Source organism: Nafulsella turpanensis ZLM-10 (assembly GCF_000346615.1).
GTDB lineage: Bacteria > Bacteroidota > Bacteroidia > Cytophagales > Cyclobacteriaceae > Nafulsella > Nafulsella turpanensis.
Genome location: NZ_ANNU01000008.1, coordinates 1 through 115,343 on the forward strand (window position 1 = coordinate 1; position 115,343 = coordinate 115,343).

Annotated in this window: 87 protein-coding genes and 1 riboswitch (1 of these 88 running past the window's edge); of the genes, 36 read left to right on the top strand and 51 right to left on the bottom strand. The window is 47.7% G+C overall.

Annotated features, from left to right (window positions below):
* Nucleotides 1–246 precede the first annotated feature (246 nt).
* Entirely contained in the window at nucleotides 247–867 is a 621-nt protein-coding gene (locus F752_RS0103805) for a pseudaminic acid biosynthesis-associated methylase (protein WP_017730406.1), read from the top strand.
* Between the two features lie 136 nt (nucleotides 868–1,003).
* Here F752_RS0103805 and F752_RS0103810 read toward each other — a convergent pair whose 3' ends face one another.
* The 3 genes from F752_RS0103810 to F752_RS0103820 all read right to left on the bottom strand — a co-directional run bounded on the left by F752_RS0103810 (nucleotide 1,004) and on the right by F752_RS0103820 (nucleotide 3,734).
* On the bottom strand, nucleotides 1,004–1,483 hold the full coding sequence (locus F752_RS0103810; protein WP_017730407.1) for a hypothetical protein: 480 nt from the start codon (nucleotides 1,481–1,483) through the stop codon (nucleotides 1,004–1,006).
* A gap of 12 nt (nucleotides 1,484–1,495) precedes the next feature.
* On the bottom strand, nucleotides 1,496–2,653 hold the full coding sequence (locus tag F752_RS0103815; protein ID WP_026135495.1) for a zinc-dependent alcohol dehydrogenase: 1,158 nt from the start codon (nucleotides 2,651–2,653) through the stop codon (nucleotides 1,496–1,498).
* 364 nt (nucleotides 2,654–3,017) lie between these two features.
* Nucleotides 3,018–3,734 carry a YebC/PmpR family DNA-binding transcriptional regulator gene (locus F752_RS0103820; protein ID WP_017730409.1) on the bottom strand — a complete coding sequence of 239 codons (717 nt, stop codon included), beginning with the start codon at nucleotides 3,732–3,734 and terminating at the stop codon, nucleotides 3,018–3,020.
* 406 nt (nucleotides 3,735–4,140) lie between these two features.
* Between F752_RS0103820 and F752_RS0103825 the strand changes: the two genes are divergently transcribed.
* Nucleotides 4,141–5,034 (top strand): diacylglycerol/lipid kinase family protein, encoded by an 894-nt coding sequence (locus F752_RS0103825; protein WP_017730410.1) that lies wholly within the window; start codon nucleotides 4,141–4,143, stop codon nucleotides 5,032–5,034.
* Nucleotides 5,035–5,195: 161 nt separating this feature from the next.
* Here F752_RS0103825 and F752_RS0103835 read toward each other — a convergent pair whose 3' ends face one another.
* Nucleotides 5,196–5,402: a hypothetical protein gene (locus F752_RS0103835; protein ID WP_017730412.1), complete on the bottom strand. Its 207-nt coding sequence runs from the start codon at nucleotides 5,400–5,402 to the stop codon at nucleotides 5,196–5,198.
* Between the two features lie 109 nt (nucleotides 5,403–5,511).
* On the opposite strand from F752_RS0103835, the gene F752_RS0103840 reads away from it, so the two are divergent.
* Nucleotides 5,512–6,291 carry a lysophospholipid acyltransferase family protein gene (locus F752_RS0103840; RefSeq protein ID WP_017730413.1) on the top strand — a complete coding sequence of 260 codons (780 nt, stop codon included), beginning with the start codon at nucleotides 5,512–5,514 and terminating at the stop codon, nucleotides 6,289–6,291.
* 20 nt (nucleotides 6,292–6,311) lie between these two features.
* On the opposite strand, the gene F752_RS0103845 is transcribed toward F752_RS0103840, so the two are convergent.
* From F752_RS0103845 to F752_RS0103895, 9 genes are all read right to left on the bottom strand, one after another.
* The gene (locus F752_RS0103845; protein ID WP_017730414.1) at nucleotides 6,312–9,761 is read right to left on the bottom strand and encodes a pyruvate carboxylase; all 3,450 of its coding nucleotides are present in this window, start codon (nucleotides 9,759–9,761) and stop codon (nucleotides 6,312–6,314) included.
* 145 nt (nucleotides 9,762–9,906) lie between these two features.
* Entirely contained in the window at nucleotides 9,907–10,638 is a 732-nt protein-coding gene (locus F752_RS0103850) for a hypothetical protein (RefSeq protein WP_017730415.1), read from the bottom strand.
* 236 nt (nucleotides 10,639–10,874) lie between these two features.
* A complete protein-coding gene (locus F752_RS0103855; RefSeq protein ID WP_017730416.1) occupies nucleotides 10,875–11,204 on the bottom strand; it encodes a hypothetical protein in 330 nt (109 codons plus the stop codon).
* Nucleotides 11,205–11,460: 256 nt separating this feature from the next.
* Nucleotides 11,461–12,936, bottom strand: coding sequence for a sodium:solute symporter family protein (locus tag F752_RS0103860; RefSeq protein WP_017730417.1), 1,476 nt, complete (start codon nucleotides 12,934–12,936; stop codon nucleotides 11,461–11,463).
* A 120-nt stretch (nucleotides 12,937–13,056) separates the two neighbouring features.
* Nucleotides 13,057–15,063, bottom strand: coding sequence for a PD40 domain-containing protein (locus F752_RS0103865; RefSeq protein ID WP_017730418.1), 2,007 nt, complete (start codon nucleotides 15,061–15,063; stop codon nucleotides 13,057–13,059).
* Between the two features lie 65 nt (nucleotides 15,064–15,128).
* On the bottom strand, nucleotides 15,129–16,043 hold the full coding sequence (locus F752_RS0103870; RefSeq protein WP_160164081.1) for a PorP/SprF family type IX secretion system membrane protein: 915 nt from the start codon (nucleotides 16,041–16,043) through the stop codon (nucleotides 15,129–15,131).
* Between the two features lie 8 nt (nucleotides 16,044–16,051).
* Nucleotides 16,052–18,805: a T9SS C-terminal target domain-containing protein gene (locus tag F752_RS0103875; RefSeq protein WP_017730420.1), complete on the bottom strand. Its 2,754-nt coding sequence runs from the start codon at nucleotides 18,803–18,805 to the stop codon at nucleotides 16,052–16,054.
* Nucleotides 18,798–20,594 (bottom strand): ATP-binding protein, encoded by a 1,797-nt coding sequence (locus tag F752_RS25160; RefSeq protein WP_152425017.1) that lies wholly within the window; start codon nucleotides 20,592–20,594, stop codon nucleotides 18,798–18,800. Before F752_RS25160 ends, F752_RS0103875 begins: the two co-directional genes overlap by 8 nt.
* Before the next feature lie 394 nt (nucleotides 20,595–20,988).
* The gene (locus F752_RS0103895) at nucleotides 20,989–22,362 is read right to left on the bottom strand and encodes a cystathionine beta-synthase (protein ID WP_017730423.1); all 1,374 of its coding nucleotides are present in this window, start codon (nucleotides 22,360–22,362) and stop codon (nucleotides 20,989–20,991) included.
* A 215-nt stretch (nucleotides 22,363–22,577) separates the two neighbouring features.
* Between F752_RS0103895 and F752_RS23395 the strand changes: the two genes are divergently transcribed.
* Both F752_RS23395 and F752_RS23400 read left to right on the top strand, forming a co-directional pair.
* Nucleotides 22,578–22,943: a hypothetical protein gene (locus F752_RS23395; protein WP_017730424.1), complete on the top strand. Its 366-nt coding sequence runs from the start codon at nucleotides 22,578–22,580 to the stop codon at nucleotides 22,941–22,943.
* Nucleotides 22,944–23,089: 146 nt separating this feature from the next.
* On the top strand, nucleotides 23,090–23,479 hold the full coding sequence (locus F752_RS23400) for a hypothetical protein (protein ID WP_017730425.1): 390 nt from the start codon (nucleotides 23,090–23,092) through the stop codon (nucleotides 23,477–23,479).
* Between the two features lie 334 nt (nucleotides 23,480–23,813).
* Here F752_RS23400 and F752_RS0103920 read toward each other — a convergent pair whose 3' ends face one another.
* The 3 genes from F752_RS0103920 to F752_RS0103930 all read right to left on the bottom strand — a co-directional run bounded on the left by F752_RS0103920 (nucleotide 23,814) and on the right by F752_RS0103930 (nucleotide 27,034).
* The gene (locus F752_RS0103920) at nucleotides 23,814–24,740 is read right to left on the bottom strand and encodes an aspartate carbamoyltransferase catalytic subunit (protein ID WP_017730427.1); all 927 of its coding nucleotides are present in this window, start codon (nucleotides 24,738–24,740) and stop codon (nucleotides 23,814–23,816) included.
* 3 nt (nucleotides 24,741–24,743) lie between these two features.
* Complete coding sequence (gene pyrR, locus F752_RS0103925; RefSeq protein ID WP_026135498.1) at nucleotides 24,744–25,286, bottom strand: bifunctional pyr operon transcriptional regulator/uracil phosphoribosyltransferase PyrR; 543 nt, start codon at nucleotides 25,284–25,286, stop codon at nucleotides 24,744–24,746.
* 188 nt (nucleotides 25,287–25,474) lie between these two features.
* Nucleotides 25,475–27,034, bottom strand: a complete 1,560-nt coding sequence (locus F752_RS0103930) for a hypothetical protein (protein ID WP_017730429.1) — start codon at nucleotides 27,032–27,034, stop codon at nucleotides 25,475–25,477.
* A gap of 220 nt (nucleotides 27,035–27,254) precedes the next feature.
* Between F752_RS0103930 and polX the strand changes: the two genes are divergently transcribed.
* The 4 genes from polX (at nucleotide 27,255) to F752_RS0103955 (ending at nucleotide 31,395) form a co-directional block, all read left to right on the top strand.
* Nucleotides 27,255–28,967 carry a DNA polymerase/3'-5' exonuclease PolX gene (polX, locus tag F752_RS0103940; RefSeq protein WP_017730430.1) on the top strand — a complete coding sequence of 571 codons (1,713 nt, stop codon included), beginning with the start codon at nucleotides 27,255–27,257 and terminating at the stop codon, nucleotides 28,965–28,967.
* Complete coding sequence (locus tag F752_RS0103945; RefSeq protein WP_017730431.1) at nucleotides 28,964–29,971, top strand: glycosyltransferase family 9 protein; 1,008 nt, start codon at nucleotides 28,964–28,966, stop codon at nucleotides 29,969–29,971. Before polX ends, F752_RS0103945 begins: the two co-directional genes overlap by 4 nt.
* A 239-nt stretch (nucleotides 29,972–30,210) precedes the next feature.
* Complete coding sequence (locus F752_RS0103950; protein WP_017730432.1) at nucleotides 30,211–30,768, top strand: HNH endonuclease; 558 nt, start codon at nucleotides 30,211–30,213, stop codon at nucleotides 30,766–30,768.
* Nucleotides 30,769–30,897: 129 nt separating this feature from the next.
* Entirely contained in the window at nucleotides 30,898–31,395 is a 498-nt protein-coding gene (locus F752_RS0103955) for a SixA phosphatase family protein (protein ID WP_017730433.1), read from the top strand.
* 15 nt (nucleotides 31,396–31,410) lie between these two features.
* Here F752_RS0103955 and F752_RS0103960 read toward each other — a convergent pair whose 3' ends face one another.
* From F752_RS0103960 to lon, 4 genes are all read right to left on the bottom strand, one after another.
* Nucleotides 31,411–32,136 (bottom strand): SDR family NAD(P)-dependent oxidoreductase, encoded by a 726-nt coding sequence (locus F752_RS0103960; protein WP_017730434.1) that lies wholly within the window; start codon nucleotides 32,134–32,136, stop codon nucleotides 31,411–31,413.
* Nucleotides 32,137–32,203: 67 nt separating this feature from the next.
* Nucleotides 32,204–33,613 carry an ATP-dependent protease ATPase subunit HslU gene (gene hslU / locus F752_RS0103965; protein WP_017730435.1) on the bottom strand — a complete coding sequence of 470 codons (1,410 nt, stop codon included), beginning with the start codon at nucleotides 33,611–33,613 and terminating at the stop codon, nucleotides 32,204–32,206.
* 101 nt (nucleotides 33,614–33,714) lie between these two features.
* On the bottom strand, nucleotides 33,715–34,713 hold the full coding sequence (gene porQ, locus F752_RS0103970; protein ID WP_017730436.1) for a type IX secretion system protein PorQ: 999 nt from the start codon (nucleotides 34,711–34,713) through the stop codon (nucleotides 33,715–33,717).
* 52 nt (nucleotides 34,714–34,765) lie between these two features.
* Complete coding sequence (gene lon, locus F752_RS0103975) at nucleotides 34,766–37,243, bottom strand: endopeptidase La (RefSeq protein ID WP_026135500.1); 2,478 nt, start codon at nucleotides 37,241–37,243, stop codon at nucleotides 34,766–34,768.
* Between the two features lie 192 nt (nucleotides 37,244–37,435).
* On the opposite strand from lon, the gene F752_RS0103980 reads away from it, so the two are divergent.
* Together F752_RS0103980 and F752_RS0103985 are read left to right on the top strand one after the other, a co-directional pair.
* A complete protein-coding gene (locus tag F752_RS0103980) occupies nucleotides 37,436–39,457 on the top strand; it encodes an OmpA family protein (protein WP_017730438.1) in 2,022 nt (673 codons plus the stop codon).
* 150 nt (nucleotides 39,458–39,607) lie between these two features.
* Nucleotides 39,608–40,120, top strand: coding sequence for a cupin domain-containing protein (locus tag F752_RS0103985; RefSeq protein WP_017730439.1), 513 nt, complete (start codon nucleotides 39,608–39,610; stop codon nucleotides 40,118–40,120).
* A gap of 89 nt (nucleotides 40,121–40,209) precedes the next feature.
* Here F752_RS0103985 and rseP read toward each other — a convergent pair whose 3' ends face one another.
* The 3 genes from rseP to F752_RS0104000 form a co-directional block, all read right to left on the bottom strand.
* Nucleotides 40,210–41,562 carry an RIP metalloprotease RseP gene (gene rseP, locus F752_RS0103990; RefSeq protein ID WP_017730440.1) on the bottom strand — a complete coding sequence of 451 codons (1,353 nt, stop codon included), beginning with the start codon at nucleotides 41,560–41,562 and terminating at the stop codon, nucleotides 40,210–40,212.
* 84 nt (nucleotides 41,563–41,646) lie between these two features.
* The gene (locus tag F752_RS0103995) at nucleotides 41,647–42,825 is read right to left on the bottom strand and encodes a 1-deoxy-D-xylulose-5-phosphate reductoisomerase (RefSeq protein WP_017730441.1); all 1,179 of its coding nucleotides are present in this window, start codon (nucleotides 42,823–42,825) and stop codon (nucleotides 41,647–41,649) included.
* Between the two features lie 114 nt (nucleotides 42,826–42,939).
* Nucleotides 42,940–44,436: a GH3 auxin-responsive promoter family protein gene (locus F752_RS0104000; protein WP_026135501.1), complete on the bottom strand. Its 1,497-nt coding sequence runs from the start codon at nucleotides 44,434–44,436 to the stop codon at nucleotides 42,940–42,942.
* Nucleotides 44,437–44,604: 168 nt separating this feature from the next.
* Between F752_RS0104000 and F752_RS0104005 the strand changes: the two genes are divergently transcribed.
* Complete coding sequence (locus F752_RS0104005) at nucleotides 44,605–46,059, top strand: trypsin-like peptidase domain-containing protein (protein WP_017730443.1); 1,455 nt, start codon at nucleotides 44,605–44,607, stop codon at nucleotides 46,057–46,059.
* Between the two features lie 317 nt (nucleotides 46,060–46,376).
* Here the strand turns inward: F752_RS0104005 and dnaA are convergent, their stop codons facing one another.
* The 3 genes from dnaA to F752_RS0104020 form a co-directional block, all read right to left on the bottom strand.
* A complete protein-coding gene (gene dnaA / locus F752_RS0104010; RefSeq protein WP_017730444.1) occupies nucleotides 46,377–47,852 on the bottom strand; it encodes a chromosomal replication initiator protein DnaA in 1,476 nt (491 codons plus the stop codon).
* Between the two features lie 226 nt (nucleotides 47,853–48,078).
* Complete coding sequence (locus tag F752_RS0104015) at nucleotides 48,079–49,035, bottom strand: metallophosphoesterase (protein WP_017730445.1); 957 nt, start codon at nucleotides 49,033–49,035, stop codon at nucleotides 48,079–48,081.
* 1 nt (nucleotide 49,036) lies between these two features.
* Nucleotides 49,037–49,810 carry a 5'-nucleotidase C-terminal domain-containing protein gene (locus F752_RS0104020; RefSeq protein WP_017730446.1) on the bottom strand — a complete coding sequence of 258 codons (774 nt, stop codon included), beginning with the start codon at nucleotides 49,808–49,810 and terminating at the stop codon, nucleotides 49,037–49,039.
* Nucleotides 49,811–49,945: 135 nt separating this feature from the next.
* Between F752_RS0104020 and F752_RS0104025 the strand changes: the two genes are divergently transcribed.
* The 12 genes from F752_RS0104025 (at nucleotide 49,946) to F752_RS0104085 (ending at nucleotide 63,881) form a co-directional block, all read left to right on the top strand.
* The gene (locus tag F752_RS0104025) at nucleotides 49,946–51,784 is read left to right on the top strand and encodes a methylmalonyl-CoA mutase subunit beta (protein WP_017730447.1); all 1,839 of its coding nucleotides are present in this window, start codon (nucleotides 49,946–49,948) and stop codon (nucleotides 51,782–51,784) included.
* Between the two features lie 126 nt (nucleotides 51,785–51,910).
* A complete protein-coding gene (scpA, locus tag F752_RS0104030) occupies nucleotides 51,911–54,085 on the top strand; it encodes a methylmalonyl-CoA mutase (RefSeq protein ID WP_017730448.1) in 2,175 nt (724 codons plus the stop codon).
* Between the two features lie 84 nt (nucleotides 54,086–54,169).
* Entirely contained in the window at nucleotides 54,170–54,571 is a 402-nt protein-coding gene (locus tag F752_RS0104035; RefSeq protein WP_017730449.1) for a DoxX family protein, read from the top strand.
* Nucleotides 54,572–54,722: 151 nt separating this feature from the next.
* A complete protein-coding gene (locus F752_RS0104040) occupies nucleotides 54,723–55,502 on the top strand; it encodes an MlaE family ABC transporter permease (RefSeq protein ID WP_017730450.1) in 780 nt (259 codons plus the stop codon).
* A 3-nt stretch (nucleotides 55,503–55,505) separates the two neighbouring features.
* The gene (locus F752_RS0104045; protein WP_017730451.1) at nucleotides 55,506–56,306 is read left to right on the top strand and encodes an ABC transporter ATP-binding protein; all 801 of its coding nucleotides are present in this window, start codon (nucleotides 55,506–55,508) and stop codon (nucleotides 56,304–56,306) included.
* The gene (locus F752_RS0104050; protein ID WP_017730452.1) at nucleotides 56,303–57,322 is read left to right on the top strand and encodes an MlaD family protein; all 1,020 of its coding nucleotides are present in this window, start codon (nucleotides 56,303–56,305) and stop codon (nucleotides 57,320–57,322) included. Before F752_RS0104045 ends, F752_RS0104050 begins: the two co-directional genes overlap by 4 nt.
* Nucleotides 57,323–57,420: 98 nt before the next feature.
* A riboswitch (cobalamin riboswitch) is annotated at nucleotides 57,421–57,614 on the top strand.
* 113 nt (nucleotides 57,615–57,727) lie between these two features.
* On the top strand, nucleotides 57,728–59,230 hold the full coding sequence (locus F752_RS0104060; RefSeq protein ID WP_152425019.1) for an SUMF1/EgtB/PvdO family nonheme iron enzyme: 1,503 nt from the start codon (nucleotides 57,728–57,730) through the stop codon (nucleotides 59,228–59,230).
* 10 nt (nucleotides 59,231–59,240) lie between these two features.
* On the top strand, nucleotides 59,241–59,657 hold the full coding sequence (locus F752_RS0104065) for a T9SS type A sorting domain-containing protein (RefSeq protein ID WP_017730455.1): 417 nt from the start codon (nucleotides 59,241–59,243) through the stop codon (nucleotides 59,655–59,657).
* Between the two features lies 1 nt (nucleotide 59,658).
* Nucleotides 59,659–61,554, top strand: coding sequence for a TonB-dependent receptor plug domain-containing protein (locus F752_RS0104070; RefSeq protein ID WP_017730456.1), 1,896 nt, complete (start codon nucleotides 59,659–59,661; stop codon nucleotides 61,552–61,554).
* Nucleotides 61,551–62,588 (top strand): YncE family protein, encoded by a 1,038-nt coding sequence (locus F752_RS0104075; RefSeq protein ID WP_017730457.1) that lies wholly within the window; start codon nucleotides 61,551–61,553, stop codon nucleotides 62,586–62,588. The genes F752_RS0104070 and F752_RS0104075 overlap by 4 nt, the downstream gene beginning before the upstream one ends.
* 19 nt (nucleotides 62,589–62,607) lie before the next feature.
* Nucleotides 62,608–63,405 carry a DUF4465 domain-containing protein gene (locus F752_RS23405; protein ID WP_017730458.1) on the top strand — a complete coding sequence of 266 codons (798 nt, stop codon included), beginning with the start codon at nucleotides 62,608–62,610 and terminating at the stop codon, nucleotides 63,403–63,405.
* Nucleotides 63,406–63,470: 65 nt separating this feature from the next.
* Nucleotides 63,471–63,881 (top strand): acyl-CoA thioesterase, encoded by a 411-nt coding sequence (locus F752_RS0104085; protein WP_017730459.1) that lies wholly within the window; start codon nucleotides 63,471–63,473, stop codon nucleotides 63,879–63,881.
* A 62-nt stretch (nucleotides 63,882–63,943) separates the two neighbouring features.
* On the opposite strand, the gene F752_RS0104090 is transcribed toward F752_RS0104085, so the two are convergent.
* Nucleotides 63,944–64,972 (bottom strand): helix-turn-helix domain-containing protein, encoded by a 1,029-nt coding sequence (locus tag F752_RS0104090; protein WP_017730460.1) that lies wholly within the window; start codon nucleotides 64,970–64,972, stop codon nucleotides 63,944–63,946.
* A 55-nt stretch (nucleotides 64,973–65,027) separates the two neighbouring features.
* Entirely contained in the window at nucleotides 65,028–66,230 is a 1,203-nt protein-coding gene (locus F752_RS25165) for a PAS domain S-box protein (protein WP_017730461.1), read from the bottom strand.
* Nucleotides 66,231–66,415: 185 nt separating this feature from the next.
* On the opposite strand from F752_RS25165, the gene F752_RS0104100 reads away from it, so the two are divergent.
* Nucleotides 66,416–68,593 carry an FUSC family membrane protein gene (locus F752_RS0104100; protein ID WP_040664226.1) on the top strand — a complete coding sequence of 726 codons (2,178 nt, stop codon included), beginning with the start codon at nucleotides 66,416–66,418 and terminating at the stop codon, nucleotides 68,591–68,593.
* 116 nt (nucleotides 68,594–68,709) lie between these two features.
* Here the strand turns inward: F752_RS0104100 and F752_RS0104105 are convergent, their stop codons facing one another.
* The 3 genes from F752_RS0104105 to F752_RS0104120 all read right to left on the bottom strand — a co-directional run bounded on the left by F752_RS0104105 (nucleotide 68,710) and on the right by F752_RS0104120 (nucleotide 71,098).
* Nucleotides 68,710–69,039 (bottom strand): hypothetical protein, encoded by a 330-nt coding sequence (locus tag F752_RS0104105; protein WP_017730463.1) that lies wholly within the window; start codon nucleotides 69,037–69,039, stop codon nucleotides 68,710–68,712.
* Between the two features lie 164 nt (nucleotides 69,040–69,203).
* Nucleotides 69,204–70,271 (bottom strand): NADPH dehydrogenase NamA, encoded by a 1,068-nt coding sequence (namA, locus tag F752_RS0104110; protein ID WP_081604505.1) that lies wholly within the window; start codon nucleotides 70,269–70,271, stop codon nucleotides 69,204–69,206.
* A 104-nt stretch (nucleotides 70,272–70,375) separates the two neighbouring features.
* Complete coding sequence (locus F752_RS0104120) at nucleotides 70,376–71,098, bottom strand: arylesterase (RefSeq protein ID WP_040664179.1); 723 nt, start codon at nucleotides 71,096–71,098, stop codon at nucleotides 70,376–70,378.
* A gap of 130 nt (nucleotides 71,099–71,228) precedes the next feature.
* Between F752_RS0104120 and F752_RS0104125 the strand changes: the two genes are divergently transcribed.
* The 5 genes from F752_RS0104125 to F752_RS0104150 all read left to right on the top strand — a co-directional run bounded on the left by F752_RS0104125 (nucleotide 71,229) and on the right by F752_RS0104150 (nucleotide 80,061).
* Entirely contained in the window at nucleotides 71,229–71,930 is a 702-nt protein-coding gene (locus F752_RS0104125) for an ABC transporter ATP-binding protein (protein ID WP_017730467.1), read from the top strand.
* Between the two features lie 107 nt (nucleotides 71,931–72,037).
* On the top strand, nucleotides 72,038–74,563 hold the full coding sequence (locus F752_RS0104130) for an ABC transporter permease (RefSeq protein WP_017730468.1): 2,526 nt from the start codon (nucleotides 72,038–72,040) through the stop codon (nucleotides 74,561–74,563).
* A gap of 416 nt (nucleotides 74,564–74,979) precedes the next feature.
* Nucleotides 74,980–76,989 carry a GAF domain-containing protein gene (locus F752_RS25170; protein ID WP_017730469.1) on the top strand — a complete coding sequence of 670 codons (2,010 nt, stop codon included), beginning with the start codon at nucleotides 74,980–74,982 and terminating at the stop codon, nucleotides 76,987–76,989.
* Nucleotides 76,990–77,223: 234 nt separating this feature from the next.
* A complete protein-coding gene (locus F752_RS0104145; RefSeq protein ID WP_026135505.1) occupies nucleotides 77,224–78,246 on the top strand; it encodes a LacI family DNA-binding transcriptional regulator in 1,023 nt (340 codons plus the stop codon).
* A gap of 168 nt (nucleotides 78,247–78,414) precedes the next feature.
* Nucleotides 78,415–80,061, top strand: a complete 1,647-nt coding sequence (locus F752_RS0104150; protein WP_017730471.1) for a UxaA family hydrolase — start codon at nucleotides 78,415–78,417, stop codon at nucleotides 80,059–80,061.
* 136 nt (nucleotides 80,062–80,197) lie between these two features.
* Here the strand turns inward: F752_RS0104150 and F752_RS0104155 are convergent, their stop codons facing one another.
* From F752_RS0104155 to F752_RS23430, 20 genes are all read right to left on the bottom strand, one after another.
* Nucleotides 80,198–81,229 (bottom strand): Gfo/Idh/MocA family protein, encoded by a 1,032-nt coding sequence (locus F752_RS0104155; protein ID WP_017730472.1) that lies wholly within the window; start codon nucleotides 81,227–81,229, stop codon nucleotides 80,198–80,200.
* Nucleotides 81,230–81,282: 53 nt separating this feature from the next.
* On the bottom strand, nucleotides 81,283–82,305 hold the full coding sequence (gene yiaK, locus F752_RS0104160; protein WP_017730473.1) for a 3-dehydro-L-gulonate 2-dehydrogenase: 1,023 nt from the start codon (nucleotides 82,303–82,305) through the stop codon (nucleotides 81,283–81,285).
* The gene (locus F752_RS0104165) at nucleotides 82,306–83,070 is read right to left on the bottom strand and encodes a rhamnogalacturonan acetylesterase (RefSeq protein WP_152425020.1); all 765 of its coding nucleotides are present in this window, start codon (nucleotides 83,068–83,070) and stop codon (nucleotides 82,306–82,308) included. It lies immediately after the preceding gene.
* Nucleotides 83,071–83,094: 24 nt separating this feature from the next.
* Nucleotides 83,095–84,549, bottom strand: a complete 1,455-nt coding sequence (locus F752_RS0104170) for a glycoside hydrolase family 28 protein (protein WP_017730475.1) — start codon at nucleotides 84,547–84,549, stop codon at nucleotides 83,095–83,097.
* Nucleotides 84,550–84,578: 29 nt separating this feature from the next.
* Nucleotides 84,579–84,977, bottom strand: a complete 399-nt coding sequence (locus F752_RS0104175) for a VOC family protein (protein ID WP_017730476.1) — start codon at nucleotides 84,975–84,977, stop codon at nucleotides 84,579–84,581.
* Between the two features lie 14 nt (nucleotides 84,978–84,991).
* On the bottom strand, nucleotides 84,992–85,972 hold the full coding sequence (locus tag F752_RS0104180) for an alpha/beta hydrolase (RefSeq protein WP_040664182.1): 981 nt from the start codon (nucleotides 85,970–85,972) through the stop codon (nucleotides 84,992–84,994).
* A complete protein-coding gene (locus F752_RS23420) occupies nucleotides 85,957–86,988 on the bottom strand; it encodes a pectinesterase family protein (protein ID WP_169331905.1) in 1,032 nt (343 codons plus the stop codon). The genes F752_RS0104180 and F752_RS23420 overlap by 16 nt, the downstream gene beginning before the upstream one ends.
* Before the next feature lie 30 nt (nucleotides 86,989–87,018).
* Nucleotides 87,019–87,813, bottom strand: coding sequence for a rhamnogalacturonan acetylesterase (locus F752_RS0104190; RefSeq protein WP_017730479.1), 795 nt, complete (start codon nucleotides 87,811–87,813; stop codon nucleotides 87,019–87,021).
* A 72-nt stretch (nucleotides 87,814–87,885) separates the two neighbouring features.
* Nucleotides 87,886–89,589 carry a glycoside hydrolase family 28 protein gene (locus F752_RS0104195; RefSeq protein WP_152425032.1) on the bottom strand — a complete coding sequence of 568 codons (1,704 nt, stop codon included), beginning with the start codon at nucleotides 89,587–89,589 and terminating at the stop codon, nucleotides 87,886–87,888.
* A 35-nt stretch (nucleotides 89,590–89,624) separates the two neighbouring features.
* Nucleotides 89,625–91,268 (bottom strand): glycoside hydrolase family 43 protein, encoded by a 1,644-nt coding sequence (locus F752_RS0104200; protein ID WP_017730481.1) that lies wholly within the window; start codon nucleotides 91,266–91,268, stop codon nucleotides 89,625–89,627.
* Between the two features lie 32 nt (nucleotides 91,269–91,300).
* Nucleotides 91,301–92,335 (bottom strand): pectinesterase family protein, encoded by a 1,035-nt coding sequence (locus tag F752_RS0104205; RefSeq protein WP_017730482.1) that lies wholly within the window; start codon nucleotides 92,333–92,335, stop codon nucleotides 91,301–91,303.
* Nucleotides 92,319–93,560: a glycoside hydrolase family 88/105 protein gene (locus tag F752_RS0104210; RefSeq protein ID WP_017730483.1), complete on the bottom strand. Its 1,242-nt coding sequence runs from the start codon at nucleotides 93,558–93,560 to the stop codon at nucleotides 92,319–92,321. The genes F752_RS0104205 and F752_RS0104210 overlap by 17 nt, the downstream gene beginning before the upstream one ends.
* Nucleotides 93,561–93,632: 72 nt before the next feature.
* Nucleotides 93,633–95,006, bottom strand: a complete 1,374-nt coding sequence (locus tag F752_RS0104215; RefSeq protein ID WP_017730484.1) for a pectate lyase family protein — start codon at nucleotides 95,004–95,006, stop codon at nucleotides 93,633–93,635.
* Between the two features lie 50 nt (nucleotides 95,007–95,056).
* Nucleotides 95,057–96,466, bottom strand: a complete 1,410-nt coding sequence (locus F752_RS0104220) for a pectate lyase family protein (RefSeq protein WP_152425021.1) — start codon at nucleotides 96,464–96,466, stop codon at nucleotides 95,057–95,059.
* Between the two features lie 58 nt (nucleotides 96,467–96,524).
* A complete protein-coding gene (locus tag F752_RS0104225) occupies nucleotides 96,525–97,796 on the bottom strand; it encodes a DUF4861 domain-containing protein (RefSeq protein ID WP_152425022.1) in 1,272 nt (423 codons plus the stop codon).
* 307 nt (nucleotides 97,797–98,103) lie between these two features.
* Nucleotides 98,104–99,243 carry an IPT/TIG domain-containing protein gene (locus F752_RS25175; RefSeq protein ID WP_017730487.1) on the bottom strand — a complete coding sequence of 380 codons (1,140 nt, stop codon included), beginning with the start codon at nucleotides 99,241–99,243 and terminating at the stop codon, nucleotides 98,104–98,106.
* A gap of 144 nt (nucleotides 99,244–99,387) precedes the next feature.
* On the bottom strand, nucleotides 99,388–100,956 hold the full coding sequence (locus F752_RS0104245) for a hypothetical protein (protein ID WP_017730488.1): 1,569 nt from the start codon (nucleotides 100,954–100,956) through the stop codon (nucleotides 99,388–99,390).
* Between the two features lie 394 nt (nucleotides 100,957–101,350).
* On the bottom strand, nucleotides 101,351–104,215 hold the full coding sequence (locus F752_RS25710; protein ID WP_152425023.1) for a LamG-like jellyroll fold domain-containing protein: 2,865 nt from the start codon (nucleotides 104,213–104,215) through the stop codon (nucleotides 101,351–101,353).
* 237 nt (nucleotides 104,216–104,452) lie between these two features.
* On the bottom strand, nucleotides 104,453–106,114 hold the full coding sequence (locus F752_RS0104255; protein WP_017730490.1) for a RagB/SusD family nutrient uptake outer membrane protein: 1,662 nt from the start codon (nucleotides 106,112–106,114) through the stop codon (nucleotides 104,453–104,455).
* A gap of 12 nt (nucleotides 106,115–106,126) precedes the next feature.
* A complete protein-coding gene (locus F752_RS23430; RefSeq protein ID WP_017730491.1) occupies nucleotides 106,127–109,309 on the bottom strand; it encodes a SusC/RagA family TonB-linked outer membrane protein in 3,183 nt (1,060 codons plus the stop codon).
* Between the two features lie 448 nt (nucleotides 109,310–109,757).
* Here F752_RS23430 and kduI point away from each other — a divergent pair, with 448 nt between their 5' ends.
* The 6 genes from kduI to F752_RS0104295 form a co-directional block, all read left to right on the top strand.
* On the top strand, nucleotides 109,758–110,597 hold the full coding sequence (kduI, locus tag F752_RS0104270) for a 5-dehydro-4-deoxy-D-glucuronate isomerase (RefSeq protein WP_017730493.1): 840 nt from the start codon (nucleotides 109,758–109,760) through the stop codon (nucleotides 110,595–110,597).
* Nucleotides 110,598–110,601: 4 nt separating this feature from the next.
* The gene (locus tag F752_RS0104275) at nucleotides 110,602–111,387 is read left to right on the top strand and encodes a gluconate 5-dehydrogenase (protein WP_017730494.1); all 786 of its coding nucleotides are present in this window, start codon (nucleotides 110,602–110,604) and stop codon (nucleotides 111,385–111,387) included.
* A gap of 74 nt (nucleotides 111,388–111,461) precedes the next feature.
* On the top strand, nucleotides 111,462–112,538 hold the full coding sequence (locus F752_RS0104280) for a LacI family DNA-binding transcriptional regulator (RefSeq protein ID WP_017730495.1): 1,077 nt from the start codon (nucleotides 111,462–111,464) through the stop codon (nucleotides 112,536–112,538).
* 205 nt (nucleotides 112,539–112,743) lie between these two features.
* Nucleotides 112,744–114,165: a tagaturonate reductase gene (locus tag F752_RS0104285; RefSeq protein WP_017730496.1), complete on the top strand. Its 1,422-nt coding sequence runs from the start codon at nucleotides 112,744–112,746 to the stop codon at nucleotides 114,163–114,165.
* Complete coding sequence (locus F752_RS0104290; protein ID WP_017730497.1) at nucleotides 114,162–114,983, top strand: SDR family oxidoreductase; 822 nt, start codon at nucleotides 114,162–114,164, stop codon at nucleotides 114,981–114,983. Before F752_RS0104285 ends, F752_RS0104290 begins: the two co-directional genes overlap by 4 nt.
* A gap of 11 nt (nucleotides 114,984–114,994) precedes the next feature.
* Nucleotides 114,995–115,343: the 5' end (the start) of a tagaturonate epimerase family protein gene (locus F752_RS0104295; RefSeq protein WP_026135510.1), read on the top strand. It continues 905 nt past the right edge of the window; 349 of the gene's 1,254 nt are visible here — the first part of the coding sequence; the start codon lies at nucleotides 114,995–114,997; its stop codon lies off the right edge, out of view.

Consider the following 115,343-nt stretch of genomic DNA (forward strand, 5'->3'; position numbering starts at 1 on the left):
GTCTGAAGGGGCAGTCTTTGCTATCGCTGCTCGAAGAGATTAGCCGTGAGCACTATTCTTCTAAAAAGTTAAGCTTACCCATTTTACCAAAAACAATCTTTACATTTAAGGCGGAATCGGGATGAATGTTATCAGGAGCGATAGCAGCTTCCCCTCTCCCGGAACAACATGGGTTGTGCCAGGCAAAAACATTTTTTAAACCCGCTATTATTGCTTAACTAGCGATCCACGTGATAATAATATAAAATGAATTTTAAGACAGAACAGGAAGCATTCTGGGCCGGAGAATTCGGCAACGACTACATCGGCAGAAACAGGAGTGAAGAGTATTTAGCCTCTAACTTAAATTTCTTTTCCCATGCTTTCAGGCAACTCGGCCGACCGGCCTCCTTAGTGGAGTTTGGCGCCAACATTGGCATCAACCTGAAGGCTATTCAGCTGTTGTTCCCAAACATAAGATTATCGGGAATAGAAATTAACCGAAAAGCAGCCAATGAACTGTCCAGGCTTATCGGGAGCGGGAATGTATTTAACGGTTCCATTTTCGATTATGAGCCTGAGCAGGAGTATGAGGTTGCGCTCATAAAAGGAGTATTAATTCACATAAATCCCGAAATGCTCCCGCTTGTGTATGAAAAGCTTTATCGGACAGCTGGTAAATACATTTTGCTTTGCGAGTACTATAACCCTTCGCCAGTTTCTATCAGCTACAGGGGCCATAAGGATCGGCTGTTTAAAAGGGATTTTGCCGGTGAGATGCTGGAGAAATACAGTGATTTAAGTTTAGCAGACTATGGATTCTGCTACAGGAGAGATAAGGCCTTTCCGCAGGATGATATTACCTGGTTTCTTCTTGAGAAACAGTAGGGAGAGTACCGATTAAAGCGGAGCGGCATAAAAAAAGGGGAATTCCCGGATTCCCCTCTGCTTACCATTTCCAGAAAAACATTAAGCAGCTTAATCAACTGCAGAAGCCTCTACCGAAGTTTATTTTTTCTTTTAATTAGTCGCGCTTTAACAGCACAATAACAGCGGCCGTTAGAGCAGTGGTCACGGCCATTCGCTGGAGCAAACCTTTCCGGTTATATTTCCACTCCGCACCCATGCCTCTTTCGGCCCATATGTTAGGTAAATGTCCTTTTCTTAAATCATCCAGGATTCCTTCCACCACATCTACCCTGTCGGCCATTACCAGGGGAAGCCAATGGGCAAAGCTGCCTTCGCCATACCTGAAGGCAAAGCGGCGGATTTTGCCACTAAGCCCGCGGGGAGGCCTGGAGGTTCCGAATACAGCTGTTACATTAGGCCGCTCAATGGAATGGAGCACCTCAATATCTACAGGCTGCTGCGGCGGCCGGTCCCAGCTATATCCTTCATGGTCTTCATTCTCCCGCTTTCGCATGGGGTAGGTTGGGTCATTCTTTGGATCGGCATCAATGCCCCAGCCTTTAATATGTGAATAGTCTTTTGCTTTATTTTCCATAATAATCCTTCTTTAAATGTTGGCTGATGGTGGAACAAGTACTGGTTTAATACAATTGTCGAGCTTATCTGCAAAAATACGATAGCCATCGGCCACTTCTTCCAATGGAATATGGTGGGTAATAATTGCCTTTGGATCCAGAATTCCATCCTGAACATGCTTAACCAGTTTTGGCAGCAAACGCTTTACAGAGGTCTGGCTTCCGCGAATAGTAACCCCTTTGTTTACGGCATTACCAATTGGTACCATATTAACCGTAGGCCCATACACTCCAACAATCGATACAACGCCTCCTTTTTTTACAGAATTAATGGCCCACTGCAATGCGGTAGCAGAACCTGCCTGCATGAGTGTTTTACGGCCTGTTACCGTTTGCAGCTTACTGCCGGAAGCTTCGGCACCCACGGCATCGATACAAACATCGGCCCCGAGTGAGTCAGTTGTTTTCTTCATAAAAACCACCGGGTCGGAGATGGATAAAAAGTTATAAGCTTCGCACTGTGCATATTTGCGTACAAAATCAAGGCGATACTCTTCCTTATCAAACACAATAACACGACCTGCACCAAATAGCCAGGCACTTTTAGCGGCCATAATACCTACAGGACCTGCACCAAAAACAACCACAGTATCGCCCTTCTGAATGCCGCCCATTTCGGCGGCATGGTAACCTGTCGGTACTACATCAGTCAGTAAAACGGCATCATCGGGGTGCATGCCCTCCGGAATTACCATTGGTCCGACATTTGCGTAAGGGACTCTTACGTATTCGGCCTGTCCACCATTGTAACCGCCAGTCATGTGTGAATAGCCAAAAATACCACCTGCCGCTGTCGCCTGGGGGTTTGCCTCGTGGCAGCAGGAATAAAGCTCCTGTTCGCAAAAAGTACATTCGCCACAGGCGATGTTAAAAGGCACAATTACCTGGTCGCCTACTTTTAATTTAGTAACATCTGAGCCAATTTCTTCGACTACTCCAATAAACTCATGTCCAAAAGTTTCTCCCACTCGGGTATCGGGTACATTCCCGTTATAAAGGTGGAGGTCGGAACCACAAATACAGGCACGTGTTACCCGTACAATGGCATCCTGCGGATGGAGAATTTCGGGCATGGGAGTATCGCGGTCAACGCGGATTCTTTGTGGTCCGCGGTAATTCATTGCTATCATAAAAAAATCCCTTCTGCTTAGTGTTAAAAAATCTGTTAAGGCAGGGCTGCTAAACAGCTCTCACCTGTAATTCAAGTAACGGCACTTTCTCTGTAAAGGTTTGACAAATAAGCTGATAGCAGGAAGGTAAGCAGTTGTACAGCCAATCGTTCCTCTTTCAACCAGCTATTTAAACAAGCTGCAGAGTATACAGACGGAGGAAAAAAATAACAGTAAGTAAAAATGTAAACAGGAACAGCTTACTTGGCTGTCAGAAGCACGAAAAATAATCATTTCATATTTTGCACTTTACCAGGGAAAGCGCCCGAGGATGTAGCGCATAAAAAAGCCCGGTGTTCTCACCGGGCTTCCTTTTCTAAAGTATCTATTCTTCCTCTGCCATGTTATGGTACACATGCTGCACATCATCGTCGTCCTCGAGCTTCTCGAGCAGCTTCTCCACATCGGCCCGCTGCTCTTCATTTAAATGCTTTACATCCATAGGAATACGCTCAAAGCCTGAACTGATAACCTCCAGCCCCTTCTCTTCCAGTGCTTTCTGCAGCTTTCCATAATCCTCAAAAGGGGCGTAAATCATGATTCCTTCCTCATCGGCAAATACCTCTTCGGCACCATAGTCGATAAGCTCCAGCTCGAGTTCTTCAATATCCTGCCCGCTGTTTTCGATTTTAAAGTGGCATTTGTGCTCAAACATAAAATCGACTGAGCCCGATACGCTCAGGTTACCATCGCACTTATTAAAATAGCTGCGCAGGTTGGCGACCGTTCGCATGTTGTTGTCGGTTGCTGTTTCAATAAGCACAGCAACACCATGCGGGGCATAACCTTCAAAAGTAGCTTCTTTGTAGTTTTCGGTATCTTTAGAGGTGGCACGTTTAATGGCACGCTCCACATTATCTTTAGGCATGTTGGCCGCCTTGGCATTCTGGATAACAGCCCGGAGCCTGGCATTGGTTTCCGGATCGCCTCCTCCCTCTTTTACAGCCATTACAATATCTTTACCGATACGGGTAAAGGTTTTACTCATGGTCGACCAGCGCTTCATTTTCCTGGCCTTGCGGTATTCAAATGCTCTTCCCATAATACAATGCTAAAGGCGCAAATTTAATACATTTCCCTTGTTTTCAAGGATACAAGCCTTAAAAATTATTCCTGCAAACAATACAGGACTGGCATTATTAAAGCAGAAAGAATAACAGAAGTAATAGAAGACCGGAAGGAAAAGACTGAATTACTAAGAGGATGGAAAGTACGGGGATTATTAAAAGGAAAGCCTGTTGCAGGCGTACCCACAACAGGCTAATTTGCAAGCAAAGAGGTTAATAATTAAATTTAAGTTATTTCAAAAATACTCCGGAAAATTTACTTTTCCAATACTTTCCCGTACGGATAATTAATTTTCAGGGTTTCAACTCTTATTTTTAATCACTGAAACTGAGTACATTAAACCATCACCGCCCGATTGGGGCCTTATAAAAGCCAGTGCATTGATAAGCAGAAAGAAAATCGTTTTTATTCTCAACCCTATTTCGGGTACCCGAAAAAAAAGCCAGGTGCCGGCGCTCCTAAAGCAGCACCTGAACCAGCAGTTGTACAGCTACGAAATTGCAGAAACAGCCCGCCCGTTACATGCTCGTGAACTGGCAAAAGCGGCTGCGGAAGCAGGGGCCGATATTGTGGTGGCCGTAGGCGGTGACGGAACGGTAAATGAGGTAGCCTGCGGGCTCCTTTATTCTTCAAGCGCGCTTGGTATTCTTCCTTTTGGTTCCGGTAACGGGCTGGCACGCCATATGGGCATCCCTGTCGATACAATTAAGGCTATACGCTTATTGAACCACCCCTCCTACACCATTATCGATGCCGGGGAAGCAAATGGAAAGCCATTTTTCTGTACAGCTGGTCTTGGCTTCGATGCTCATATAGGCCGGCTGTTTGCTGTAACCCATACACGAGGATTTGCCAGCTATATTCGTATGGCCATGAAAGAATATTTTCGCTTCAGGCCCCACACCTATCATATCCGCTCCGATGAAGGGACCTTTAAAGGCGAGTATTTTGTGGTAGGTCTGGCAAATGCAGCGCAATATGGGAACAATGCTTATATAGCGCCGGAGGCCAATATACAGGATGGCTGGCTGAATCTCTGCTTATTATCTCCCTTCCCCGCTTATGAGGTACCTCGTTTAGGCTGGCAGCTCTTCCATAAAAGTATTCACCAGAACCCCTACATGAAAATTCTTCGAACGAAAGAGGTGGAAATCAGCAGCCCTCAAACAGAATACATGCATATTGACGGGGAATTTATACCGATAAAAGAAAGTCTACACATCAGGGTTCTTCCCCTCAGCCTAAAGATAGTTGCACCGAAGGTAAAAAAGTGATGGCAGTAGAATGTTCAAGCGTGAGCGGACTGTTTAAGAAGAGAAACTTTGATAATTTTAAAAATGAGCGATTTCCTACCTCTCCCTTCTTCCTCCTCCAGCTATTTAAATTAAAAAATAAGACCTGTTTTAGTTAAATCAGCAGTTTATTTTCTATCTATTTAATTAATATGCTTGCGCAGGCTTTGTAACAGGTTATTCCCCTTCAGCTCTTTATCGAGGTAAGGCTTTTGCAGAGTTTGCCGATTCTGGGAGATACTGTTTTCCAGAATTGTAATATCTTTCCTGATATTTTTAATCAGTCCTGAGAGGGCTGCATTAAGCTCGCGCAGGCTTTGAACGAAATCTTTTGCTTTTTTTGGTTGCATCTTGTATAAAATATTAAAGGGAAGTTCTAAATTTATTTGCAAAACCGCTCATACCAGCTCTCCATAAAAGAATCGAAGAGAAAAATTACAATAAGCGTATTTTCTGAATATGATTACCCGGCTTCTGTTATTATTATATACCATTTATGCAAGCATAGTGTTTCTTATTTTCATGTTTTTATGTGCGCCCCTCATTACCATTCCTCTGCTGTTTAAACTCCATGGAAACCGGCTAAGTTTCCGGGGCCTACACCTGTGGGCACAGGGCTTTCGCCTGTTCTCCGGCATTCGATACCAGATTGAAGGGCAGGAACATCTCAAAGACGGGAGAACATATATTTTCACCCCTACCCACACCTCTTACCTCGATGCCCCTGCCCTGCCGCTGGTAGCGCCGGGCCCTTTTAAAACCCTGGCAAAAAAAGAAATTGCGGCCATCCCTGCTTTTGGCTGGGTAGCCCGGGCCGTTACAGAAATGGTTGATCGCTCTAATGCAGAAAGCCGGCGACAGAGCATAGAACGCCTCACCCACGCCCTTCGGTCCGGCACCAGCCTGCTTGTTTTTCCTGAAGGGACCATTAACAAAACCACTGCCCCGCTGGCCCCATTTTATGATGGTGCTTTCCGTATTGCCCTGGAGACTCAAACGCCCGTGGTACCAATTGTTATTCGGGGAGCATCAAAGCTAATGCCTCCCGGCAGCAGCCTGATGAGACCCGGCAAGATTACAGTAAAAATATTACCACCACTTATGCCTTCAGAAGAAGCAGGTGACACGGTAGAAACATTTAAACGGCAGGTGTACCAGCTTATGGCGGGGGAAATCACTCATGCTGTACCACTTGCCAGCCAAACAAAAAAAGACACCGCCGAGGCAGTGTCTTTATAAGCTTTGGGTTGGCTTAAGCCTTACTGCTCCAGCTCCAGCACCAGATCCTCCTGCTCTACCATGGTACCTCCGGTTAAGTGTACTTTCTTTACCTTTCCACTGAAAGGAGCTGAAATGGTCGTTTCCATTTTCATGGCTTCAATAACGAAGAGCGACTGGTTTTCTTTCACGGTATCGCCTTCTTTTACCAGTACCTGCGCAATACGGCCCTGCAAAGGTGCCCCTACTTCATTTTCAGCCTCGGCCTTACGGTGTAGAGGTTTGGCTGCTTTCAGGCTTTCGTCGCGCACCCAAACGCGGCGGGTCTGGCCATTGAGCTCAAAAGAAACCAGGCGTTGTCCGTTCTCATTCGGTTCCGAAATGAAGAGCAGCTTAATTATAATGCTCTTACCTTCGTCAATTTCTACCAGTATATCCTCATTGTTCTTGAGGCCGTAGAAGAAGGCTGGCGTAGGCAGGTACATAAGGTTACCGTACTCCTGTCGAACTTTGTGGAAGTCGGCAAATACTTTGGGGTACAGCTGGTAAGAGAGGAAGTCGAGGAAGTTCACGTCCTTAAACTTCTTTTGAAACTCCTCGAAATCTTTATCAAAATCTACCGGTTCCAGGTGGGCATTCGGGCGGTCGGTAAACGGCTGCTGGCTTTTTAGCACCACCTTTTGCAGTTCAGTCGGGAAACCACCCGGTGCCTGGCCCAGCTCGCCCTTCATCAGGTTCACAACCGATTCAGGAAAGCTCAGTGTATGTCCGCGCTCATATATATCCTTTTCGGTAAGATTATTGGAAGTCATGAAGATGGCCATATCGCCGACTACTTTCGACGATGGCGTCACTTTTACGATGTGGCCGAACATATCGTTCACCACGGCATAGTTCTTCTTCACCTCCTCAAACTTCTCTTCCAGTCCCAGGGCTGATGCCTGCGGACGCAGATTCGAATACTGTCCGCCTGGTATTTCATGCTCATACACTTCGGCCGTACCGGCTTTAAGTCCCGATTCGAAGGGATAGTAATACTCCCGCACATCTTCGAAATAGGTGCTGTACTCGTTAAGCGAGCGCAGGTTTAACGGCTGCTCCCGCTCGTGCCCCTTCATAAAGGCGGCCACAGAGTTAAAGTTCGGCTGCGAAGTAAGGCCCGACATCGAAGCCAGGGCCACATCCACCACATCTACGCCCGCCTCAATAGCCTTCAGGTAGGTGGCAGGCTGAATAGAAGAAGTATCGTGCGTGTGCAGGTGCACCGGCAGGTCAACGGCATCTTTCAGCGCCGTTACCAGCTCAGCCGCAGCATACGGCTTGAGCAGGCCGGCCATGTCTTTTATGGCAAGGATGTGCGCACCTTCATCTTCCAGTTGGCGGGCCATGTCGACATAGTACTGCAGGGTAAATTTCTTTTCGTTCGGGTCAAGCACATCGCCGGTATAGCAAATGGCGGCCTCGGCAAGGGCACCTGTGCGTTCGCGTATGGCACGTATACTTACCTTCATGGCCTCCACCCAGTTAAGGGAGTCAAATACCCGGAAGATATCGATACCGGTTTCCCAGCTCTTCTCAATAAACTTTTCAATCAGGTTATCAGGATATGCTTTATAGCCCACGCCATTTGAGCCGCGGAGCAGCATTTGCAGCAGTATGTTAGGCATGGCCTCGCGGAAGAGGCGGAGCCGCTGCCATGGGTCTTCGTTAAGGAAGCGCATACACACATCGAAAGTGGCGCCACCCCATACTTCCATACTAAATACTTCCGGGTGAGTTTTGGCATAGCCTTCGGCTACTTTCAGCATGTCGATGGTACGCATGCGGGTAGCCAGCAGGCTCTGGTGCGCATCGCGGAAGGTGGTGTCGGTATACTGGATGGCTTTTTCATTTTTCAGCCACAGGGCAAAACCTTCCCGACCGAGCTCGGTCAGGCGGTCCTTAGTACCCTTTGGATAAGGCCCCAGCTTATCGTATTTCGGCACCTTAGGTACCCTGAATTTTTTAGTACTGTCGATGAACTTGACGCTGGGGTTGCCATTTATGGTGGTATTGGCAATATAGCGCAGCATGCGGGTACCGCGGTCGCGCTTTACCGGAATCTGCATCAGCTCCGGGTGGTTCTTGATAAAGCCTACCGTGGCCCTTCCTTCGTAAAAGGTTGGATTGGTTACCACATTTTCGAGGAAGCCGATATTGGTCTTTACCCCTCGAATCCTGAATTCCCGCAGGGCCCGGTGCAGGCGCTGGGCCGCTCCTTTAAGCGTACGCCCGGAGGCGGAAATCTTCACCAGCATGGAATCAAAGAAAGGGGATACCCGCACTCCCGGATAAGAAGAGCCCTCATCGAGTCGAATGCCAAAGCCACCGGCATTCCGGTAGGCGATAACGGTACCATAGTCGGGCTGGAAATTATTTTCCGGGTCTTCCGTGGTAACACGGCACTGGATGGCAAAACCACTGCACTGGATATCTTCCTGGCGGTTTACCTGCAGGCGGGGGTCCGACAGTTCAAATCCGCGGGCTATGAGAATCTGGGAGCGTACGATATCGATGCCTGTTACCTCTTCGGTAATCGTGTGCTCTACCTGAATGCGCGGGTTAACCTCGATAAAGAAAACGGATCCATCTTCATCGACCAGGAATTCCACCGTACCTACGTTGTTGTAGTTTACATGGCGGGCAATGCGGAGGGCATATTCATAGAGCTGGCCGCGCACCTCATCGGGCAGGGTCGAAGGGGCTACTTCCACCACCTTCTGGAAACGGCGCTGCACGGAGCAGTCGCGTTCGTAGAGGTGGATGATATTTCCATGATTATCGCCCATAATCTGCACTTCAATGTGCTTTGGATTCTGGATAAACTTCTCCAGGAATACCGAATCGTCACCAAAAGCGGTGCGTGCTTCATTACGGGCTTCGCCAAAGGACTTCTCCAGCTCCTTTTCATTCTGCACTACCCGCATGCCACGGCCACCACCACCTGCAGCTGCTTTTACCATAACCGGGTAACCTATACGGGCGGCTTCCTTTTTAGCAATGTCGAGGGAAGTGAGCGGCTCTTTGCTGTCTTCGATAATAGGCACATTGGCGGCAATCGCTACCTCTTTTGCCCGCACCTTATCGCCGAGCTGATCCATTACCTCCGGCTCAGGACCAATAAAAATGATGCCTTCTTCACGGCAGCGGCGGGCAAAATTTACGTTCTCGGAAAGAAAGCCATAGCCCGGGTGAATGGCATCGACTCCTTTTTGCTTGGCCAGGGAGATTATTTCCTCCACATCGAGGTAGGGTTTCAGCGGGTCGTCTTCCGTACCAATTTGGTAGGCTTCGTCTGCTTTATAACGGTGAAGGGAATAACGGTCTTCGTACGTGTATATAGCCACCGTACGAATATGAAGTTCTGACCCTGCCCGTAACACCCGAATAGCAATTTCGCCACGGTTAGCTACAAGCAGTTTCTTGATTTTCTTGATTTTAGATTGGCTCATGAAGGTTGAAGTTTCAAAAAATTATGGATACTTATAATAAGCTCCTTACATTAAAAAACAAAACTGATTTGCGATGCAATCGTTTGAAATTCCATAAAAATAGAAAAAATCTTAAAAATGCCTGAAAGGTTTAGCAAAAAGTCTGCTATTTCCCTTCTACAATAGCCTGGAGACGCAGTACTGTTTGCTCTGCATACCCCTGCTCGCGGGAGGCTTTCAGGCTTATCGTTTCATCATTGGCCAGCGCTGCTTCCAGCTGGTTAATTTGGCCGGCATCAAAAACCACCAGCGGAAGCTCCTTTACCCACTTCCCCGGTTCTACCGGGTGGCTGGCATCCTGGTAAGGTTCTGCTAACTCTAAGGCATAATCGTAAGCCACATCCGGGGCCGGTCGCTCCATTCTTCTCAAATTTCCGCTAAACGTATCTACCATTCCTGTCGACTCAATAGCTGTTCCCTTCCCTTCTATGTCCGGGCAATCTTTGAGATGCAGAACTTGCAATTCCTGTACGGTAAGTGCTGCCCTGCCATAAGTAAACTGCCCGTTTAGTTGCTCCGGCCATTCTTCCCAACCGCTTTTAACCTCCCCATTCACACCTAAACACCGCCCGATATAAAACCGTAAACTGTCGGGCCCGGAAAAGAAAAAGCTCTTCTTCCCGCTAAGCTGATAAACCGGCTGCTCTAACTGCAGCTTTTCTGTTTCAGCAACCGACAATCCGCTTGTATAGAGCCTTCCGGTAAATGCGGGCATTTCAGAAACGGTTTCTTCCTGCCGGGGCGATGCCGGAGACTCCGAAGGCTCCTTACTATTGCAGGCCCCCATCCACAGAACAGCCAGTAAAAGCAAAAGTCTGTAACGGTAGTTGCGGTTCAAGTTTTTTGAAATTTTGTACAGGATGTTAATATACGGGAAAATTATTATTTCCCGTCATACCAGCTTTTCCTTCTCCGCTTCACCAGCAAGGCAAGCGGCTTTATCCTTTCGCCACACCAACAAAAATGCAACCGCTAATTTGCAAACCTCAAAAACAAAAAAGTGTTTGCCGGTTCGGACAAACACTTTTTTGTTTATTTATCTGGTAGCTAACGGCCACTTCGGCCATTTCGCTTTCAATAATCGTCGTAGGTATTCTTCAGACCATCTTCCTCTTCATCATCCTCACCGGCATCATAGTCCTCCATGGTGTAATCGTCGCGAAGGTTGCCCTCATCATCATAATCTTCATCTTCACTGATAATTTGCCGGGCTTCCTTCATCGTCATCCGGATGAGGTAATAGATATCTTCAGTTTCAAAAGGGAGGGCCGATACTTTTTTACCTTCCTTATTTGTAAAAGAAACTAAATGCTCGGCAAACCCTTGCGGATACTCCATCTTTACCCGTGAAACAATCTCTTCGGGAAGATTTTCATAGTCTTTTACAATCCTTTTCTTGCTCATAATTGGAAATGTATTTTTATATGCTGCTGTCCGGGTAATGCTGCTCTTTTTTAGGTTCACTCCCTACAGGAACTTTGTACAGCAATAGTGCGATAAAAAAATTATGCTTGCAAATTTTTCACTAAATTCATCAGCAAGTTTTATTTACGCAATCGCCCGTATCTTGTTTTTTATATCTGAGGAAAGAATAAAATTCCTGGATTTCAGGTAAAAGGAAGAAACACAGAGCGTTCTGTTCAGCTTTCTTTTATAACGACTACCCTGCTTTACTGTTTTCAGCAGCAGGCACTCCTCTGTGTTGCTGGCGGCCCCTGCGCGGAAACAAAGTGCCAAGAACAAGGAATACCAGCAAAGAGGCCAGCATGCCAAATATAATCGGGTCGAGGTTGTAAGGCAGCGTTGTGGCCGCAACAATAAGCCCGAGGGTTACCGAGCCGCCGGCCAGCATGGCCCAGAAAGCAGCCAGCGAGGAAGCTTTTGGCCAGAAGAGTGCTCCCAGAACAGGAATAAACAATCCACTGACCATAAATGCATAGGAGTAAAGCATCATTCCCAGTACGTTCTGCATGGCAGAGGCCAGCAATAATGCCGCAGCACCAATTAAGAGCGTGAGCAGTTGAGAGATACGCAGCACTGCCTGCTCGCTAAAATGCCAGAAACGCGACAGAATATCTGTCAGCACATTTCCGGAAGCCGCCATGAGGCAGGAGTCGGCGGTAGACATAATAGCGGAAAAGTAGGCCGACAGCATCAGTCCCATTAAACCTACCGGCAGTACCTGCCGCAGCAGTATAGGCAGTCCCATTTCCGGGTCGAGCTCAGCGCCTGCCGCATACCCCAGGTCAGTAAACAGTCCCTGCTCAAAACCTACACGTGCAAATAAGCCCAGCAGTACACCCATAAAGGCCATAACCGGGTATTCAAAAAGGCCGGCAATAAACCATGCCTTTTGTGCCTCTTTTGTACTCCTGCTGGCATAAATTCGCTGGTAAAGGGTCATGCCCACAAACCAGATGGGAATAATGGTGACCGCCCAGTTAACAAACTGCTGCCAGCTTACATTCTGCAGCGAGAGCATTTCGGGCGGAAGTGTAGCCGACACCTGCTCCCAGCCTCCGACAGCAAAATAACTAAGTGGAATACCAATAAAAACAAGTCCGCCCATCAGAATGATCCATTGTATGGTATCGGTATAAATAACCGCTTTCATACCTCCCATTACGGTATACACAATTGCTATTATGCCCATTACCAGCAGAGCAGTATCGAGGCTCAGTCCTTCGAAGGAGGCTGCCGCCAGTTTAGCACCGGCCAGTATTTGCGAGGCGGTAAAGCCTAAATAGCCAATGGCCGAAATAATTCCTGCGAGCAGGGCCACCCTCCCATTGTAAAAGTGCTCGAATATCTGCGGGAAGGTAAGCCAGCGAAATTCCCTGCTCAGCCTGCTTATGGTGGGAATCAGCAAAACTGCACTTAACCAGGCGCCAATAAGACCGGTAAACAGCATCCAGGAACCTGAAAGGCCCATGATAAACCCAAGCCCTCCCAGCCCTATGGAAAAGCCACCACCCACATCGGTCGCTACTACCGACAGGCCAATATGCCAGCTTCCCATTTGCCTGCCACCTACATAGTAGTCGTCGGTACTCTTATTTTTATGCAGAAAATAATAGCCCACCCCCAGCATGGCAAGCATATAAGTAATAAAGATACCGAGGTCGACAAGGTGCATACCAGAAAGGTTTTAACAGCAGAATAAAGCAGTCGAGAGCATAGAAGCCCACCCTGCTATAAAGTCAAGAACCTTAAAAGTAAAAAACAGGGACCTGTATTGCAAATTGGCTCCTTAAGCCTATTCACTTCTTAGCCGTACATTACGAACGGCTTTATGCCAGCCCCCTTTCAAATAAACAGAGGCTGTGGAAGGGGCGTCCATCAGGCAAATTTCATAATCAGCCAGGGGGTGTGCTTCGAAAGAAAAAGTGCCCTCTTCATCGGTGAGCAGGTATTCCTGGCTAAGAGTTAAGCTGTTAAAAAGACTGATGACGAAGCTTCCCTTCCGGTTACTGTTTACCTGCCCTTCCACCCGGTAGGGCCGAACAGGCAGGAGGTTTAGGTTCTCGTAGTATGATAGAGAGGCTTTACCAATTTCAGGTGTGCTAAAATCGCTCAGCGACATTTCTTCCTCACAGCTTACCAGGAAGGTGTACTTACTTTTTACATCCAGTTCGAGATCGTAATTTCCACGTTCATCGGCATACACAGTATCGATTCCTTCGCCCAACTGTTCCACTACCAGCATATGGGCTCCGGCTGCCCGCTCTTTATTACTCTTCCGTATCGTACCGAGCACGAACATCTTTACTTTTCGTTCCAGGCCAGTAGACTGCGAGCGAATGCCATACCGGGGGCCATGTACGGTAGAGAGTGTCTCCTGGTGGGCACGATACTCCTCCCGCTCGTATACCAGCTCGTATTCTTCGCCCGGGTATAGCCTGAAAGCATATTCCCCTCTCTGGTCGCTCATCGTCTCATCTATCAGCTGCCTGTTTTGCCAGAGACTGATTCTGGTTCCTTCTATGCCTTTTTCATTAACTGCATCATACACTCTTCCGGCCAGGGTAATTACATGTACATCTACGCGATAGATATCATCCTCTCCTGCTCCTCCTTTGCGGCTGGAACTGAAATAGCCCCAGTTACCACTATGGTGGAAGGACAAACCGAAATCATCGCCTGCTGAATTGAAGGGCACTCCCATGTTGCGTAAATGGATTACAGAGTCTCCGGCGAGTAATGCTTCGTAAATATCCAGTCCTCCCAGGCCAAAACGTCCGTTGGAGGAGAAATAGAGTTTATCATCCCCCAAGAGGGTAGGAAACATTTCATTGCCGCTGGTATTAATGAGGGGTCCTAGGTTTTGGGGCGGGGTCCAGTCATTTCCCTGTTTTTCTACCCGGTAAATATCCGTGCCGCCAAAACCTCCGGGCATGTCCGACACAAAATAAATCACCCGCCCGTTATCGGCTACGGCCGGATGCCCCACTGCGCTGGCTACTTTTAAATTAAGAGGCTTAACCTTTACCCAGCTGGTAGGATTAAAAGTGGTGGTGGCCTCGTAAAGCTGCATCTGATGCTTTTCCCCTGAGCGGGTAAACAGGAGCTTTCGTCCTTTATTATATACAACGCCCGGTCCTTCGGGCATGGCAGTATTGACCGTACTGCTCAGACGGGTGAGGTCACTTATGTCGCCGCCATCGGTAATACGGCCATAAACTAGGTCGAGCCCATAGCTGTCGTCGGCAGTAAAATGCTGCTTAATAAGCCCTGCCCGGGGCTTGTCAGACACAAAAATAACCCCATGGTCCAGCACATAGGGGCTAAACTCAGCACCTTTGGTATTGATACTTACGGGCCTGATGCTGTAGCGAATGGTATCACGATAGAGACTCTCCTCCGAAAGCTTGGTTTCGAGTATGCGGATGCGTTCTACCACCCCTTCATCTTTCAGATACCGGGCCAGAACCCGCTTGCCCTCTTCTATTTTTCCGCTTGCCATAAGCGCATTGGCATAGAGCATCAGGTGTTCATTTTCCAGCGCTACGCCGGCACCGACTATGCGGGTGTATAATTCAGCTGCTGCTTTGGCTGAGCCTGCCTGTGCATAAGCGAAGGCCAGCTTCCTTTGAAGGTCCAGGTCAGCACTTTTTCTGCCAGTCTGCAGGGCCTGTTCTAAATAAGGAATGGCTTCTTTATAGTTTTCTTCCTTAAAAAGGATACGACCTTTCGCAGCGGGCCCTTTAATATCAAATAAAAAGGAGCGGGTTTGTGCCTGCGCAAAGCTCAACTGAATACTCATGAACAGGCACATAAAAAATATGCACCCCAGACGGCTCCATATGGTTCGCGTTCTTCCTTTCATCTTTAAAAGTAGCGAGGCGAAGGAATCCCTGTTCTTACAAAATAAAACCGGTACTGGACAGAAAGCTCATGAGACGGTGCTCCACAGTAAATCCCTGATTTAAGGGGCAGGTCGTAGCTGTACCCAACTGCCAGCTGCGGATTTAACTGTAACTGGGTTAAAAGGGCAACACCCTGCCGAAACCTGTAGGAGGCTCCCATCCATAACACATCCCGCAGGAGCATAAGGGCATTTATATCGGCATAAATACTTCCCTGCTCAGGTACTGCCACCATGAAGTTAGGCTTGATTTTTATTTCAGGATGAACATCAAGCACCCAGCCTGCCTGACCAATATAGGTGCGTACAGAAGACCGGTGGGCACCCTTTTGCAGCCGGGAACTCATTTCCGGGAAAAGGTCAGGCACAGAAAAGCCGGCATAGAAATGCCTGGATCCATAAAAAACTCCTGTGCCAAAGGAGGCTGTATATACGGCAGGCAGACTTTCGAAGGCAGGATCGTCTGGGTCGCGGAGGTGCAGCTTATCATAAATTACTTTTTGTCTGTTAAGGCCTGCCTGTAATCCTGCAGCAATAAACCTTTTGCCTGACAGGCGAATCCGATAGGCAAAAATGGGGCTGATGGTTTGCTGGCTGTACCCGCCAATCTGATCGTTTGTGAGGCGAAGACCGAGGCCAATATTCTGGCTGGCTACAGGTGCGTGGGCAGAGAAACTCTGAAAAGCAGGCGCCCCTTCCACCCCCTGCCACTGGAGCCTGTATTGGGCTGTAAGGCTCAAGGCCTCCTGGCTTCCGGCATAAGCAGGGTTAAGGGAAGTGACATCGTAAATGTATTGGGAGAAAAAGAAAGGTTGCTGTCCATAAGCGGACAAGGCGCAACAGTATAAGCAGAAAACAATGCACAATAACCTCTTCACGAAACTTCTTATCTGTTTAAAATAAAATAACCTGTTATGACCGGCTGCTCACGGTCAAGTACAATACGGTAGAAATAGGTAGCTTCCGGCAGAAGACTTCCTCCTCCAATAGCTCCCTTATTGCTGTAGCCTTCAAAAACTTTCTGATGATTGTTATAACCTACTGCTTCAAATACCAGCACTCCATAGCGGTCGAACACCTGCACGAAATTATCTTCATACTGTTCGATATGCTCAATAATCCAGCTTTCGTTTTTGCCATCTCCATTAGGAGAAAACCCATCATAAACAATAACTTTCCTTTCGCCTGTTACCGGTTTATCTTTCACTACCAGCACAAGTGTTCCAAAGCTACACTGAGAAGCTTCCCCTGCATCATCGCAAATCCGGTATTGATAGGTGTCGGTTCCCCGGAAGGAGGATGATGGTTCAAAATAAATGTTGCCATCCAGCTGGATATCAAGCCTGTTTCCTTCTGTTGTTGAAAGGTGCTGTCCTGCTGTGATTACAAGAGGATCGCCATCGGGATCGTAGTCGTTCTGCAAAAGACTTATGCTGCTGGTGAATTTGGAGGCAGGTTCTACATAGAAGGTATCAGCCATTGCCATCGGCGCCTGGTTCATCCACATCTTTGCCGGTGCAGAATAAACTGGACTACAGTCACCCTGCTGCACCAGCACCCTGAACCAGGTGTCCTGCTTAAGATTTTCAAAGGTGTAAGTCGTACCAGTATGATTCAGTACCTGCACATCTGTAGCAAAAGCATCGGCTGACCACTCCCATTGTACAATGGTACCGAAGTAATCTTCCAGGTGAAGGGTGCCTGTATTTTCACCTGCTTTCACTCGTTTGGCTCCTGCAAGGGTACCGCCTACCGCCGGGGCTTTTACTTCTATAGTCGCTGAAGCAGAGTAGAACTCACCACAACTTTCGTTACCTACTACAGCCCTAAAGCTGGTGGTGGCAGGCAAGTTCTGATAGGTATAGACTGCCTGCTGATAGTTGATAATATCTATCTGGGTGGCAAATCCATCTGTGGAGCTTTCCCATCGGAGGATTTGGCCGCTGTAGCCATTTAAGGTCAGGCTTCCTTCATTACTACCTGCGCAAACAGAAGATGCCGAGGTGGTAATTTCTCCGGCTATCACCTGCTCTTCCACTACCACTTCTGCCACTGTGGAATAAACAGGTGCACAGGCTGTACCTCCTATTACTGCTCTGTAGCGGGTGGTTTGGTTCAGGTTCCCGAAAACAAAGCTATCTGCAGTATGGGCAATATTCTCAGTAGTTGCAAAACCATCGACAGAACGCTCCCAGCGGAGTATCTCTCCTGCATACCCACTCAGGCTGAGGGTGCCGCTATTCTCCCCGGCACAGACTGCCTGGCCTCCGCTAAGCGCTCCGCCGGCAACTGTACTTACTGCAATACTGGCCACTGTAGAATAAGCCACTGCACAGGAGCCGCTTTGTACTACTGCACGAAAAGAGGTGGTGGTGCTGAGGTTCTCGTAGAAATATTCTGCTCCGGTAAAATCAATCGGCTGAAAAGTTGCTCCTCCATCAGTAGAGCTTTCCCAGCGCAGAACAGCACCGGTATAGCCACTCAAAAGGAGGCTGCCGCTATTCTCCCCGGCACAAACTGAAGTACTGCCGCTCAATTCCCCTCCCTTGCTCTCCGGGCTCACCTCTACGGTAAATATGGTGGATGAAGCCTCTCCACAGCTGCCATTCTTTACGATGGCCCGAAAGCTCGTGGTCTGGCTTAAGTTACCAAAGCTGTAGCTCTCCCCTCCTGTTGCCACTGTAGCAGCCGTGGCAAAACCATCGGCAGAGCTCTCCCAGCGTAGAACGGAGCCGATAAAATTATTGAGTGAAAGTGTGCCACTGTTTACAGAGCCACACATAGCCGCAGTAGGTCCGCTAATAGCACCTCCTTGAGAAGCCTCCAGCACCACAATAGTGGCACCGGAAGAATATCCATACTGCCCCGGAGAAGTTTCGAGATACACCCGAAAGCTCGTAGTTTCCTGCAGGTTGGAATAGGAATAAGTGCTTTCCCGCGAACTGATTGTAGTAATATCAGATTTAAAGAAATCGATACTGGACTCCCAGCGTACCACACGGCTATATTCACCACTTACCGTCAAGCTTCCGCTGGTGCCTATACAGTCTTCCTTAAGAACTTTTAGGCCTACGAAGTGATAGAGAGATGGGTTTTCTTCCCACAAATCCGTCATACTCTTGTGACCTACACCACCGGAAACAGAACCCTGGCTGTAAATTACTCCAGCATTGTTATAACTTCCTGTTCCGGCCCACTTCCAGCTACCAATGAATACTGCGGTACCCTCATTATAAAAGGTTACACCATCCTTCTGCAGGTAGTTACCGTGGACAATTAATACACCTCCCTGTTTAATATGAAGACCTGCGCCATTAAGAATGCTTAAATCGCCATGGATGCGGAGGGTATCTTCCACTACAAGCATAGACCCTGTTCCACTAAAGGAAGCATTGGAAGGACTTATCTCTGAGCCATGGATGAGGTAGCCTCTAACGGTAACTTTGGTGTCGGTGAGATTTGTAATATTACCGACAGGCATAGGGCCATCCCAGCTAGAGGGCTGGTGAGTCAAACCGCTATGGTTATCTCGTGAGAGGTAAGGTCCGCTCTGTGCCTGCAGGTTAGCAGCGAGGCACATGAGCAGGGGAATAACCCACAGCCGATAAAGATTATGTAAGCGATACCGACCTTTAATCATAGAATGTAAGGGTAAATAAAGAACCGCTACCACTTCGGCTATTCACTTTTATGGTTCCGCCCAACTTCTCTATTGTCACCTTCACTATATGCAAGCCTAAACCAGTTCCATCTGAATTAGGGTTGATTTTATAGAACATATCAAAAATCTTAGGCAGGTGTTCTGCCTCTACGCCTAAGCCGTTATCCCGGAACAGGAAAGTTGTTTTTCCTTCTTCCTGCTGAACAGTTATATGCAGGAAAGGGTCTTCCTTATCAGGGTCGCAATATTTAATGCCGTTTTCCACGAAATTCTGGATAACGGAATACATCATTTTTTCATCGCTCTCGAAATGAATACCTTCCTGGATATCTACCTCTATTCGTACTTTTTCGAAATAGCGAATATTTTTAAAGCTGTGGATAATCTCGCTGACCATAACCGGTAAATTTAATACCTGTTTCTCTACCTCTGCCTGCTTGGCTTTGGTAAGGCGTAAAAGGTCAGCCAGTAAGTTGTCAAGCCTTTGAGTACTCTTGTGGATGTGCCCGAAATACTCCTGGGCGGCAGCATCTTTTACATCCTGTATTCCTATCTGGGTAAGGCCAATAATCGAGCGTAATGGCCCCTTTATGTCGTGGGAGGCTTTATACACAAACAGCTCCAGCTCGTTATTATGCTCTTCTATCTGTGCCTTCCGGAGGTTTAGTTCTCTTAAACTACCGGTAAGCTCGTGTTGCATGGCTTTCAGGCGCTTATTTACTTCCTTGAGCCATTGTTTTTGCCGCCGCAGTTTAGCAGCAAAGAAGTAAATGGTAAGGGCAACTACTATGAGCGCAACAATAATGGATGAGAAAATGGCGATGCGCCGCTGGTAACTCTCTTTGGTAGCGGCCTGCTCTTCCTGCATCTGGATAATTCTGCCCTGGGCTACAAGGTTGAGAGAGTCTTTTTCCAGGATGATCATGCGGAGCTTTGCAATGGCTTCTTTGGTTCTTTCCTCCGACTTTTTGATCACCTCGCTATTCTCCTGCAGCACCTTCTCCATGTTCCCCAGGTAACGCTTCAGCTCTTTTCGCTGCTCGTCGCTTATCTGCTCCTCATGAACAAGATTATCCCTGATTTTGAGAATTTCTTCCTGAATTTCTTCATTCTTTTCCTCATACAACACCCGCTCTTTTTCCATTTCGCGGGTAATTCGCTCGAAATCTGCTTCGTAAGTGAGCATAATGGTATCTGCTGCAAAAGGAACAGCTGCAGGAAGAGTTTTTATACCTAGCTTAAGATGATGCGTAAGAGGATCGAAATGCTTATTCTCTACCTCATAGCCTTTTACCACAAGGTCGGTATCGGTATACCGTAGGGGTGGAGAAAAGGAAATTTTTCCTTTTGCACTGGTTTCGTAGAGCGCGCCCTGGTAGCGGAACTGAAGATTTTCTTTCACCTCCTCATTGTCCTGGCTGAACGTAAAACTAATATAGAGGAGATCTGTAGGACCAAATATTCGCCTGGCTTTTACCTCCAGCCGTCCCTCCTCCTCAAAATAAGCTATCTCTTCAATCTCCAGTTTATCATTTCGGAACTCCGCACGAACCGGCTGTGGGAGTCGTTCCTCCTGTAGTGTAAACTCTCCTTCTGCATTGGTCTGGTAATAGTCACTGTTTAACACAGAAACGGCTTCACCAGCCAAAGGCTTCCCATCCTGGTCGAAAACCTTTACTGTAATTCCAGTCTGGGTCTGCCCTTTTACCGGCAGCACCAAAAGCATGGCTAAACAATAAATTGTAGTATAGAGAATTAACCTTTTCACATCACAATATAAAAAAAATTAAAATCAATGTTTCTTTTGTTAGATTTGGAACAAAAAATGGGGCGTAAGTAAAGTTTATTTTTTAACATCTTTCTATTCTTTTTCATCTAAAAGTGCCTTTCGCGCCAGCTTCAGCAAAAGGCAGAAAGAGCAGCAGAAACAGAGAAGAAAGCAAAAAATAAGCCTAACGGTAAGGGTAAGGCAGCAAACAGTAACAGATGCCAGTAGAAGTATATATGTCCGGAGTCAATGAAAGGTAACCATCCGGGCAGTAAAAATTATTTTAATGCCTGTAATAAAAATAGAAAAATTACTCCTCGCATATTACAGCATAAACAGAAAAAAGCCCTGCAATCATACAGGGCTTTCAAGTATTACCGGATATAACAGCTTCTTAATTATTCATCATTGCCATTAAAATGTCATGCTGCGTAATAATATGAGGCTCATTTTCCTCATCGCGCACCATTACGGCCTGATTCTTATTCTTTAGCACGGAAGACAGCACATCGAGCGTGTTATGAATAGATACAAACTGGAAGGGCGGATCCATTACTTCGGCTACTTTTTTATCGCGCAGAGCGGGCTCTTCAATCAGCTTCGAAAGAATTTTGCTGTCGGTAAGGCTTCCTACAAATTCTTTTCCGTCATTTACCGGAAGCTGAGAAATACCTCTTGTATTCATCAGGCGAATAGCCTCTCCTACATTTGCTTCCTGCGAAATAGTAATGAGCTTACCATTCCCGTTCTGGTTTTTAACAATATCACCGGCAGTAGCAAACTCACGGCTTTCCTCAAAACCGTGGTCACGCATCCAGTCATCGTTATAAACCTTATTTAAGTAACGGGTTCCATGGTCGGGGAGAATAATCACCATGGTGTCTTCCTCCTTCAGATTTTCTTTTGCCCATTCCAGCGCGCCCTGTACGGCCGAGCCGCAAGACCAGCCTACAAACAACCCTTCTTCGCGGGCAAGGCGTCGGGTCATAATGGCACCATCCTTATCGGTTACTTTTACAAAGTGGTCAATTACACTAAAGTCGACGTTCTTGGGCAGAATATCTTCGCCTATCCCTTCAGTTAAGTAAGGGTAAATTTCTTTTTCGTCGAAAATACCGGTTTCCTTATACTTTTTAAATACAGAACCATAGGTATCAATTCCTACGGTTACAATGGCAGCGTTTTGCTCCTTCAGGTATTTTGCCGCACCACACATGGAACCACCTGTACCTACACCAGCGGCATAATGGGTTATTTTTCCTTCCGTCTGCTCCCAGATTTCAGGGCCGGTGGTCTCGTAATGCGCCTGAGCATTGGAGAGGTTATCGTACTGGTTCGGATAAAAAGAATTTTCGATTTCCTTGTTCAGCTTACGGGCAACGGAGTAATAAGAGCGCGGATCCTCCGGAGAAACGTTGGTCGGGCATACAATTACCTCGGCACCCATCGCCCGCAAAATATTAATTTTTTCCTGCGACTGCTTATCGGAAAGGGTAAAAATACATTTATAGCCTTTGGCAATGGCCGCAAGCGCAAGTCCCATACCGGTATTGCCCGATGTCCCTTCAATGATGGTACCTCCCGGTTTTAAAATACCTGCTTTCTCGGCATCTTCAACCATTTTAAGCGCCATGCGGTCCTTCATGGAGTTACCGGGATTAAAATATTCGACTTTTGCCAGCACAGTACCTTTTATGCCTTTGGTTACGCTGTTGAGCTTTACCAGAGGGGTATTGCCAATGGTTTCTATAATGGAATTGTAATACATTTCAAAAATTTTTGTGTAGATACATGCAAAATTAGCAAGATAATTTTATATCGGAAGGATGCCTCTGTCATTTTATCAATAACCGCCCTCTCCAATCCTTATAACCTCTAAACATCGCCTTACTTAAAGTGGTTTCCAATTTTACAAAGCATTTTCAGCAACGAAAACATCCTGCTAAAATGGCCGTATCTATATAGTATAAACGAAAATGAATTATGGAAGATTCTTATTATGAAGGGAAGCATTTTCTTACCCCTATGTCGGAGGTTATAAAAGACCTGAAAGAAAAGGGAGTTAAGCTGGAATTTAAACTTCGGGACGGCGCTCTCCTGGATATGGAAGAAACCCGGTCCTATAAGCCTGATGATTTGCGGATTTCAGACGTTTACCGTTTTGAAGGAACTACCGACCCTGGAAAAATGGATGTGCTGTATGTAATCGAGGATAAACAAAAAGGGGAAAAGGGCTACATCTCCAACGCCTACGGCCCTTATGCTGATACTGATGTTAATGATTTTATTAAGGCTATTGAGAAGAGCAATAATTCCAAAGCCCGGAAAGATATTTCTGACAATAAATAAGAGCAGAGAAACTGTTGTTCCGACAGGCAATATACTTTTCAAAGGCGAGGGGCCGGCTGTAAACCTTTAGCCTTTCTTCCTGCTTTACTAGCACCCGGTATCTTCCTTATTAAAACAGAATTTAAGATTATAAAAATATTAGAGTCATGGACACAAATAAAAAATTAGATAACGATAATACAAATAAAGAAAGAAATGCCCTCACCCCTATGACCGCTGTTATAGAGGACATCAAGGACAGAGGGTACACAAAAGAGTTTATGGTTAAGGATGGCCAGCTCAAAGAAATGGGCACCGACAAAACCTACAAAACCGAATCTCTTCGCCTGGCCGATGAATTTCGATTCGAAGGCACCAGCGATCCGGAATATATGGGCATATTATATGCTATTGAAAGCGAAAACGGAGACAAAGGATACGTTTCAAGCGCATACGGAGGAGCCAATGCAGATACCGAAGTACATGATTTCATTAAGAAAATAGATAGCATTCACCGCAAAGGAGAACACACCGATAAGGACATCAGCGACCGCTAATAAATACAAAAGTGTTTATAAATAGCTCATAAAGCCAGCCATTGCGCTGGCTTTTCTATTTGAAAATGGAAAGCCGGAAAAGTACATCGGCATTCGTTTCGATATAACTGAGCAGGTAGAGCATGAGGCGGAAACTATGTACCTTATGAAAGAGCTGGATATCCATATGTGGAAGATGGAAATGAAGGAAGAAGAGCTGAAAATGAACAATACCACCACCGATCAGGCGGCTCCAAAAGCAGAGAACTAAGGGAGCAGAAACTGATATTCTCTCCAAAAAAGGAAAGGGCTTATACATCATAAGCCCTTTCCTTTATATTCTAAAATAATACGCTTATTTATTGGCTGCCAGCAGGTACAGCACGGCCATTCTTACGGCCACTCCATTTTCTACCTGGTCGAGGATAATAGCATTATCGGCATCGGCCACATCGGAGCTCAGCTCCACCCCCCGGTTAATGGGTCCGGGGTGCATTACTACAATCTGTTTATCGAGCTTTTGCAGCCGCGCTTTATTAATTCCATAGTAGAGGGAGTACTCCCGCAGCGAAGGAAAGAACTTCATCTGCTGGCGCTCAAGCTGAATCCTGAGCACGTTGGCAACATCGCACCACTGCAGGGCCTTATCTACGTCCAGTTCTACCTTTACCCCCAGCTCCCGTACATATTTTGGCAGGAGGGTATTAGGACCACATACCATTACCTCTGCACCCAGCTTTTGCAGCGCGAAAATATTCGACAGGGCCACCCGCGAGTGCAGGATATCGCCAATGATAACGACCTTTTTTCCCTCAACCTCTCCCAGCTTTTCCCGAATAGAGAAAGTATCGAGCAGGGCCTGAGTAGGGTGCTCGTGAGTGCCATCGCCGGCATTGACAATATTGGCTTTAATATGCCTGGAAAGAAAATGAGGTGCTCCGGGGCTGCTATGTCGCATTACCACCATATCTACCTTCATGGCCAGTATATTATTAACCGTATCGAGCAGGGTTTCGCCTTTTTTTACCGAGCTGTTGGAAGAGGAAAAATTAATGACGTCGGCCGACAGTCGCTTCTCGGCCAGCTCAAAGCTAAGCCGGGTGCGGGTAGAGTTTTCGAAGAAAACATTGGCAATGGTAATATCGCGAAGCGAAGGCACCTTTTTAATGGGGCGATTGATAACCTCCTTAAAATTATCGGCCGTATCGAAGATCAGTCGTATATCTTCGGAACTTATATTTTTAATCCCTAATAGGTGCTTTACACTCAGTTGCTGCTGCATGGATTAAGCTTTTTCAATTAGCCAGATTTGATCTTTTTCCGCCCCCTGTTCCTGCCACTCTACCAGCACCCGCTGGCTGTGCAGGGTATTGACACTGCGCCCGATATAGGTGGGTTCTATGGGCAAATCGCGGCTGTACCGCCGGTTAATCAGCACCAGTAACTCTACGGAGCGTGGACGGCCAAAGGCAATCATGGCATCGAGGGCGGCCCTTACGGAACGGGCAGTATATAACACGTCATCGATCAGGATTACGCGCTTATCTTCGATGATGAAAGGAACATTGGTGCTGTTGGCCCTGATGGGGCTTTCGCGCCGGCGGAAGTCGTCGCGGTAAAAGGTGGAATCGAGCTGTCCAAGCGGTATCTGCACTCCGGTCTGCTCCTCAAGGTAGCGGTGAATTCTGTTCGCCAGGTGCACGCCCCTTGGCTGCAGCCCCAGTATAACAGTCTGCCCGAATTGCTGATGATTTTCAATTAACTGCTGCCCCAGCCTCCGGATGGTAACGTCCAGCAGAGAGCCGTCCAATATCAGTCGTTTTTGCATAAAAGCCGTAGGTTAAGCGCTGCAGGCTAAAAGCCACAATGACACCGGACAAATATAGGTAAAAAAATAAGGCAGGGATAAAAAGATTGAACTGAATTATCACCCTACCTGTGAAGATAACTCTTATGGTCTCTCTTATTCTGGAGCAGCTTATCCCTCAGCTGATTCTGCCCAGCCCACCTTTTGCTTTACTCATCCTCCACCTCAACCCTTGCTGCTCCGGGAGCTTTCTGCTGTGGTTCGTAACTGATTTTATTGATATAGAAAACTTTTCGGTTAGCATCAACGGAAGAGTTGGCGGAGTTCTTTATCCGCTGAACGCCATAGGCAAAGAAGTAGGGCCCGTACCACTCTTCCAGTCCTCCTACGTTGTACTCATTATGCTTTACCTCATCCCCTTCGTAAAGGGTAACAATATCTTCTTTGTTTTTCCCTTCCAACACTTCCCCCTGCCTGATTATTTTGGAGCGAAGCACATTTTCAAACATATAAAGTAAGGCAGTGGAGGTATCCTGCGGCAGCACATGAACAAACTTTTCCAGAGTAGGGCTTAAAACATCCTTTATTTCAAAACTATTATCCCACAGCAGCTCTCCCTTATCATCGAAACCAATAAGCACTGCATGGGTATACCGGTAACCTTCGAGGTTTCCTTTGTCTATACCAGAGCGATTCCGACTGGTATTATAGAAAGAGAAGGATGAGCCGTTGTGAAATTTAGGATAAAAAGCTTCCCCTACTAAAATATTCATACTATCCTTCTCGATGATATTATGGACCAGCAAACGATAATTCAGCTTCACTTTCTTACCCTGAATCTTTCTCCGCTCAATCCGCTTCCTTACCCGCTTCTCCCGGCCGGCTCTCATATAATTGAAAAAGTTATCGAGGTCGCCATAATTGTAATAATTGATTTCCTGCTTACCATTAGCATGCTGCTTGGCAATAAATATACCACGGCTGTATTTCGAATTTCCATGAGAATAAGTACCGGCCACATACAGGGCCTCGGGGCCAATGGAGGTAGTACGGCCAAACTGCAGGCTCTTCCCTTTTTCGGGCTTCAGGCTGTACTCGAACAGCAGTTCGCCGTTCCTGCCAAAGGTTTTAGAGCTAATGGTTTGCTGTCGTTTCCCTGCTTTTTCGGTATACAAAACGGTGAAGGTGTTAGTGACTTCATCAGTCTGAATTTCCAGCAAATCACTTTTATTCATGTAAAAGCCCGGCAGCACCCTGTACTTGTCATTTTCAAGATCGAAATAAATAATAGTGGGGCGGAAATTTACATAGCCACCCAGAAGTACTACACCATCTACCGTTGTAAATTCGGTTAGCTCTACAGGTATAGCATTATCGATCGTATAGCCCGATATTTTACCACTCTCCACATCCACACTGTATACCTGATAATTATCGGCCTGATTTTCCTGCTCCCTGAAGAGCAGGTACATCTTTCCTTCTTTGTACTCATGGCCTGTCAATTCAGCATCTTCCACCTCCAGCTTCGTCGACCAGCGCTCTTTCAGGTCTGTATCATAATGAAGAATATCAAACACCTGGTCATTCCCCCTACTTTCCTCTTCGTTGAGGCGGTACAGCAGTATGCCCTGTCCGCCGGCAGAAACAACAGAATAGTAAGGGTCATATTCTTCCAGCTCCAGTTCGAGCCTTTCAGGTTGTACAAGCTGGGCCTGCAGGGGAATGGAGGCTCCCAGCAATAGCACAAAACTGTAAATAAAAATATTCAAGCATCTCATATGTTCGTTCCTTTCCTGCTATCCTCGAGCCCTTCTGCAAAAAATAACCTTCTAGAGTAAATTACATAAAACACCTGCATTTTACAAGTAATTCAGCTATATAATTCAGCTTTAAGATGGGTTAAAATCACTTTATCAAACCCAAATAGTCTGCAATAGTTCGTATCTTTGTAAGCCCGTCCGCTAGTCTTTTCATCTTAAATCAGACATTTTGGAGAATAAGGATATTATACGTTTGCTTCGCCTCACCACCACCCTGCTGGAAGTGCATAACGAAAATGTATTCAAAATAAGAGGTTACCAGAATGCAGTGGCTACCCTGGAGCGACTCAATGAGCCTCTCAAAAACATGCCACAGGAGGAGATAGCAGCCATCAATGGCATCGGAAAAAGCCTTGCTGCCAACATTCGCGAAATGCTCGATACCGGAAGTTTTCCACAGCTACGGGAGCTCGTGGAGCAGACGCCGGAAGGGGTTATCCGGATGCTGGATATTAAAGGACTGGGACCGAAAAAAGTCCGCCAGATATGGCAGGAGATGGAGATTGTAGATACTGAAGCCCTGCTAGAAGCCTGCGAACAGGGTACCCTTGCCAAAGTAAAAGGTTTTGGTGCTAAAACGCAGGAAACCATTCTGGCTTCCCTCCGCTTTACCCAGGCTAACAAAGGCAAAGCCCGCTATGCCGACCTGGAATCTTATGGTGAAGCGCTGGAAAAAGAATTACAACAGGCCTTTAAAGATGCTCCGGCAGCCATAGCAGGAGAATACCGCCGCCGGCTCGAAATTATTGAAAACCTGGTGCTGCTGGTTGCCCATTCTAACCCAAAGGCGGTAATCAATCACCTCAACACACTCGAATATCTTGAACAACACAAGGCAGCCTCAGGACCTTTCGTATGGCGCGGGCTATATACTGAACCCGGTGTAAAAGTTGAACTGCACATTTGCCCGCCGGAGCAATTCTCCTGCATGCTGCTTAAGCTAACAGGCTCGACTACTCACCTGCAGGCAAAACTGAAATCGGGCAAAAGCCTGCTGGAAGTGGCTGCGGAAAAACAGTATGAGTCGGAAGAAGCGATTTACAAGGCTGCCGAACTTTCCTTTGTAGCACCTGAATTGCGCGAAGGCTTTTTTGAACTCCCCCTGGCGGAGGAAGGAAAGCTGCCCACACTTCTGGAAAACAGCGACCTCAAAGGCTCTCTGCACAACCATAGCACCTATAGTGACGGCAAACACAGCCTGCGCGAAATGGCCGAACATTGCCGCGACCTGGGCTATGAATACCTCGGTATTAGCGACCATAGCAAAACAGCCTTTTATGCCGGCGGACTGGAAATTGAGCGGGTACTGGAGCAGCACAAAGAAATTGAGCAGCTTAACCAGGAGCTGGCTCCATTTAAAATCTTTAAAGGAATTGAGTCTGACATACTTCCTGACGGAGCTCTTGATTATCCGGAAGATATACTGAAGCGCTTCGATTTTATTGTGGCGTCTATCCACGGTAATTTAAACATGAGCCTTGAAAAGGCGACCGAACGCTTACTTACTGCCATTGCCAACCCATATACTACCATTCTCGGCCATCCTACCGGCCGCTTGCTGCTCAGGCGCGAGGGCTATCCGATCGACCACAGGGCCGTTATTGATGCCTGTGCCGAACATGGGGTGATTATCGAGATCAATGCCAATCCCTGGCGGCTCGACCTCGACTGGCGCTGGGTGCAATATGCACTGGAGCAGGGCGTTTTAATTAGCATCAATCCCGATGCGCATGAGAAAGATGGTTACCTGCACATGCAGTACGGCGTTTTAGCAGGGCGTAAAGGCGGCCTTACAGCAGAACAAACCTTTAATGCCCGCAGCGCCAAAGAGGTAGAGCAATATTTCCTGCAACGTAAAGAAAGAGCGGAGAAAAAAGCATGAAAGTTCTGATACTAAGATTTTCCTCCATAGGCGATATTGTGTTAACCACTCCTGTTATCCGCTGCCTAAAAACTCAGCTGGAGGATTGCGAACTGCATTTTGCCACAAAAAAAGGCTATGCCTCTATCCTTGAAGCCAACCCGTACATCGACAGCCTGCACCTGCTCGAAGATTCGCTCGACCAGCTCATCGGGCAGCTTAAAAAAGAAAAGTTCGATTACATCATCGACCTGCATAATAACCTCCGTACCCGCATTATCAAGCTTCGCCTGGGCATTAAGGCCAGCAGCTTTTATAAGTTGAATTACGAAAAGTGGCTCATGGTCAATTTCAAGATCAACAGGCTCCCCAACATCCATATCGTAGACCGCTACCTCGATACAGTAGCTCCGCTGGGTGTTAAAAATGATGATAAAGGCCTTGATTATTTTATCCCCGAAAAAGATGAAGTGGAACCTGACTGGCTCCCCGACACTCACCGGGGGGAATATGTAGCCTATGCCCTCGGTGCCCAGCACAATACTAAAAGACTGCCCCTTCACCGCATGATTGAGCTGTGCGACAGAATCAATAAGCCCATTGTGCTGCTGGGCGGCAAAGAAGATGTAGAGAATGCAAATAAAATTGAAGAGTTTTTTCTTCGGCGGGAATCCGGCGAGCAGTATGAAGAAGGACTGGCTGAGCTTAATAAAAAAACACTCATCTATAATGCCTGCGGAAAATTTAACCTTAACCAGAGCGCCTCTTTAGTAAAAGGTGCACGTTATGTCTTTTCGCACGACACCGGCTTAATGCATATTGCAGCCGCTTTTAAGAAACAAATTTTTTCCATTTGGGGGAATACAATTCCTGAATTTGGAATGTATCCCTACCAGACCCGCTTTACTGTGTTGGAGAAAAAAGGCCTCTATTGCCGTCCCTGCTCCAAAATTGGCTACAACAAGTGCCCCCAAACACACTTCATGTGTATGAATGGTATAGTATTTGACTTCTATCTTCCGTAACTGATTTGTTACAACAGTTTATAGCATCAGCGTTAGTGCTCCGGGCTTAGGTATCGTGTCGACAGATTTCTCCTCCGCCCCTCAACCAAATTACCTGATGGCATACATAAGACGGCTCAAGGTCATTTCAAAACCTGGGCCTGTCACTACGGAAATTTTAGTTGGAACTGCTTTTCAACAAGGAGTAACACTCCTACTCTCTCGAGAGCAACCATACACTCACTTAAAAAGGGAAAATCATGTTGTACCGCTTAAAGCTCAAAAATTCAGAAGAATCAGCAATTGTAGATGACAAAACATACGAGTACATCACCAACAATGAGTACTTAAATACCGTAGGTTTTCTAAAACATTTGCGAATGCATTCCAGTGGCTATGCCTTTTTCCAGAAAAACTGGCTAAATAAGGATGGAAGCTACCGCAATGAAACCATTTACCTCCACAAGCTGATTGCTGAAAAGTTTGTAGATAAGCCTGAAACCGATAAGCGTCTCTTCGTAATCCTCAAGAATGGCGACCGCCTCGACTGCAGAATTAAAAACCTCGAATGGACCACTTTCAGTCATGTTACACGAAATACCAGGAAAACAGATAATCCATTAGGCTACCGCGGCATCGTGAAGGACAACCAGAAATACCGGGCTGTTATCTACAAAGACGGACAGCGCTTTAACCTTGGCCTCTACGATACACCTGAAGAAGCAGCACTGGCTTATAACAAGAAGTCTATTGAACTTTTCGGTAAAACCCGTAGCCTGAACGTACTGGACAAAGAAGTAGCAGTGGAAGATAAGTAAAGAAGCAGATCCATCATCACAGCCAACATTACGGAAGTGCATAGTCGTCTATGCACTTTTCTTTTTTTCCGGTTAAACAAAAGAGCCACTTTATCTTTTCAATAATAGCTAACAAATACGGAGGCCGAAATGAAAACACTCTTTTTGTTAAGACATGCTAAATCGAGCTGGGATTACCCCGACCTCCCCGATCAGGAACGCCCCCTCAATGCCCGTGGAAAAAGAGATGCTCCCGCTATGGGACAGTGGATAAATGATCATTTTCCTGCTCCACAGCTCATTCTTAGCAGCCATTCGGTCCGTACTCTTGCCACCATCAGTAAAGTGGCCCATGCAATGGGAATAAGAGGCGAAGAGATACAAACGGATGAAAGGCTTTACCATGCCTCCACTGCCACACTCTTCAAAGTATTGAAAAATGCCCCCGATCAGGCAGAAAGCCTGATGCTGGTTGGGCACAATCCTGGCATCACAGATTTTGCGAATGTACTGTGCCCCCAACAGTCGGTGGATAATATCCCTACCTGTGGCTTTTTTGTGATTCGCTTCCACTGCAGTGGCTGGAAAGAAGCCTCCCCCGAAAATGCTGAGTTTGTCTGCTTTCAGTATCCGAAAAACCTCCGTTAATATGCCCTTCCAGTTTTAGAAATGCCGCACATCCTGCTGCACACCCTCAAAGCGCTCCGGCTGCTGCAGAAGGATTAAAATCTTATTCGCCACCTGCCCGGGCGAAGCGAGTATACCTTCTTCCTTCATCTTCCTGAAATCTTCTACCCTGCTAAAATCTTCCTTGCTGGTATTTCTTATTTCACCCTGCATGGCGGTATCTACCACTCCGGGAGCCAGTGAGTATACCTTTAAGGAATTTCCTTTCTTTTGGGCTTCAAGGGCAGCTACTTCGGAAAGCATGTCCAAGGCCGCCTTGGAGGCGCAGTAGGCCGACCAGCCATCCACAGGGTATTTCCCTGCCCCTGAACTAATATTCAGGATAAGTGGCTGGGCAGGACCCTCGGCATAGGCGCGGATAAATTCGTTCATTAATACCGCCGCGGCACTAATGTTGACCTGAAAAGCCTGCTCCAGTTGGGCATTATCCATTTTACCCATGGGCGCAGCCTGCCCCAGCGTACCGGCATTATTCACCAACACTATTTTCTTTTTTGGCTGGTATTGTTTAAAAAGCTCCACTGCCACCTGGCTTACTTCCTTACTCAGGTCAGTTTCCACAAAAACAAAGCGCTCATGCTCCAGGCTGTTGGTGCGCGAGAGGCCCACTACCCAGTTTTTTTCATCAGCCGCTAAAATGGCTTCTGCCAGGGCCTTACCAATTCCTCTGCTGCTGCCAGTTATAAAAAATACTGATTCCATTTTTAGAAGTTGGATGTTAGAAGTTAGAGATTAGAAGCTATCTTTTTTCTAACCTCTAACTTCCAGTTTAAAGAATATACTGACTCAGGTCTTTGTCCTGCACCAGTTTGCTTAAGCGTTCTCTCACCATTTCGCGGGTTACTACAATCTGGGCATTCGGGCCGATGGTATCCGGCACATCGAAGAGAAAGTCGTTCAGCAGCTGGCTCATTACTGTATTCAGACGGCGGGCGCCAATATTTTCCACCTCAGAATTAATGCGGAAGGCCATATCAGCCAATTCTTCCAGAGCTTCATCCTGGTAAGTCAGCTTTACTTCTTCTGCCTCAAAGAGTGCTTCATACTGCTTGGTTAGCGCATTCTTCGGTTCTTTAAGAATCTGGTAGAAATCTTCTTTAGTAAGGTTTTCCAGCTCTACCCGAATCGGGAAACGGCCCTGCAGCTCCGGTATCAGGTCACTGGGCTTGGCCACATGGAAGGCCCCTGCCGCAATAAACAGCACGTGATCAGTATTAATAACCCCGTGCTTGGTACTTACCGCACTTCCTTCCACTATCGGGAGCAGGTCGCGCTGCACTCCTTCACGGCTTACATCCGGGCCGCTTCCGCCACCACCCTTACTGGAGCCCCCGGCAATTTTATCAATCTCATCGATAAAAATGATTCCGGTATTTTCCGCTTTCCGGATGGCTTCTTCTTTTACCTCATCCATATCGATAAGCTTGGCGGCCTCTTCTTCCACTAAGAGCTTTTTTGCCTCCCCAATGGTTACCTTACGCTTTTTATTCTTCTTCGGCATCATGTTGCTGAGCATTTCCTGCAGGTTCATCATGCTCACTTCATCCATCATTCCGCCGCCAACCATACCCATGTTTCCACCGGCCGCTTTCTTAATATTGATTTCGATTTTGCGCTCGTCCAGTTCTCCGTTTCGTATTTTTTCCCGAAAGCGCTCCCTGGTGCGCTCGTTCAGTTCGGCATCATTATCCGGCATCTGGTCATTATCCTCTTCGAGCTGAAAAGAGGCCGAAGGGCGGCCTTTGCTTTTTACAGGCGGAATGAGGATATCCAGGATCATGTCTTCCACCACCTGCTCGGCTTTTTCTTTTACCTCCTCCTTTTTACGGGCCTTTACCAGGTTCACCGACTGGTCGACCAGGTCGCGAACCATGCTTTCCACATCGCGCCCCACGTAGCCCACTTCTGTAAATTTAGAAGCTTCTACTTTGGTAAAGGGGGCATCGGCAATGCGGGCAAGGCGACGGGCAATTTCGGTTTTACCGACCCCTGTTGCACCAATCATTAATATATTATTGGGCATAATTTCGCCCTGGAGGTCTGTTTGCACATTCATTCGGCGCCAGCGATTCCGCAGGGCAATCGCCACATTTCGTTTCGCATCTTTCTGGCCTATGATATATTTGTCGAGCTCAGCGACAATTTCTTTAGGTGTTAAATATTCTTTATTATCAAGCATAGCTGTTTTTTAATGTAGAATGAAAAATGAAGAATACAGGAAGTAGATGAAGAAAGAATCCGGAGCTTTATCTCTCCTATCTCCCAACTCAAAACTCTCTGCTAAATTCTCTTCTTAAAAATCTTATTCATATTAATTCCCAGCCCCAGCTGGCTGGTTCCGCCCGCCACATGGTACCATGCCCGGGTATACTCTAACTGAAAACTTTTAACCCGTAGCAGAAGGCCGAGTGAAAAGCCTGACATGCCACTTATATTTTCCAGCTTCAGTTCCTGCCTGAGCAGGTGATTATAGCCTGCCCGAAATTGCACATTCTGGCTGAGCAAAAGCTCTGTGCCAATGGCAAGGTGGCGCATTACGTTATCAACCAGAGGAGGCTCTTCTTTGTTAAAGAGTGAAGCAGGATCTGCCTTTCCTAAATCGGGCTGCTGCAAATGCTGCCCTGTTAGTGTAAAGCGAAAAGGCATAAACTTCGGCTTAAAAGTAAGTCCCAGCCGAACCTCCAGCGGTAGCACCAGGCTTTGTCCATCAGCATAAGAACGGGTAAAAACACCCACATTTCTTACCACAAAACCCGCCACCAGCTCCTTGGATGGATGGCTAAAAGTGCCACCCGCATCCAGCAGCAAAGCCCCCGCCCGATAGCCTGCAATGCCGGAGGAGGCCCATTTAATGCTCGCACCAGCCGAATATACTCTCCAGCGACGGGCATGGCTCAGCTGCACCACATAATCGCTGGCTGTAAACGGACTGGTGGGGCTTCCGCTGGCATCGTAGCCCTGCATTTTACCCCAGTCTACATACTGCAGGCCGGCTCCCCAGCTACCTGCTTTGGTGTGGTGGGCATAGGCTATATTGCTCTGCTGAACATCGGCATAAAACCATTGATAAGCCAACTGCAACTGCCCGATCGAGAGGGAGTCCAGCAGGGCAGGATTCTGTAACCACATACCTGCACCAGGTACAGCCGTAATAGCAGCCCCCCCAAGCGCCAAAGCACGAGGCGTAGCCGGCCGCTCCAGAAAATGAAATGACTGCTGTGCGCTTGCCGGCAGCCACATTACCGAAAGGACAAATAACAGGAGGAAAGTTCGAAGCATATAAAAAGCAAGGCCGGTGCTATACTCTGTATAACTACCGGCCTCGAGTTAACTATTTATGGTCTTCCACAAGCTCCAGCTTACGGGCATTTTTAGCCTTTTCATTCAGCAGCGCAAACTCCAGCACCTCCTTTACCTTCTCCACATAATGGATTTTAATGCCTTTGATATAACGGGCTTCTATCTCCTCTATATCCTTTTCGTTTGCCCTGGACAGCAGGATATCAACAATCCCTGCGCGCTTGGCAGCCAGTATTTTTTCTTTAATACCGCCCACAGGGAGCACCTTGCCCCTGAGAGTAATTTCGCCGGTCATGGCCAGTTTATCGCGCACTTTTCGCTGTGTAAAGGCGGAGGCCATGGAGGTAATCATGGTTATACCTGCCGAAGGGCCATCTTTTGGTACCGCACCGGCCGGCACGTGCACATGCAGGTCGTACTGGTCGAATACGCGGTAATCAATATTCAGCATATCGGCATGCGATTTCAGGTAAGAAAGCGCCGCCATGGCCGATTCCTTCATTACATCGCCCAGTTTTCCACTCAGGGTAAGTTTGCCTTTCCCTTTGCTCAGGCTCGATTCGATAAAGAGTATTTCACCGCCATACTGCGTCCAGGCAAGGCCTGTAACTACACCCGGCATTTCATTGCCCTGGTACTCTTCGTTATCGAAAATTTCGCCTCCTAAAATACTTTTCAGGTGCTTTGCCTGAATGGTTTTCGGGTACTCTTCTTCCATAGCAATGGACTTGGCTACGAATCGCACCACTTTTCCGATCTGGCGCTCCAGGCTTCGTACCCCCGACTCGCGGGTATAGGCTTCCACAATGCGTGCAAGGGTTTCATCGGCTATCTGCACATCTTTTGCCTTTACGCCATTTTCCTTTTTCTGCTTCGGAACAAGGTGCTTTTTAGCAATCTGTACCTTTTCTTCGAGCGTATAACCACTTAGTTCGATAATCTCCATACGGTCGCGCAGGGCAGGCTGAATGGTATCGAGCGAATTGGCAGTGGCAATAAAGAGCACCTTACTCAGGTCGTATTCCACCTCCAGGTAATTATCCTGGAAAGCTTCATTCTGCTCGGGATCCAGTACTTCTAAAAGCGCCGAAGAGGGATCGCCGCGAAAATCGGAGCTTACCTTATCGATTTCATCGAGTATAAATACAGGGTTGCCTGATTTGGCCTTTTTAATGTTCTGGACAATTTTGCCTGGCATGGCACCCACATAGGTTTTTCGGTGTCCGCGGATTTCGGCTTCGTCATGCACCCCACCCAGCGACATGCGCACATACTCCCGACCCAGCGCCTTGGCTACGGATTTGCCAAGGGAGGTCTTACCTACACCCGGAGGGCCATAGAGGCAAAGGATGGGCGCCTTCATATCGTTCTTCAGCTTAAGCACGGCCAGGTACTCCAGAATACGGTCTTTTACCTTTTCCATACCGTAATGGTCCTTATCGAGGATCTTTTTGGCACGCTGCAGGTCAAAGTTATCTTTGGTATACTCGCTCCACGGCAGTTCCACCAGCAGCTCGGCATAGGCCACTGCCACCGGATATTCGGCCGCCATGGGGTTCATACGCATAATTTTGTCGAGCTCTTTCTCAAAATGCTCCTGCACTTTCTCTGTCCACTGCTTTTTCTCGCCCCGCTCCCGCAGGTTTTCTACCTCCTGGTCAGGCCCGTCCTGCCCCAGTTCGTCCTGCAATACTTTTATCTGCTGGCGCAGGTAATAGTCCCGCTGCTGCTGGTCAATATCAGTATGCACCTTCTGGTGGATTTCCTGCTTAATTTCCAGCATCTGTATATCCTTCAGCATAAACTTCAGGAGCAGAGTGGCTCTCTTCACACCATCGTCAATCTCCAGCAGCTTTTGCTTATCGGCTACTTCTGCATTTATGTTGGAGGAAAGGAAGTGGGTTAAGAAAGCGGTGCTTTCAATATTATCGAGGGCAACCTGCGCCTCCTGCGGAATTTCAGGGTTCAGGCGTATAATTTTCGCGGCCGCATCTTTAAGAGAGGTTACCAGTGCCTTGGTTTCCTTGGTTTCCTTTTTTGGGAATTTCTCCTGCATAATTTTTATGCGGGCCAACAGGTAAGGATCTTCCTCCACCATTTCTTCAATGCCAAAGCGCTTTTTACCCTGTATAATAATGGTGGTATTTCCATCGGGCAGTACCAGCATTTTCAGGATTTTGGCGATGGTACCCACTTTAAAAACCTCTTTAAAAGATGGTTCTTCGGAAGTGTTTTTCTTTTGGGCCACTACCCCAATAATTCGGTCGCCCTTATAAGCTTCTTTTACAAGTTTTATGGATTTTTGTCTTCCTACCGTAATGGGAATGACTACACCGGGAAATAAGACTGTATTTCTGACAGGTAATATTGGCAGTTCGTCCGGAACCTGGGCATCATCCAGTTCCGCCTCCTCATCAGACGTAATCAGGTGCATCAGGTCATCGGATTCGTCGTCAGAAAGGTTGCCTAAAAGCATGGAACTGCTCAATGGACGGAAATTGTTGCTCATGTACATTTATTTTTAATGCCATTATGGCACGAAATCTTTGAAAATCATCTATTTCTTCGCAGCCTCTATATTATGCAAGGGATATGCCAAAAATTTAGGCTAAAAAGATTTAAATTTGTATCATCTGGGAAATTGTAGCAATAAAATCATTTGCTCTAAGTTAATATTTCTGCCACTCCCCCGAGGACCAATATGAAAAATTATTTTCTCCCCCTCTTTCTCTTTCTGCTCCTTTGTAAGCTTCCCGCCAGTGCACAACTGGGGCAGCCATCAACAGAGCAGACTTCAACGGAGAAGCCTTCGCAGGCCATAAAGGTAAGGGAGGCAGGTAGTCTGTCCGTTCAGGATGAAGCCGTACTACCTGTGTTTAAAAACGTAAATAAAATTCCTTATTACGCCAACCGGAAGAAAATAAAAAAAATAAAAAAGCTGGAAGCCCGGGAGAAATGGCCGGAGCTGAAAGAGGTCCTGCAGGACTATGTAGAGAACTTTGGCATTGAAAACTTTTATAAAGACACTTATTTTCTCTGGCGCCTCGCCAAGCTAACCGAGCTCATGGAAAGCCCCGAAGCGGCCCTTCCTTACTACCGCCTGGTTCTTAAACACCACCGGAAAGATATTGATATCAGCAAGGTCGAGCTACATTATAATGAGGCGAATAAAAATGAAGCAGACCTGTATGTTCCGCTGGATTACTACTACGAGCTGGTCGATTACCGCCGCCAGGTCGATACCCTCCTGCCTCCGCGAAGTGTGCTCCTGAACATGGGTAACCAAATTAACTCTTCCAGCGAAGATTATGCGCCCGCACTCAACCTGCATAACAACCTGCTCCTTTTTACCTCAAAAAGAAATACGGAAGGGCGCTTAATGATTCGCCAGAACCCTAATGAAGATCTTTACTTCAGCCGGGGAGAAGGTGGCAGCTGGATGGAGGCTCAGTCTTTTAAAGCCATTAACTCCCCGCATAATGAAGGCTCCGCCACCATCAGCCGCGATGGCAAAACCCTCTACTTCAGCCGCTGCGACTCTCCTGACAGCTATGGCAATTGCGATTTATTTGAAGCAAAAATGCAGCCCGACAGCAGCTGGGGGCAGGTACGTAATATGGGGGTAAACCTTAATAGCGTCGCCTGGGATTCGCACCCTTCTCTTTCGCATACAGAAGATACCCTTTATTTTGCCTCCGACCGAATCGGTGGCTTTGGCCTGTCTGACATCTGGTTTACCTATAAAAATAAAAAGGGCGAATGGCAGCCGGCGCAAAATGTAGGTCCGGTGATTAATACCCGGCAAAATGAGCTGAGCCCTTTTATTCACCCGAGGTACAACATTCTCTATTTTAGCTCAAACGGGCAGCTGCTTAATTTTGGCGAATTCGACATCATTAAATCCTACCAACTGCCCGATAAAGCCTCCGTTCCGCAATGGGCCGAGCCTAAAAACATCGGTCCATTAGTGAATGGAGAAGGCAGTGAGTTTTATTTCACCATTGACTCAGAGTCGAAAGATCTCTTCTATGCCCGCTCGGCACAGAATAATATGGAAAATCTCGACCTCTATTCCTTTCCCTTACCCATGGAAGCCCAGCCCCTTGCCACCACCAAACTGAGTGGCACTTTGCGGAACGAGGATACTAACCAGCCATTTAAAGGCGGAATTGTAAGTGTAATAGATATTGAAACAGGTATAGAGGTAGCGCCCAAATACCTGCGGCCCGATGGCTCCTATGAGTTCGACCTGATAAAGGACAAAAACTACCTGCTCGTGATACAGGGGGATGAATTCTTCAGAATAGAGGAGCTTTTTCGCCTGGAGGACGATATGCAGATGGAGCACCGTACACAGTCTATCAGCAAAAAGCTGGAGTTTACCACCATCGACTTTGCCAGCGGCAGCTCTACAGTTGTTCCGGAAATGTACCCCGACCTTAACAAACTGGCGGACTTCCTGATTGACCACCCGGATGTAAGGCTCAAAATTGCGGGCCATACTGATTCCGATGGCGATAAAATATTTAACCAGAAGCTATCGCAGCAAAGGGCCATGGCTATTATGGAATACCTCGTAGCTTTTGCCAATGTCGATCCGGAGCAGGTGGAAGCCATTGGCTATGGCAGCTCCCGCCCTTTAGTGGAAGAGAAAACCGAAGCCGACAAGACCCTGAACCGCCGGGTGGAATTCGAGCTCACCTGGGAAGGAGAGGAGAAGTAGATTTAGAAGAGCCGAGAAGGTAATCATTTCTATCCATACCCCTGGCGGAGCCTTCTCAATAATCCAGATGCCCGCTTCCTTCATTCAAGGCAAAACATCCACCCCCACTTTTTTGGTTGTTAAGCTAACAGGAGCTAAAATCAGGAGTCTATGAAAGAGCCAAAAGTAATTTCCTACCAGCTAAGCGAGAACGGGCAGATACCGAATAACCCTACCCTTCCCCTGCTCATTTACCAGCAGGTTTTTGAAGAGCCGGACAGGCTGAAGGAGCAGTTCCAGCAGGCTTTTGAAAAAAATAACTGGAGAGGCAGCTGGGTGAATGGGGTATTTGATTACCATCATTACCACAGCAATGCCCATGAGGTTTTAGGAATTGCTGCAGGTACCGCTACCATTATGTTCGGTGGCCCTGAAGGGACTGAAGTAGATGTACAGGCTGGCGACATGGTGGTTCTGCCTGCCGGCACCGGACACTGCCGCCTCTCCGCCTCCGATGATTTTAAGGTAGTAGGGGCTTACCCTGCCGGGCAGGAAGATTATGACACCTGCACCCAAAAGGATGACCCCGACGAAAAGGAAGAAAACATCCGGCATGTATCTCTGCCTAAGGCCGATCCGGTTAGCGGAGAAAGCGGCCCGCTCATGCAGCACTGGAAAAAGTAAACAAAAGAGCCGCTCTCCTTTCGGAAAGCGGCTCTTTGATTCTTATATTATTTCTCAAATCTCCTGTCTCACATCTAATGTCTTATGCCTTAAAAGAACAGGTTGAACAGGTCGTTGAAGATTACCAGTCCCATAATGGCGAAGATGATAACCATGCCAGCTTTTTGGGCCACTTCAAGGAAACGATCGGAGGGAGCAGTCCCTGAAATAATTTCGTAGGTAAGGAAGGCAACGTGTCCACCATCCAGTGCCGGAATAGGCAGAAAGTTAACGAAGGCTAACCACATGCTCAGCAGGCCGGTTATGCTCCAGAAACGGGTCCAGTCCCAGGTGCCACCATAAATTTCGCGGATACCAATAGGCCCTTTTACAGACTCGCTTACATTTACATCGCCACTAAATATTTTACCAAAGCCGCGTATGTTCAGCCATACAGACTCAAATGCTTTTTCGGTTCCTTTTACAATTGATTCGACAAAGCCGTACTGCTCTGTCTTGATGTCCAGCAGAGACCGCACCCTAAAGCCCAGTTTACCTTCTTCACTTACCTGGGCAGTTAAGGTGATAGGATCCCCTACTACTCCACTGTTCTCCGGTCTGTTCTCCACATTCCGGAGAACCTGAAGGGTAATTTCTTCTCCGGCATTTTCCTGAAGGGCAGCATCAAACTGGTCGAAGAACATAATTTCCTTTCCATTTACTGCTATTATCCTGTCGCCAGGCTTTAAACCAGCTTTTTCCGCGTTACTTCCTTTTTCTACTTCCCCAACAGCAAAAGGCAGGCGGGGCTCAATAAACTGGGTGGCCGTTTCTTTATCTGCAAATATTTCGAGCATATCTGCCGGAAGGGAAACATTTACCGTCTGCCCCATCCGGTCGATGGTGTAATAGCTGTTATCGCCGAGGAGCACGTCGGCACCACGCTGCACTTCACTAAAACGCTCGTACTCTTTCCCGTTTACTTTCAGAATTTTATCACCCGTTTCGAGTCCTAATTTTTCACCATACTCCAGGGCTACTATGCCGTTTTTAACAATTTCTGCACGCGGAATATAGGCATCGCCCTGCTGATAAGCCAGCACCACAAAGATCACGATCCCCAGCACTACATTTACAATAATGCCACCCATCATAACGATTAGGCGCTGCCATGCCGGCTTCGCCCTAAACTCCCATGGCTCCGGTTCCCTGGCCATTTGCTCAGTATCAAGCGACTCGTCTATCATCCCGCTGATTTTCACAAATCCCCCCAGGGGAATCGCACCAATCGAGTATTCGGTTTCTTTGAACTTAAAGCCGACAATCTTTGGCGGAAACCCAATTGAAAACTTCTCCACCCGCATTCCAAAGGCCTTGGCTGCCAGCAAATGGCCCAGTTCGTGCAGGCCAATCAAAATTGAAAGCCCCAGCAGTAACTGGCCAATCATTACCAAATTTTCCATTCTCTATTTTTAGTTGTTCGTTATTTGTTGTTCGTTGCTGGCGGCTTGTACCTGACATAGCTGCCACCTTCTAACCTCCAGCTTCTAAGCTCTACTATTTCTTCCTATTAGCTCCTGTGCCTTTATTCTTACTTCCCGGTCGGTAGATATATAATCATCCAGAGAAGGCTTGGCAATAAAAGGAACCTGCTCCATGCACTCGGCAATAATATCAGACATATGGAGGAAACCAATTTTATCCTGCAAAAATTCGGCCACGGCTATTTCATTGGCAGCATTTAAAATACAGGGAACATTTCCACCCCGCTCCATGGCTTCGAAAGCCAATGCAAGATTCCTGAAAGTCTGGCTGTCGGGCTGCTCGAAGGTCAACTGCGGGTAGTCCATAAAGTTTAGCCGGGGAAAATCGGCCATTATCCGGTCCGGATAGCTCAGGGCAAATTGTATGGGTAAGCGCATATCGGGCAGGCCCATCTGGGCTTTAATGGAGCTGTCGGTAAACTGCACCATCGAGTGGATAATGGACTGCGGGTGTACCACCACTTCAATCTGATCAGGCCTAAGACCAAACAGCCATTTAGCCTCTATCACCTCCAGACCCTTGTTCATAAGAGAAGCGGAGTCTATCGTAATTTTTGCACCCATTTCCCAGTTAGGGTGTTTCAGGGCTTGTGCTTTCGTAACCGACTGCAGCTCCTCCCTGCTCCTGCCCCGGAATGGGCCACCTGAGGCAGTTAGAATAATTTTTTCTATAGGATTATGGAATTCCCCTACAATGCACTGGAAAATGGCGGAATGTTCGGAGTCGACAGGGTATATATTAACCCCTTTTTCCCGCGCAAGGGCTGTCACTAACTCGCCTGCCACTACCAAGGTTTCTTTATTAGCCAGGGCAATATGCTTTCCTGCTTCAATGGCCCGTATGGTTGGCTGAAGACCCGCATAGCCTACCAGGGCTGTCAGCACAATATCGATGCTGTCCATTTCCACCACCGAGGCAAGGGCTTTTTGGCCTGCATATACCTTTATGTCGTGCGGAAGCAGGGCGTCGCGTACCTGCTCATACAGGGCATCCTCTCCTATTACTACTGCATTAGGTTTAAATGCAAGGGCTTGTTCAATCAGCAAATCGGCATTTCGCTGAGCTGTGAGCACCTCCGCCACAAATTTATCGGGATGGCCCCCAATGACCTCCAGCGCCTGTGTACCTATGGAGCCGGTCGAGCCCAGAATGGCAATATGTTTACGATTGTCCTTATCCAATTAGTTGTTGGTTGCTAGTTGTTTATTGCTTGTAAATGGGATTGAAGAGGAGTCGTTTCTTTTCACTAATTTCCTGTTCCCTTCTTTTCAAGTCTTTAGTCTCAACACTCTTTACTATATACTATACTTTTGCAGTTCATCTGCCAGTTTACGATCGTTACTCAAACGGGGCACTTTATTTTGTCCGCCCAGTTTTCCCTGGCTTTTCATATATTCCTGAAAAGCCGCCTTCTGCAGCGAATATATCTTTAGTGGCCGCAACACATTGCCGCTGATTAAATCGTCGTAATAAGAATTGAGCTTCTGCAGCTGCAAATTAAGGTCTTTTTCAAAGGCAGCCAAATCGGCCGGAGGTTTGGCAAATTCAATGTACCATTCGTGCAGGGGCAGGCCTTCAGCGGGCGTTACCTGCGGGGCTACGGTAAATTCTACCAGCTCCACTTCCGGATGGCGACTCACGGCATACTTCATCGCTCCTTCCACTTCTGAGCCGATTACATGCTCTCCAAAGGCCGAAATAAAATGCTTAATACGCCCGCTCACAATAATCCGGTAAGGATCTTTGCTTACAAACTGCACCGTATCGCCGATGGAGTAGCCCCAAAGACCGGCATTGGTGCTCATTACCACCGCATAATTTACACCCAGCTCCACCTCTCCAATACCAAGGCGGGGCGGATTCTTCTCGAAATACTGGTCGGCAGGTATAAACTCGTAGAAAATGCCATGGTTAAGCAGCAGCAATAGGCCCCTCTCCTTTTGCGAATCCTGGTAAGCGATAAAGCCTTCGGAAGCAGGATAGGTTTCAACCGAGTCTACCTTTCGGCCAATGGTCTCGAACAGCTTGGCGCGATAAGGTTCAAAATTCACGCCTCCGTATACGAACAATTCGAAGTTCGGGAAAACATCCTTAATTTTTTTGCCGGTACGGGCGACTATTTTATCGAAATACATTTGCACCCAGGGCGGAATGCCGGAGATAAGCGTCATATCTTTCCCAAGGGTTTCCTCTACAATAGTATCGACCTTTGCCTCCCAGTCTTCCATAATGTTGGTTTCCCAGCTGGGCATTTGATTGGTGCGCAGGTAAGATGGCACATGGTGGTTGGAGATGCCGGAAAGCCGGCCGATATAGATACCATTCTCCTTATGCATTTCCGGGCTTCCGCTCAGGAAAATCAGTTTTCCGTCCAGGAACCTTCCTTTTCCGCTCTCGTACACATAATTAAGCAGCGCATCCCGCGCACTATTGATATGGTAAGGGATAGATTCTTTGCTGATGGGGATGTATTTGGTACCGGAGGCAGTACCGGAGGTCTTGGCAAAATACAAAGGTTTTCCCGGCCACAACACATCCTCTTCACCTGCCTTTACCCGCTCTATGTAAGACTTCAGGTCTTCATAGTCGTGTACAGGCACCTTTTTTTTATAGTCTTCGTGCGTGCGGATGCCGGAAAAATCATGGTCTTTACCAAAGGCTGTTTGTTTTGCCTTATCAATGAGGTATCGAAAGACCTTCTGCTGTGTTTCTACAGGCCTGGTGGCCCATTTCCTTTGCTGCCTGACTACATAAGCAGCCAGGGGCTTGCTTAAAAACGAACGTATTCCCATAAGCTGCAAAAGTACAAAAATAAACCAAAAGAGGGATGCGCTTTTATACATCTTTAAGCCGAAGGGCATATCAGGAGTTGCGCAAAACAGTACGCAGCAAGTATATTAGCTGGTCCGTATAAGAAACAGAACAGCATAAGCGTATATCAGAATAGAAAAGTACCTGTTATGAAAATCGTTAAAACTGTTAGTAAGCTATTTTTAATACCTTTCCTGGCTGGCCTGGCCGGTGCCTATACTTTCGAGGAATTCGATGATGCGGCAGTTCCTGTAACCGCTGACAATCGTATAGTGCATAGCGACAGCCCAACCGTGTTTACAAGAGCCGCTTATAAAGGAGACAGCTACAATACTCCCCTTCCGCTCGAGGAACGTTTTATAGAAGCAGCCAGCAGGAGTACAAAGTCGGTCGTTTTTATTAAAACCCTCACCGGCGACTCTTACGAGCCCACCAGCTATTTCGACCTGCTTTTTGGCCGGCCAAATGGCCCTGTCGCTTCTTCCGGCTCGGGGGTAATTTATTCAGATGATGGTTATATCGTAACCAATCACCATGTGGTGGATGGTGCCAAGGTGATAGAGGTCGTGCATAACCGCCGCACTTATGAAGCTAAGCTTATCGGGTCGGACCCTTCCACCGATCTGGCCGTGCTAAAAATAGAGGCCGACGATCTTCCTGCCATTAATCTTGGTCGCTCTGCCAATGTATCGGTTGGAGAATGGGTGCTGGCAGTGGGTAACCCCTTCAACCTTACTTCTACAGTAACAGCAGGTATTGTGTCGGCAAAAGGCCGCGAAATCAGTCTTACCAAGGGAGCCTTTCCTCTGGAGTCTTTTATCCAGACCGATGCCGCCATTAACCCTGGAAATAGCGGAGGTGCACTGGTGAATACAAATGGAGAGCTGATTGGTATCAATACGGCTATTCTTTCCCAAACAGGCTCTTATGCCGGCTATAGCTTTGCCGTTCCGGTAGATGTGGTCCATAAAGTGGTCGATGATATTATCGATTATGGAGAGGTACAAAAAGCTTTTATCGGTGCCGAAGTGATTGACCTGGATGTGGAAAAAGCTGAGCGTCTTGGTATAAAGGCCGAACGTGGCGTAGTGCTCTCCTATATAACACCGGAAGGAGCGGCGGCAAAAGCAGGTCTGCGCGAAGGCGATATCATTACAGCTGTAAATGGTTTACCCACCAGCAGCCGGAGCAGCTTCCTAGAAGTGATCAGCTACCATTCGCCAGGCGACAAAATCATTATCAGCTTCATCCGCCGAAACCAGCCCCATGAAACTACGATGATACTGACCAACCGGGAAGGCACGACGGAAATTATCCACCGCGAAATTTTTACCTCCGAAACCCTGGGGGCAGACCTGGAGCAGGTAAGCAAGGTGGAACGTAATTTACTGGGAGTGGATCAGGGTGTCCGCATTTCGAATATCCGGCCTGGCTTTATCCGCCGCCTGAATATTGCAGAAGGCTTTGTGGTAACCAAGATTAATGGCATCCCCATTACCTCTCCAGAAAAGCTTGTACAGGTACTCTCTAACGTCCGGGGCAGGGTAATTATCGAAGGCGTTAATTCAAATGGCCAGAAGGGCTATTACCAGTATTATTTTTAGGAGAGGAGACAGGAGATTGGAGATTTTAGACTTGAGATCTGAGACAATGACCGATGGACGATGGACAATGGATTGGAGAACCTCTAAACGGCCTGTCATTGTGAGCGGAGCTTTGCGGAGCGCGGCAATCTCTTTCTGGTTGAAAGGGAGTATCAAAAGGAAGACTTTATTTAGAAGGTATGAATAGGCGGGAGATTGCTTCGCTGTGCTCGCAATGACAATTTCAATTGGGAAAGGCTCTGCGTTCAGACGATCCAGCCACTAGCCATTAGCCACCAAAATCCAACAACGAACAACGACCAACCAACAATGAGTGACTAAGCATTTACCGCCCGCCTCTTAATTTTGCGGGACAGCTCGTGAACGGAGTTTTTAAACTTACTGTCGGTTTCCAGCATATCGTTTACGGCCTGCACGGCATGGATAACCGTACTGTGGTCGCGGCCGCCAAAATGCTGCCCGATGGATTTGAGGGAATGGTTGGTGTATTCTTTGGAGAAATACATGGCCACCTGCCGGGCCACTACCAGTTCGCGCTTGCGGCTTTTGCTGCGCATCATATCCTGGGTAATGTTAAAATAAGCCGCTACCGCTTTCTGGATATAGTCGATATTTACTTCGGTTTCTATATCCTGCACAATGTTTTTGAGGGTGGACTTTGCCAGCTCCAGGTCTATATCTTTCCGGTTAAGGGAGGCGTGCGCCAGCAGCGAAATCAGCACTCCTTCCAGCTCCCGCATATTGGTATCCACACTATTGGCCAGGTACTCTACTACTTCCGTAGGCATATACACCCCGTCGTTTTCCATTTTGCGGGCAATAATGGCCATGCGGGTTTCCAGGTCGGGCTGTTGCAGGTCGGCCGTCAGTCCCCACTTAAAGCGGGAAAGCAGGCGCTCCTGCAGGCCTTTCAGCTCACGGGGCGGACAGTCGGAGGTCATGATAATTTGCTTGCCCGACTGGTGCAGGTGGTTAAAGATATGGAAGAATATTTCCTGTGTCTTTTCCTTACCGGACAGGAACTGTACGTCGTCGATAATCAGCACATCTACCTGCAGGTAAAAGTTACTGAAGCTCTGCACATTATTGGCCTTTAAGGCCTCAATAAACTGGTTGGTAAAGTTCTCTGATGTTACGTAGAGGACAAATTTATCGTTCCGGTTCAGCTTTATATCATTTCCGATGGCCTGTACCAGGTGGGTTTTTCCGAGACCAACCCCCCCGTACACCATCAGCGGGTTAAAAGAGGTGGCACCCGGCCGTTCTGCTACGGCGAGTCCGGCAGAACGGGCCAGCCGGTTACAGTCACCTTCAATAAACGTTTCGAAAGAATAATGCGGGTTCAGGTGGGAAGTCTGCTCCTCGCCTCCAAGGGAACGACGGGCAAAAGGGCTTCGGTAATCCAGCTCCTGCACATCGGTAACACCACCGCCATTTGGCCTGTAGTTTCCGTTATTTTGCTGGTGGTTCTGAAAGTTACGTTTTGGCTGCTTTCCAGTGGGCAGGCTAATGGTTTTAGGCTTGAACTCTTCATTGCCTTTATCCACTATCACGGAGTACTGTAGCTTACCCAGAGGCCCCAGCTCAGTATCGATAGCCTGTTTCAGTAAATGCACATAGTTTTCCTCCAGCCACTCATAAAAGAATTGACTGGGCACCTGTATTGTCAGGACATTATTCTCCAGGCTTTGAGGCACGATGGGAGCAAACCACGTATTGTAGCTCTGATCCCCGATGCTCTCCCGGATGAGTCGCAGACAATTATTCCATACTGATTCACAGTTCTGGTACATGTGCAGAAAGCCTTGGGTTTTACAAAAAAACGGACTTTAAAAATACGCAAGAAGAAGCGAAAATCAAGAAGCAAAAGCAGATTCCCCTAAAAATATTAATGGTTCTCAACTGCATGGGCTTACTGATTTATTAGAGGGCGGAAAATTCATATTTCAGCACTTTCCACCCTTCGCTAAACTCTTTAGGGTAACAGCAAATTTGTACAAAAATTAAATGAGAAAAAAATCAAATTCTGCTTGACTTTTCAGAAACAGGGAGGCTTGCCGTAAACACGCCCATTTTTTCTTTTCTTTTCTCAAAAGTATAGTCAATACGCCCTACATTAATGCCGGCCCAGCCTACCTGGTTTACCAGCACGTCCTCCCCTGCCGGATTCCGTACCACCGTAGGCTCTTCCAGAAAAGTATGTGTATGGCCGCCAATAATCAGGTCAATTCCTTCCACCAGGGCAGCCAGCTTCAGGTCAGATATTTTATCCTGCTCATATTCATAACCCAGGTGCGACAGACAGACCACCAGGTGGCAGCCCTGTGCTTTCAACTCCTGCACCATTTCGCGGGCCACGGCCACCGGCTCCAGGTAACGTACCCCTTCAAAATGCTTTTCACTAACCAGCCCTTCCAGTTCAATTCCCAGTCCAAACACCCCCACTTTTATAGGGCCTTTTTCAAATATCCTGAAAGGCTTAAACGCACCCTCGAGAATAGTGTTTGAAAAATCGTAATTCGCGACTAAAAAAGGAAAGCCGGCATTAGGTAGTTGCGCCTTCAGGCCCTCCAGTCCATTATCGAAATCGTGGTTTCCAAGGGTGGCGGCATCATAGCCCATTTCGGTCATGAGCTTAAATTCCAGTTCTCCTTCGTAAAAATTAAAATAAGGCGTACCCTGAAAAATGTCGCCGGCATCGAGCAGTAATACATGCTCCTCCTCCTGTCTTATCTGTTCTATCAGGCTGGCGCGGCGGGCCATCCCGCCCATGCCTGCAAACCGTCGGCCATCCTGCGGAAAAGGCTCTATACGGCTATGCATATCGTTGGTATGCAGAATGGTTAAGCGAGGGCGTGGAGCCGCCGAGGCCTCTGAGGGTAAAAAAGCACCTAAACCAGACAGTCCAAGCAGGCTGGTACCTGCACCCAGCTTCTTCAGGAAATCCCTGCGACTATTTAAATCTATTTTTCTCATCTTACCTCTGTTCTTTTATCACCACCCTACCTTCAATTTCCGCTTCAATGGCACGGCCTGCAGCTTCCTCTTCGGCCACTTTTTCAATAATAACATCTCGCTGCTTTACAGGCAGCTTTTCCAGTACACGAGCCTCTTTCAAAAAGAAAAGGTCATCGCCCCCACTGGCCAGATAATCCGATATGGCCAGGGTATAGGTCCTGTCAGGGTTAAAGGTTTCCCCTCCTATTTCAATATGCACGGCCTCATCACCTGCCACAATTAATTTACTGTTCGAGATGGCTATATTCTGTCGCTCGGCCGCATAGGCAAACAACTCCCGGGTCTGCTCTCCGTTCAGCTCCAGTATCCATATCGTATTTTCGAAAGGCATCAGCTCAAAGAGTTCACTCAACTGAATGGGCCCTTCTGCAATAGGAACCCGCAATCCTCCGGTAGTCACGGCTCCCATATCTACCTCAATACCAGAATATTCTTCTGCTTTATCTTCAATCAGGTCGGCTACAAAATTGCCTAATGATGACTCGACCGGCCCTTTGGTTAGTTCAAAAGCCGCCCTGCCTATCACTTTGTCCATTTCGGCATCGAGCTTTACTTTATAGGGCAGGATAATCTCCACTATTTCCGGGTCCGGCACCAGCATGGAATCGACCTGTAAAGCAGAAGCCTCCTGCACTTTTATAGCTGAATAGGCGCCTGTTTTACAGCCACTGCTGCCTGCTGTTAAAACAAAAAGGAGAAAGTACAGGTACTTTCTATATGAATTATATTTCATGAATACCATCTGACAGTCAGGCAACTAACAATAAAAACTGTACCAAAAACTTTTACAGTCCTGCAGTATTTAAACCGGGGAGTTTAAAAACAAATGCAATTAAGTTAACTTTACTCTAAAATCAGAATATTTTTTATGCAAGAGCCACAGCCGATGTTTCCTCATTTTCACCCGGTCAGTAAAAAAGACTGGCTAGCCAAGCTAAAGGAAGATCTTAAAGATAAATCGTACAACGAGCTGCAGTGGCATACCTACGAGGGCTTTAACGTGGAGCCCTATTACACCCGCTCCGAAGTAAGCCAGCTGGATTACCTGCAGCAATTACATAATACACTGGTTACCTCCACCAGCACACAAGGCAGCGCCCGCGAATGGGTCAACAACCAGTACATTCGGGTAAAGAATGAAAAAAACGCTAATGCAGTGGCGCTGGAGGCACTTAACAATGGGGCCGAAGGCTTGTACTTTGATGTATCTAAACTCCAGGACATAAAGCTGGGTATACTTTTAAAAGATATTAAGCTTAATTACTGCTCGGTTTCTTTTCTGGCCGGCAGCCAGGCCGACCAGCTCCTCTCTGCCTATATCCGGTATGCCAAAGAGCAGGGTGTACAGGCAGAGGAACTCAATGGTATTTTTAATTTCGACCCCATCGGTGAAATTGCTGAAAGTGGCCTTATCGACAGCGACCATTTTAGTTCTTTCGCATCGGTTACCAGCAAAACCGGCAGAATGCCCCATTTCTACGGCATCACCATTAATACAGACTCTTTTCATGATTCAGGAGCCAGTGCCGTACAGGAAATTGCTTTTGGCCTTAACCTGGCGGTTTCTAACCTCGACCACCTGACAGACGGAGGGATGTCGGCAGCCGATGCCATCGATAACCTCTGCTTCTCGGTTTCGATAGGCACCAGTTACTTTATGGAAATTGCGAAGCTACGTGCCATACGCTGGCTTTTTGCAAAAATAGCCAACAGCTATGGACTAACTGACTACCAGCCCGGCCAGCTGTACATTCATGCCAGGCCGGATACCTGGTCGGCCAGTATACTAGATCCGCATGTAAATATGTTACGCTATACCACCCAGGCCATGAGTGCGATTATCGGCGGATGCAATGCGCTGAGCATTCCTCCTTTTGACAGCAGCTTCGCCGAGCCCAGTGCATTTTCCCGCCGTATAAGCCGTAATATCAGCAGCATACTTAAAGAAGAAGCCTATTTCGACAAGGTAGCCGATGCTGCCGCAGGCTCCTACTACATCGAAACCCTTACCGATCGCCTGATTACCGCTTCATGGGCGCTGTTTTTACAGGTAGAAGAAAAAGGAGGCTTCTCCCGAGCCTTCGAAAAAGGTTTTATACAGGAAGAGTTAAGGCGGGTGCGTAAGGATAAGCTACAGGATATTAATACCCGAAAACAAAAACTGGTTGGCGTTAATGCCTATGCCAATGCCGAGGAGAAACTGCCAAAAAGCAGCACTTCCACTGGTAGTGCCGACCAGGAAAAGCTGCTTTCTCCACAAAGGAGGGGCGCAGCCTATGAAAACCTACGTGTCCGCACCGAAGCCTATATTGCCGCCGGACATGAACGCCCGCTGGCCATCCTGCTACAGTTTGGTGATGCCGCTATGGGAAGAGCCCGTTCCGCCTTTGCCTCGGACTTCCTCCGCTGCGCCGGCTTTGCTACACAGGAAGCCCATGCGCAGCCACAGTCTTCCCAGCTGAACCAGCTTTTACAGCAGCGCCCTTCCATTATTGTATGCTGTTCCTCCGATGCCGATTACGAGGCGCAGGTGCCCGAGCTGGCCGACTATGTCAGAAAGTTCTTTAATGGTCTCCTGCTGGTGGCCGGAAGGCCTGACTCCATGAAAGAGGTAAAGCATGCTGCCATCGACGGATTCATTCACCTGAAATCCGATGCCCTGGATGTGCTCACGGAAATACAGGACAAGCTGTTTGGGGAGGAATGAGACAGGAGATATGAGATTTGAAACGACGACACAGGACAATGAGTGTAGGATGCAGTATATCTGAGCAGCTGGCTTTCCAGCTAATTGTTACTGAATCTACCAGCAACGAACAACCAGCAACAAGATATGAAACCCGATTTTTCTAAAATAAATATAAAAGGCTCTCAGGCCACCGCTCCCGGAACAAAACCTTCGGCTGACACCAAACAGGATGCTACTGAAAGAACAGCTCCAGGCTGGATGGCCCCGGAAAAGATAAAGATCAAGCCTGCTTATACACAGGACGATGTGCTAAAACTGGAACATCTTGACTTTGCCGCCGGTCTCCCTCCTTACCTGCGTGGCCCCTATAGCAGCATGTATGTAACCCGCCCCTGGACCATTCGCCAATACGCAGGCTTTTCAACTGCCGAAGAGTCCAATGCCTTTTACCGCCGCAACCTGGCCGCCGGGCAAAAAGGGCTCTCCGTTGCCTTCGATCTTGCCACCCACCGAGGCTACGACAGCGACCACCCGCGCGTGCTAGGCGATGTGGGTAAGGCCGGCGTAGCCATCGACTCTATTCTGGATATGAAAATTCTTTTCGACCAGATTCCGCTCGACAAAATGTCGGTGAGTATGACCATGAACGGAGCCGTTATTCCCATTATGGCCTTCTACATTGTGGCAGCCGAAGAGCAGGGCGTAAAACCTGAGCAGCTCAGCGGCACCATTCAGAATGACATTCTGAAAGAATTTATGGTGCGGAATACGTATATATACCCGCCGGAGCCAAGCATGCGCATTATTGCCGACATCTTTGAGTACACTTCGAAGAACATGCCGCGCTTCAACTCCATCAGCATCAGCGGTTACCATATGCAGGAAGCCGGTGCCACCGCCGATATTGAGCTGGCCTATACCCTGGCTGATGGCCTGGAGTACCTGCGAACTGGTATCAAAGCAGGAATCGATGTGGATAAACTCGCTCCACGCCTCAGCTTTTTCTGGGCTACTGGCATGAACCACTTTATGGAAATTGCCAAAATGAGGGCCGGTCGTATGCTGTGGGCCAAGCTGGTAAAGCAGTTCGACCCGAAGAGTCCGAAGTCGATGGCCCTGCGTACCCATTGCCAGACCAGCGGATGGAGCCTTACCGAACAGGACCCCTTCAATAATGTAACCCGTACCTGTGTGGAGGCGATGGCAGCAGCCCTTGGCCATACGCAGTCGCTGCATACCAATGCACTCGATGAAGCCATCGCTCTGCCAACTGATTTTTCTGCCCGTATCGCCCGCAACACCCAATTGTACCTGCAGGACGAAACCGATATCACCAAAGCCATTGACCCCTGGGCAGGCTCCTATTATGTTGAAAGCCTTACCAATGAGCTAGTAGAAAAAGCATGGAAGCTGATTGAGGAGGTAGAAGAGCTGGGCGGAATGGCAAAAGCCATAGAAACCGGTCTGCCAAAAATGCGCATCGAGGAAGCCGCAGCCCGTAAGCAGGCCCGCATCGACGCCAGTCGCGACCTTATCGTTGGCATGAACCGCTACCAGGTGGAAGAAGATATGGAGATTGAACTCCTGGAGGTGGACAATACGGCGGTACTGAACTCCCAGCTGGCCCGGCTCGAAAAACTCCGCAGCGAACGAAACCAGCAGGCAGTCGAAGAAGCCCTTGCTGCCCTTACCCAGTGCGCCGCCACCGGTGAGGGTAACCTGCTGGAGCTGGCCGTGGAAGCCGCCCGGCAACGCGCCACTTTAGGAGAAATATCTGATGCTATGGAAAAAGAATTCGGCCGCCATAAGGCCACCATCCGCTCCATATCGGGCGTATACAGCAGTGAAGCCTCGAACGACGACAACTTTAAGGAAGCCAAAAAGCTGGCCGATGAATTTGCTCAGCTGGAAGGCCGTCGCCCGCGCATTATGGTCGCCAAAATGGGCCAGGACGGCCACGACCGTGGTGCCAAGGTAATTGCCACCTCCTTTGCCGACCTGGGCTTTGATGTAGACATTGGACCCCTCTTCCAGACCCCCGAGGAAGTAGCCCGCCAGGCTGCAGAAAACGATGTACATGTAATTGGTGCCAGCTCTCTGGCGGCAGGACATAAAACACTTATCCCACAGCTCATCGACGCCCTGCGCAAAATTGGCCGCGACGATATTATGGTCATTGCCGGTGGTGTAATTCCTGCCCGGGATTACGATTTCCTGTACCAGGCGGGTGTGGCAGGTGTGTTTGGTCCGGGCACCATTATTTCCGTTGCCGCACAAAATATTTTGAAACAATTAATTAAAGAACTGAAAGAGGAATAAGTACCTCTTTCAGTTCTCCTGAGCCGGCATACAAACCGCTGCATCTTCTCTTTTTTGAGAAACAACTTTCTTTAAACAACAAAAATGAAAAAAACGCTTTTAACGTGGCGTCCCCTCTCTTTTGATCTGGGGCTGCTCCTTTTGCGGCTGGTGGCCGGTGCTGCCATGCTTACCCATGGTTACCCAAAGCTTCAGCGGCTGTTGAGTGGCAATTTCGAATTTGGCGATCCTGTAGGACTCGGACCGGAAATTTCGCTTATCCTGGCAGTTTTTGCAGAGCTTATTTGCAGTGTATTGATTATCGTAGGGGTATTGACCCGTTTGGCTACCATCCCACTCATCATCACCATGGCAATTGCTTTTTTTGTAGTGCATGGAGCCGACGCTTTCAGCTCCAGGGAGCTGGCGTTCCTTTACCTGGGTGCTTACCTGACGATCTTTTTTACTGGTCCCGGAAAATTTTCGGCCGATAAAACACTCTTCTGAGTCCCCACAAACTGGAAAAAACTTAAGGCCGCCAGGGAAGGTTTAAAGACGTATCAAAGGCTGTTTTTCTGCTTCCCCTGCCCCTATTGCTTAAAACCTTTTACCTGTTTTTCCCATTAATAGGTAAAGCTAATTTTTGATTTTTTTTTAGATGCAGGATACGAAAACACGAAATACCAACCGGCTCAAAAGTTTTCTGATTAACCTGGCGAATATTTTCTCTTTTGTAAGCAAAACTTTCCGAAAGATGTTTTTGCCGCCTTATGAAAGCAGGGAAATTCTCCGCCAGTGTTACCAGATTGGCGTTAAAACCTTTTTTCTGGTTGGGTTTACTTCTTTTCTGGTGGGGATTGTGTTTACACGACAGTCAAGGCCGTCGCTGCTGGAGTTCGGGGCCGAATCGTGGCTTCCTTCGCTGGTATCCATCGCCATTGTGCGGGCACTGGGCCCGCTGGTAACGGCACTTATTTGTGCCGGCCGGGTAGGTTCCAATATAGGTGCAGAGTTAGGCTCTATGAATGTAAGCGAACAGATCGATGCCATGGAAGTATCGGGTACCGACCCTTTCCGTTACCTGGTAGTTACAAGGGTAGTCGCTACCACTTTAATGGTGCCTCTGCTTGTAATTTATGCTGATACTTTAATGCTCTTCGGCTCTTTTATTGCCACTGCCGTTTTCAACCAGACGAGCCTCCCCCTCTTTTTCTATCAGGTTTTTGACTCTCTGGAGTTTGTAGATATCTTTTCATCTGTACTGAAGGGATTCCTTTTTGGGATGGCCATTGGCCTTGTCAGCTGCTACTGTGGCTATAATTCCGGCCGTGGTACGGTGGGGGTAGGACGTGCCGCCAATATTTCGGTAGTTACATCCCTGTTTCTGGTATTTATTCTTGACCTGCTTTCCCTGCAGGTAATTGAACTATTTCGCTAAGCCTTGGATAAAAACGCACGACATATCGCCGAAGAAAACAGCAGCGCCATAGGCACTGAAACGGTTATTCGCATTCGCAATCTGTATAAATCATTCGATGATACTCCTGTACTCAACGGGGTAGACCTTGATTTAAAAAAAGGAGAAAACCTTGTGGTACTGGGCCGGTCCGGAACAGGAAAGTCGGTACTGATTAAATGTATTGTGGAACTGATTACACCTGATGCAGGAGAAATAGAGGTATTGGGCAAAGATGTGCGGCGCCTGAATAGCGAACAAATCAATGCCTTAAGGAGAGATGTGGGCTTTTCCTTCCAGTTGAGTGCCCTCTACGACTCCATGACCGTTCGCGAAAACCTGGAGTTCCCGCTCAAGCGCAACCTGAAGATATTTGACCAGAAGATACTCAACGAAAAAGTAATGAATGCGTTAGAAGAGGTAAGCATGGAGCATGCCGTGGACCAATGGCCTGCCGACCTTTCTGGCGGACAGAAGAAGCGTATCGGCATTGCCCGAACGCTTATTTTGAACCCAAAGATTATGCTGTACGATGAGCCCACTGCCGGACTGGATCCTATTACTTCAGAAGAAATAAACGAGCTCGTACTGGAGGTACAGAAGCGCCATGGCACCTCTTCCATCATTATTACCCACGATCTTACCTGTGCCCGTGCCATTGCCAACCGGGTAATTTTCCTGTACAACGGAAAAAATCATTTCGATGGCCCTTTCGATGAGTTGACACAAACACAGGACCCATTATTAAAAACTTTCCTGAACTACTATAATATAGAAGCCCGATGAGCGAGAAAAACGACCGTAAAAATGCCAAGCTGGGCATTTTTGTACTTGTGAGCCTTATACTATTCCTGATAGGTATTTTCTTTATTGGCAATGCCAGGGATTTATTTAACCCGACTATCGAAATACACACAGCCTTTAAGGATGTCGGAGGTCTTACCAGGGGCAACAATGTGTGGCTCTCAGGGGTAAAAATAGGAACTGTGCGGGAGGTGAGGATTGCCAGCGATTCCATTGTGGCTGTTACGCTTGGCATCCGGGAAAACGACCGTCGCTTTATCAATGAAGATGCGCTGGCCACCATTGGCAGCGATGGATTAATTGGCAATACGATTGTCGTTATTAAACCAGGGCAAATGAGAGATCCAATAGATGACGGTGATACCATTGCCTCTTTCAGCGAAGCCAGTGCACAGGATATTATGAATATGCTGGAAGAAACAGGACAGAATGCCCTGATAATTACCGAAGAATTACAGGAAATAGCAAGACAGATTAATTCCGGCGAAGGCACTATCGGCCGCCTGCTCAAAAGCCCCGAGCTGGCCGAAAGTCTGGAAGAAACCGTCATCAGCCTTGAGAAAACAGGCGAGCGAACCGCTTATATTGCCGGAGAGGTTGGTCAGATGGTAAACCGCCTGCAGAAAAATGAACAGGGTCCTGTGTATACCCTGCTCAACGATACCACCTTTGGTACCACCTATGATTCGCTGCTCGCCAATGTACGGGTTACCACCGATAATGCAGCCGAAGTATCGCGCAAACTGGACCGCTTAACAGAAAAGCTGGACGATGAGGGGAATGCCCTCAATGTCCTTTTGGCCGATACTGTTTTTGCTGATGACCTGCAGAGGACCATCAACAATGCCGCCGAAGGAACTAAAACCATCAACGAAAGTGTAGAGGCCCTGCAAAACCACTGGCTCTTTGGAGGTGTTTTCCGGAAAAACAAAAAAGAAGAAAAGCGGGCAAGAGAAAGAGAAGCTGAGGAGTTGGAGGAGCTTGAGGAAGAGGATTAATCAACTATAAACTGGAGATGGAAATTTTATAAATGAGGAACCTAAGTTGAGGAACCATAATTTTTAATTCATAATTTTTAATTTTTAATTCTGCATATCTTACCTTTGTCGCAACTGGTTCTGGTCCCGGGTTTCCCGGGCCGGATGAAAAGGGAATCTTGTGAGAAACAAGAGCTGTCCCCGCAACTGTAAGCGCGATAAACCTGTAACCACCCCTATGCCACTGTCTGATGACGGGAAGGCCGGCCACAGCCGCGTAAGCCAGGAGACCTGCCAGGAGTAATACTTTTTCAAGGCTTTCGGGCGAAAGGCTGAGAAGTAACCGATACCGGTCACTGACCATCTGCTACTTTCTCTAATTTCCGCAGCTTTGAATTAAATGAGTGTATTTAATTCAATATTTGCATGTTCAGGAAACTACTTTTAACAGCAATAGCTGTATTGCTACTCCATCCATTGTGGGCCAATAACCTGCGCATTACGGCTCCGGCAGCAAGCAGCAACACCTTATCTTTTGCCATTGGCTGGGACAACAGCTGGAACCTTACTGAAACAGCAGCCCCTTTTAATAAAGATGCCGTATGGCTGTTTGCCAAAGCCCGCCGCACCGGCAGTGGAGAGTGGTTTCACCTGCCGCTCAAGCAGCAAAGCTTTCAAAGCTCCTGTTCCACGGTACTGGAAGTAAATGTTACGGAAGATGGCAAAGGTGCTTTTATCTCCCTTACAGAACAAGGCGCTTTCTCCATCAACAACTGCCGCATCGAACTACAGGCCGATACCAGTCTGAGCCTGGAAGAGTTCGATATTCGCATCTTTGGTATTGAAATGGTGTACATTCCGGAAGGCCGGTTCTACCTGGGCGATGCCGCCAGTAAATATAGCTTTGCAGATGCCGCCACCCTTGCCCCTTATTCTGTCAGTTCCGAAAACGAACTCCCTGTAAATTCCGATAACGGCCTTACTGCGCTAGCAGATAATAAGCCTGCAGCCGGTATCCCTGCCGCTTACCCGAAGGGCTACGGTGCCTTTTATGCTATGAAGTACGAGATAAGCCAGGAGCAGTTTGTTGATTTCCTAAACACTCTTTCCGTTGCGCAGCAGGCCTATCACTTAGCTGTTCCGCCTACTTCACCAGTCGGCACCTTTGCCCTTGCCCCTTACGAGCAAAACAGGAGTGGCATTGCTATTCAGTACCCCGCCTCCGGCGAAGTTCCGGCCGTACTCGCGCTTAACGGAAATAAAAACGAAATTTTCAACGAAACGGATGATGCCGCCACTCGTGCTGCCAATTTCCTGAACTGGGAAAATGTAGCGGCCTACCTCGACTGGGCTGCCCTGCGCCCCATGACGGAACTGGAATTTGAAAAAATAAGCCGTGGGCCGGAAAGCCCGCTTGAAAAAGAACTTGCCTGGGGTACCGCCCAAGCCATCAATGCCAATACAGTAGTAGAAAATGGCACTCCGGAAGAAAGGGTAACTGAAACCGCTGAAGCTCCATTCGGACTCGCCAACTATGGCGGCGGCCAGCAGGAAGAATTTTTGCAGGGTCCTCTTCGCTCAGGCTTTGCCGCCACTGCCACTACTAATCGTATTACTGCCGGCAGCTCCTACTATGGGGTAATGGACATCAGCGGGAATGTATGGGAGGCGGTTGTCAACACAAGTATGGACGGACTGGTCTTCCAGGGCATTTCAGGCGATGGACAGCTGAGTGCAGAAGGAATTGCTAACCAAAGCAGCTGGCCGGGCCCTAAAGGCAGCGGCCACAGGGGCGGCGCCTGGAACAGCCTTATCAGCAATGACCTTTCCTACGAATTTCGCGACCTGGCCATCTCTGATCGCTACTATGCCTTTTTGCCGGTATCGCGCCGGAATACCACCGGTGGCAGAGGAGTGCGAACCGAATAATGAAGTAAAAATGAAAGCAAAATTACTATACCCTCTCCTCCTTTTCCTTTCCATAGCTTCCCTGGGTTACGGGCAGTCCAATGCTCCTTTCCTTGGTGGCCCGGGCGATGGTTATTCCATGTCCGAAATTCTGGTGAACACCACCCCTACGGCCATCGAAGATGAGCTGGAACGCTTCATTCAGGTGTACCCTAATCCTCTGAAAAAAGGAGAAGAGCTGCTGATACAAAGCAGTGGAGGAGAAAAACTTGAACGAATTCGCCTGCTGGACAATAAAGGAAGCTTACTGTTCGAGAGAGACCTGCTGCATCACGACTTAAGGCAGAGCCCTTTCCGGATTTACACCCATGGCTGGCCTGCCGGCATATATCTTCTTCAGTTCGAAAGCGAAAAATCAAACTTTACAAAAAAGATAATCCTGCTCTAAGGTGCGGAAGCTGTTTTTCTCATATTGCCTGATACCTTTCCTTTCGCTTGCCGGCTTTGTGCAGGCACAGGAGCTGGATTCTGCCATTCTTCTACAGGAAGTGCGGGTGGAGGCCCTTCGTCTGAAAAACCGCACCGGCTTTGAGCAGGCCCTAATCGATTCTGTCTCTATTCAGCAGTACCAGAGCAGTAATATAGGTGAGCTGCTGCAGCAGGAAAGCAGCCTGTTTATCCGCAGTTATGGTGTGAGCGGGCATGCTACCCCTTCTATCCGCGGTACAGGGGCCAGTCATACGCAGGTCTATTGGAACGGCCTGCTCATTAACTCCCCTACCCTCGGGCAAATCGACCTCACAACGCTGCCTGTGGCCATGAACGATGTCATTGCTGTTAATTATGGTGGCGGTAGCCTCCTGGAGGGAAGCGGCGGCCTTGGCGGGAGTATTTCGCTCAGCAGCCAGCCCCTCCACCAACAGCTTCGCCTGAATATTTCGGCCACCAATACCCAGAATGTTGGAGGAAATCTGCTGTATGCCTATGGCCGCAACCGCCTCCGCGGCTCTACAAAAGTGGTATGGCTGGAAAATAAGAATGCCTTTAGCTACCTGGGGCTTGGCCAGGAAGAGCAAATAATGGAGCATGCTTCGCACCAGAGCCGCGGCTTTCTGCAAACACTCTCTTACCGCCTGAAGCCTTCGCAGCAACTCCATTTTGCCAGCTGGTATCAGCAGGATGAACGGGAACTGCAGCCTTCGCTCTTCGTAAACCTCTACGATGAAAGACTGCTGGAAAAAGTGTGGCGTAACAGCCTGCGCTATGAGGTCAAAAAAACAGATTATAATCTGAAGATTACCGGCGGGTGGTTCTACAACCAGCTGCCGCAGGTAGAGCGGATGGGAGAACTGCCGGCGGAAAAAGGACATATCAATACCTACCAGGCAAAGACCCACTTCTATAAAAAGCTGAAAGGGCATACCTACCTGCGCAGCGGCATCGACCTGATGCATAGTGCGGCTGTAGCCGCCGCCTTCCAGGGCAAAAGAAATCAACAAAGAGCTTCTTTACTGGCCGGGCTCGAAACAGCCCTCACCAATCAACTCATTGTAGATGCGCTCCTGCGGCAGGAATGGGTATCAGACGGAAATAATAGTGGTCGTTTACTTCCCTCCCTTGCGCTTCGATATCAGCTAACCCCTGTCTGGTCGGTGGCGCTCAATGGCAGCTACAACTACCGCGTTCTTTCCTTAAACGAGCAGTACTGGGCCAGCGAGAGCCGCCGGAACCTATTGCCGGAGGAGAGCCGTAATGTAGAGCTGCTCGTTCAGCAACAGTTGCCGCTGAAGGATTTTTTCTGGAAGCAAAGCCTGAGCCTGTTTAGCTATTGGGTAGAGAACTGGATTATATGGGTGCCCGGTATGCCAAGCTGGAAGCCCGAAAATGCTACTGAAGTATACAGCCGGGGCCTCGAATATACCTTTAGCTGGAAGTCTGAGATGGAAGGGAACTGGAACTGGGGCAGTAAAGGAAGCTATACCTTAAGCGCGGCCACTAACCAGCAATCATTCCGCGGAAACCAGGAAGCCATTGGCAGGCAACTCATCTTTACCCCACGGCATAAGGCATCCCTGCAGGGCCAGCTGTATTATAAAAGCTGGAGCCTCTCTTTCGATGAGCTCTACGTCGGGAAACGCTTTTCACGATCCGATGAAAGCGAATACCTGCCTGCCTACTGGCTGAGCCAGCTCGGCCTCGGCTATCAACATTCTTTTAAAGAACAGCTACTTTCAGCCTTACTCAACATTCACAATCTCTTTGGCTACCATTACCAGGTCATTCCTTTTTATGCCATGCCTGGTCGGGTATGGGAACTGTCGCTGACTTATCAACTTGATTTATGAAAAAGCTGCTGTACCTCTTTTTTAGCCTCAGTATCCTCCATGCCTGTAATGAGCCTGAAGATGCCTTCCCGAAGCGGCAGGAAAATCTCACGCCTTACGAAGGAAGTAAAGAGGGCGTGTTTGTGTTGAATGAAGGCAACTTTGGCTGGGGCTACGGAACCATCGATTACATAGACCTTCAGCAAGAGGAAGTGCTCAGCAGCATTTATGAGCAGGCCAACCAGGAGTTGCTGGGAAATGTGGTACAGTCGGCCAGCTATTTCCAGGGCTACTACTATGTGGTCGTCAATAATTCACAAAAGGTAGTCATCATTGAGCCGCAAACTTTTAAGAAGGTTGGAGAAGTGAACGATCTTATTTCGCCCCGCTACTTTTTAGGTATCGATGAAGAGAAAGCTTATGTAAGCGATTTATATGCCGATGCCATTCACATCCTCAACCCCTCCACCTTTAAAAAAGTGGGAGAAATTCCTACTGAAGGGTGGACAGAGCAAATGCTGCTGATAGGGAAATATGCCGTTGTAGCCGCCTACGACAGCCACGAATTACTGATCATCAATACTGAAACAGATAAAATCGAAAAGAGCATTGCCTTACAGGCTCCACCAAACAGCCTGCAGCTCGATAAAAACAATTACCTGTGGGTGCTCACGGGCGCCGGAGACGATCAGCAGGCGCATTTATACCAGCTGAATCCCGAAGATTTCTCCATCAGCAAAGATATTCTACTGGATGCCTCAGCAGGCGGACCAGGCCACCTTCAGCTAAACAATACGAAAGACAGCCTTTACTACCTCCAGCAGGGAGTATTTAAATTGAGCATCATGGCCGATTCCGCACCCGCCGCACCCCTCATCGAAGAGACCATCTCTACACTTTTCTATGGCCTTGGTATTTCGCCGGAAGGCGATATCTGGCTGGCCGATGCGCTGGACTATGTACAAGGCGGCTGGGCCAGGAGATACAGCGGCACCGGCGTACCTATTGATTCGTTCCGGGTAGGTGTCATCCCCAATAGTTTCTTATTTCATTAACCATATACCTTAAATTTAAATGAACAAGTTAAACAAAGCTTTACTGTACACCCTCACAGGTTGTCTTTTTACTTTTACTGCCTGTAACAAAGAGGAGGTGGCCCCGACTTTAGAGTCTAACTTCGAAGAATTAAGCTTTCCTGCAGGAGCAGATGCCTATATTGGGCAGGATAAAACAGGTGTGAAGTCGGGCGAAGGATCCGGAACAGTTCAATACAGCTACACCTATAATAGTGGCGAGGCTTCTTATAAGCTTAATTATTTCGATGATGCCACCTATGGCAACTGGTGGACAGGCGTAGCCTATTCGAAAAAAACTGATACCACCTTAGAAGGTACAGAAGGGAGCCTGGTAGCCATTCCGGGCGTGGGTGCCAATAGCTCGGAAGTATATGCTGTTATGAACGGAAGCGAAACAATTTATTTTGATGGAACCGAAGTAATACCTCAAAGTATTCAGCTTACCAATAATGCCTACGTATACTATTCCTTGCTGAAAGGGGACCAGTTTGCCAAAAAGTTTGGCGGTGTGGATGGTACCGATCCCGACTTCTTTAAAGTAATTATTACAGGATTGGACTCCCAGGGTAAGGCAACCGGCAAAGTGGAGTTTTACCTTGCTGATTACCGCTTCGAAGAGAGCAGCGAAGACTACATCGTTGATACCTGGGAAACTGTTGACCTTTCTTCTTTAGGCGAGGTCGAAAAACTGGCCTTTTCTTATGAATCTTCTGACACCGGAGACTGGGGAATAAACACTCCTCTTTATGTGGCAATTGATGATTTAAGATTTAAGATGCCTTCGCTGGAAGAATAATGCTACACCTAAAGCTACCGGATTAGCCGGTAGCTTTTTTTATCTAACCACTTTCACAATCAGCTATGGAACAGGAAGTCATCAACAGGCGCATTAAAGCAGCCGAAACCCATGTTTTTAAAGCAGTTTTCCCTAATACTACCAACCACTACGATACCCTCTTTGGCGGCACGGCGCTGCAATGGATGGACGAGGTGGCTTTTATCACCGCCACCCGCTTCAGCCGCCGTAAAATGGTTACCGTTTCTTCAGATAAGGTCGATTTTCAGGAGCCTATCCCCGGTGGCACTATCGTGGAACTGGTAGGTCATGTTACCCGAGTAGGCAACACCAGTATGGACGTGCAGGTCGATATTTATGTAGAAGAAATGTATTCCGACAGCCGGCATAAAGCTATTACAGGCAGCTTTACCATGGTTGCCATCAATGACTTTAAGAAACCGGTAAACATTTTACCGAAAAATGAGTCCTTCTAACTTCCCTTCAGTACCGGTAAGTGTTTGCTCGCAAAAATCTACACTTTAACGCTCTCCTAGTCTTAGGAAGCCTTCATATTTACTTTACTGTTTTTCACAAAGTCCTTTGGCAGTATGCCATATCGTTCTTTAAAGCGGCGGGTAAAATACCCTACATTCTTGTAACCTACTTTTTCTGCCACTTCCTGAATGCTAAAAGAACCACTTAGCAGCAGTACCCTGGCATACTCTAACCTTTTGTTAATGAGGAACTGGTTAACTGTGGAATTATAAGCTTGTTTAAATCCTCTCTTCAACTTATTTTCATTCAGGCCTACCTGACGGGCCAGCTCTGGAATGGTTATACCCTTTGCCAAATCCAGGGTAAGTATTTCCCGGGCCACTTCAATTTTTTCCAGATCGGACTTGCGGATAACCACCTTCTGAATATCCGGATTTAAGTCATCCTTATACTGCCGCACAATCAGGGAGAACAGTTCCAGCGCCTTGGATTCCAGGTAAGCTTTACGCACTACTCCATGGTAGTTATTGGTATGTATATCATTTACCACTTCCGATATTGACAGGCTGTAGTCTCCTGTATATAAAAAGGGATCTTCCGCTTCATGGTCCCGAAATACATTGGCGAGCGGTTCCGGTACAGAGTCCAAATCACAGTCCATTCTTTTCACATACGTTTTACGATCTATTTCCAGTATGGTAAGAATAATGGAAGTATTAGCCGGAAATATTAAGGACTGGTCTTTATCGTCGGAGCTGGCAGAAATGGCACTGCGTAAAGGCTCCATCGTATACTCTGGACGGTGGTTTTCGAAGGCATAGGTAAACCAGCCTTCTTTACAGAATAAAACCCTTACCGGATATATCTCCGTTAACTTGTATTTTAGCGTCAGGCTTTTTTTTAGCTTAATATCAAGAAAAAACAAACCCAGGCCGTTCTGAAAGTTAATTCCTTTAATCCATCCACGCCCCAGCTGATCAGGAATATTGACCACCGCTTCTTCACACTCTACCTCACACGACAAGTCCAGGCACTGACTAATTGTTTCTATTGCCTCTATTAAAGAGCTGTTCGAGATATGAATTTCCATGCTTATCTTTTGGCTACTGTTAGGAGGTTTTCAGAGAAGTCCTTCCGCTTTGATATTAATCTTTACTCCCTGTTGCCCCGCGGCTAAATTCTTTAACTACAGCGGGCAGAAAAATTTTTAGAGTAGTACCACCTTCTTCGGAAGTAAGAAAAGTAATGTGCCCTCCATGCGCCTGTACTATAAGTTTGGCAGTGTAGGTTCCTAGCCCAAGACCATTCGTTTTGCCTAAGGTGGTATATTTATCGAAAAAAGTTTTTCGAATGGCTTCCGGAATAACTCCTTTATTATATATATCTGTCTGGAGATCCTGTTTGTTTCGTATGTGAAGCTGAAATTTCACCTCCCCCCTATCCGGAGAGGCCTCCACTGCATTCACCATCAGGTTATTAAGCATGATTTCTATAAAGAAAGGATCGGCCTCTATCATCAAACTGTCCCCGGCTCCGCACTCCGTTCCGTCTACACTGAGCGAAATCTGCAGCTTGCGTTTCTGAAGAACCGGCTCAAGAGGCTCCACAATCTTTCTGGTAAGCGAAATAAGATCAAAAGTTGTAAGCTCCGGCTGGAAATTATTCATCTCTATTTTAATAAAGCCCGCCCTGGTATCCAACAGTTTGAGGGATTTCTGAGCTTCCACTTTCAATACCTTAATCCAATGCTGAATTTTATCCTTGTTGTAATCTACATTCATCAGCAGATTACAAATACTTATAATATTCGCTACCGGCTTCCGCATATCATGCATCAGCATACCTTCGGCTGTTTCCCGAACTTCAGCATGCTGGTGTTTTTCGTTCAGGCTATTCTTCAGCGCCAGTTCCTGCTCCTTCAGGCTCGTAATATCTGTTACAAAGTTTATTACAAAAGGCTCCTGCTGCTGGTTGAAAAGTCGAACAGCATGGCTCTTTACATATATGCTTTGTCCGTTTTTGTGAAGCACCTCTAATTCGGCTAAAGGCTCCTCTGCTTTTAAAATAAAGGCATCATGCAAGCCTGTCTGTGCTCTTTTTTGTGCAGGAGGCAGTAATAAGGTAAAGTGCTGGCCTAATAACTCCTGCCGAGAATAGCCGTACAATCGGCAGTAGTGCTCGTTCACCCGCACAAAACATCCTTTCTGGTCAAGAATGCAAACGGCTAGCGGAAAATCTTCTATATTCCCTACCTGGCCATATTCATCCATCTCAACACCCTCAATACTTTTACTATTTTTATAGCTAAAAAAAGAAGGATTATCCTGAACAGGCTTTTTCGAGGCCATAAAAAGTATATTGTTAAACTTAAGCTACAATAGTAGGTATAAAGGTGCCAGCTGTTATAGCACAATCGGGACTTTAATTAATCGGATGCGGATTTTTAATGTACTATCTGAACCAGGCTTTTTGCTATGAACCTGCTTCCTCAGAAAAGGTAGAAGTTCACTTACTTTTAGTATATCTTTGCAGCATGAACGCCAGATTCCGGGAAGTACAGTATTTCTTCACCAGCCAGTATTTTACCGACGGACTCAGAATTACGCTGGGCGTTCTCCTTCCCGCCTTTGTGTTTGCTCAGTTTGGCCTCATGACAAAGGGCGTGCTACTATCTTTGGGGGCTTTTGGCGTAAGTATTACCGATAGTCCCGGCCCGGTTCAGCACCGGCGCAACGGCATTCTCCTCTGTAGTATTTTTGCTTTCCTGGTAGCCTTCCTTACCGGGTATCTCCGCTCCAATGATTTCCTGCTCGGGCTGGAAATATTCGTGCTCAGCTTTTTCTTCTCCATGTTTTCGGTCTACGGCAGCAGGGCCGGCTCCATCGGCACCGCCGTCTTGCTGGTACTGGTCCTGACCATGAACCAGGACTTCGGTACCGGAAACGTGGTGGTGACGGCCCTGCTGGTATTGGCAGGCGGCCTATGGTATTTGCTCCTGAGCCTGGTATTTTCCCGGATTATGCCTTACCGTGCAGCACAACAGGCACTGGGCGAATGTATCCACGAAACCGCAAAGTTTCTGCGTTTAAAGGCCGCATTCTACCACCCTTCCAACCAGCTGGACGATGATTACCGGCAGGTAGTGGCTCAGCAGATTGCGGTAAGTGAAAAGCAGGATGCCGTACGCGAAATGCTGTTTAAAAGCCGGCAGATGGTTCGCGATTTCACTAATATTGGCCGGAGGCTTGTGCTCACTTTTGTGGACATTGTCGACCTCTACGAGCAAGTCATGACCATTCACTACGATTATGCCGCCTTAAGGAGGCGCTTTGGCAAAACAGGTGTACTGGAAGAGGTGGCGAAACTCATTGAAGAAATGGCTGATGAGCTGGATGAGCTCGGACTTGCGATACAATCTAACAGTCGTTACAGGAATACTCCCCCCTTTTCTGAAAAGCTGGAGCAGTTAAAAGCCAGCATCGACCGTTTTGAGGAGGAACACCCGGAGGAAAGCAGCCTTCCGCTTAAGAAAATTCTTGTTAACCTACGCAACCTGAGCCAGCGCCTGCAGGAAATACAGCACAATTATCTTTCAAAATCAGCCGCTACCGATGAGAAGCTGGATGGAAAGCTGGAGTATTCACGCTTTGTTTCCTCCCAAAACTTTCAGCTGAAAATACTCCGTCATAATCTCGACCTGCGCTCTGCCATTTTTAAACATGCCCTGCGAATGGCAGTAGCCTGTACAGTGGGCTTCGCCATTACACGCCTGGTAGATTATGGCCACCACAGTTACTGGATTATCCTGACGATTATCATTATCCTGAAGCCTGCCTTTAGCCTTACCCGCCAGCGAAACTACCAGCGCCTTACAGGCACTTTTTTCGGAGGCATCCTAGGCGTGCTTATCCTCTTTTTAGTGGACAACATGACCATTCAGTTTATCCTGATGGTCCTCTTCCTCCTAGGCACCTATACCTTCCTGCGCATCAATTATATGCTGATGGTGGTTTGTGTAACGCCCTTTGTGCTGGTGCTCTTTAATTTTTTAGGGACCTCCGGGCTTGGGCTGGCGCAGGAAAGGCTCATCGATACCCTTTTAGGCTGCGCCGTTGCCTTCGCGGCAAATTACCTCATCTTCCCAAACTGGGAATCAGATCACCTGAAGCAACTGGTGCTGGAGGTGGCCAAGGCCAATGCCCTCTACCTGCACCATCTCACCGAACGGCTCTCCGGAAAGCCTATCGAAACGCAGGATTATAAGCTGAGCCGCAAAAGGGTATATGTGAGCGCCGCTAATCTTTCAGCCGCTTTCCAGCGGATGCTTTCCGAGCCGAAAACCAGGCAACAGCACAGCAAAGAGGTATATGAATATGTAGTGCTCAACCATATTCTCTCCTCCTATATTGCCACTGTGGTTTCCACCATTCTGGAACGACCGCCACAGGTTTATCCGACAGAATACCTGAAGCCGGCAAAGCGGGCGCTGCAGGCACTGCAGGAATGCCTGAAAAAGCTCGCTCCCGACCATTCCTTACCGGAACTAACGGAGCCTAAAGCAGAAAGCAAAGTATTAACGGTAGCTGAACCGGAAGATGAACTGATGCAGGAGCAGCTGGAGTTTATTCAGAAGCTGAGCCAGGATATCTGCAAAACTACTGAGCTTATTTTCTCCACGGAAAAAAGAGCAACGGCTGAGGTAAATAATTAACTGGAGGCTCTTCGCTAAAGAAAGCTAAAAGCAATTAACCTGTCGCCTCTCCAAAAGAACGGCCATTGCTGTTTTCAAGGTCAGGGACTGATTGTTTATCCCCTACACCACCATTATTAATTGTACTTGTTCTTTAAAAACAGGGCTATATTCTTTTCAAGTTTTTTATATGGCGACATCCACATAAACATAGCTCCACTGGCATACATACTGAGTAAGAGTGAAAAAAACCAATTTGTAACTGACAGAGGCATCAATGCTTGAATGGAGAATCCCTTTTCACTTTTTGAGATTTGAGCTCCAATGAATGCAGATTGTCGAATAATAATACTTTTTTCACTACCCAGGCCAAACAAACTATAAGAGTATTTATCAGAAAATTCTCCTTTTAAACTTTCTAGCAATTCTTCATTAGATAGAGGCTCTTTTATTTGGATTTCTTTCATAACGCATCGCCTTTCTTAACTTTCCCTAATGAATGTAGTAAAAAAAATACAAAAAAGATAAAAATATTTAAATTTTTACAAATCGTTGCTTTTGCATAATTGACCGTCCTTCTATAGTAGCTTTTTCCAGCACCAAACTTTAAAAAGTAGTCTAAAAAAATAATCTAATGTGGTTTTGCCCGTTGGTACTGCACCGGCCACTCTACCTCTTCCCCCAATACCTGCGCGGCATGTAAAGGAAAGTAAGGGTCTCTCAGCTCCTCTCTTCCCAGCAGCACTAAGTCTGCCTTTCCTGAAAGAACAATGGCCTCTGCCAGCTTGGGTTCGGTAATGAGCCCTACCGCCCCGGTGGCCATACCCGTTTCACGACGAATGCGCTCTGCAAAAGGCACCTGGTAACCTGGTTCAACAGGTATTTTTGCATTTGCCACATTGCCACCGGAGGAACAGTCAATCAGGTCCACCCCTTTATCTTGGAGGGCAGCGGCCAGGGCCACAGAATCATCGGCCGTCCAGCCACCTTCGATCCAGTCAGTGGCGGATATTCTTACAAAAAGCGGCAGCTCCTCCGGCCAGACGGTCCGTACCTGCTGAACAGCCTGCTGCAGCAGGCGCATCCGGTTTTCGAAGGAGCCACCATATTCATCGGTTCGCTTATTGCTGATGGGCGAGAGAAACTCCTGCAGGAGGTAGCCATGGGCGGCGTGAATCTCTACGACCTTAAAGCCTGCGGCAAGCGCTCGTTGAGCCGCAGCTTTAAAATCGGCCAGTACTTTTTCAATCCCTGCCCTGTCTAAAGCTTCGGGAGCAGGCTCTCCTTCGGAAAAGGGAATAGCGCTGGGTGCCACCGTTTGCCAGCCACCTTCCCCGGCCGGCACTACCTTTCCTCCCGTCCAGGGGCTGCTGTGACTCGCCTTCCGCCCGGCGTGTGCCAGCTGAATGCCCGGGACAGCGCCCTGTGCTGTCACAAAAGAAGTAATACGCCGGAGCCCCTCAATATGCTCATCCTGCCAGATGCCAAGGTCCGAAGGAGTTATTCTTCCTTCAGGCGAAACTGCCGTGGCCTCACAAATAACCAGACCGGCCCCACCGACAGCCCTGCTACCTAAATGCACCAGGTGCCAGTCGTTGGTAAACCCATCTTTACTGCTATACATGCACATAGGCGATACAGCAATTCTGTTCTTCAACTCTATCTCTCTAATTTTTAATGGACTAAAAAGTGCCGACATATTTTTTCTCCTTAACCAAATTCAGCAGGCAAAAGCCTCTCCCTTCATAGGGATACATATAAAGGCAGCCATGCGCTAAATTCTTCATTTTTAATTTCTAATTTTTAATTCCTCCCAGGCTTTTCCAGTTCTTCCTTAAGCACCTCCCACACATTCTCCGCTACAATTTCATTTCCTTCCGCATTGGGGTGGATACCATCTGACTGGTTGAGGGCCGGCTCTCCGGCCACGTCTTCCAGCAGAAAAGGAATCAGTTCCACATTCTTCTCTTCGGCCAGTTCAGGATATATCCGACGAAACTCTTCGCTGTATGTCTGCCCCATATTGGGTGGTACCATCATGCCTGCCAGAATTATTTCTGCTTCAGGGTAAGCTTTCCGTACCTTGTCAATCATTTCGCTGAGGTTCCGGCGGGTTTCAGCCGGGTCGATGCCCCGCAGGCCATCATTGGCCCCCAGCTCCAGTACAAAAATATCGACCGGCTGACGCTCCAGTACCCATTCGAGTCGGTTATTGCCACTGGCCGTCGTCTCGCCACTCAAACCTGCATTGACTACGGTATAGTCGTAACCGAGGGAGTCGAGCCGATCCTGGATAAGCGATGGAAAAGAATTGGATAAATCGTCGAGACCATAGCCGGCGGTAAGGCTGTTACCAAAGAAAAGAATTACCTTCTTTTCCTCTGCCACCTCAGCCTCTTCGGCTGCCTCTGTGGAAACAGGAGTCTCCTCCTTTACCGCCTGTTCCTCACCGGAATTTTCACCACAGGCGAACAACAGGCTTCCACAAATGCATAGCCAGAGAATGTTGTTTAGTTTAAAATTCATAAATTAGACGTTTAGCCGTTAAAATAATACAGCGCTGCTTCTTAGCCAACGAAAGCAGCCGTTTACAGTTCAGGTTTTAGTTAGCAAATAATGAAGGATACCTTCATTTCCGGGAAAAGCAAAAAGCAATATGAGTGATATATTAGAGGTAAAAGGCCTCAGCAAAATTTACCGCAGCGGGGAACGCTCTCTCACAGTACTCGATCATATCAATTTTAAGGTGCAGGCAGGAGAAACCTGTTCCATTATCGGCCCGTCAGGTAGTGGAAAAACAACGCTCCTGGGTTTATGTGCCGGCCTCGACCGCTCCAGTTCGGGCTCTGTTATTTTAAATGGCCAGTCACTCGAGCAACTGAATGAGGATGAGCGGGCAGAGGTCCGCAACCAGCATGTGGGCTTTATTTTTCAAAGCTTTAACCTGATGCCAACACTCACCGCCCTCGAAAATGTAATGGTGCCGCTGGAGTTAAGAGGAGAAAAAGATGCTGCTAAAAGGGCGATGACTTTGCTGGAAAAAGTAGGGCTGGCCGATCGCCGGAACCATTACCCCACCCAACTATCAGGGGGTGAGCAACAGAGAGTATCCATTGCCCGCGCTTTCTCTAACCGGCCTAAAATACTTTTTGCCGATGAGCCCACCGGGAACCTCGACCAGGAAACCGGAGCCCATATTGAAGAGCTTATTTTTGAGCTGAATCGCGAAGGCGGCACTACGCTGGTACTCGTTACGCACGACCAGGAGCTGGCCGAAAAAACAGGCCGTATCCTCCAGATAAAAGGCGGCAAACTGGTTTATGACAGCCTCACAGATACGGCCATACAGACACGATAGTAATTTAGGAGGAAAGTTAGAAGCTAGTGGTGGTACAAGCCTAACCTCCGGCCTCCTGTTTCGCCTTTCCATATCAGCCCACTAACACATTAGCACATTAAAAAAAGATGAACTACTCCTGGTTGGCCAAAATGGCCTGGCGCGATAGCCGTAAAAACCGCAACCGGCTCTTCCTCTTTATGAGCAGCATTATCCTGGGTATTGCCGCCCTGGTGGCCATAAACTCTTTTGGCAATAATATGCAGTCAGAAATTGAGGGCGAAGCTAAAGGATTACTGGGAGCCGACCTGGAAGTAGAAAGTAATGAGCCTTTTTCAGAAGACATTCTCCAGTTTTTCGATTCCCTCGGCGCTGAGCAATCGCGGGAAGTGAATTTTGCCTCCATGGTGCTTTTCCCCGAAAGTGGTGGTACCCGCCTGGTACAGGTCCGGGCGCTGGAAGGCCGCTTTCCCTACTACGGCAGTATCGAAACCGAACCCGCAGGAGCCGGACAATCGTTCCGGGAGGAGCAGCAGGCCATTGTAGACCGCACGCTTTTATTGCAGTTCAATGCCACGCCCGGCGATTCCATTAAGGTCGGGGAAGTGACCTTCGGCATCAGAGCTGCCGTTACCAAAGTGCCCGGGCAGGCCAATATTACCTCTTCGGTAGCCCCGCCGGTATTTATCCCCATGCGTTACCTGGAAGAAAGCGGGCTGTTACAGAAAGGCAGCCGGCTGGAGCATGTGCTGTACCTGAAATTTGAGGATGGTACCGACCTGGCTACCCTTTTTGAGGAAACCATTGAGCCTCGACTGGAGGAAGCTGAACTCCGCTACGACACAGTAGAGGAGCGAAAAGAGGAAATTGGCGATACCTATGAAGACCTGACCGGCTTCCTGAACCTGGTGGCCTTCGTGGCCCTACTGCTGGGCTGTATTGGCGTGGCCAGCTCGGTGCATATATATGTGCGGGAAAAACTGGTTTCAGTGGCTATTCTACGTTGCCTTGGCGGCAAAGGTCTGCAGGGACTTTCTATTTACCTTATCCAGATTACGGCCATCGGCTTTATCGGCTCCGTGTTAGGTGCTACTTTGGGAGCTGTGGTGCAGTATTTTCTGCCCCAGCTATTTGCGGGTTTCTTACCGGTTGAAGTGAGTGTCGAGATTTCCTGGCCAGCCATACTGCAGGGGATTCTAACAGGGGTACTCATATCGGTGCTTTTTGCCCTGCTCCCGCTCCTCTCCATTCGGAGAGTGTCGCCACTGAGCGCCCTGCGCCGTTCTTATGAAAATAAGGAGAGGGACCCGCTCCGCTACCTGATATTTGGCGGTATTATTTTATTTGTAGCTCTTTTTGCATGGTTGCAGTTAGAAGAGATAGACGAGGCCCTGGTGTTTACGGGGGGCATTGTACTGGCCTTCCTTATTCTGGCAGGTATTGCCCAGCTCATGATTTGGCTGGTTCGCCGCTATTTTCCCGCCGGCTGGTCTTACATCTGGAGACAAAGCCTATCAAACCTTTATCGCCCTAATAACCAAACGCTGGTGCTTGTTATAACCATTGGCCTGGGCACCGCACTTATCAGTACCCTCTTTTTTGTGCAGGGCCTGTTACTCCAGAAAATTGAGTTGACCGACAGCGAAGGACAACCCAATATGGTCGTGTTCGATATACAAACTGAGCAGGTTGAAGAGGTGGCAGCCCTGACGAAAGAATTTGGCCTCCCTCTTATACAGGAAGTGCCGGTCGTAACCATGCGTCTGCACGGCATTAATGGCCGAAGCGCCGAAGCCATTAAGGACGACACCACCTCCGATATCCGTAACTGGGTACTCCGCCGCGAGTATCGCGTTACCTATCGCGATTCGCTTATTAGTTCTGAAGAAATAGTGGAAGGCAAATGGAGAGGAAGAGTAGATTCTCCACAGGACAGCATTTTTATTTCACTGGAACGCGATCTGGCAGAGGATATGAAAGTGGGCCTTGGCGATAAGGTAACTTTTAACGTACAGGGTGCCATTATGGATACTTATGTAGGGAGCATTCGTGAGGTGGACTGGGAAAGAGTGCAAACCAACTTTCTGGTCCTTTTTCCGGCAGGCGTGCTGGAACAGGCACCGAAGTTTCATGTACTCATTACCCGGGTAGATTCAGCCGCAACATCAGCGCGTTACCAGCAGGCACTGGTAAATAAATTTCCCAATGCATCGGTCATTGACCTTAAACTTATTCTGAAGACGGTCGATGAAATTGTGGGCAAGGTATCTTTCGTTATCCGCTTTATGGCCTTTTTCAGCATCATAACAGGTATAGTGGTACTTATTGGCTCCGTCATCATCAGCAAATACCAGCGGATACAGGAAAGTGTGCTCTTAAGGACTCTTGGAGCCAGCAGAAACCAGATTCTCCAGATCAACGCCCTGGAGTACTTTTTCCTGGGCAGCCTGGCTTCCCTCACGGGTGTACTAATGGCGGTAACTGGTAGCTGGGCCCTTGCTGAATTTTATTTCGACACACCTTTTAGTCCGCCTGTGTGGCCGGTGCTCATTAGCTATCTGGCTATTACAGCCCTTACCATGCTGGTGGGTCTGTCGAACAGCCGGAGTGTGCTAAACAGGCCCCCGCTCGAAATTTTGCGCAACGAAGCTTAAGTTATACCCGATCTCTGCACTACAGCTGGCATCCGGAGGGACAATTCACTACCCTTCGAATGCCGGCAGTGCAGATTCCAGTCTTCGCCCATCCATTGGCAAATAAACAGGATCAGTAAAATTACATCCCTATCTCCTTTACTTCCCTATTTCGCCAACTGCCGGTTATGCTTCTCCCTGCTTTAGGGGCAGCCCAAAAATAGCCGCTTCTATTGTTATACATACCAATAAAAAGAACAGTCACCTATACCTACAGGTCACCTGCAGAGGGGGGAAGGCTATTACTTCCCAAAACTTACATTCAGTACATTACTTATCAATAAATTAATAACTTGTCTTCTAAACAATGTTGAAACGCCGACCCCTGATGCTCAGACAGGTATTTTTGAGCCAGGGTTGGGGAAACAGAGCGCCATATGATAAAGAACTACCGCAAGTTTACTTCTTTAAGAACAAAGCTTAGTTTACTGATTGGCCTGATTACTTTTCTTGTATCAGCGATACTAATTTTTTATACCACCCAATCGGCAAGAGAACAGGCGGTTGCTGCCGCCCATGAAAGTGCCATGGAGCATGCCCGCGATTATGCCGCACAGGTAGAAGCTGAAATAGAAAAAGCACTCTCCACAGCCCGTACCCTCGCCCAAACCTTTTCGGGTATAAAAGCCGATGAAAACCCACTCTCTATCAGCCGGGCAGGAGCCAATGCCATGCTTAAGGAGGTAGTGGAGCAAAACCCTTCTTTTTTTGGTGTTTATACCAGCTGGGAGCCCAATGCCTTCGACGGTATGGACACTGCTTTTGTAAATGCAGATGTAGCCCATGATACAAGCGGACGATTTATCCCTTACTGGTTTAAAGGTGATGGGGGAAAAGTTATGGTGGAAACAGTTTTAGGTTACGATACCGACACCTACTACACTATCCCGGAAACAACAAAGAAAGAGGTTATCATCGATCCGGTAACCTACACGGTAGATGGAGGGAGAGTCTCTCTTACATCCATTATTGCCCCTGTGGTGAAGAATAACCGCTTTTATGGTCTTACCGGCGTAGATATCGCCACCGACTGGATGCAGGAAATGATTAAGAATGCTAATTTATATGATGGAAAAGCAGAAGTAAATGTTGTTTCGCACAACGGTACCATTACCGCCACTACCCTTACCGATACGCTTCTGGGGTACAAACTCCTGGAGGCTTTCCCTGAGTATAATGAACAGGAGGTTGCGCTTAAACAGGGAACAGAAGGCTTCGTATTTTCTGATGATTACCTGAAGGCTTATGCCCCTATCCATATCGGAGAAAGCAGCACCCCCTGGCAGGTAAGCGTTAAAATTCCTTCTGCCCTTATTCTTGCAGAGGCCAATGCACAGTTGTGGCAAATGATTTTCATCAGCTCTGCCCTGCTCATTCTTTCGCTTGTCCTTATTTATGTGGTGGTACAAAGACTGGTTAAACCGCTCGATACTATGGTAGCCGTTACTACCAGAATGGCAGAAGGGGACCTTAGCCAGCAGCAGATTAAAACAGGCAATGATGAAATTGGCCTGATGGGCAATGCCTTTACCACACTGATGAACGGCCTGCGCAAAACCACCGAATTTGCCAATGAAATAGGAAAGGGAAATCTGGATGCCGAATTTACTGCACTGAGTGAAAAAGATATACTGGGCAATGCCCTTATTGCTATGAGAAACAGCCTGCAGTCTGTCGCTGAAGAAGATAGAAAGCGGAACTGGGTAACAGAAGGCACCGCCATTTTTGGTGATATTCTGCGCAAGAACAATGATGATATTCATGTACTGGCAGATAATATTGTTAGCAGGCTGGTGAAATACCTGGAGGCCAACCAGGGAGGAATGTTCATTCTTACCGGGGAAGAAGGAGAACAGCAACTGGAGCTGATAGCAACTTATGCCTGGGAACGCAGGCGAATCCGAAACAAAATCATTGGCATAGAAGAAGGTCTTGCCGGGCAGGTCGTACTGGAGAAGGACTATATTTACTTAACCGATGTTCCTTCGGATTATGTTAACATCAAATCAGGTTTAGGCGGGGCCAACCCTACAGCTATCCTGATTGTACCCCTGAAAATAAATGAAAAAGTAATGGGCGTACTGGAGCTGGCCTCTTTTAAGAAGTTCGAACAGTACCAGATTGAATTTATTGAAAAGATAGGCGAGACCATTGCTTCTACCCTTTCCTCTGTACAAATCAACCAGACCACGCGCCAGTTACTGGAAGAGTCGCGCCTTTCGGCCGAAGAAAAAAGGGCTGCCGAAGAAGAGCTACTGCAGAACCAGGAAGAACTCCAGGCAACGCAGGAAGAATTACAACGCACCATAAATGAGCTGAAAGCAGAAAACCAGCGCCTGCAGAATGCCCAATCGGATGATGCGATTCCTGCTCCTCAAAAGTTTTAGGCCCCTGCAGTGATTCCGGCTAAATTTAGCCGGAATCACTGCAGGACTTATCTACCTAAGCCATTTTTAAAGAAAAAATACAGTGTTTAGCTTACTAAAAGCTTTTTGGGAACGTTTCCAATAGAAATTTCTGTTTTTTTTCTGGATTTCTGTTTATGTTAACTCTCCTGGATGGACTGAGAGCGTATCTCTCTTATGTGGCCGGCTGGAAAAAATAAACAGAGCCTTTCTGCGATGAAAAAAGAACCAACTACTTTACGCGATATTGCCATTAACTTAGGCGTATCCATTTCTACCGTTTCAAGAGCTCTAAGTGGTGCCCCTGAGGTAAATGATCAGACAAAAGAGGCAGTATTGAAAGCGGCAAAAAAGCTGAACTATGAGCCTAACCACGTAGCTCAAAGTTTACGCAGCAACAAAACCAAAACCATTGGCATTATCGTCCCTAACCTTATCAGCCACTTCTTTTCAGCCACTATCAGTGGTATCCAAAATATGGCGGCTGAAAAAGGGTATAATGTAATGATTTGCCAGTCGAACGAATCTTTTGCTACGGAGGTAAGCAACGTACAGATGATGATGTCGCATCGGGTGGACGGGCTGCTAATCTCCCTCTCAAAAGAAACTGAAACCTACGATCACCTGCACCCTATCCTGAACCGGGGTATTCCGCTGGTATTTTTCGACAGGGTGTGCGAAGAACTTAATACCTCCCGGGTAATGGTCGACGACCATGATGGTGCCTTTAAAGCCACTGAGCACTTAATTGAGACAGGGTGCCGGCGTATTGCTCATATTTCAGGGCCGGAACAGCTATCCATTAGCAAGAACAGGCGGCAGGGCTACCTCGATGCCCTACAGAAACACAACATTCCTGTGAGGGAGGAGCTGATTTTACACAGCAGCTTTAAAGAAGAAGATGTGGCTGTCCACACCCATACCCTGCTGGACCTCCCAAACCCTCCTGATGCCATTTTTGCCGTAAATGACCTGGTTGCGGTACAGGCCATGCTGGTGATTAAGGAAAGGGGGATGAAAATTCCTGAAGATATTGCAATGGTAGGTTTTACCAATACACCTGTATCTGCTTTTATCGAACCATCGCTGACTACTGTTGCACAGCCGGCCTACCAGATTGGGCACATTTCGGCTAAACACATCCTGGAGCAGATTAATCATCCACAGGACTTTATTCCTCAGTCCATTGTCCTGAAAACGGAATTAATTGTAAGAAATTCTTCCAGAAGAAAAGCCTGATCTGCCAAACGAATTGCTGCTTTTCCCCTTCAAATGGCAGGGTTTTTAACCTCAATTGCGAATAGTTTAAAGATTAAAAAGTAGAAAAAAACTTTTATTTATTCAATTATGTTCCTAATATAGGACTGTGCAATCGATTGCGCAGAATTAAGAGAGAACAAAAGGAATATGGCACATAAAATACTTAAAATTCATCCGAAAGATAATGTTCTGGTCGCTTTAACAGACCTGAAAGCGGGCGAAACAGTGGAGTATGAGGGAGAAACGATTAAACTTGTCCATGATATCCCTGCGAAGCATAAATTTGCCCAGCAAACACTGGAAGCAAGCCACCCCATCACCATGTATGGCTCCCTGGTAGGGAAAGCAGTAAGTGAAATTCCTGCCGGTGGCGCACTTACCATCCAAAATGTAAAGCACCAGGTATCGGAATTTACCGGCAAAACCGAAACCACCGGCTGGACAGCGCCCGATGTGTCGCGCTGGAAAGATAAAACCTTCATGGGCTACCACAGGGCTGACGGGCAGGTAGGCACGGCCAACATCTGGCTGGTTATTCCACTGGTTTTCTGCGAAAACCGGAATGTCAATATTATTAAGCAGGCTTTTATAGACGAACTTGGCTTTGGGCAGCAGGACACCTATAAATCCTATGTACAGCAAATGGTCGAGTTGCATCAGTCCGGAAGAACCGAAGAAATTCAGACACTGCCCATCAGGAGTGTGGAGACAAAAGGCCAGAATCGTATTTTCGATAACATCGATGGCATAAAGTTTCTTACACATGAAGGCGGTTGTGGAGGCATTCGCCAGGACTCTGAAATGCTCTGCGCACTGCTGGCGGGCTATATCAACAATCCAAATGTGGCCGGGGCTACAATTTTAAGCCTGGGCTGCCAGAATGCGCAAATCAGTATACTGGAAGAAAAGCTACAAAAGGTTAATCCTGATCTTAAAAAGCCACTAATTATTCTGGAACAACAACAGGAAGGTACTGAACAGGAACTGCTGACCAAAGCCATCCGCCAGACTTTCCTTGGGTTGGTTGAGGCAAATAAAAACGAACGTAAGCCGGCGCCGCTAAGTAAATTAACCATTGGACTAGAATGTGGCGGCTCCGATGGCTTCTCCGGTATTTCGGCAAACCCTTCTGTAGGCCATGTGTCTGACCTGCTGGTGGCTTTAGGAGGAAAATCTATCCTTTCTGAATTTCCGGAACTCTGCGGGGTGGAGCAGGAACTGATTAACCGCTGTGTGGATCAGAAAACGGCCGACCGCTTTGTGCAGCTCATGCGCGACTATGCTGCCTCTGCCGAAGCAGTGGGATCCGGCTTTGATATGAATCCAAGCCCTGGTAATATTAAAGACGGCCTGATTACCGATGCCATTAAGTCCGCCGGGGCGGCTAAGAAAGGCGGCACCTCCCCAGTAGTGGACGTGCTCGACTATGCCGAATATGCCAATAAACCTGGCCTGAACCTGCTGTGTACGCCCGGCAATGATGTGGAAAGTACCACCGCTATGGCCGGTTCGGGTGCTAACATTATTCTGTTTACCACCGGTCTTGGTACGCCCACTGGTAATCCTGTAACCCCGGTCGTTAAGGTTTCTTCCAACTCTAAGCTCATGCAGAAAATGCCGGACATCATTGATGTAAATACTGGCGAAGTAATTGAAGGAAAGAAAACCATTGAGGAAATGGGGGAGGCTATGCTGGATTATATTATTGAGGTAGCCAGCGGCAACATCAAAACCAAAGCGGTGGAGCTGGGCCAGGACGATTTTATTCCCTGGAAGAGAGGCGTATCGCTGTAATGGAAAAATAAGAATACAGATGATAAAGAGGCTGCCTCCTGTTTGAGGGCAGCCTCTTTTTATTTACCAGGTGGATGGGACTAAAAGCTACAAATTTTAACGGTAAAAATTGACCAAGGCAGCTCTGATTCAAGTGCTAACGCAGGGAAACAGGTTTATTTTCTTTAGAGGACTGATAAACAGCCAGAATCAAGGCCAGCGATTTACGGGCTGTTTCACCATTCACGAGTGGCTCCCGATTTTCCTGTACCGCCTCTACCATATCTTTTATTTGTGCCAGGTGAAGCTGGTGGCTAATAGCCATGGGGTCGGCCGAACCACTTTTTTCAGCAGCTTTTTCCTTTTTTGGGAGTTCTTCCTCCCCCTGAATATTCCACTGCTTAATTTCGCCCCCTTCCAGTATCACACTGCCTTTTTCTCCATACACCTCCAGGCGCTCCGGGTAGCCGGGATATAAAGAAGTTCCCCCTTCTATCGTTCCCATAGCCCCTCCTATAAAGTTAAGCATGGCCAGCCCCAGATCTTCCCCTTCAATATCGTGTAAAACCGTTTTTACCTGCCCGTACACACTTTCCACTTCCGGCATAATATCCAATAGAAGGTCAATGGTGTGGATACCCTGGTTAATGAGCGCTGCGCCTCCATCTCCCTTTATCGTTCCTTTCCACTGGCTGCTGCTGTAATATTCCGGGTGCCTGAACCATTTGATATAGGCATTCCCCATGATGAGCCGTCCCAGCAAATCTTTCTGTACTGCTTCCCTTAAGCGGAGGTAACCTGGTGTAAAGCGGTTTTGAAAGATAACACCCAGTTTTACTCCGGCGGAACGGCAGGCTGCAATTATTTCATCTGTACGCTCCAGTGTCACTTCTATGGGCTTTTCTATGAGGACATGTTTTCCGGCTCTGGCAGCCGCCAAAGCAGGCTCCAGATGATAACCGCTTTCGGTACAAATCGCCACCACCTCGATATCCGGCCGGTTCAACATTTCTTCCATATCGGAATAGGCTTTCACACCAAAACGATCTTCAGCCTCGGCAGCTCGTTCTGGTGAGCGGCTACAAACGGCCAGGAGCTCGGAAGATTCCAGTTCCTGGATGCTTCTGGCATGATGCCTGGCAATGGCACCGGTACCGATAATGGCAAAGCCTGTTTTTTTCTGTTCCATTTTTTGAAGAAGTTATTGCTCAACAAGGAAATTAGGTGTAGTGCTGGTCATGCTCAGGATGGTAAATGAGCCAGCACTTCCTGCCAGATCTCCCGATCTACCGGAACTCCGTGCTGCAGGTTATGTTGGCGGGCAGCCAGGCTTTGCTCTCCCGGATAATGAACTTTGGAACCCTCAAAGGTCGCTGAGGCTTTCAGGTTTTGAATTATAGTCTCCACTTTCTCCTCCGGGTATTCCTCTATTCCCAGCTTTCGAATATCGAAACACAGAAAGACCTGCGAAATACCAGTTTCCTCTTCCTGCCGGCCAATTTCATGGGTTGCATCTCCATCGGCTAAAACAGCCGCCAGTATATCCAGCACCAGCGAAAAACCAGCGCCTTTCCACAGACCAACAGGCAGGCCCAGCTCTTTTTCCAGAATTTTGCCAGGGTCTTTCGTTAGTTCACCATTCTCACCAAAGCCGCCCTCATAGGGCAGTTGCTCGCCTTTGCAGAGGTAGCTGCTTATTTTGCCGTAAGAAAACTGCGAGAGGGCCATATCCAGCACAATGGGCCCTTTCTTACGGGGAATAGCCACGACCAACGGATTATTCCCCAGTACCGGCTCGCTGCCTCCCCAGGCCGGCATATTGGGCTTGGTGTTGGTAAAACATATGCCGATGCAGCCTGCCTCCACCGCCTGCCAGCCATAGTTGCCAGCTCGCATCCAGTGGTTGGTATTTCGAAGCGCCACACAGCCGAGCCCGGACTTTTGGGCAAGAGAAATGGCCCGTTCCATGGCATGCCAGGCGTTTAAAGGCCCCGGACCAAACTGCCCGTCCCAGCGTTCAAAGGGACCGAATGAGCCAAGCAGCTTTGGTTCGGCTGCTACTTTTATATAGCCTTCTTCTACCAGTTTTAAAAAGAGCGGGAAGCGGTTAAGCCCGTGAGAGGCCACCCCATCCAGGCTGGCTTTAGCGAATAAGGTGGCACAAAGGCTGGCCCGTTCTGCACTAAAACCATAGCGCAGCAATACTTTTTCCAGCGTTTGCTGCAATTCCGCAAAAGGAACTCTCATGGCCGGCTCCGCTCCCATTTAATCTTCTTCCGGTTTTACAATTCTGTCGGCCAGGTCCATGTCCAGATTCCTGATTTCTGCAAGCACCAGCTGGGCCATTTTGCGCGCACCCAGTTCGTTAAAGTGGGTATCATCCTCCACCCCCTCCGGGTAATTCGGATGCTCTCCCGGCTCCAGGTGCATATACAGCAGGATGGATTTTTCCGGGCCCATTTCCTGCAGCAGGCTCTGGCTTTTTTTGTCCATATCGATGAGCGGCACCTGCAGTTCACTGGCTACTTTTCTCACAATGGCGGAGTATTGTTCATGCGTGCCCTGCACCTCTCCTGCCTCATTAAACTTTCGGCGGGCCACAGGAGTGAGCAGTATCGGTTTAGCTCCCTTGCTCCGGCTTTCCTCTACAAATCGGCTTAAATTGGCACTGTACTCTTCGGGGGTGGTATACCGCCCTACTTTAGATTTTACCTCATCGTTATGCCCAAACTGGATAAAGACATAGTCATCCGGCTGCAGGTTTTCCAATACCGGCTCCCAGCGGTTTTCAGCAATAAAGCTCTTGGTGCTGCGGCCATTTTTGGCATGGTTCTCTACCTCCACACTTTCATCGAAGAAATAGACAAAGGGCATGCCCCAACCGGTTTCAGGATAATCCTCCACTTCTTTTACCGACATGGTGGAATCGCCAATCAGGTAAACTTTGATGGGATCTTTCTGTTGAATGAGAAAAGACATAAGCAACGTACCTAGCAGCAGTGAGCCGACATACATCATTCGTTTTTTCATAAGCTTTTTGAAAAAAAGAGGAGCTTAAAGCTCCTCCTCCAGTTCTATTTCCTCTCCATTGATTATCACATCTTCGAACACAATATCCTCTACATTCGAGAAGATAAAAGGTTCTTCCACCTCTTCAATTTCTACGTTAATGAGGCGCACATTCTGTACAGGCGACTGCTCATAGCCTTCGAGCAGTACCCCTACTTCACCACCGTTTTCTACCGTCATATTCTTCACTTCAATGTTTCGCACGGTAGGGATAAAGGCTCCTGAGTCTTCGTAGAACATATTTACCCGAATTACCTGGTCGGCCACCTGCCCTACTTCTATATTGCGCAGATAAACGTTTTCCACGATGCCGCCACGCATAGAGCTGGTTTTAATGCGCAGGGCTCTTTCCAGGTTAGGGCTGCTCATTTCACAGTCTTCAGCAAATACATTACGCACCCCTCCACTGATTTCACTGCCAATTACCACGCCGCCATGTCCGTCGACCATGGTACAGCCCTGGATCACGATGTTCTCGCTTGGTACATTGATGCGGCGACCATCGGCATTCCGGCCTGACTTGATGGCGATACAGTCGTCACCGGTGTTGAAGTAGCAGTCCTTGATGAGCACATTTTTGCTCGATTCTGGGTCGCAGCCATCGGAATTAGGTCCATGGCTTACCACTCTTACTCCTTCTATGGTTACATTTTCGCACAATACCGGGTTAAGAATCCACATAGGAGAATTGATAATGGTAACATCTTCAATGAGGATGTTTTTACTGCGGTAAGGCTGCACGAACTGTGGGCGCAGGTAAAAGCCTTCGCCGAATATGCGTTCCTCTACCGGAACACCGTCTTCAGCCATCTGGAAGAGAGCGGCTCTTTTGTCCTCGTCATTCTGGTTAGGCATTCCTTCTTTCCAGCCGTATTCTTTCTTGCCTTTCCATGGCCACCAGTTGGTTTCATTGGCCTGACCATCAAGTGTACCTTTGCCGGTGATGGCGATATTTTCCTGCTCAAAAGCATAAATTAATGGGGAATAGTTCATGAGCTCTACCCCTTCCCAGCGGGTAAATACCAGCGGCAGGTAATCTTTAGGATTGGTAGAGAAGAGCAGGGTAGCATCTTCACTTACATGCAGGTTTACGTTGCTCAGCAGGTGGATGGGACCGGTAAAGAATTCTCCTTCGGGTACTACCACACGCCCGCCACCTGCTTCGTTACAGGCGATAATTGCTTTGCGTATGGCCTCGGTATTGTCCGTTTCTCCATCGGCTACGGCGCCGAATTCCGTAATTACAAAATCTCTGTCCGGAAACGTTGGTGGTTCAATTTGTTCCAGAATTTCGTCGACCTCATCCCATGCATCAGCAGCCATTACCGCTTCGGTCTCTCCTTCAGTTGCCGTCGGCTGGTTTCCGCAGGCTGTAAAAAGCAGCAGCGCCAGGGCTGCCAGTAAACTTGAAAAATAGTTGGTTGATTTCATCTTCATCATACAATATATCACTATGGTTTTACTTCTGTTTATAATTCCTTCTCCGACAGCATAGGACTGCCTCTTTTGCAAAGCTGCAGGGCCAGGCCCCAGGGGTCGCGTAGCATGACCAGGTGCGAACCATCCTCTAATTGTTGCTCTGTCACCTGGATGGCACCCGCTTCCTGCAGACGTCGGCTGTCTTCTGCCGGATTTTCCGACACAAACGCCAGATGCACCAGCAACGGGTTCATTTCCCGATAAGCAGGCACCTCATTGGCCGGGTTCAGATAAATTTCTATCATGATGCGGCCACTGCTATCGGCCAGGAAAGTAGTATAGGGTGCTTCCTTCATTTGACGAACCACCCGCAATCCAAGGTGCTCTACATACCAACTGGCCATGGCAAGAGGTTTGGCTACATTGAGGGCAAAATGTTCTAATTTCATAAACGTTCATTTTTCTATTTCAGCTCTACTTCCTTTTCTTTCAACACCCGGTCGAGAAAGCCGAGGGTATAATCCAGGGTAGGCTCAAACCAGGGATGGAAAAGCCAGAAGGAATGTGGTGCTTCCGGCAGGGTGTAGCTTTCGGTGTAAATATCGTATTGGTTTAATATTTTCAGCATATCATTTTTTCCGGCCAGAAAGCGGGGAAAAGCGCTGCCGATAAAGAGCATCGGCGGCGTTTGGCTACCTGCATGCCGCAAAGCAGAGGCTTCTTCCCAATTTTCCGGTACTTCCTCATAAGTTCCGCCAAGCCACTGGGCCGCCATACTTCCTTCTTCAGACTCCGGATGGTGGAAGGCCAGCACCCCATCGATATCGACAATGGCCTGTACAGCACTTGAATACTGGTTATTTCCCCCCTCTCCTTCAAACTTTGGCAATCCACTGGTCGTACCGAGCAGCGCCGCCAGCTGTCCGCCGGCTGATGCGCCCAGCACAGCTACTTTGGCAGTATCGATAGGAAACTCCTGGGATTGTGTCCGGAGCCAGCGCACCGCTGCTTTTAAGTCGTGCAAAGCGGCCGGATAAGGGGCTTCCAGCGAAAGCCGATACTCAGGCAAAATGGTTACATAACCTTCGGCCGCCAGCCGCTGTGCCATGGGTTCCAGTAATGACGGGTCGCCGGTGCGCCAGCCACCACCATGTACCAGCAGTACGGCCGGGTATTTTTCTTTTTTTTGCGCAGGATAATACACATCCAGCTTCAGATCTCTGTTTCCCAGCTGGCGATATACCAAATCCTCCTTTTTAGCAACGTCCTCTGGTATTTCGGCCTTTACGATTTTAATAAAAGGGTGCCTCTTTACATACTTCTGAAAAGCACTGTGGAGGGTATAGGAAGTGTCGCGCGGGTAGTCGACCTCCTGCGCCATTAAGGGGCTTAGCAATAAGCTAAAGCTTGCTGCAATAGTGAATTTTCTTAACGTTCGTACCATCTCTCCTCCTCTTCCAGGGCTCCTTCTCCGGCAAAAATATTTTCAATGGTGTATTCTGCCGCCTCTTCCTCCGTCAGCTGGTGCGACCATGCTACCCGCTCTGTAGTATCGGCACCGGGACCGGTATTGCCATATTCAGCATAAAAGCTGGTTTCTTCTGCTTCTGGTCTCCCCCAGTTGTGCCAGCCTTCGGGCCTGATATGCGGGCCAAAATCGCAATTGATAAATACCGTTTCGGCATAATCGCGCCAGGGCCTGCCCAGGTACACCTCGTCTACCCCCTCTTCGGCCGTAAAAGTGCAATCTAAAAAGACATAGCCATACTTTACCCAGGAAGGCGTTGAAGCGGCCGTGATGTAGGAATTCTTTTCGCTGTGGATGTGGCAGTCCTCGAAAAGGGCCGTGGCGGGACCAAATATAAAATCAGTAGTGCCTTCGATATAGCAGTCGACATAGTACTGGCGGGAATTTTCGCCGGAAGCAAAAATGGTGTCCTGATCGCCCAGGAAACGGCAGTTACGGAATACCAGGCGATCACCTTCCGCATGCAGGGCCACGGCCTGCCCGACTGGTCCTGCTGTATTGGCAACGGTAAGGTTTTCCAGCTTGATATCATTGCCCTCAATACGGAGGGTATAGGTATCGAAGGTGCCCATCTTTCCTCTTCCTGCATGGTCGTCGAAGGTAAGGATGGTGCTGTCGACACTTTCGCCTAATAGCGTAATGTCTGTCACCCAGGCGGGAATCAGTACTTTTTCTTTGTAGATTCCATTCTTGATAAAAATTGTCCGTGGAACAGGCGTAAAGGCGCGAATGGCATCAATAGCATCCTGCAGGTATTCATAATCGCCGGTGCCGTCTTTAGCCACCACGATATCGTATTCAGGCTCAGTAGCCGATGAAGAACCAGCCACTGCAAAAGGTATAATGCTCCCCCACAGGAGGCAGCAAAGCAGCAGACTTTTAAGCATGCTGCTGCGGATTTGCTCTCTTTTAAAAATATGCTGTCGGTTCATTTGCTTCATTAACTACTCCTTTCCTCTATTCTATTGCTCCAAATCCTGTAGTCCTTCGAATACCAGGCGGGCAACGGCACGGGCTCCTTCGGGCTGAAAGTGGGTATTATCGCTTTCTCCTTCGGGGTAGGCCTCGTATTTCCCTTCCGGCAAATTCATAAAATAATGCTTACTCACATACTCCTCACCCATGGCCGTAAAATGGTCGATGGAGCGCTGGGTAAGGTCAATAAGCGGTACATCAAGCTCCTCTGCCACTTCCTTCATGGCCTGCGGATATTCTCCATGCACGTTTGAGAGCTGCCCGTTTTCCCAGGGATAGTTGCGGTTTACCGGGGTCAGGAGGATTGGTGTGGCTCCTTTCTCCCGGGCCTGTTTTACATACAGACGCAGGTACTCTTTGTAGCCTTCGACATTCACATAGCGCTCCGGTTTACTTTCAGCCGCATCGTTATGACCAAACTGAATCAACACCAAATCGCCCTCTTGCAGGCCATTGTAGACCTCGCGCCAGCGGCCTTCTTCGAAGAAAGTGCGGGTACTGCGGCCACCCCGTGCTTTATTCACTACAATGGCACTGTCGGCCTTAATGAGGTGATTAAGCTTGTGCAGACTGTCGGAGCTCATAAAAGGCTGAAACACCTGTCCCCAGCCCGTGAGCGGATAGCGGTCCTTCATATAATCCTCACCTTCATATAGTGAATAATCGGCCATGGTAGAGTCCCCAATCAGCCAGACCTTTACCGGGTCATTCTGAGAGAGAAAAAAAGACATTGTTAGGAAGCCGATCAGTAACAGAAAGAAGCCCGCAGCATTTGTTTTCATTTGAATATCCGTTTAAGATCGAAAAAAAAGCCCGGACTACAAAATGCAGCCCAGGCTCTTCAACTCTCGATTTTATTCTATTACATAATCACTTTCCTCTGCATTCTGGCCCAGCACAATCTCGGCATCGCCGAAACTCTCCTTGCTAAGGCTGATATTTTCATTGAATCCGCCCAGCAGGCGCACCACAGGGTCTACTTTTTCTCTGTACTCAAAGTCTTCCACCTCCACATTTTCGCTGTTGAAAATCGTAAGTGCCGGGCCTTCATCATTAAAAACCGTTACATCGATTAGTTTAATATCATCGGCATCAATCATGATAATCCCGTTTTCGGTTTCAAGCAGTGCATCTTCCAACACTACATTTTCCAGTTTCATTTCAGGTAGTCCCTGGAATTTGGCGGCAGTGTTGGTACCGGTGGCGGTGATATTCTTCATAAAGATATTACGGAAAATGGGCGTTTCTTCGGTAACCGGCATAATGCGGCCATCTCGTTCTTCGGCTTCTGCTTTTTCGTCCTGCTCCAGAATGGGCGAATTGCCCTGGTAGAACATATTAAAGCGAATTGCTTCGGTAGGAATGTTAATCATGTCGATATTGGAAATCCAGATATTCTCCACCACACCACCACGGCCGCGGGTACTCTTAAAGCGGATGCCCACATCGGTTCCCATAAAAGTACAATTCGATACGTGCACATTACGCACTCCACCGGACATTTCGCTCCCTACCACAAAGCCGCCATGGCCATGATAAACCACATTGTTTTTAACAATTACATTTTCGGTGGGCATGCCTCTGCGGCGACCATCTTCATTTTTACCTGATTTAAAGCATATAGCATCGTCGCCCACATCAAAAGTATTGTTGTAAATCAGCACATTCTTGCAGCTCTCCAGGTCAATACCATCGCCGTTTTGCGCGTACCATGGGTTACGTACGGTCAGGTTACGGACAATAACATCCTCGCTCATGAGCGGGTGGATGTTCCAGGCAGGAGAATTCTGGAAGGTGGGGCCATCGAGTAATACGCGCTTCGATTTAACGATACTCACCATTACCGGGCGCAGGAAGTCTTTTACCTGCTCATATTCTTCTCTTGTTTTAAAAGGAGGCACATTAAAGTTTTCCGTCATCTGATGGCCTTTCAGCGATTCGGCTGTCGGGAACCACATATCACCTTCTTCATTCAAAACCCCACCTGATTCCACGAGCTTTTCCCAGTTGGGAGGCGTCATTTTGCTTTTCTTAACATAGCGCCAGGCATCGCCGGATCCATCGAATACTCCATGGCCGGTAAAGGCAATATTTTCTACTTCCTTCGCATATATTGGGGAAATGTTGCGCCAGGTATCAAGCCCCTCAAAGCTGGTTTCTACCAGGTGGTAATCATCAAAATCTCTGCTAAACTTTACAAGGGCTCCCTGCTCAGTGTACAGATTAACATTACTCTTCATGATGATGGGACCGGTAAGCCAGATGCCACGGGGAATGATAACCGTTCCTCCACCCTTGGAGGCAACAGCTTCAATAGCCCTGGCAATGGCATCGGTATTTTTCGTAATGCCATCGCCTACTGCACCAAAATCCTTGATATTCACGCTGTAATCGGGAAACTCTGTTTCCTGTACTCTTGGCATATCAAACTCCACCCCTTCATAAATATCTTCAACAGGCTCAGCAGCTAATTCCTGTGCATTGGCTGACTGGCTCTGGCACCCAACCTCAAAGATGCCAGCAGCCATTAAAAACAGCACCAGCCAGCTATTTTTCATTTTCCTTTTCATATCCTTTTGTTTTTTTTTGTTTTTTATTCGGTAATCCGGAACCAGTCATAATCGGCAAAGCCCGAATCATTAATTTTTTCTTCGCGGGTAGCATATAGTCCTACCTTGGCGCCTATCCAGCGGCCGGGCACGGCGGTAAATTCTTCTCCTACTTCTTTAAAGCGCTTCCCGTTTTCGCTGTAGCTGAACTGACTTTTCGCCCCTTCTTTTACTTTTACCCGCAGGTATATTTCATCACCATCTACCTTTTTAATGATTTCTTCCCTGGGCTCCGTTCCTTCATGGGCATCATCCACCACCGTTTGTGCCAGGTAGATGCCATCTTCCTTGCTTACCAGGTGCAGGCTGGCATAATCTTCGCCCATCAACAGCAGACCGGTTCTTTCGTTCGTCAGCTCCTCGTTGGGGTGGAAGCTCAGCTTGGTAGTAGCTGTAAATTCTTCGGCAGGGAATTTCTGCAGGAGCAGGTTAGGTGCTCCCCACAGGTTGGTTGCCTCTTCCGGCAATTGGTCCGTATACAGGCGCAGACTGCCTTTTGTTGGATTCAGAAAAGCCCAGGTAGCCTCAGGGTTGGCATGCCACTGCCACTGCCTGCCCATCTCGACCGCATTAAATTCATCAGAATCGGGCGGAGTAGCAATGGCGTAGGTTTGGCCTACATCCGGCTTTTTGTAACGGGTAACAGGCTCGCCGGTACCGTCGCCATCTTTATCCTCACCCATTACAGGCCAGCCATTTTTCCAGTTGACCGGATTCAGGTGTACCACCCGGCCATACGCTTCCTTATCCTGAAAGTGCACAAACCAGGATTCTCCCGATGGCAGTTCTACCAGACCACCCTGGTGCGGACCATTGATGTCAGTGTCGCCTTGGTGCATGACCACCTTTTCTTCGTAAGGGCCATATACATTTTTGGAACGCAGCGCCAGTTGCCAGCCATGAGTTACCCCTCCGGCCGGGGCCAGAATATAGTAGTAGCCATTCTTTTTAAAGAACTTCGGACCCTCTACGGTGCGGTGCTCTCCGTGCCCGTCGAAAACAATGGTGCCTTCATCGAGCAGCTTTGTTCCATCGGGGCTCATTTTGTTCACGACCAGAATGCTTTTAATACCTGCCCGGCTGCCTGCATAGGCATGTACGAGATAGGCATTGCCATCATCATCCCAGAGCGGACTGGGGTCAATCAGGCCTTTGCCCTCCTGTACCAGCACAGGCTCCTCCCAGGGGCCGACAGGGTCTTTGGCTTTGACCATATAAATGCCAAAATCAGGGTCGCCATAATAGATATAGTACTCACCATTGTGGTAGCGGATGGAAGGCGCCCATACGCCATTGCCATGCTGTGGCTTGGAGAAGTGCTCAAAAGGCGGCTGGCGGTCCAGGGCATGGCCAATCAATTTCCAGTTCACCAGATCTTTGGAGTGCAGAATAGGCAGGCCCGGTACCGCATTAAAACTGGAGGCCGTCATATAGAAGTCGTCCCCTACCCTTACCACATCCGGGTCGGAATAATCGGCATGGAGAATGGGATTGATATAGGTTCCATCGCCCTGGTCGGCCACCCATACTTCCGAAACAGGGGCTTTTTGCTCCTGCGCAAACCCGGCCATTCCTAAAGTGCTCAGGAAAAGAGTGCCGCAGAGGGTATATAGGTTCTTTTGCATCATAACTTTTTTCTGTTTTCAATCAGTTCCTTCATCTATTCGACAGCCGCGTCCGGTCCTGCGGCGAGTCGTTCTTCCGGATTCCAGCCGTCGAAAATCTTGATGATGGCATAATCCTCCAGCTCTTCTTCGGTTAACTGGTGCGACCATTCTACCCGTTCTTCCGGCGCAGCGCCGGGACCACTAGAATTGTATTCGGCATAAAAAGCCGTTTTTTCGGCATGGGGTTTATCCCAGTTATGCCAGCCTTCGGGCCGGATGTGCTCACCCATCTCGGTATTGATGAATACCGTTTTGGCATAAGGCCGCCAGGGCCGCCCCAGGTAAAAAGAATCCTCCGGCGCATTGGTGGTGAGCCTGCAGTCGATGAATACGAAGCCATATGGCTCTCCCTCTTCAGTAGAGGCAGCTGTTATATAGCTTCCGCCTTTCTTACTGAATATTTCGCAGTTTTCGAAAACGGCAGTCGACCAGCCGAAGATAAAGTCGGTAGTCCCTTCGATATAGCAATCTCTGTAGTACTGGCGGCTATCGCGCCCATGCGGATATAATGTATCCTGATTGCCCAGGAAGCGACAATTGTTAAAAATAACTTTATCGCCATCGACCCGAACTGCTACGGCCTGCCCTACCGGACCGGCTGAATTTTCGAAGGTGATGTTTTCGGCAGTAAATTCATCGCCAAACACATAAAAGCTGGTGGAGCCGGTAGTTCCCATTTCTTCTCCGAAAATATTCTCTTTAGAAGCGAAATCATCGTGGGTAATAATGGTTTTCTCCACATCCTCCCCTATCATCCAGACTTTTGTTTTGGAAGTAGGTAGAATGAGCTTTTCCTTGTACACCCCATTTTTTATAAAAATGGTGGTAGTTGCTTTGCGGAAATCCGGCACAGCCATAATGGCCTCCTGCACGCTGGTAAAATCGCCACTGCCATCTTTCGCTACCACAAAGTCATAGTCCTGGGCCTGCAGCTGTAAACAGCCGAAGCACAGCACTACAACTAGTGTGAAGAGGTTCTTTAGTAGCTTAAAAGGCATATTGGGCATTACTTTAGTCAGCGTTTTCATTATTCAGCTCTTCCATCAGCATGGAAGCCATAATAAAGGGCCCAACCCCTTTAGGGTCATTATCGCGTATAGGTTCGCTGAGGTAGTATTCATAAGTACCACTGCGGTAAGGGTCGCCGCCCAGGCCGGAAACAGATACCACATCGGTGAGGCTTACATCGCCATCTTCTTCATACTCAATAAACTCCTTCAGTATCCCCTGGTAGCCTTCTTTAGCATCGGCCAGATACTTATCGTCGATGTAATCATTTTTAACAGCTTTGGCCAGGAAGTAGACAAACATGCTGGAGGCAGAGGCCTCGAGATAGTTGCCTTCACGCCCTCCATATTCGGGTACCTGCCACCAAAGGCCGGTTTCAGGATCCTGGTAATTCACAATCGCATCGGCCATTTTCTGAACGATATTCAGGATTTCATCGCGCTTCGGGTGGTCTTCGGGGAAGTAATCCAGCACATCGACCAGAGCCATGGCATACCAGCCCATGGCGCGGCCCCATGCCTCAGGAGAGCGGCCGGTTTCAGGGTCAGCCCACTTTTGTTCGCGGCTTTCATCCCAGCCATGGTGCCAGAGGCCTTTTTCTTCATTCCAGGTATACTTGTCAACCAGGATAATCTGGTTTGCTACATCGTCGTAAAGGGCAGGTTCATTAAATTCCGTGGCATATTTAGCCAGGAAAGGAGACGCCATATAGAGGCCGTCGAGCCACATTTGGTGCGGGTAGCGCTTTTTATGCCAAAAGCCTCCTTCGGAAGTGCGGGGATGTTCGCGCATTTGCTTACGAAGTAATTCTACTGCATTGCGGTATTTCTCATCGCCGGTTTCTTTATAGAGCTCTATGAGGAATTTACCTGGGTTTACCCGGTCTATATTATAATCGTCTAACTCATAGGTTTTAATGCTGGTGCCATCTTCATTCAGCATGAAGTCGGCGTAATTTTTTATATACTCAAGGTAGCGCTCATCGCCGGTTTTTTCATATACTTTATTCAGGGCGGTCATCATGAGGCCGTGAGTATACTCCCATTTTGGTTTTTCATTAAAGTCGATATCCCAGCCCTCGGGGTTTCTCTCCATATCTGAAAGCGCCATCTGCACGTAGAGAGGTTCTTCGGCGGTTTCAACTGCAGCATCAGTGGCATCGGCTGTTTCAGCCGTATCGTTTCCGGAGCTACAGGCGGTGCCGAACAAGAGAAGTATCGGTAAAGCGTAGGTGGTCAGTTTCATGCTATTCTGTTTTTATATCTTTTAGGTTGTTTCTTCATTCAAATGCCGCAAGTGAACGCAGCAGTACTTTATTTATTTTCGCGCTACCAGCCCGTTCAGGTACACTTCTATATTGGTGTAATTTTCGTCCAGGGTATAAGCGGCGGCATCGGCTGGCTTGGTTGGATTTAGCCCATTGGCGGTTTCCCAGGCATCAGGCATTCCGTCCCTATCTTTATCGGCTGGTGCTTCGCCTTTTTCAAGTTCCGGCCAGCCACCCACCTGTTCTTCTGAATCGATAATGCCATTGCCTTCCACGCCATAAGTGGCGGTGCCGGTCCTTACCTCTTCCACCACCCGCTGGTCAACGGCATCGCGGCGGTAGCTGGCGCCGGCATGGGCGAGCACTTCGGCATAAGCCTCTTCGGGCGATTGGGTTGGAATAGCTACTACCGGAACAGGCTCCTGAACCAGTGCCTCCTGGCTTGGCTCTCCATCCACACCCTTGGTATTATCGGCAATAACTTCCGGAAAGCCGGCTACATAATTGCCGGCTACATAGAAGCGGCTCTCCGGGTCCCATATTTCCACAATACGCCGCTCCACGTTCTCCTGTGTGGCCGGCCCTGGCTTGTAGTAGTTATTCACCATATTATAATTGCCCTTTTCGCCACCGTAAGAGCTGTTGGAACGCCAGTTGTAAATAACATTGTTGCGGAAATCGGCCACTTCCAATTCGGGCTTGTCTTCCAGGGCAGTGCGGGCACCATTGAAGCGAGGATTGCGACTCTGGTGGTGGGCCAGCAGGTTGTGGTGAAAGCTGGCACCTTTTCCGCCCCAAATGCCCCCATAGCCATGCTCTCCTTTGGAATGCACAGAATTGTTGAGGCTTTCGCTGATGATGCTCCACTGCAGGGTAAAATCCTTATTATCGTAAAAAGAAGCGCTCTCATCGGTCCCCCAGCTAAAGGAGCTGTGGTCGACAATAATATCTTCCTGCCCTATGATGCTGATGCCGTCATCTTCCATTTTTCTTTCGTCGCCCATACGGGAGCGGATATAGCGGATAATAACATTGCCGTCATTCACCTTCAGGGGATAGTTCTTCAGGGTAATGCCTTCGCCCGGCGCAGATTGCCCGGCTATGGTAAGGTCACCATAGTTTACGTTGAGGATGGATTCCAGCGGAATGGTTCCTGAAACGGCAAACACAACAGTGCGGGGCTCCTCCATTTCAAGGGCTTCGCGCAGACTGCCGGGGCCACTGTCGTTGAGGTTGCTTACCACCACTACTTTTCCGCCGCGGCCGCCGGTAGTAAACTTTCCAAAGCCTTCCGCACCCGGAAAAGCCAGCACTTTGGTGCTATCCGTCAACCCGGTAGCTGCCGTTTGGGAAGTTCCTTCTGTACAGGCGGTAAAAACCGCCAGCTGAAGACTTAGTCCAAAAATAAATGCCCTGTTTAACATCCGCTTCTTAATTTTTCGTCTACCGCTCTCCGCCTCTATTCCTGCTTTCTTTAATTCTCGAGAGGTCCCTCCGGCGCTACCAGGCCGTTAAAATAAACCTCAATATTCGTGTAGTCTTCGTCTAGTGTAAATTCCACCGCATCGGCCGCATTATCCGGGTTAAGGCCTTTTTCCTCTTCCCATATATCCGGAATTCCGTCCGTGTCTTTGTCAGCCGGGCCTTTTACTTCCTCCAGTTCCGGCCAGCCGCCTACCTCAGTCTGGGTATCGATAATTCCGTTATCTCCGTAGGCCGCCGTACCCGTACGGGTTTCTTCTACAATCCGCTGGTCTACCGGATCGCGGTACAGGCTGGCGCCGGCTTCGGCCAATACCTGCTCATAAGCTTCCGTGGCAGGCTGATCCCCTATCGGCACTACCGGAAAAGGAGTATCTACCAGGGCCACTTCAGGCTCTGCATCTTCCACATCTACGCCCCGCCAGTTTTCCTGAGTTACTTCCGGGAAGCCTTCTACATAATTGCCCGATACATAAAACTTTCCGTAAGGGTCGTAAGGCTCCACTATACGGTTTCGCTTCTCTTCTTCGGTGGCAGGACCAGGCTTGTAGTAATTGCCTACCATATTGTATCGACCTTTTTCGCCACCATAAACATTGTTATCGGCCCAGTTGTAGAGCACATTGTTGCGGAAGTCGACCAGCTCTCCAGCCTCATTTTCGGTGGTCTCGGAGCCGCTGAAGCGAGGTGTACGGCTTTTGAGATGAGCCAGCAGGTTATGGTGGAAGCTTGCACCTCTTCCACCCCAGATGCCTCCATAACCATGCGCACCTTTTTCGTGAACCGACTCATTAAGGCTCTCACCTATGATGCTCCACTGCAGGGTAAAATTTTCATTGTCATAAAAAGATGCTCCTTCATCGGTGCCCCAGCTCGAGGAAATATGATCTATGATAATGTCTTTCTGCTCATCAGCACTAATGGCATCGCCCTGATAAGCCGCTTCGTCGCCCATGCGGAAACGGAGATAACGCACAATCACATTATCGCCTTTAATTTTCATGGGATAGTTCTTAAGCGTAATACCAGGACCAGGCGCCGTTTGCCCGGCAATTGTCACATTTCCTTCGTTGATATCGAGTGAAGATTCCAGTTCAATGGTGCCGGATACATCAAATACAATGGTGCGGGGAACATCCATCCGCAGTCCTTTGCGCAGGCTGCCGGGGCCACTATCGTTGAGGTTAGTCACTACATAAACCACTCCACCACGGCCGCCTGTGGTATATTTGCCAAAGCCTTCTGCTCCGGGAAAGGCCAGTACTTTTTCTTCATCCGCACGCACCAGTTCGGTAGTTGCTTCTTCATCAGCCTCTACTGTTGTTACCGAAGCCTGCTCTGTACAAGCCGTTAAACCGGCCAGCTGAACAACACCAAAACCCAGGAGGGCCAACTTTAACATTTTTACTTTCATCCGTTTTAATTCTTTTCTGTTTCCTGGAACCTCAATATTCCTTTTTCTATTTCGTTGTACTTACCTCTACAGGCCTCGCCAGCTCCATCGCCTTTTTGTTCAGGTATTCCATGAATTCCTGCTCATTCCTGATTCCTTCTTTTTCCAGCTCCCATGCAGCCAGAAAGTAATAGTCCAGCTTTCCCTGGTTTGGCTTAAGTTTTACAACATGGCTGTACTCATCTTCCGTAAAGCCAATAAAATCTTTCGGCCGAAAAAGAACCGCCAGCCCTACATTATCTTTATTCAGGCTTTGCGGACCATAGGTAGCCAGGTAACCAAATGCTTTTTCACTGCCTTTGCTTTGATGGAGCTTCGTTGATGGATCTTTCGTTAAACCTGTACTGAGGTTTTCCGGTGAACCTTTTACCTCCAGCCGGTTATGGGTAAGCCGACTACCGGCATGGATGCTTAAAAGAGATTGTACATCCAATTCCTGCTGGTTTACATTCCAGCCGTAGTAATTTGTTTTGACAGAGGAGTAGACTGGACCATTTTCAGTAATAACGGTGATGATACTATCTGTATCATCGATACGATTAGCCTGCCCGTTGTGAAACAGGGCTATGGAACCTACACCCAGGGCTTTTCCAACCTTGAGAATATCCATTCCCCATGGTTGCATTTCATGATAGGAGTCGAATCCATCGAGGCCCACCTGCTGCAACACCATTTCATCAGTTTTCTTGCCGAACACATCTATACCATTGCGCCAGTCGAGGTAATAACGGTAGCCTACTTTATCGGATTCCCATCCGGGACCTTCATAACGGATATAATACGAGTGGTCGGTATGTTCGTCCGGTACGCGCAGTGAGTCTACATTCTGAAATTCCCCACCTATGTATTTATTGTCTTTAAAATAGCCACCTGTTTTGTGAGATACTTCCGCCTGCGTGCGTTTAGGGTAATCGCGTTTTACCACGCCCTCTTCTGCATAGCGAATGTTAAGCTTCTTCGTTTCTTTTGCCTTTAGCTGGTCAAGAACAAAAGCAAGACCTGCTCGGCCTGGTTCGGTGATATACTGGCTGGGAATTTCTGCTTCGCCGGCCATAACCACAAAGGCCTCAGGGTTGAAGGAAGTTGCCTGTTTGAGCAAAGCTTCTTCCGGGAGGAAGATCATTACCTCCTGCCTCTCATACTGAAGAGGATTTTTAACCTCCACATTAAATGACTGCGGAAATACCTGCTCAGGATTTTGGGCAAAAGTAGAAGACATGCACCAAATCATCAGGATGAATAAAAAGGGTGCCATGGAATGATACTTTAGTTTCATCATTGTTTCTTAATCAAGAAGCAGAGAAGAGAAGAATGGCCAGTATTGAAAAGAGATAAAAAGAGGAATAAATTAAAGAAGGACTTCTCTCCTTGCGGGAGAAAAGCACCCTTCTCTAATTAACATATTGGCATAAATTCTACCCAAAAAAAATTTTTTAAACTATTGGATAGAGGTGTGAAGGAAAAGTGCTTTTCCTGAACATCCGTTCGTGCACTTTACAGCTCTTCCTTTTTATTTATTTTGCCTGTTTTAAAAATGTACGGGTACTCCTGTAAACAGGAATCCCGTACATCAGAACAAGCTGATATTACTCTATCACTTTTATTTCAAAAGTGAAGGCATCTTCTTTTGAATCTGCTCCCGGATCGTGCTCTGTCCAGCGAAGGAGTCCTTTTTCACCTTCAGCGGTTACAAACAGGATTACGTTATCTGCACGATCAGTATCCTGAATTTCAGCACGCAGGGTAACGGCTTCACCAAGTTCCATTGCCATTAATTCCTCAGCAGTAATATTTTCAAAATCAACTTCACTTGCTGGAAGAATTTCCATTTCGGTTTCATTTCGAGCTGACCAGGTAACAGGCTGGTCCTCTGAATCTTCGAAATAGTTGCCTTCCAACCAGCCGGTATGGCTTGGAGAGAAAAGGTCCAGTTCGTTATCTCCACCTGAATCGGTTGCAATAAAGTCAATAGATGCACCCTCTGTCACACCCTCCAACAAGGTAAATACTTGTCCGTCTGCAGAGAAGGCAGTTGGAACTCCTTCATCATTACGAAGGCCCTGTGCATATACGACCACATTGTAGTCAACAATTGTTCCGGTTTCGCCACCACCATCTGTCTCAACGGTAAAATCACTGGCGCTTACTATTTCGTCACCAGCTGCTGTCACTAACACAATAGGCCCTGTAACAGCACCTTCAGGAACTGTAAAGGTCGCAGAAGCACCATCGGCTGCCGCTGCCCAATCGATAATTTCTACTTCTCCTAAAAAGGCAGAAGTGGCCAGATCTAAATTGGCTCCAGTAACAGTCACTTCATCCCCCACTACTCCGGTGGCAGGTGCAAAAGAAGTGATTTCAGGCATTTCTACCTCTTCTTCCAGCACGGTAAACAAAAAGGTATCTTCACCACCCGGGCTTACCACGGTAATGGTTTGTGCTCCGGCTGCAATACCGGCTGGTACTGTAGCTGTTAAGGAAGTGGCTGTATTATTTGCAGGGTCAAAGCCCTCAGCATCCATAGTACCAAAGCGTACTTCGGTTACATCTTCCAGATCGGTACCTGTAATGGTTACCACTGTACCAGGGAGGCCCTCCGCCGGGTCAACAGCTGTAATGGAAGGTACCGCTGGCTCGACTACAGGAGCATCGTCTCCACAACTTACCATTATTCCAGCCAGAAGCGGGATGGTAAAAAACATGAAAAATTTTAAAAGCTTGTTCATAAAAATATTTATTTAAGTGAAACATATACTTCAGGTAAACTACCTGGGAGTACCCATGTTTATCGGACAGGAATAAAAAACGGTCTATCCTTTAACAAAGAGAGAGATAAGCCTTAAAAAAAGACCGCCCTCCCTCTCTTTTCCTTATTCAACTACTTTAACATCAAAGGTGAATTTATCTGACTTACCCGCGGCCAAATCAGAAGCTTTATAAAAAAGAAGTCCTTTTTTGCCCTGCGCGGTTTCAAAAAATACTACCGACCCTATCTTATCCGGTTGTAGTTTCATCCGGGTCTCAAACTCACTTCCAATGGTCATTTCTTTGATATCTACAGAGGTGGCATTGTTGAAAAATGCTTCATCTGCCCCTTCAATAAGCACCATCTTCGTTTCATTCAATACCGGCCATACTACTGGCTGATCGTCCGCATCCTCAAAATAGTTGCCTGCTAACCAGTCAGGATGGCTGGGAGAGAAAAGGTCAAGCTCATTATCTCCTCCGGAATCTGCGGTAATAAAATCGATTGTTTCGCTTATGGCTGGGTCCGTACCCTCCTGCAGTGTGTAAGCATTACCATCTCTTGAGGAGAAATTAGTATTTACACCATCATTCCGCATGCCCTGGGCGTAAGAAACAATATCTCTGAAAGTATTCAGTTCCGTATCTTCTGCAGTCACCTGTGCTTCTATGGTTTCTGAGGAAACCTGACCTGTCACGTCTTCTGCCTTTACACGAATACCCGTAACACCAAACTTATAAGGAGGCTCAACATTGAATGTATAGCTATTTGGATCTGCAAAGCTTGTTACAGTTTCGCCAAACTGTTCCTCCGTATCACCCGACACCAGGTAAAAGGTTACTTTTGCCAGATTTTCTCCCGTTACCACTCCCGATACTTCAGGCGTTACGGCAGGGTCCACCGTCATGTCTGCTTCAACACTTTCCTGGTCGAAGGTAATGGTCGGCGCGGGCGCAGCATCAATTACTTCCAGTGCAACTGTATCTACGCTTACATTTCCCCGGCCATCTATCGCCACTACTTTATAGCCTGTTGCCCCCATTTCGTAGGCTCTGTCATAATCAGGAACTACATTTAAATCGTAGGAAGTAACAACACTATCTGCAAAAGTGGTTTCTCCATCGGCCACTTCCTCCGTTTCATTTACGAGGAAATAAGCAAGGGATTCTAGCCCCCAGTGCGAGCTGGCCGTCCCCTCAATGGCCGGTCTGATATTAGCGGTTGGTCGCACATTTGCTTTTACAGTTTCCGGTAATTCCAGAACCGGGCCGGCAAAGCCTCCATCGGCCGTTATCGCCAGCACCTTTTCTGCCACACGTCCTTCCACATCTTCCGCTATCACTCTAAAGCCAATTACCTCTTCGGTATAGGCCGGAAGAATGTCTATAAAAAAGAGTCTTTCGCTCTGGGTACTGCTGGGCTCTCCAAAGGTGGTCACTTCCATCAGAGTTTCAACGCCTCCTTTTTTAAGCAATTCCACCACTACTCTTTCGAGTCCGGCATCTGACTGGACTGTACCTGTTATAGCAGGGCCTGTACCCATATCCAGGTTAATATCCTGTAAGGCTTCCGCTGCCACAGAAAAAGCAATTTTTGGTGGCTCATTACGCACGAATTCATCTTCCTGCTCACATGCCGCAAAAAGGAAGGGAACCATCAGGAGAATTAAGAATTTAGTATACACTCTGATCATGGTCTTTTATTTTGATAATTAAAATTCGCTCCAGCTTGAGTTATGAAAATCATTCCACATAAAACGTGCAATCGATTGCATTTTAAATAAAATAAATTTCAAAAACAAAATATAAAGTAAATTTATGATAATTTGCCCTTTATTATAGAGGCTTTTCTTCTTATTATACCGTATAAAATTTTAATAAGTCATGCAGAGACTGTTAAAAATATTGGTGATATTATTTGAAATTTCTCTACACTATTTCAAATGTTGCGCAATCGATTACATTTACCAGCCATCCTTCTTTATCTTTTAAATCGAACCTGCAATGGTCAATTGGGACGGCTAAAATTTTAAATAAGCAGCAGGATTAAAAAAAGCCTGCTGCTTATTGAATAAAATCTCACTCCTCTTAATCCTGAAGGTAGAGGACTCTGCTTACCATTTTGCGACTGCCCGTTTCCAAAACACATATGTACATTCCTGGCTGCAGGCCCTCCAACTGGTTGGCTGCACTGAGCCGGACCTGGTATTCGCCTGGTGCCAGCGACTGCTTCACCAATACTTTAACTAATCGGTTTTGCATATCGTACATCTTCAGTTCCACCTCTTCTTTCTGTTCCAGAATAAATGAAAGCGTCAGGTGATCAGAAAAAGGATTAGGATAACTATTAAATTGTTCCGCCAGAGAGGTCTCATCGGGCAGGGCAGTAACAGCACCTGTTTTAAAAGACCACAGCTCACCTGTATTTACCACTCCACCGGCACCAACTGCATCTACTCTCCAGAAGTAGTCTGTAGCAGCGGCAAGGCCCTCCAGAACATGAGCAGGATCAGCCGTTTCCGATGCAATTAGCTGCAAATTGTCTGCCGCAGTGCCTACATAAAGGTTGTAAGCAGGGGCATCGCCACTCCAGCTTAAAGGAATCTCCTCTGGATCCAGTCCTGCGGATTTATTCAGAGGCCATGGGTCGAAAGCCTGAAGAGGCATTCCCTGGTAAAGACCGGCAGCTTCCTCCGGGCTTAGCGCATAGTCGAATACTTTAAACTCATCAATAACTCCATTGAAGGAGGCATTTAAATCGGAAGAATTACCAATAATCAAAGGCACTTCCTCTCCTATTCCTCCCGAAGTCATGTCAATCGATTCAGCTACCTGTTCGCCATTCAGATAAATACGGAGCCTGTCATCCGACCTGTCCCGAACCGCTATTACCTGCACCCACTCATTGGTCAGAAAATCTTCGCTGCTGAACGCTACTTCACTATTCACACTGTTATCATCCACAGCAAAACGTAAATTTCCCTCCTCAAAGCCGAGTCCATACCATTCACCACCCTGGCCTACATTATTGGCCTCAAAGCTACCTTTATGGAAGAGGTATCCCGGGGCTTCCTGCACCGGAGCCTTCATCCAGAAGGCAACCGAGAAGGAGCCCTGGTCGAAATTCAGCTGTTCAGCCTCAGGAACCAGCACATGGGCCTGAGGTGAAGTACCAGTGAGGTCCAATGCATTACCTGCTTTTCCTGTGGTCCAGGCTGCCGCATCGGCCTGCTGCAGTTCTCCATGATTGTCATACACACTTACATCTTCTACCACTGTACCGGAGCTTGCATCAAAATTCCAGTAGCCTACCAGCTGTTCTGCATCGGCAAAGGTAGGTTCATATTCTGTGCTGTAGGCGCCGGCAGGACTATACGCAGAAGTCATAACACCATTACTCACCTGCAAGCGATAATGATACACCTGCCCCGGCACAAGGCCTTCATCTGCATAAGCAGTGGTGTTTGGTTCCAGGGTAGCCAGCACTTCATATTCGCCATCTCCCACAGCACGCTCCAGAATAATCACTGTTTCATCAGAAGCATTATCTTCCCAGGCTAACACGATAGCGTTATGGGTAATAAGTTCGGCACGTATAGCGGTGGGGTGTGGCAGAAATGCCGCCGGTGTGGTTTCGGTAAGTGCATGCAGGTACTCTTCCAGATTTGTATACCCATCAGCATCGGCATCCAGAACTCCATCTCCTGGATCGGCAGGATTAAGACCTGCAGTGAGTTCCCACTCATCGGCCATACCATCAAGGTCTTCATCTGCCGGAGCCGGGGCCGAAAACAATTCAGGCCACCCGCCTACGGTTTCCTGACTATCGATAATGCCTTTGCCGGTGCCATAGGCTCCACCATAGGTAACCTGCCCGGTTTCAGCCTCCTCCAGAATACGAGCATCTACCTCATCACGGAAAGGGAAGTTAGCGCCTGCATTTTCCAGCACACTGGCATAGGCCTCCAGGGCCGTTTCGGTTGTTACTGGGGCATGAGGGAAAGGTTCATCTACCCGGGCAATAGCCTCCTGTTCTGCATTTAGGCCCTGTACGCCTTCGTTCCAGTTATCTGCGGTTACTTCCGGATAACCTTCAATAAAGTTTTCAGCCACATACCACAAACCCATTGGGTCGCTAGGGGTTGGACTCACAATACGATATCTTTTTTCGCCACCGGTGGCAGGACCAGGCTTATAATAGTTGGCCACGATGTTATGTCTACCTCCTTCACCTCCATAGGCACTGTTACCTCCCCAGTTAAAGATAACGTTATTTCTAAAATCCACGAGCTCCAGCTCAGGCTCTCCGCTGTAGCGGCTACCGTTAAAGCGAGGGTTTCGGCTGGAATGGTGTGCCAGGAGGTTATGGTGAAAAGTAGCACCCTGACCACCCCATATTCCTCCATACCCATGACGGCCCTTGGCGTGATTAGATTCATACAGACTCTCGCTGATGATACACCATTGCATGGTGAAGTTTTTGTTGTCGTAAAAGCTGGCTACTTCATCTACCGCCCAGCTCATAGAACAGTGGTCGATAATGATGTTACTTTGCTCACGGCCCCAGATGGCATCCGGCTCGCCTCCGCTAATGTCGCCAGGGCGAAAGCGTAAATAGCGGATAATGATATTATCGGCTCTCAGCACTACGCTGTTTCCTTTAATGGTTACACCCTGGCCCGGAGCGGTTTGTCCGGCTATCGTTAAGTCTCCATTCTCAATGGATAGTGGATTTTTGATATGGATAGTACCTGATACCTGGAAAACAATTGTACGGGGTACGTTCATTTCAATTCCTGCCCGCAGACTGCCGGGGCCGGAATCGTTGAGGTTGGTTACCACATACACAATACCGCCTCTACCTCCGGAGGTAAAGCGGCCAAAACCTTCCGCCCCGGGAAAAGCCAGCTGCTGTTCCTCCTGGCTATAGGCCGCTCCGCATGTAAACAGCATTAATGCCGTTATGCAGCAAAAAATTATTTTGTAGTTTTTTATCATATTAAAAGCTTTTGGGGCAAAGGGTGATTTCCGCTCCCATTATTTACTGCAAAAAACAAAGGCTAAAGAAGCAGGTAAACGTTGGTTCATTTTCCTTTTTCTTTAGCCTATTGTCCGTTTCACATTTTTATGGTCAATCCGTTTCTGAAAAGAAACTTTTGTTAAAATTATTCAATGACATCCAATCATGTTTTAGTAGCCTGGATTCTGCTCAACATCAGCCTCATTCAGGTCGAGAGCAGTTTGTGGAATAGGTCGTAAAATTTTTAACGCACCCCCAACTCCTTCAAAAGGATTTACTCCGGACTCAAACCAGTTCCTTATTTCACGATTGTAGAGGCGGGTTCTTTCAATTAACGCACCCGTACGTTTTAGGTCAAACCAGCGGTGGTATTCTCCAACCAATTCGCGGGCTCTTTCATCCAGAATAAAATCCAGATCTAGCTCGGCAGCGGTAATCATCATTTCATTCTCCATTCCAGGCTCAGCTGCACGCGCTCTCACCACATTGATCCGGTCTGCCGCAATTCCTGTTTCGCCCAGCATAAAATAAGCTTCGGCTGCAATAAGGTAGGTTTCACCTAATCGTGCCAGGAAGATATCCCGTGTGCTGGTTCCCCCGTCGGAGAAAGCCGCGTTCGGGTCATCAAATTTTTTCACACCGGGGGTACTACCATCGGCAGAATTAGGTCCTGCCTGCCACGCTTCTGAATAAGGGATGATTACCGTGTTTGCCCTGTTTTCAGGGTCAGCCGCACGCCACTCTGCCGTATCGGCAATTGCCCATTCCGGCGCAAAATAAGTAGCAATATTTAAATCCTCCAGCTCATCATTTTTATCATAATAATCATAGTAACGCTCATACACATTAACCATGAAGGTGGCATCAAAGCGGGCATCCGTTTCTTCAAACAAATCGAAGAGATGCATCGTCGGTACCAGGGTATTCGAGCGATAAGGATAGCCCTCCGTGGCCCCTTCTCCGCCCAGATAAGGACCGAAGAAGAAATTCTGCAGGTGACCATCTTCCTTTGGATCCACAATTGAAGAACCGGAATACTGTACTGAGAACAGCACTTCAGAATTATTTTCATTACCCGGGAAGAAGAGCTCTTCAAAGGAATTAACAAGCGATCCGTAGGTAATTGCTAAATCGGCATACTCAGCCGCTTTCTCAAAATCTACCGGTGTTCCAAACTCCTCATATCCTCTGGTAAGGTGGACTTTTGCCAGGTAATGGAGCACTGCTGCCCTATCTACCCGCCCTGGAGTAGCCGAAACTTCCGGCACCAGCTCATAGGCTTCCTCTAACTCTGTTATAATGAATTCATAAACATCCTGAGCCGGTTCTCTTTCGAAGTTGGTAATAGCTTCGTTGATGCGCTCATCTACAATAGCCACATCGCCAAAGGTTTGTACCAGTAAGAAATAATAGAGTGCGCGAATAAACTTCAATTCCCCTTTTCGCTCATCCAGCATTTCCGTTGGCTCTGTCAGGTCATTATAATAAATGGCTGTGTTAGCGATTTGGATGGCTTCATAGATGGTACTGTAAAAATCTTCCACCTCATCATCGCTTGGCCCAAGATTTCTGTACTCACTAATTCCTTCAGGCTGTTCATTCCGCCCCTCCACATATAAATCCGTTCCGGCAGAAAACAACCAGGGTTCTCCACCATATACCTCCCGCAGAGAAGCGTAGGTAGCATTCACAAGGCTTTCATAGCCTTCCTCGGTCGTATAAAACTCATCTGCAACTACTTCTGTCCTATTCTCCTCTTCCAGGAAATCAGTACAGCCTGTAGCAAGGAATGTAGCCAGCAGGAATAAGAATATCTTTGAGTTATTAATCATGTTAAAAATAATTTAAAATGTAACGTTCACCCCAAGCTGATAGGTAATAAAGCTGTTTCCTGTATCATTCAAGTCTTCATCGGCCCATTCAGGATCAAATCCATCATACTCGGTAAACACAAAAGGATTGAGTATATTAAGGTACACCCGCAGGTTTTGCATATTCAGCCTGTCGAGATTCTCCTGACCGAAAGTGTAACCAAGCGCAATGTTCTGTACCTTCACAAAAGATGCATCCTTATAGAAGCCTATCTCCTCCCAGTACTGGCCGGTATTTTTTGGCTGTGGGTACTCATTCGACTCCATCGTCCGGGTAACATCATTTGCAGGCATATAGTAAGGCACGTCCAGTTTAGCACGACCTCTGTCGTCGAAATTCAGGAACTCTTCGTGGAAAGGGCTCCACACCTGAATTCCCTGGCGAGCAAACATGGAAGCTGATAAATCGAACTGGTTATAGGTAAAGGAGGTAGAGAACCCACCGGTCCAGGATGGTGCCCGAGAACCGATAATCTGTCTGTCTTCACCATCTATAATTCCATTTTCATCCAGATCCAGTACTTTGGCCTGTCCGGGCGACTGACCGTACTTCAGCGCCAGTTCCCGCTCACTCTCCTGCCAGATACCATCGAACACATAATTGTAATTAACATTGATTGGTTCCCCTACAAACCAGGCATAAGGGTTTCCATCATCATCTTCACCTAGGAGTTGGGTAACATCACCTCCTAAAAGGTCTACAATTTCGTTATTGTTTTTGGCAAAGTTAAAAGTGGTAGACCAGCTAAAATCGCTGGTACGGATATTATAGGTTTGCAGGAAGAGTTCAATTCCTGTATTTCTTACTGAGCCCACATTATCAGTTACTTCTTCCCACCCAGATTCGAGTGGAAGGTCTCTTTGCATTAACAGACGATTTGATAATTTATTATAAACATCAATGCTACCGGAGATTCTCCCGCTGAAAAGGCCATAATCAATACCAAAGTTCAGTTCCCGAGTTCTTTCCCAGGTAAGAGCCTGGTTCACGATACCTCCCGGAGGAAAGCCAATAACCACCTGGTCTCCAAAGCTGTAGAGTGTTCTTTCGCCGGCCAGGGCCAGGGTAGAATAAGGATCGATATTATTGTTACCCGTAAAACCATAGCTCAGGCGAGCCTTCAGGTTGTAAAGGAAATCGACATCCTCTAAAAAGGACTCTTCAGATGCCCGCCATGCAATGGCAGCGGAAGGAAAGGACGCCCATTTGTAGCCTGCAGCCAGCACAGAAGATCCATCCCAGCGATTGGAGAGTGTAAGCAGATACTTTTCATTAAAGGTATAGTTCAGGCGACCCATGAACGACATAAGCGTGCGCTGACCAAAACCACTCCCTACCTCCACGATATCGCCGGCAGAACCTACGTTATAATAGAGGGAATTATAAGGGAGATTGATGACATCAATAAATTCATCTTCCCAGCGGTCGTACTGTATACTGTACAGACCGGTGAAGTTAAAGCTGTGATCCTCAAAATCCTTGATAGCTGTTACTGTATTATCCCAGATATAGGAGAAGGACTGCTCGGTTTCGCGATAAGCGGCCGGATCTTCACCTCTTCTTTCTTCTGTTAAAGAGCCCCAGTAGAGGCCTCTTCTCTCAAATTCAATCTCCGGAGAGAAAGTAGTCCGTACACTCAGCCATTCGAGTGGAGAATACTGCAGATACAGGTTTCCTACCCCATACATACGACGGCTGTTATCTTCAGAATTGGCCATATCCAGCAGAGGGTTTACTGAACTGGTAAAACCAATTTCGCCAAATTTTCCCGGCTGCAGAATTAACTCTCCTGCAGAATCATAAGGAGTAACCAGAGGAGCCATGCGGTAAGCCTGCTTAATGGCATTTTCACTTCCCCGCTCCAGTTCAATCATGGAGAAGTTAAAGTTCGTACCAGCTTCCCACCGGTCGCTTATCTGGTGGTTTACGCTGGCTTTAAAGTTATAACGGTTAAACCACTCCTTCATCAGGTTTCCTTTTTCCTCCTGATAACCTGCTCCAATTACATAGCTCAACTTATCGTTACTTGTCCCGGAAACTGTTAACCAGTGGTTTTGCTGAATTCCTGTTTGCAGAAAGGCGCTTTGCCAGTCGAAGTAATCCCGGTTGGCCACCCGTGCCCGTAAAATTGGGCTACTGGCGAGTCCCCCTGTAGTAGCATCATAAGGCTCATTATTCTGCAGGTATCCAGTAATGTAGGCATTCTGGCGGTATTCCCACCACTGGTCACCATTCATAAAGTCCGGCACACGGGCATTCTGGCGAACACCCACATAACCTTCATACGAAATGGAAGTTCCCTCTACATTAGCACCCTGCTTGGTCGTTACAATTACCACCCCATTAGAGCCGCGAGAGCCATAAATAGCAGTGGAGGAGGCATCTTTCAGCACATTCAGGCTTTCGATATCCTGCGGGTTAATAAAGTCAATTCCATCAACTATTACTCCGTCCACCACGAAAAGAGGCTGCCCTCCCGCCAGGGAGTTCTGGCCGCGTATCTGGATTTCGAAGCCTGCACCGGCCCGGCCTGAACCGGTAGAGATATCTACCCCGGCTACCTGCCCCTGTACCGCCTGCAGCGGATTAACCGTTCCTCTTTCAGCAATTTCTTCTCCACCGATATTGGCTACAGCTCCTGTTAAGTCGGTTTTCTTCTGGGTACCATAGCCCACCACCACAACTTCTTCCAGCTGCTTAAGGTCCGGCTCAAGCGCAATATTTAAAGTAGTCTGGTCTCCCACCACCACTTCCTTCGTTACAAAGCCTATTGAAGAAAAAACCAACACAGATTCGGGCGAAGGAACTTCAATAGCAAAATTACCATTCAGGTCAGTAGTTGTTCCCTGAGTGGTACCTTTTACCATAATAGTAACACCGGGCATTCCCTCCCCATCTTCACTCGAAACTACCTGACCCGTTACTCTAATGGCAACGGCAGCAGAATAAAAATTTACGTCCCTGTCGTAAACGTTTGCAGCATTAAACGTAGTTTTTAGGTTTGTACGAAATTCCTCTTTTCCCAATTCAGCTGTCGGGCTATGCTTAGCAAAAGCCCCTGCATTCGGGGCAAAACAAGTAAGCGAAACGAACAGCCCACCACATAAAAAGTGCGGTAGTAGCCGTGGTACTGTTTTCCTGGTTTTAAAGTTCATCTTTATTCATTTTTAGTTATTCAGATGAGATCTGTTTCCTTATTTTTTTTTAAAAGTATAAGCCGCTTTTCGGTAGAAGGACTACCCGCACTTAACAATATTTTTTCTTTCTGCTGCTCTATCTGCGACTCATCAACCAAAAGCTTCAATCCCCTAAACACCCATGGTTTCCCTTTATTCTCACAAAAACAACAAGGTTTTGAGGACATTAAACCATTGCAAACGTGCAATCGATTGCATTTTAAGAAAAATTTAAATGCCAACAAAATGAATTGGCACTTTTTTCATAAACTATACATTTATAACACACCAATCAGGCATTTGTCGATATTTTATATTATGTTAGTAGTTGAAAACAAACATTCAGCCTTTTAGTGGGTTGATTGCGTTAAGGCACAAAGGCCTTATTTTGCGCAAACGATTACATCATTTTTAGATTAAGAGTATTATGAGCATTCATTATTCCATCAGGCACGCCATTCATCCCGCCGACAGCAAAACCTACGATACGGCTAAACTGCGGGAAGCTTATCTGATAGAAAACCTTTTTCAGCCCGACACCATACAGGCGGTATATACAATGTATGACCGCCTGATTGTTGGCGGCGCCCAACCAACAGAAAAACCCCTAAAACTGGAGACCTTCCCTACCCTCCGTTCTGAACATTTTCTCGACCGCCGGGAACTGGGCATCATCAATGTTGGTGCCGATAGCAAGGTAACAGTCGATGGGGAAGAAATTACCCTTGCCAATAAAGAGGCGCTCTATGTTGGCAGGGGCGTTAAAGAAGTTCTCTTCCACCCGGCCACTTCCGGCGAAACTTTCTTTTACTTCAATTCTGCCCCGGCTCATAAAGCCAACCCAACGAAAAAAGTCTCGCTCGATATGGCCGAAACTGTCGAGCTGGGCTCTCTGGAAAATTCAAACCACCGCATCATCAGAAAGGTCTTAATTAATTCAGTGGTGGAAACATGTCAGCTGCAAATGGGTATTACTGAGCTGCAAAAAGGAAGTGTATGGAATACCATGCCTGCCCATACCCACGATCGTCGTATGGAGGCTTACTTCTACTTCGAGCTACCCGATGACCAGGTTGTATCTCACTTTATGGGAGAGCCTGACGAAACCCGCCACCTCTTTTTAAGAAACCGCCAGGCTGCCCTTTCTCCACCATGGTCCATCCACAGCGGGGCTGGCACTTCTAACTACACCTTTATCTGGGGAATGGCAGGCGAAAACCTCGACTATAACGATATGGATAAACTTTCTGTCACCGATTTAAGATAAGCCCATGAACAGTTTATTTGATTTGACAGGAAAAGTGGCGTTGATTACCGGCGCCACCCACGGATTAGGAATGGCCATGGCAAAAGCGCTGGGCCGTGCAGGAGCCAAACTTGTTATCAATGGCAATACACCTTCAAAAATGGAGGCTGCCCTTGAAAGCTATCAGCAGGAAGGGCTAGATGTAAAGGGATATCTTTTCGATGTAACCAATGAAGGTCTCGTAAAAGAGCAAATTGAGAAAATAGAAAAAGAAGTAGGGCCTATAAGCATACTGGTCAATAATGCCGGAATGATAAAAAGGGTCCCTGCCCTGGAAATGGATGCGGAAGCTTTCCGCCAGGTGGTAGACGTAGACCTCACGGCTCCTTTTATTGTCTCTAAACAGGTGGCCCGCTACATGATTGAGCGGAAAGAGGGAAAAATCATTAATATTTGCTCCATGATGAGTGAACTGGGCAGAGATACCGTCTCGGCCTATGCAGCAGCAAAGGGAGGCCTTAAAATGCTTACCCGCAACCTCGCGACCGAATGGGCCAGGCACAATATACAGGTAAACGGCATAGGCCCCGGCTACTTTGCTACCGAACAAACAGCCCCTATCCGGGTCGATGGACATCCTTTCCACGACTTTATTATTAACCGCACACCCGCAGGTCGCTGGGGCGATCCGGATGATTTAGGCGGCACGGCCATCTTTCTGGCCAGCAAGGCAAGCGATTTCATAAACGGGCAAATTGTTTATGTAGATGGAGGTATCTTAGCCACCATCGGAAAACCAAGAAACGAGTAAAGTTTCTATCTTTGGCAGCGAAGCACTACCGTCGCTGTTAAGAGGTGGTGGTGCTTCATTCTAAAAATAAAACTATGGCTGGTAAATCCAAAACTACAATACACGACATTGCCAGTAAGCTGAATATTACAGCTTCAACAGTTTCTCGTGCCTTAAACAACAACCCCCGCATCAGCGAGACTACTAAAAAGGCAGTACAAAAGGCTGCCAAGCAGTTAGGCTACCAGCCGAATAATATCGCAGCGGCTCTCCGCCATGGAAGAAGCCACATCATTGGCATAATTGTGCCTACTGCCGACAGAACATTTTTTGCCTCCGTAGTACGAGGAGTGGAAGAAATTGCCAATAAAATCGGGTACAAAGTAATCATCTGCCAGTCGTATGATAATTATAATACGGAGGTACAAACGGTCGATGCGCTCCTGAGCGCCCGTGTGGACGGAATTATTGCCTCTATCGGTAAGAATACGGAAGACTTCAGCCACTACAAAAGAGCGCAGGAAAAACTCCCGCTCCTGTTGTTCGACCGCACAACCGATAAACTGGAAGTAAGCCAGGTGGTTATTGACGACTTTTTGGGGGGCTACAAAATTACCGAGCACCTGATAGAACAAGGCTGCCGCCGCATTGCCCACTTTACCAGCTCTAAAAAAGTAAGCATCTATAAGGAACGCCTCCGCGGGTATACCGAAGCCCTTAAAGACCATGGAATTCCTTTTGACCAGGCGCTGGTCGTGGAAAGTAATATGCAGCTCGAAGATGGCAGAACCAGCATGGAAGCCCTCCTAAAACTGGACCAGCTACCTGATGCCGTATTTTCTGCCAGTGATTATGGTGCCATGGGAGCCATGCAGGTGCTAAAGGAAAGAAAAATCCGCATACCGCAGGAAGTGGCCCTGGCCGGCTTTATGAATGAGCCCTTTACTTCCTTTTCCGATCCGCCCCTTACGACTGTAGACCAGCTGAGTATTTCAATGGGGAATGTTGCGGCAGAACTCTTTTTCGAGCAGCTCAAGGCCGGCGATAAGAAGCACCTGCCACAAAGAACCGTTCTTAAGCCGGAAATCATCATCCGCCAGTCCTCCCTCAAGCGAGACTATGCAAAAGACGATAAAGAACAGCAGGAAGGATATATTTCACTAAAAGCCTAAAAATTCTCAAATAATGGCCGGATTCCTTTAAAGATACTTCTATAAATGCATATATTAAGGCAATCGTTTGCGCAAGTTCAGCTACAAATACTGGCAAAACAGTTAATTCAGGAGTTTTAATAAGCGCAAAAAGCTTTTATTACTTGCACAAACCATAAGATCCTCCTCTGGCAGGCGGATACAGAGAAACTAAATTTTTCAGCATATGAAAGCACTTAACAGAAATACAGCTCAACTCCCGGTACAGTACCCGGTAAAGGTGCTGCAATTTGGCGAAGGCAACTTCCTTCGCGGTTTCGTTGATTGGATCATCGATATCCTGAATGAAAAAACAGATTTTAATGGCAGCGTGCATGTTATCCAGCCCATCGAGCAGGGCATTATTCACCTCCTCAATGAGCAGGACGGGCTGTATCATTTGCTGCTGAACGGGATTCAGGGTGGCAAAGCTGTCCAGCAAAAAAGGCTCATTAGCTGTATTTCAGGCGCCTCCAATCCTTATAAAGATTACCTCGACTTCCTGAAGCTGGCGGAAAATCCCGCCCTGGAGTTTATTATTTCCAACACCACGGAAGCGGGTATCGAATTTGTTGGCTCAGGTAAATCGGCCGATACCGTTCCCGATAGTTTTCCCGGCAAACTAACTGCCCTCCTATACCAGCGGTGCAAATACTTCAAAGGAGCCCCCGGAAAAGGTCTCACTATTATTCCCTGTGAACTTATTGAGAAGAACGGCGAAAACCTTAAAAAAGCAGTTCTGCAATATGCAGCCCACTGGCAGCTGCCTGATAGTTTTGTACAGTGGATCGAAGAACATAATACCTTCTGCAATACCCTTGTTGACCGAATTGTACCGGGTTATCCGCGCGATACCATTAAAGAAATTCAGCAGGACCTGGGCTATGAAGATAAGCTGGTGGTTAAAGCAGAGCCTTTTCACCTATGGGTAATTGAAGCGCCTGCTTCAGTAAAGGAAGCCTTCCCTACTGAAAAGGCAGGCCTGCAGGTAAAGTTTGTTGAAGATCTCACGCCTTACCGCACCCGAAAAGTAAGGATTTTGAATGGAGCACATACGGCATTGGTTCCGGTAGGTTACCTGCAGGGCCTGCGCACAGTGAGAGAGGCGGTGGAAGATGAGACAACAGGGCCTTATATTCGGGAAACCATCTTTAATGAAATCATTCCTACCCTGGACTTACCCGAGGAGGAGCTTAAGCAGTTTGCCCATGATGTGATAGAGCGATTCCAAAACCCTTTTATCCGGCATGAGCTTATTTCCATTTCTTTAAATTCCGTTTCGAAGTATAAAGTAAGGGTGCTACCTTCTGTGCTCGAATACCATTCAAGAACAGGCAAATTACCACAAAACCTCCTGCATGCCCTTGCGGCTCTTATCCTTTTCTACAAAGGCAGCTGGAATGGCGAAGATATCCCGCTAAATGACTCTGCCGATGTGCTTGCGTTTTTCCATGAAGCATGGCAGCAAAGAGACACCGAGGCGGTTGTACAGGCCGTATTAACCAATGAAAGCTTCTGGGGAAGAGATTTAACCACCATAAATGACTTACCGGAAACTGTAAGCAAGCACCTAAAAGAAATACAGGCTACTGAAAAGCAGTTCTCATGAAGTACCCTCCCCTATTTTCTCTTGAAGGTAAAACCGCCGTTATTACAGGAGGCTCCGGTGTTTTAGGTAGAATCATGGCACTCGCCATGGCGGAGGCAGGTGCCAGGGTAGCTGTATTAGGCAGAAGTAAAGAGAAGCTGCAGGCAGTAGTAAAGGAAATAGAAGAAGCAGGCTCAGAAGGATTAGCTTTGGCTGCCGATGTTACTGAAACCACTCAGCTTAAAGAAGTTCATGCACAATTGCTGCAGGTTTTCGGCACGCCGGATATTTTAGTCAATGCTGCCGGCGGCAATATCTCCGGCGCTACCATTGGCCCTAACCAAAGCATTTTGGAGCTTTCGGAAGCTGACCTCCGTAAAGTTGTGGAGCTCAACTACATTGGCACCGTACTTCCGACACAGGTCTTCGGACAGTCCATGATGAAGAGGAAGAAAGGAAATATCATCAACATCTCCTCACTTGCCGCACAACGACCCCTTACCCGGGTAATGGGCTATGCCTCTTCCAAAGCTGCTATCGATAATTACACCAAATGGCTGGCGGTGGAACTGGCACAGAAGTACGGTGAGGAAATGCGCGTAAATGCCATTGCTCCCGGCTTTTTTCTTACCGAGCAAAACCGGACGCTTTTAACAGAAGAAGATGGCAGTCTAAGCGCCCGCGGTAAGCAGATTATCGACCACACTCCCTTTGGCAGGTTCGGAAATCCGGAGGATCTCAGCGGCACGCTTATCTGGCTTTGCAGTGATGCCTCTCGTTTTGTAACAGGCACTATTATTCCTGTAGACGGAGGCTTTAATGCCTACAGTGGGGTTTAATTTTTTTAACGATGAAAAAGATCAGTAAATATTCGATGGGGCTTGGCGACCGTTTCGGCCAGGAAGGAGAAGCGCAGCTCCGGGCAATTCTTAAAGCCCGGGAGGCAGGCATCACCATTACCCCTGTCTGGAATAAATCGCACCGGGAGCACCAGACCCTCGACACCAATCCGCAGGAAGTAAGAACAGAAGCCGACCAGGCAGTGAAAGCCCTTGGCTGGAACGGGAATTACTTTGTGGATGCAGATCACATCAACCGGCAGAATGTTGCTGAATTTATCGAAGTTTCTGATTTTTTCACCATCGATGTAGCCGAATACATCGGGCAGGCAGCAGCGCCGGAAGAAATTGAACAATTTG

Excerpts from the sequence above, each read along its gene's own strand:
- F752_RS0103805 (WP_017730406.1), top strand. The coding sequence starts at position 247 with ATGAATTTTAAGACAGAACAGGAAGCATTCTGGGCCGGAGAATTCGGC.
- F752_RS0103810 (WP_017730407.1), bottom strand. The coding sequence starts at position 1,483 with ATGGAAAATAAAGCAAAAGACTATTCACATATTAAAGGCTGGGGCATT.
- F752_RS0103815 (WP_026135495.1), bottom strand. The coding sequence starts at position 2,653 with ATGATAGCAATGAATTACCGCGGACCACAAAGAATCCGCGTTGACCGC.
- F752_RS0103820 (WP_017730409.1), bottom strand. The coding sequence starts at position 3,734 with ATGGGAAGAGCATTTGAATACCGCAAGGCCAGGAAAATGAAGCGCTGG.
- F752_RS0103835 (WP_017730412.1), bottom strand. The coding sequence starts at position 5,402 with ATGCAACCAAAAAAAGCAAAAGATTTCGTTCAAAGCCTGCGCGAGCTT.
- F752_RS0103840 (WP_017730413.1), top strand. The coding sequence starts at position 5,512 with ATGATTACCCGGCTTCTGTTATTATTATATACCATTTATGCAAGCATA.
- F752_RS0103845 (WP_017730414.1), bottom strand. The coding sequence starts at position 9,761 with ATGAGCCAATCTAAAATCAAGAAAATCAAGAAACTGCTTGTAGCTAAC.
- F752_RS0103855 (WP_017730416.1), bottom strand. The coding sequence starts at position 11,204 with ATGAGCAAGAAAAGGATTGTAAAAGACTATGAAAATCTTCCCGAAGAG.
- F752_RS0103860 (WP_017730417.1), bottom strand. The coding sequence starts at position 12,936 with ATGCACCTTGTCGACCTCGGTATCTTTATTACTTATATGCTTGCCATG.
- F752_RS0103865 (WP_017730418.1), bottom strand. The coding sequence starts at position 15,063 with ATGAGTATTCAGTTGAGCTTTGCGCAGGCACAAACCCGCTCCTTTTTA.
- F752_RS0103875 (WP_017730420.1), bottom strand. The coding sequence starts at position 18,805 with ATGATTAAAGGTCGGTATCGCTTACATAATCTTTATCGGCTGTGGGTT.
- F752_RS0103895 (WP_017730423.1), bottom strand. The coding sequence starts at position 22,362 with ATGTATTACAATTCCATTATAGAAACCATTGGCAATACCCCTCTGGTA.
- F752_RS23395 (WP_017730424.1), top strand. The coding sequence starts at position 22,578 with ATGGAAGATTCTTATTATGAAGGGAAGCATTTTCTTACCCCTATGTCG.
- F752_RS23400 (WP_017730425.1), top strand. The coding sequence starts at position 23,090 with ATGGACACAAATAAAAAATTAGATAACGATAATACAAATAAAGAAAGA.
- F752_RS0103920 (WP_017730427.1), bottom strand. The coding sequence starts at position 24,740 with ATGCAGCAGCAACTGAGTGTAAAGCACCTATTAGGGATTAAAAATATA.
- pyrR (WP_026135498.1), bottom strand. The coding sequence starts at position 25,286 with ATGCAAAAACGACTGATATTGGACGGCTCTCTGCTGGACGTTACCATC.
- F752_RS0103945 (WP_017730431.1), top strand. The coding sequence starts at position 28,964 with ATGAAAGTTCTGATACTAAGATTTTCCTCCATAGGCGATATTGTGTTA.
- F752_RS0103950 (WP_017730432.1), top strand. The coding sequence starts at position 30,211 with ATGTTGTACCGCTTAAAGCTCAAAAATTCAGAAGAATCAGCAATTGTA.
- F752_RS0103955 (WP_017730433.1), top strand. The coding sequence starts at position 30,898 with ATGAAAACACTCTTTTTGTTAAGACATGCTAAATCGAGCTGGGATTAC.
- F752_RS0103960 (WP_017730434.1), bottom strand. The coding sequence starts at position 32,136 with ATGGAATCAGTATTTTTTATAACTGGCAGCAGCAGAGGAATTGGTAAG.
- hslU (WP_017730435.1), bottom strand. The coding sequence starts at position 33,613 with ATGCTTGATAATAAAGAATATTTAACACCTAAAGAAATTGTCGCTGAG.
- porQ (WP_017730436.1), bottom strand. The coding sequence starts at position 34,713 with ATGCTTCGAACTTTCCTCCTGTTATTTGTCCTTTCGGTAATGTGGCTG.
- lon (WP_026135500.1), bottom strand. The coding sequence starts at position 37,243 with ATGAGCAACAATTTCCGTCCATTGAGCAGTTCCATGCTTTTAGGCAAC.
- F752_RS0103980 (WP_017730438.1), top strand. The coding sequence starts at position 37,436 with ATGAAAAATTATTTTCTCCCCCTCTTTCTCTTTCTGCTCCTTTGTAAG.
- F752_RS0103985 (WP_017730439.1), top strand. The coding sequence starts at position 39,608 with ATGAAAGAGCCAAAAGTAATTTCCTACCAGCTAAGCGAGAACGGGCAG.
- rseP (WP_017730440.1), bottom strand. The coding sequence starts at position 41,562 with ATGGAAAATTTGGTAATGATTGGCCAGTTACTGCTGGGGCTTTCAATT.
- F752_RS0104000 (WP_026135501.1), bottom strand. The coding sequence starts at position 44,436 with ATGGGAATACGTTCGTTTTTAAGCAAGCCCCTGGCTGCTTATGTAGTC.
- F752_RS0104005 (WP_017730443.1), top strand. The coding sequence starts at position 44,605 with ATGAAAATCGTTAAAACTGTTAGTAAGCTATTTTTAATACCTTTCCTG.
- dnaA (WP_017730444.1), bottom strand. The coding sequence starts at position 47,852 with ATGTACCAGAACTGTGAATCAGTATGGAATAATTGTCTGCGACTCATC.
- F752_RS0104015 (WP_017730445.1), bottom strand. The coding sequence starts at position 49,035 with ATGAGAAAAATAGATTTAAATAGTCGCAGGGATTTCCTGAAGAAGCTG.
- F752_RS0104020 (WP_017730446.1), bottom strand. The coding sequence starts at position 49,810 with ATGAAATATAATTCATATAGAAAGTACCTGTACTTTCTCCTTTTTGTT.
- F752_RS0104025 (WP_017730447.1), top strand. The coding sequence starts at position 49,946 with ATGCAAGAGCCACAGCCGATGTTTCCTCATTTTCACCCGGTCAGTAAA.
- scpA (WP_017730448.1), top strand. The coding sequence starts at position 51,911 with ATGAAACCCGATTTTTCTAAAATAAATATAAAAGGCTCTCAGGCCACC.
- F752_RS0104035 (WP_017730449.1), top strand. The coding sequence starts at position 54,170 with ATGAAAAAAACGCTTTTAACGTGGCGTCCCCTCTCTTTTGATCTGGGG.
- F752_RS0104040 (WP_017730450.1), top strand. The coding sequence starts at position 54,723 with ATGCAGGATACGAAAACACGAAATACCAACCGGCTCAAAAGTTTTCTG.
- F752_RS0104050 (WP_017730452.1), top strand. The coding sequence starts at position 56,303 with ATGAGCGAGAAAAACGACCGTAAAAATGCCAAGCTGGGCATTTTTGTA.
- F752_RS0104060 (WP_152425019.1), top strand. The coding sequence starts at position 57,728 with ATGTTCAGGAAACTACTTTTAACAGCAATAGCTGTATTGCTACTCCAT.
- F752_RS0104065 (WP_017730455.1), top strand. The coding sequence starts at position 59,241 with ATGAAAGCAAAATTACTATACCCTCTCCTCCTTTTCCTTTCCATAGCT.
- F752_RS0104075 (WP_017730457.1), top strand. The coding sequence starts at position 61,551 with ATGAAAAAGCTGCTGTACCTCTTTTTTAGCCTCAGTATCCTCCATGCC.
- F752_RS23405 (WP_017730458.1), top strand. The coding sequence starts at position 62,608 with ATGAACAAGTTAAACAAAGCTTTACTGTACACCCTCACAGGTTGTCTT.
- F752_RS0104085 (WP_017730459.1), top strand. The coding sequence starts at position 63,471 with ATGGAACAGGAAGTCATCAACAGGCGCATTAAAGCAGCCGAAACCCAT.
- F752_RS0104090 (WP_017730460.1), bottom strand. The coding sequence starts at position 64,972 with ATGGAAATTCATATCTCGAACAGCTCTTTAATAGAGGCAATAGAAACA.
- F752_RS25165 (WP_017730461.1), bottom strand. The coding sequence starts at position 66,230 with ATGGCCTCGAAAAAGCCTGTTCAGGATAATCCTTCTTTTTTTAGCTAT.
- F752_RS0104100 (WP_040664226.1), top strand. The coding sequence starts at position 66,416 with ATGAACGCCAGATTCCGGGAAGTACAGTATTTCTTCACCAGCCAGTAT.
- F752_RS0104105 (WP_017730463.1), bottom strand. The coding sequence starts at position 69,039 with ATGAAAGAAATCCAAATAAAAGAGCCTCTATCTAATGAAGAATTGCTA.
- namA (WP_081604505.1), bottom strand. The coding sequence starts at position 70,271 with ATGTCGGCACTTTTTAGTCCATTAAAAATTAGAGAGATAGAGTTGAAG.
- F752_RS0104120 (WP_040664179.1), bottom strand. The coding sequence starts at position 71,098 with ATGAATTTTAAACTAAACAACATTCTCTGGCTATGCATTTGTGGAAGC.
- F752_RS0104125 (WP_017730467.1), top strand. The coding sequence starts at position 71,229 with ATGAGTGATATATTAGAGGTAAAAGGCCTCAGCAAAATTTACCGCAGC.
- F752_RS0104130 (WP_017730468.1), top strand. The coding sequence starts at position 72,038 with ATGAACTACTCCTGGTTGGCCAAAATGGCCTGGCGCGATAGCCGTAAA.
- F752_RS25170 (WP_017730469.1), top strand. The coding sequence starts at position 74,980 with ATGATAAAGAACTACCGCAAGTTTACTTCTTTAAGAACAAAGCTTAGT.
- F752_RS0104145 (WP_026135505.1), top strand. The coding sequence starts at position 77,224 with ATGAAAAAAGAACCAACTACTTTACGCGATATTGCCATTAACTTAGGC.
- F752_RS0104150 (WP_017730471.1), top strand. The coding sequence starts at position 78,415 with ATGGCACATAAAATACTTAAAATTCATCCGAAAGATAATGTTCTGGTC.
- F752_RS0104155 (WP_017730472.1), bottom strand. The coding sequence starts at position 81,229 with ATGGAACAGAAAAAAACAGGCTTTGCCATTATCGGTACCGGTGCCATT.
- yiaK (WP_017730473.1), bottom strand. The coding sequence starts at position 82,305 with ATGGGAGCGGAGCCGGCCATGAGAGTTCCTTTTGCGGAATTGCAGCAA.
- F752_RS0104165 (WP_152425020.1), bottom strand. The coding sequence starts at position 83,070 with ATGAAAAAACGAATGATGTATGTCGGCTCACTGCTGCTAGGTACGTTG.
- F752_RS0104170 (WP_017730475.1), bottom strand. The coding sequence starts at position 84,549 with ATGATGAAGATGAAATCAACCAACTATTTTTCAAGTTTACTGGCAGCC.
- F752_RS0104175 (WP_017730476.1), bottom strand. The coding sequence starts at position 84,977 with ATGAAATTAGAACATTTTGCCCTCAATGTAGCCAAACCTCTTGCCATG.
- F752_RS0104180 (WP_040664182.1), bottom strand. The coding sequence starts at position 85,972 with ATGGTACGAACGTTAAGAAAATTCACTATTGCAGCAAGCTTTAGCTTA.
- F752_RS23420 (WP_169331905.1), bottom strand. The coding sequence starts at position 86,988 with ATGAACCGACAGCATATTTTTAAAAGAGAGCAAATCCGCAGCAGCATG.
- F752_RS0104190 (WP_017730479.1), bottom strand. The coding sequence starts at position 87,813 with ATGAAAACAAATGCTGCGGGCTTCTTTCTGTTACTGATCGGCTTCCTA.
- F752_RS0104195 (WP_152425032.1), bottom strand. The coding sequence starts at position 89,589 with ATGAAAAATAGCTGGCTGGTGCTGTTTTTAATGGCTGCTGGCATCTTT.
- F752_RS0104200 (WP_017730481.1), bottom strand. The coding sequence starts at position 91,268 with ATGATGCAAAAGAACCTATATACCCTCTGCGGCACTCTTTTCCTGAGC.
- F752_RS0104205 (WP_017730482.1), bottom strand. The coding sequence starts at position 92,335 with ATGAAAACGCTGACTAAAGTAATGCCCAATATGCCTTTTAAGCTACTA.
- F752_RS0104210 (WP_017730483.1), bottom strand. The coding sequence starts at position 93,560 with ATGAAACTGACCACCTACGCTTTACCGATACTTCTCTTGTTCGGCACC.
- F752_RS0104215 (WP_017730484.1), bottom strand. The coding sequence starts at position 95,006 with ATGTTAAACAGGGCATTTATTTTTGGACTAAGTCTTCAGCTGGCGGTT.
- F752_RS0104220 (WP_152425021.1), bottom strand. The coding sequence starts at position 96,466 with ATGTTAAAGTTGGCCCTCCTGGGTTTTGGTGTTGTTCAGCTGGCCGGT.
- F752_RS0104225 (WP_152425022.1), bottom strand. The coding sequence starts at position 97,796 with ATGATGAAACTAAAGTATCATTCCATGGCACCCTTTTTATTCATCCTG.
- F752_RS25175 (WP_017730487.1), bottom strand. The coding sequence starts at position 99,243 with ATGAACAAGCTTTTAAAATTTTTCATGTTTTTTACCATCCCGCTTCTG.
- F752_RS0104245 (WP_017730488.1), bottom strand. The coding sequence starts at position 100,956 with ATGATCAGAGTGTATACTAAATTCTTAATTCTCCTGATGGTTCCCTTC.
- F752_RS25710 (WP_152425023.1), bottom strand. The coding sequence starts at position 104,215 with ATGCTGTTTACATGCGGAGCGGCCTATAGCCAGGAGGAACAGCAGCTG.
- F752_RS0104255 (WP_017730490.1), bottom strand. The coding sequence starts at position 106,114 with ATGATTAATAACTCAAAGATATTCTTATTCCTGCTGGCTACATTCCTT.
- F752_RS23430 (WP_017730491.1), bottom strand. The coding sequence starts at position 109,309 with ATGAACTTTAAAACCAGGAAAACAGTACCACGGCTACTACCGCACTTT.
- kduI (WP_017730493.1), top strand. The coding sequence starts at position 109,758 with ATGAGCATTCATTATTCCATCAGGCACGCCATTCATCCCGCCGACAGC.
- F752_RS0104275 (WP_017730494.1), top strand. The coding sequence starts at position 110,602 with ATGAACAGTTTATTTGATTTGACAGGAAAAGTGGCGTTGATTACCGGC.
- F752_RS0104280 (WP_017730495.1), top strand. The coding sequence starts at position 111,462 with ATGGCTGGTAAATCCAAAACTACAATACACGACATTGCCAGTAAGCTG.
- F752_RS0104285 (WP_017730496.1), top strand. The coding sequence starts at position 112,744 with ATGAAAGCACTTAACAGAAATACAGCTCAACTCCCGGTACAGTACCCG.
- F752_RS0104290 (WP_017730497.1), top strand. The coding sequence starts at position 114,162 with ATGAAGTACCCTCCCCTATTTTCTCTTGAAGGTAAAACCGCCGTTATT.